98 protein-coding genes and 6 tRNA genes (2 of these 104 only partly in view) are annotated in these 115343 nt (G+C 56.5%); 68 read left to right on the top strand and 36 right to left on the bottom strand.

What is annotated here, in order from left to right; translation table 11 throughout:
• On the bottom strand, positions 1-121 hold the start of the coding sequence (locus tag K325_RS0109240; protein ID WP_029653982.1) for a CsiV family protein. The gene continues 659 nt to the left of window position 1, outside the view; only the first 121 of its 780 coding nucleotides appear in the window; its start codon is at positions 119-121; its stop codon lies beyond the left edge, outside the window.
• 28 nt (positions 122-149) lie between these two features.
• Positions 150-3671, bottom strand: coding sequence for a transcription-repair coupling factor (mfd, locus tag K325_RS0109235; RefSeq protein WP_029653981.1), 3522 nt, complete (start codon positions 3669-3671; stop codon positions 150-152).
• 171 nt (positions 3672-3842) lie between these two features.
• On the opposite strand from mfd, the gene K325_RS0109230 reads away from it, so the two are divergent.
• The 10 genes from K325_RS0109230 to sthA all read left to right on the top strand — a co-directional run bounded on the left by K325_RS0109230 (position 3843) and on the right by sthA (position 14309).
• A complete protein-coding gene (locus K325_RS0109230; RefSeq protein WP_029653980.1) occupies positions 3843-5312 on the top strand; it encodes a glyceraldehyde-3-phosphate dehydrogenase in 1470 nt (489 codons plus the stop codon).
• Between the two features lie 323 nt (positions 5313-5635).
• Positions 5636-6982, top strand: coding sequence for a Na(+)-translocating NADH-quinone reductase subunit A (locus K325_RS0109225; protein ID WP_029653979.1), 1347 nt, complete (start codon positions 5636-5638; stop codon positions 6980-6982).
• A 4-nt stretch (positions 6983-6986) separates the two neighbouring features.
• Positions 6987-8195, top strand: coding sequence for an NADH:ubiquinone reductase (Na(+)-transporting) subunit B (locus K325_RS0109220; RefSeq protein WP_029653978.1), 1209 nt, complete (start codon positions 6987-6989; stop codon positions 8193-8195).
• Complete coding sequence (locus tag K325_RS0109215) at positions 8188-8991, top strand: Na(+)-translocating NADH-quinone reductase subunit C (RefSeq protein ID WP_029653977.1); 804 nt, start codon at positions 8188-8190, stop codon at positions 8989-8991. The genes K325_RS0109220 and K325_RS0109215 overlap by 8 nt, the downstream gene beginning before the upstream one ends.
• A 2-nt stretch (positions 8992-8993) precedes the next feature.
• Positions 8994-9659 carry an NADH:ubiquinone reductase (Na(+)-transporting) subunit D gene (locus tag K325_RS0109210; RefSeq protein WP_029653976.1) on the top strand — a complete coding sequence of 222 codons (666 nt, stop codon included), beginning with the start codon at positions 8994-8996 and terminating at the stop codon, positions 9657-9659.
• The gene (gene nqrE, locus K325_RS0109205) at positions 9659-10267 is read left to right on the top strand and encodes an NADH:ubiquinone reductase (Na(+)-transporting) subunit E (RefSeq protein WP_029653975.1); all 609 of its coding nucleotides are present in this window, start codon (positions 9659-9661) and stop codon (positions 10265-10267) included. The genes K325_RS0109210 and nqrE overlap by 1 nt, the downstream gene beginning before the upstream one ends.
• 37 nt (positions 10268-10304) lie before the next feature.
• Complete coding sequence (gene nqrF / locus K325_RS0109200; protein ID WP_029653974.1) at positions 10305-11531, top strand: NADH:ubiquinone reductase (Na(+)-transporting) subunit F; 1227 nt, start codon at positions 10305-10307, stop codon at positions 11529-11531.
• Between the two features lie 9 nt (positions 11532-11540).
• Positions 11541-12590 (top strand): FAD:protein FMN transferase, encoded by a 1050-nt coding sequence (locus K325_RS0109195; RefSeq protein WP_029653973.1) that lies wholly within the window; start codon positions 11541-11543, stop codon positions 12588-12590.
• Positions 12591-12602: 12 nt separating this feature from the next.
• Positions 12603-12845 carry a (Na+)-NQR maturation NqrM gene (nqrM, locus tag K325_RS0109190; protein ID WP_029653972.1) on the top strand — a complete coding sequence of 81 codons (243 nt, stop codon included), beginning with the start codon at positions 12603-12605 and terminating at the stop codon, positions 12843-12845.
• A gap of 72 nt (positions 12846-12917) precedes the next feature.
• Positions 12918-14309, top strand: coding sequence for a Si-specific NAD(P)(+) transhydrogenase (gene sthA / locus K325_RS0109185; protein WP_029653971.1), 1392 nt, complete (start codon positions 12918-12920; stop codon positions 14307-14309).
• A gap of 28 nt (positions 14310-14337) precedes the next feature.
• Here sthA and K325_RS0109180 read toward each other — a convergent pair whose 3' ends face one another.
• The 5 genes from K325_RS0109180 to dusA all read right to left on the bottom strand — a co-directional run bounded on the left by K325_RS0109180 (position 14338) and on the right by dusA (position 18822).
• The gene (locus tag K325_RS0109180; protein WP_029653970.1) at positions 14338-15111 is read right to left on the bottom strand and encodes a glycerophosphodiester phosphodiesterase; all 774 of its coding nucleotides are present in this window, start codon (positions 15109-15111) and stop codon (positions 14338-14340) included.
• Complete coding sequence (locus tag K325_RS0109175; RefSeq protein WP_029653969.1) at positions 15108-16235, bottom strand: 3-deoxy-7-phosphoheptulonate synthase; 1128 nt, start codon at positions 16233-16235, stop codon at positions 15108-15110. The genes K325_RS0109180 and K325_RS0109175 overlap by 4 nt, the downstream gene beginning before the upstream one ends.
• Before the next feature lie 14 nt (positions 16236-16249).
• Positions 16250-16699, bottom strand: coding sequence for a TerB family tellurite resistance protein (locus K325_RS0109170; protein WP_029653968.1), 450 nt, complete (start codon positions 16697-16699; stop codon positions 16250-16252).
• A gap of 26 nt (positions 16700-16725) precedes the next feature.
• Positions 16726-17691: a transaldolase gene (tal, locus tag K325_RS0109165; protein WP_029653967.1), complete on the bottom strand. Its 966-nt coding sequence runs from the start codon at positions 17689-17691 to the stop codon at positions 16726-16728.
• A 117-nt stretch (positions 17692-17808) separates the two neighbouring features.
• Positions 17809-18822, bottom strand: coding sequence for a tRNA dihydrouridine(20/20a) synthase DusA (gene dusA / locus K325_RS0109160; protein WP_029653966.1), 1014 nt, complete (start codon positions 18820-18822; stop codon positions 17809-17811).
• 131 nt (positions 18823-18953) lie between these two features.
• Here dusA and K325_RS0109155 point away from each other — a divergent pair, with 131 nt between their 5' ends.
• The 3 genes from K325_RS0109155 to K325_RS0109145 are packed head-to-tail and all read left to right on the top strand — an operon-like array spanning position 18954 to position 21072.
• Positions 18954-20474: an intermembrane phospholipid transport YdbH family protein gene (locus K325_RS0109155; protein WP_051146605.1), complete on the top strand. Its 1521-nt coding sequence runs from the start codon at positions 18954-18956 to the stop codon at positions 20472-20474.
• A complete protein-coding gene (locus K325_RS0109150) occupies positions 20471-20686 on the top strand; it encodes a YnbE family lipoprotein (protein ID WP_206557021.1) in 216 nt (71 codons plus the stop codon). Before K325_RS0109155 ends, K325_RS0109150 begins: the two co-directional genes overlap by 4 nt.
• 41 nt (positions 20687-20727) lie before the next feature.
• On the top strand, positions 20728-21072 hold the full coding sequence (locus K325_RS0109145) for a YdbL family probable chaperone protein (RefSeq protein WP_029653963.1): 345 nt from the start codon (positions 20728-20730) through the stop codon (positions 21070-21072).
• An 8-nt stretch (positions 21073-21080) separates the two neighbouring features.
• Here the strand turns inward: K325_RS0109145 and K325_RS0109140 are convergent, their stop codons facing one another.
• Positions 21081-21713 carry an HPP family protein gene (locus tag K325_RS0109140; protein WP_036193228.1) on the bottom strand — a complete coding sequence of 211 codons (633 nt, stop codon included), beginning with the start codon at positions 21711-21713 and terminating at the stop codon, positions 21081-21083.
• Positions 21714-21865: 152 nt separating this feature from the next.
• Here K325_RS0109140 and K325_RS0109135 point away from each other — a divergent pair, with 152 nt between their 5' ends.
• The gene (locus K325_RS0109135) at positions 21866-22804 is read left to right on the top strand and encodes an ROK family protein (RefSeq protein WP_051146617.1); all 939 of its coding nucleotides are present in this window, start codon (positions 21866-21868) and stop codon (positions 22802-22804) included.
• Here K325_RS0109135 and K325_RS0109130 read toward each other — a convergent pair.
• From K325_RS0109130 to K325_RS0109120, 3 genes are all read right to left on the bottom strand, one after another.
• A complete protein-coding gene (locus K325_RS0109130; RefSeq protein ID WP_211218144.1) occupies positions 22785-23837 on the bottom strand; it encodes an NAD(P)H-dependent flavin oxidoreductase in 1053 nt (350 codons plus the stop codon). The genes K325_RS0109135 and K325_RS0109130 overlap by 20 nt on opposite strands.
• A 48-nt stretch (positions 23838-23885) precedes the next feature.
• Positions 23886-24611 (bottom strand): hypothetical protein, encoded by a 726-nt coding sequence (locus K325_RS0109125; RefSeq protein WP_029653959.1) that lies wholly within the window; start codon positions 24609-24611, stop codon positions 23886-23888.
• 75 nt (positions 24612-24686) lie between these two features.
• Entirely contained in the window at positions 24687-25127 is a 441-nt protein-coding gene (locus K325_RS0109120; RefSeq protein ID WP_029653958.1) for a methylglyoxal synthase, read from the bottom strand.
• Between the two features lie 345 nt (positions 25128-25472).
• Here K325_RS0109120 and K325_RS0109115 point away from each other — a divergent pair, with 345 nt between their 5' ends.
• The 8 genes from K325_RS0109115 to selD all read left to right on the top strand — a co-directional run bounded on the left by K325_RS0109115 (position 25473) and on the right by selD (position 38319).
• A complete protein-coding gene (locus K325_RS0109115) occupies positions 25473-28175 on the top strand; it encodes a bifunctional glycoside hydrolase/polysaccharide deacetylase family protein (protein ID WP_228128422.1) in 2703 nt (900 codons plus the stop codon).
• A 12-nt stretch (positions 28176-28187) separates the two neighbouring features.
• Positions 28188-31361 (top strand): tetratricopeptide repeat protein, encoded by a 3174-nt coding sequence (locus K325_RS0109110; protein ID WP_228128421.1) that lies wholly within the window; start codon positions 28188-28190, stop codon positions 31359-31361.
• Complete coding sequence (locus tag K325_RS0109105; protein WP_029653955.1) at positions 31358-31894, top strand: hypothetical protein; 537 nt, start codon at positions 31358-31360, stop codon at positions 31892-31894. The genes K325_RS0109110 and K325_RS0109105 overlap by 4 nt, the downstream gene beginning before the upstream one ends.
• Positions 31894-33228: a PelD GGDEF domain-containing protein gene (locus K325_RS0109100; RefSeq protein WP_228128420.1), complete on the top strand. Its 1335-nt coding sequence runs from the start codon at positions 31894-31896 to the stop codon at positions 33226-33228. Before K325_RS0109105 ends, K325_RS0109100 begins: the two co-directional genes overlap by 1 nt.
• Positions 33212-34210 (top strand): tetratricopeptide repeat protein, encoded by a 999-nt coding sequence (locus tag K325_RS0109095; RefSeq protein WP_029653953.1) that lies wholly within the window; start codon positions 33212-33214, stop codon positions 34208-34210. The genes K325_RS0109100 and K325_RS0109095 overlap by 17 nt, the downstream gene beginning before the upstream one ends.
• Positions 34207-35745, top strand: coding sequence for a GT4 family glycosyltransferase PelF (gene pelF, locus K325_RS0109090; RefSeq protein ID WP_029653952.1), 1539 nt, complete (start codon positions 34207-34209; stop codon positions 35743-35745). The genes K325_RS0109095 and pelF overlap by 4 nt, the downstream gene beginning before the upstream one ends.
• On the top strand, positions 35745-37121 hold the full coding sequence (gene pelG, locus K325_RS0109085) for an exopolysaccharide Pel transporter PelG (RefSeq protein WP_029653951.1): 1377 nt from the start codon (positions 35745-35747) through the stop codon (positions 37119-37121). Before pelF ends, pelG begins: the two co-directional genes overlap by 1 nt.
• A 160-nt stretch (positions 37122-37281) precedes the next feature.
• Positions 37282-38319, top strand: a complete 1038-nt coding sequence (selD, locus tag K325_RS0109080; RefSeq protein ID WP_036193227.1) for a selenide, water dikinase SelD — start codon at positions 37282-37284, stop codon at positions 38317-38319.
• Positions 38320-38377: 58 nt separating this feature from the next.
• Here the strand turns inward: selD and K325_RS0109075 are convergent, their stop codons facing one another.
• Both K325_RS0109075 and rnk read right to left on the bottom strand, forming a co-directional pair.
• Positions 38378-39532: a cytochrome P450 gene (locus K325_RS0109075; protein WP_029653949.1), complete on the bottom strand. Its 1155-nt coding sequence runs from the start codon at positions 39530-39532 to the stop codon at positions 38378-38380.
• A gap of 101 nt (positions 39533-39633) precedes the next feature.
• Positions 39634-40020, bottom strand: coding sequence for a nucleoside diphosphate kinase regulator (rnk, locus tag K325_RS0109070; RefSeq protein WP_029653948.1), 387 nt, complete (start codon positions 40018-40020; stop codon positions 39634-39636).
• A gap of 329 nt (positions 40021-40349) precedes the next feature.
• On the opposite strand from rnk, the gene K325_RS0109065 reads away from it, so the two are divergent.
• Positions 40350-41264, top strand: coding sequence for an AEC family transporter (locus tag K325_RS0109065; RefSeq protein WP_029653947.1), 915 nt, complete (start codon positions 40350-40352; stop codon positions 41262-41264).
• Here the strand turns inward: K325_RS0109065 and K325_RS0109060 are convergent.
• On the bottom strand, positions 41232-42200 hold the full coding sequence (locus tag K325_RS0109060) for a zinc ABC transporter substrate-binding protein (protein WP_029653946.1): 969 nt from the start codon (positions 42198-42200) through the stop codon (positions 41232-41234). The two genes, K325_RS0109065 and K325_RS0109060, sit on opposite strands and share 33 nt — an antisense overlap.
• Before the next feature lie 144 nt (positions 42201-42344).
• On the opposite strand from K325_RS0109060, the gene gltX reads away from it, so the two are divergent.
• The 3 genes from gltX (at position 42345) to K325_RS0109045 (ending at position 44101) form a co-directional block, all read left to right on the top strand.
• The gene (gene gltX / locus K325_RS0109055) at positions 42345-43826 is read left to right on the top strand and encodes a glutamate--tRNA ligase (RefSeq protein WP_029653945.1); all 1482 of its coding nucleotides are present in this window, start codon (positions 42345-42347) and stop codon (positions 43824-43826) included.
• Positions 43827-43942: 116 nt separating this feature from the next.
• Positions 43943-44018: transfer RNA gene (locus tag K325_RS0109050), tRNA-Ala, on the top strand.
• 7 nt (positions 44019-44025) lie between these two features.
• Positions 44026-44101 (top strand) — tRNA-Glu (locus K325_RS0109045).
• Between the two features lie 126 nt (positions 44102-44227).
• On the opposite strand, the gene K325_RS0109040 is transcribed toward K325_RS0109045, so the two are convergent.
• A complete protein-coding gene (locus K325_RS0109040) occupies positions 44228-45082 on the bottom strand; it encodes a 6-carboxytetrahydropterin synthase (RefSeq protein ID WP_029653944.1) in 855 nt (284 codons plus the stop codon).
• A 12-nt stretch (positions 45083-45094) separates the two neighbouring features.
• Here K325_RS0109040 and K325_RS0109035 point away from each other — a divergent pair, with 12 nt between their 5' ends.
• Positions 45095-45781: a nucleotidyltransferase family protein gene (locus tag K325_RS0109035; RefSeq protein ID WP_169441773.1), complete on the top strand. Its 687-nt coding sequence runs from the start codon at positions 45095-45097 to the stop codon at positions 45779-45781.
• Here the strand turns inward: K325_RS0109035 and K325_RS0109030 are convergent.
• The 3 genes from K325_RS0109030 to K325_RS0109020 form a co-directional block, all read right to left on the bottom strand.
• Positions 45761-46858 (bottom strand): response regulator, encoded by a 1098-nt coding sequence (locus tag K325_RS0109030; RefSeq protein ID WP_029653942.1) that lies wholly within the window; start codon positions 46856-46858, stop codon positions 45761-45763. The genes K325_RS0109035 and K325_RS0109030 overlap by 21 nt on opposite strands.
• Positions 46859-46910: 52 nt before the next feature.
• Positions 46911-48188, bottom strand: coding sequence for a PEGA domain-containing protein (locus K325_RS0109025; protein WP_029653941.1), 1278 nt, complete (start codon positions 48186-48188; stop codon positions 46911-46913).
• A gap of 114 nt (positions 48189-48302) precedes the next feature.
• Entirely contained in the window at positions 48303-48764 is a 462-nt protein-coding gene (locus K325_RS0109020) for a hypothetical protein (protein WP_029653940.1), read from the bottom strand.
• Positions 48765-48863: 99 nt separating this feature from the next.
• On the opposite strand from K325_RS0109020, the gene K325_RS0109015 reads away from it, so the two are divergent.
• A complete protein-coding gene (locus K325_RS0109015) occupies positions 48864-51788 on the top strand; it encodes an insulinase family protein (RefSeq protein ID WP_029653939.1) in 2925 nt (974 codons plus the stop codon).
• A gap of 45 nt (positions 51789-51833) precedes the next feature.
• Here the strand turns inward: K325_RS0109015 and ppsR are convergent, their stop codons facing one another.
• Entirely contained in the window at positions 51834-52649 is an 816-nt protein-coding gene (ppsR, locus tag K325_RS0109010; RefSeq protein WP_029653938.1) for a posphoenolpyruvate synthetase regulatory kinase/phosphorylase PpsR, read from the bottom strand.
• Between the two features lie 131 nt (positions 52650-52780).
• On the opposite strand from ppsR, the gene ppsA reads away from it, so the two are divergent.
• Positions 52781-55153 carry a phosphoenolpyruvate synthase gene (ppsA, locus tag K325_RS0109005; protein ID WP_029653937.1) on the top strand — a complete coding sequence of 791 codons (2373 nt, stop codon included), beginning with the start codon at positions 52781-52783 and terminating at the stop codon, positions 55151-55153.
• 32 nt (positions 55154-55185) lie between these two features.
• On the top strand, positions 55186-55665 hold the full coding sequence (gene rraA / locus K325_RS0109000; protein ID WP_029653936.1) for a ribonuclease E activity regulator RraA: 480 nt from the start codon (positions 55186-55188) through the stop codon (positions 55663-55665).
• A 46-nt stretch (positions 55666-55711) separates the two neighbouring features.
• Here rraA and K325_RS0108995 read toward each other — a convergent pair whose 3' ends face one another.
• The 3 genes from K325_RS0108995 to K325_RS0108985 form a co-directional block, all read right to left on the bottom strand.
• Positions 55712-56002: a PilZ domain-containing protein gene (locus K325_RS0108995; RefSeq protein WP_029653935.1), complete on the bottom strand. Its 291-nt coding sequence runs from the start codon at positions 56000-56002 to the stop codon at positions 55712-55714.
• 18 nt (positions 56003-56020) lie between these two features.
• Positions 56021-56689, bottom strand: coding sequence for a TIGR04211 family SH3 domain-containing protein (locus tag K325_RS0108990; RefSeq protein WP_029653934.1), 669 nt, complete (start codon positions 56687-56689; stop codon positions 56021-56023).
• A 130-nt stretch (positions 56690-56819) separates the two neighbouring features.
• Positions 56820-57119: a YciI family protein gene (locus tag K325_RS0108985; RefSeq protein ID WP_029653933.1), complete on the bottom strand. Its 300-nt coding sequence runs from the start codon at positions 57117-57119 to the stop codon at positions 56820-56822.
• Between the two features lie 89 nt (positions 57120-57208).
• On the opposite strand from K325_RS0108985, the gene K325_RS0108980 reads away from it, so the two are divergent.
• Positions 57209-58075 carry a PHP domain-containing protein gene (locus K325_RS0108980; RefSeq protein WP_029653932.1) on the top strand — a complete coding sequence of 289 codons (867 nt, stop codon included), beginning with the start codon at positions 57209-57211 and terminating at the stop codon, positions 58073-58075.
• A 4-nt stretch (positions 58076-58079) separates the two neighbouring features.
• On the opposite strand, the gene K325_RS0108975 is transcribed toward K325_RS0108980, so the two are convergent.
• Positions 58080-58622 (bottom strand): YecA/YgfB family protein, encoded by a 543-nt coding sequence (locus K325_RS0108975; protein WP_029653931.1) that lies wholly within the window; start codon positions 58620-58622, stop codon positions 58080-58082.
• 2 nt (positions 58623-58624) lie between these two features.
• A complete protein-coding gene (gene rne / locus K325_RS0108970; RefSeq protein WP_029653930.1) occupies positions 58625-61786 on the bottom strand; it encodes a ribonuclease E in 3162 nt (1053 codons plus the stop codon).
• Between the two features lie 630 nt (positions 61787-62416).
• Between rne and rluC the strand changes: the two genes are divergently transcribed.
• Genes rluC through K325_RS0108950 form a run of 3 tightly spaced genes read left to right on the top strand, consistent with a single transcriptional unit; the run spans position 62417 to position 65210 of the window.
• Entirely contained in the window at positions 62417-63478 is a 1062-nt protein-coding gene (gene rluC / locus K325_RS0108960) for a 23S rRNA pseudouridine(955/2504/2580) synthase RluC (RefSeq protein WP_084694198.1), read from the top strand.
• Positions 63478-64128, top strand: coding sequence for an HAD family hydrolase (locus K325_RS0108955; protein ID WP_029653928.1), 651 nt, complete (start codon positions 63478-63480; stop codon positions 64126-64128). The genes rluC and K325_RS0108955 overlap by 1 nt, the downstream gene beginning before the upstream one ends.
• A gap of 32 nt (positions 64129-64160) precedes the next feature.
• Positions 64161-65210, top strand: coding sequence for a S49 family peptidase (locus tag K325_RS0108950; RefSeq protein WP_029653927.1), 1050 nt, complete (start codon positions 64161-64163; stop codon positions 65208-65210).
• Positions 65211-65226: 16 nt separating this feature from the next.
• Here K325_RS0108950 and K325_RS0108945 read toward each other — a convergent pair whose 3' ends face one another.
• Positions 65227-65820 carry a Maf family protein gene (locus tag K325_RS0108945; RefSeq protein ID WP_029653926.1) on the bottom strand — a complete coding sequence of 198 codons (594 nt, stop codon included), beginning with the start codon at positions 65818-65820 and terminating at the stop codon, positions 65227-65229.
• A 129-nt stretch (positions 65821-65949) separates the two neighbouring features.
• Here K325_RS0108945 and K325_RS0108940 point away from each other — a divergent pair, with 129 nt between their 5' ends.
• From K325_RS0108940 to putP, 12 genes are all read left to right on the top strand, one after another.
• Positions 65950-66507, top strand: coding sequence for a YceD family protein (locus K325_RS0108940; protein ID WP_029653925.1), 558 nt, complete (start codon positions 65950-65952; stop codon positions 66505-66507).
• A gap of 30 nt (positions 66508-66537) precedes the next feature.
• Complete coding sequence (rpmF, locus tag K325_RS0108935; RefSeq protein WP_029653924.1) at positions 66538-66717, top strand: 50S ribosomal protein L32; 180 nt, start codon at positions 66538-66540, stop codon at positions 66715-66717.
• 42 nt (positions 66718-66759) lie between these two features.
• Positions 66760-67764 (top strand): phosphate acyltransferase PlsX, encoded by a 1005-nt coding sequence (gene plsX / locus K325_RS0108930; RefSeq protein ID WP_206557001.1) that lies wholly within the window; start codon positions 66760-66762, stop codon positions 67762-67764.
• Positions 67765-67888: 124 nt separating this feature from the next.
• Complete coding sequence (fabD, locus tag K325_RS0108925) at positions 67889-68827, top strand: ACP S-malonyltransferase (RefSeq protein ID WP_029653922.1); 939 nt, start codon at positions 67889-67891, stop codon at positions 68825-68827.
• Positions 68828-68843: 16 nt separating this feature from the next.
• Positions 68844-69587 (top strand): 3-oxoacyl-ACP reductase FabG, encoded by a 744-nt coding sequence (gene fabG / locus K325_RS0108920; protein WP_029653921.1) that lies wholly within the window; start codon positions 68844-68846, stop codon positions 69585-69587.
• A 133-nt stretch (positions 69588-69720) separates the two neighbouring features.
• Positions 69721-69954 (top strand): acyl carrier protein, encoded by a 234-nt coding sequence (gene acpP / locus K325_RS0108915; protein ID WP_022988070.1) that lies wholly within the window; start codon positions 69721-69723, stop codon positions 69952-69954.
• Positions 69955-70080: 126 nt separating this feature from the next.
• Entirely contained in the window at positions 70081-71328 is a 1248-nt protein-coding gene (fabF, locus tag K325_RS0108910; protein ID WP_029653920.1) for a beta-ketoacyl-ACP synthase II, read from the top strand.
• Between the two features lie 6 nt (positions 71329-71334).
• Entirely contained in the window at positions 71335-72153 is an 819-nt protein-coding gene (locus K325_RS0108905; protein WP_029653919.1) for an aminotransferase class IV, read from the top strand.
• The gene (gene mltG / locus K325_RS0108900) at positions 72153-73223 is read left to right on the top strand and encodes an endolytic transglycosylase MltG (protein WP_029653918.1); all 1071 of its coding nucleotides are present in this window, start codon (positions 72153-72155) and stop codon (positions 73221-73223) included. Before K325_RS0108905 ends, mltG begins: the two co-directional genes overlap by 1 nt.
• Before the next feature lies 1 nt (position 73224).
• The gene (tmk, locus tag K325_RS0108895; protein ID WP_029653917.1) at positions 73225-73863 is read left to right on the top strand and encodes a dTMP kinase; all 639 of its coding nucleotides are present in this window, start codon (positions 73225-73227) and stop codon (positions 73861-73863) included.
• Between the two features lie 98 nt (positions 73864-73961).
• Positions 73962-74741: an AraC family transcriptional regulator gene (locus K325_RS0108890; protein ID WP_029653916.1), complete on the top strand. Its 780-nt coding sequence runs from the start codon at positions 73962-73964 to the stop codon at positions 74739-74741.
• A gap of 311 nt (positions 74742-75052) precedes the next feature.
• Complete coding sequence (putP, locus tag K325_RS0108885; protein ID WP_029653915.1) at positions 75053-76543, top strand: sodium/proline symporter PutP; 1491 nt, start codon at positions 75053-75055, stop codon at positions 76541-76543.
• A 137-nt stretch (positions 76544-76680) separates the two neighbouring features.
• Here the strand turns inward: putP and K325_RS0108880 are convergent, their stop codons facing one another.
• Positions 76681-79275, bottom strand: a complete 2595-nt coding sequence (locus K325_RS0108880) for a bifunctional aconitate hydratase 2/2-methylisocitrate dehydratase (protein ID WP_029653914.1) — start codon at positions 79273-79275, stop codon at positions 76681-76683.
• A gap of 258 nt (positions 79276-79533) precedes the next feature.
• Between K325_RS0108880 and K325_RS0108875 the strand changes: the two genes are divergently transcribed.
• A complete protein-coding gene (locus tag K325_RS0108875) occupies positions 79534-80145 on the top strand; it encodes a MiaE family protein (RefSeq protein WP_029653913.1) in 612 nt (203 codons plus the stop codon).
• On the opposite strand, the gene K325_RS0108870 is transcribed toward K325_RS0108875, so the two are convergent.
• Positions 80118-81023: a LysR family transcriptional regulator gene (locus K325_RS0108870; protein WP_029653912.1), complete on the bottom strand. Its 906-nt coding sequence runs from the start codon at positions 81021-81023 to the stop codon at positions 80118-80120. The two genes, K325_RS0108875 and K325_RS0108870, sit on opposite strands and share 28 nt — an antisense overlap.
• Before the next feature lie 138 nt (positions 81024-81161).
• On the opposite strand from K325_RS0108870, the gene K325_RS0108865 reads away from it, so the two are divergent.
• Positions 81162-81932 carry a ferredoxin--NADP reductase gene (locus tag K325_RS0108865; protein ID WP_029653911.1) on the top strand — a complete coding sequence of 257 codons (771 nt, stop codon included), beginning with the start codon at positions 81162-81164 and terminating at the stop codon, positions 81930-81932.
• A gap of 134 nt (positions 81933-82066) precedes the next feature.
• Positions 82067-82927, top strand: coding sequence for a hypothetical protein (locus tag K325_RS0108860; protein WP_420835445.1), 861 nt, complete (start codon positions 82067-82069; stop codon positions 82925-82927).
• Here K325_RS0108860 and lpxH read toward each other — a convergent pair.
• Positions 82922-83647, bottom strand: a complete 726-nt coding sequence (gene lpxH, locus K325_RS0108855; protein ID WP_029653909.1) for a UDP-2,3-diacylglucosamine diphosphatase — start codon at positions 83645-83647, stop codon at positions 82922-82924. The two genes, K325_RS0108860 and lpxH, sit on opposite strands and share 6 nt — an antisense overlap.
• Complete coding sequence (locus K325_RS0108850; RefSeq protein ID WP_029653908.1) at positions 83644-84144, bottom strand: peptidylprolyl isomerase; 501 nt, start codon at positions 84142-84144, stop codon at positions 83644-83646. Before K325_RS0108850 ends, lpxH begins: the two co-directional genes overlap by 4 nt.
• A 160-nt stretch (positions 84145-84304) precedes the next feature.
• On the opposite strand from K325_RS0108850, the gene K325_RS0108845 reads away from it, so the two are divergent.
• The 3 genes from K325_RS0108845 to K325_RS0108835 all read left to right on the top strand — a co-directional run bounded on the left by K325_RS0108845 (position 84305) and on the right by K325_RS0108835 (position 89703).
• The gene (locus tag K325_RS0108845; protein ID WP_029653907.1) at positions 84305-85984 is read left to right on the top strand and encodes a glutamine--tRNA ligase/YqeY domain fusion protein; all 1680 of its coding nucleotides are present in this window, start codon (positions 84305-84307) and stop codon (positions 85982-85984) included.
• The gene (gene cysS, locus K325_RS0108840) at positions 85984-87369 is read left to right on the top strand and encodes a cysteine--tRNA ligase (protein WP_029653906.1); all 1386 of its coding nucleotides are present in this window, start codon (positions 85984-85986) and stop codon (positions 87367-87369) included. The genes K325_RS0108845 and cysS overlap by 1 nt, the downstream gene beginning before the upstream one ends.
• A gap of 153 nt (positions 87370-87522) precedes the next feature.
• Positions 87523-89703, top strand: coding sequence for a malate synthase G (locus K325_RS0108835; protein ID WP_029653905.1), 2181 nt, complete (start codon positions 87523-87525; stop codon positions 89701-89703).
• A 79-nt stretch (positions 89704-89782) separates the two neighbouring features.
• Here K325_RS0108835 and folD read toward each other — a convergent pair whose 3' ends face one another.
• Positions 89783-90643, bottom strand: a complete 861-nt coding sequence (folD, locus tag K325_RS0108830; protein ID WP_029653904.1) for a bifunctional methylenetetrahydrofolate dehydrogenase/methenyltetrahydrofolate cyclohydrolase FolD — start codon at positions 90641-90643, stop codon at positions 89783-89785.
• 229 nt (positions 90644-90872) lie between these two features.
• Here folD and K325_RS0108825 point away from each other — a divergent pair.
• From K325_RS0108825 to K325_RS0108780, 10 genes are all read left to right on the top strand, one after another.
• Positions 90873-90949 (top strand) — tRNA-Pro (locus K325_RS0108825).
• A 33-nt stretch (positions 90950-90982) separates the two neighbouring features.
• Positions 90983-91059, top strand: a tRNA-Arg gene (locus K325_RS0108820).
• Between the two features lie 85 nt (positions 91060-91144).
• Positions 91145-91220 (top strand) — tRNA-His (locus K325_RS0108815).
• 64 nt (positions 91221-91284) lie between these two features.
• Positions 91285-91369 (top strand) — tRNA-Leu (locus K325_RS0108810).
• Between the two features lie 217 nt (positions 91370-91586).
• A complete protein-coding gene (gene tig, locus K325_RS0108805; protein WP_029653903.1) occupies positions 91587-92891 on the top strand; it encodes a trigger factor in 1305 nt (434 codons plus the stop codon).
• A gap of 162 nt (positions 92892-93053) precedes the next feature.
• The gene (gene clpP / locus K325_RS0108800; RefSeq protein ID WP_029653902.1) at positions 93054-93689 is read left to right on the top strand and encodes an ATP-dependent Clp endopeptidase proteolytic subunit ClpP; all 636 of its coding nucleotides are present in this window, start codon (positions 93054-93056) and stop codon (positions 93687-93689) included.
• A 75-nt stretch (positions 93690-93764) separates the two neighbouring features.
• Positions 93765-95048: an ATP-dependent Clp protease ATP-binding subunit ClpX gene (gene clpX / locus K325_RS0108795; RefSeq protein WP_029653901.1), complete on the top strand. Its 1284-nt coding sequence runs from the start codon at positions 93765-93767 to the stop codon at positions 95046-95048.
• 174 nt (positions 95049-95222) lie between these two features.
• The gene (lon, locus tag K325_RS0108790) at positions 95223-97640 is read left to right on the top strand and encodes an endopeptidase La (protein WP_029653900.1); all 2418 of its coding nucleotides are present in this window, start codon (positions 95223-95225) and stop codon (positions 97638-97640) included.
• A gap of 238 nt (positions 97641-97878) precedes the next feature.
• The gene (locus tag K325_RS0108785) at positions 97879-98151 is read left to right on the top strand and encodes an HU family DNA-binding protein (protein WP_029653899.1); all 273 of its coding nucleotides are present in this window, start codon (positions 97879-97881) and stop codon (positions 98149-98151) included.
• A 157-nt stretch (positions 98152-98308) separates the two neighbouring features.
• A complete protein-coding gene (locus K325_RS0108780) occupies positions 98309-100162 on the top strand; it encodes a SurA N-terminal domain-containing protein (protein ID WP_029653898.1) in 1854 nt (617 codons plus the stop codon).
• Positions 100163-100232: 70 nt separating this feature from the next.
• Here K325_RS0108780 and K325_RS0108775 read toward each other — a convergent pair whose 3' ends face one another.
• The gene (locus K325_RS0108775; RefSeq protein WP_029653897.1) at positions 100233-101105 is read right to left on the bottom strand and encodes a MurR/RpiR family transcriptional regulator; all 873 of its coding nucleotides are present in this window, start codon (positions 101103-101105) and stop codon (positions 100233-100235) included.
• Positions 101106-101314: 209 nt separating this feature from the next.
• On the opposite strand from K325_RS0108775, the gene zwf reads away from it, so the two are divergent.
• Genes zwf through eda form a run of 3 tightly spaced genes read left to right on the top strand, consistent with a single transcriptional unit; the run spans position 101315 to position 104196 of the window.
• Complete coding sequence (zwf, locus tag K325_RS0108770; protein WP_029653896.1) at positions 101315-102790, top strand: glucose-6-phosphate dehydrogenase; 1476 nt, start codon at positions 101315-101317, stop codon at positions 102788-102790.
• Complete coding sequence (pgl, locus tag K325_RS0108765) at positions 102777-103496, top strand: 6-phosphogluconolactonase (protein WP_029653895.1); 720 nt, start codon at positions 102777-102779, stop codon at positions 103494-103496. The genes zwf and pgl overlap by 14 nt, the downstream gene beginning before the upstream one ends.
• 52 nt (positions 103497-103548) lie before the next feature.
• Positions 103549-104196: a bifunctional 4-hydroxy-2-oxoglutarate aldolase/2-dehydro-3-deoxy-phosphogluconate aldolase gene (gene eda, locus K325_RS0108760; RefSeq protein WP_029653894.1), complete on the top strand. Its 648-nt coding sequence runs from the start codon at positions 103549-103551 to the stop codon at positions 104194-104196.
• 79 nt (positions 104197-104275) lie between these two features.
• Here the strand turns inward: eda and pyk are convergent, their stop codons facing one another.
• A complete protein-coding gene (gene pyk / locus K325_RS0108755; protein ID WP_029653893.1) occupies positions 104276-105724 on the bottom strand; it encodes a pyruvate kinase in 1449 nt (482 codons plus the stop codon).
• A gap of 277 nt (positions 105725-106001) precedes the next feature.
• Between pyk and edd the strand changes: the two genes are divergently transcribed.
• The 3 genes from edd to K325_RS0108740 are packed head-to-tail and all read left to right on the top strand — an operon-like array spanning position 106002 to position 109379.
• Positions 106002-107822, top strand: a complete 1821-nt coding sequence (gene edd, locus K325_RS0108750; protein WP_029653892.1) for a phosphogluconate dehydratase — start codon at positions 106002-106004, stop codon at positions 107820-107822.
• Positions 107819-108784 (top strand): glucokinase, encoded by a 966-nt coding sequence (gene glk, locus K325_RS0108745; RefSeq protein ID WP_029653891.1) that lies wholly within the window; start codon positions 107819-107821, stop codon positions 108782-108784. Before edd ends, glk begins: the two co-directional genes overlap by 4 nt.
• Before the next feature lie 13 nt (positions 108785-108797).
• Positions 108798-109379 (top strand): uracil-DNA glycosylase family protein, encoded by a 582-nt coding sequence (locus K325_RS0108740; RefSeq protein ID WP_029653890.1) that lies wholly within the window; start codon positions 108798-108800, stop codon positions 109377-109379.
• Between the two features lie 7 nt (positions 109380-109386).
• Here the strand turns inward: K325_RS0108740 and glpD are convergent, their stop codons facing one another.
• From glpD to K325_RS0108720, 4 genes are all read right to left on the bottom strand, one after another.
• Positions 109387-110904, bottom strand: coding sequence for a glycerol-3-phosphate dehydrogenase (glpD, locus tag K325_RS0108735; protein ID WP_051146602.1), 1518 nt, complete (start codon positions 110902-110904; stop codon positions 109387-109389).
• Between the two features lie 85 nt (positions 110905-110989).
• Positions 110990-112240, bottom strand: a complete 1251-nt coding sequence (locus K325_RS0108730; RefSeq protein ID WP_029653888.1) for an ABC transporter substrate-binding protein — start codon at positions 112238-112240, stop codon at positions 110990-110992.
• A 194-nt stretch (positions 112241-112434) separates the two neighbouring features.
• Positions 112435-114150, bottom strand: a complete 1716-nt coding sequence (locus K325_RS0108725; protein WP_029653887.1) for a diguanylate cyclase domain-containing protein — start codon at positions 114148-114150, stop codon at positions 112435-112437.
• 78 nt (positions 114151-114228) lie between these two features.
• Positions 114229-115343, bottom strand: the 3' portion of a protein-coding gene (locus tag K325_RS0108720; protein ID WP_029653886.1) for a PHA/PHB synthase family protein. It continues 688 nt past the right edge of the window; the window shows 1115 of its 1803 coding nt (coding positions 689-1803); the start codon falls outside the window, past its right edge; the stop codon is at positions 114229-114231.

Genomic DNA, 115343 nt, shown 5'->3' with positions numbered 1-115343 from the left:
CGGCCCGGTAATAGTTGTTCGGTGTTTCCTGGGCCCACAGGCTCGATGGTATGAGCGCGAGTGATGCGGCCAGTGTTACGCTGGCCATGATGGGCCTGGAGCGTGAGAGTTGGGCTTGCAAGGGCGTTACTCCACCAGAGTCTTGGTTGTCAGGATGCTTTCGTCCGGGGCTTGTCCGGGGCCAGTTCGGCCAGCATCGATGCGATGGCGTCGAGTTTACCATCGGTTGAGTCATCATTCAGCCGGAAGCGAAAGCTGTTGGCGCCTTCAAGCCGGTATCTGTCGGGTGCGGATTGCACTTTTTTAACCAGTTCGAGAGGGTCTACCGGGGTTGAGGTGCCGAACTCCAGGCGTACCCATTCCTTGCCGGCATCCACTTTGACCATGCCCAGAGCTTCTGCCATCAGGCGCAGCTGGGTCTGGCGAATCAGGTTTTTTGCCGGCTCCGGTAATAATCCGAAACGGTCAATCATTTCTACCTGAAGTTCTTTTAATGCCTCGTCGTCTTTCACGCTGGCGATGCGCTTGTAGAGCATGAGGCGGTTGTGTACATCTGGCAGATAGTCGTCCGGGATAATGGCCGGGATTCGGAGATTCATCTCGGTGCCGTGGCTCAGCGGGAGCTCGGCGTTGGGTGTTCGGCCATCGCGAATGGCTTTGACGGCTTCGTCCAGAAGCTGCATATACAGCGTAAAGCCAATGCTCTCGATCTGGCCGCTCTGTTCTTCTCCGAGCAGTTCTCCGGCGCCCCGTATTTCCAGATCGTGGGTGGCCAGCATGAAACCTGCCCCCAGATCCTGAGATTCTGCAATGGCGTCCAGCCGCTTTTTGGCATCGGCAGAGATGCTTTTGGGTGGAGGTGTCAGTAAGTACGCATAGGCCTGGTGGTGGGAGCGCCCAACCCGGCCCCGCAGTTGGTGAAGCTGGGCGAGGCCAAATTTGTCCGCGCGCTCGATGATGATGGTGTTTGCGCTTGGGATGTCGATGCCGGTTTCCACGATGGTGGTGCACACCAGTACGTTAAACCGTTTGTGATAGAAATCCGACATGATCTGCTCAAGCTGTCGCTCGCGCATTTGTCCGTGGGCCACTCCAACGCGCGCTTCGGGAATCAGGGTGCGCAAGTCTTCGGCTGTTTTTTCGATGGTTGAGACGTCGTTGTGCAGAAAATACACCTGGCCGCCCCGAAGGATTTCACGGAGGATGGCCTCTTTCACCATGCTGTCGTCGCGTTGGCGTACGAAGGTCTTGACGGACAAACGGCGAGCCGGGGGAGTGGCAATGATGGAGAGATCCCGCAGGTGCCCCATGGCCATATTCAGGGTGCGTGGAATCGGCGTGGCGGTCAGGGTCAGCATATCGACTTCCGCTCTCAGCGACTTGAGCTTCTCTTTCTGCTGAACGCCGAACCGGTGTTCCTCATCAATGATCACCAGTCCCAGATTCTTGAACCGGATGTCGCCTTGCAGGAGCTTGTGGGTGCCGATCACAATGTCGGCCTTGCCTTCCTCAAGGGCGGAAATGGCTTTGCTGGTCTGGCTGCCGCTGCGGAACCGGCTGAGCAGTTCCACGTTGACCGGGGTCTCCGAAAAGCGGTCGCGGAACGATTCATAATGCTGCTGAGCAAGCAGGGTGGTCGGGACCAGAACGGCGACCTGCTTCCCCGACCAGGTGGCAAGGAAGGCGGCCCGCATAGCGACCTCGGTCTTGCCGAAGCCCACATCCCCGCAGACAAGGCGATCCATGGGGCGTTCTCCGGTCATGTCCTCGAAGACGGCCTGGATAGCGACTTGTTGGTCTGGTGTTTCTTCAAATGGGAACCCGGCGGCAAAAGTACGATAAGCCTCTTTTGGGTCTTCAAACTGAAACCCTTTACGTGCTTCCCGCCGGGCATAAACGTCGAGCAGCTCGGCGGCGGTATCCCTGATTTTTTCCAGGGCTTTCTGCTTGGCGTTGCTCCAGCGTTCAGTGCCCAGTTTGTGCAGAGGGGCATGCTCTTCATCGGTGCCCGCATAGCGGGAGATCAGGTGAAGGCTGGAAACGGGCACGTAGAGCTTTGATCCCCCCGCGTATTCCAGAGTCAGGAATTCGTCGGACTGGCCTCCTGCGGTGAGCGTTTCCAGGCCTTTATATCGTCCGACACCATGATCGATGTGCACCACTGGGGCGCCGATTCTCAGTTCGGATAAGTCCCGGTAACCGGCGTCGTCTGTCTCTGTGGGTTTCTGGCGTCGGCGGCGCTGCAGAACCTGCTCACCAAACAGTGCGGTCTCAGTAATCAGGGCCAGATTTTTGTGCGATAACACCATGCCTTGTTCAAGTGGCGCAATCGTGATGGCCAGACTGATCTTGTCGTTTTCGAGAAATTCCGACCAGCCTTGTACGGTGGCGAGCCTGAGTTTGTGGTCGCTCAGGTTGTCAATGAGAGCTTCCCGGCGCCCTGAAGATTCTGCGCAGATCAGGATGCGGCCCTGGAACTCCTGAATAAAGCGCTTCAGGCGCGCGGCAGGGTCTGCGGCGCGTCCGTCCATGGCGACTTCTGGCAGCGATTCCGTTCCGCAGTTGGTGGCTCCCGCACCAGCCGCGTGTTGGGCGGTGCAGGTAATGCGTGGGTAGCGTTTGAGTTGGCTGAACACTTCGTCTGGCTGCAGGAACAGTTTGCCCGGGGGTAAAATCGGGCGCAGCCGGTCGTGCCTGCGGTCTTCGTACCTGGAGCGGGTTTCGGCGTCAAAAGCGTCCACCGCGTCGTTCAGACTGTCGGCGGTGAAGACCAGTGTCGTGTCTGGCAGGTAGTCAAACAGGGTGGCGGTTTCGTCAAAGAACAGCGGCAGATAGTACTCGATGCCAGGTGGAGTGATGCCGTGAGTCACGTCCTGATAGACGGGTGAATCTTTATCGGCGTTCGGAAAATGCTCCCACCAGCGGTTACGAAAGCCGGAACGGGCCTCCTTGCGCCACGGGAACTCGTTCGCTGGCAGCAGTTCGATGCGCTCGGTTCGCTCTATGGATCGCTGGGTTTCAGGGTCGAACGTCCTCAGGGTTTCGATTTCATCGTCAAAGAGATCGATGCGGTAGGGCAGGTTAGAGCCCATGGGGTAGATGTCCAGAATGGCCCCGCGAACCGCGTATTCGCCGTGTTCGTAGACGTTGTCTGTATGGTGATAACCGGCTGCCTCCAGTTGCATGCGCCAGCTGTCAATGTCGAGCGTCTGGCCAACTTCAAGCAGTAGAGTGTTGCCTTGCAAGTAGCTGGGTGGTGCCAGCCGGTGCATCAGTGTGCGCGCAGGGACCACCAGAATGCCGTGGCGTGTGGTTGGCAGCCGGTGCAGTGAGCGTATTCGGCGAGAAGTGATGTCCTGATGCGGCGAAAATAGATCGTAAGGAAGTGTCTCCCAGTCTGGCAGGGAGAGCAGTTCCAGGCCGTCGGGGCTGAGGGTTGCACCGTCTTCGTCGGTTGGAAGCCCCAGGAAGAAGCGGATGGATTGCTCCAGCTGGATGGCTTCGTTCGTGCTCTGAGTAATGACCAGGGTAAGCCCTTTGTGATCCCGGGCACCTTCGCAAATGGCGAGCGCCTCGGCGCAGCCGTTCAGCTGGCCCCATTTTCGGTGATCGGCTGCCTTTTCCGGCGCAATGGGAGCAATGAGCGGCACGTTAGCCTGGCCTTTGGTCATGAGTGAAGCGTTCTCCTGAGAAGGTGCATCAGTGATCGGAGCGGCGCTATTCTATCGCCCGGTTGTGACAGTGTCATGGGTGGTACCGACAAACGGCTATTTGCCGTTCGGCTCGTTAAGTTGGATAATGTGCGCCCTAAATTATTTCCAGTGCTATATGAGGTTCCTACCGTGAGTCACGAACAGATCAACCAGCACCTGTCCAACTGGACTGACCGGGAGTCCACCGCAGAAGCGATGATCCCTCTGATCGGCCGTCTGTACCGCAAGAACAATGTCGTTACGTCCGTATATGGTCGTGCGATCATCAATCAGTCTGTCATCGACATCCTCCGCGCCCATCGGTTTGTGCGTCAGGTTGAAGACAGTGAACTGTCTGTTCACGACACGATGCCGATTCTGGAGGCCATGGACAAGCTGGAGCTTGGGCGCGCTCACGTGGATATCGGCAAGCTGGCGGTCAAATTCAAGTCTGTTGGCGGGGATCTTTCCGAGTTCCTGAAGCAGGAAATTGGCACTGTGGTTGGCAAGTATGCCGAAGAGGCCGCTCAGGGCGCCAAGGACGAAACCAAGGACGTGGTTCTGTATGGCTTTGGCCGGATTGGACGTCTGCTGGCCCGGATTCTGGTTGAGAAGGCCGGTGGCGGTAACAACCTGCGTCTGCGTGCCATCGTGGTCCGTCAGGGTGGTGCCGAGAACGATCTCGAAAAGCGTGCCAGCCTGCTGCGTCGTGACTCCGTGCACGGTCCGTTTGATGGGACGATCACGGTAGATGAGGAAAACTCTGCGCTGATCGCCAACGGCAATTTTATCAAGGTGATCTACTCCGATGGCCCCGATAAGGTTGATTACACAGAATACGGCATCAACAATGCCATCGTGGTCGACAACACCGGTAAGTGGCGCGATGAAGCGGGCCTGGGCCTGCATCTGAAGTCCAGGGGTGTCAGTCGCGTGATTCTGACGGCGCCGGGCAAGGGCGACATCAAGAACATCGTTTACGGCATCAACAACGACTGGATCACCGACGAAGACAAGATCCTGTCTGCTGCTTCCTGTACCACCAACGCCATCACGCCGGTACTGAAGGCCATCAATGACGAGTACGGTATTGAGGATGGCCACGTTGAAACCGTGCACTCCTACACCAACGACCAGAACCTGATCGACAACTACCACAAGGGCAGTCGTCGTGGCCGCAGCGCCCCGTTGAACATGGTTATTACCGAAACCGGCGCGGCCAAAGCCGTTGCCAAAGCTTTGCCGGAGCTGAAAGGCAAGCTGAGCGGTAATGCCATCCGTGTTCCGACTCCCAACGTTTCCATGGCGATCCTGAATCTCAATCTGAAGTCTGAGGTGGATGCGGAGAAGGTAAACGAATACCTGCGCGACATGGCGCTGCATTCTGAGCTGCAGAAGCAAATCGATTTCGTGAACTCTCCGGAAGTGGTATCGACCGATTTTGTGGGTTCTCGCCACGCTGGCATCGTGGACGCTCAGGCGACCATTGCCAATGGGAAGCGGTTGATTCTGTACGTGTGGTACGACAACGAGTTCGGTTACAGCGCCCAGGTTATCCGCTGTGTAAACCAGATGGCGGGCGTAACGTACCCGATCTTTCCCAAGCGGGCCCGCGACTAAAGTCGTAGGCCGGTTTTGGTGAGACGGCAACAGGAAGCCCTGACAGCGCGAGTTGTCAGGGTTTTTTGTGGTTTCGACGAGAGAAAACCATTTTTGTTACCGGTGGAAATAGGTTTCCTTAATCTCTATAATTGGCGCGATTTTGGGTACGTCTGGCACCCCGTTTCTTATCTTTTCCTGCGTTAAATGGCTTTTGGCAGCAACTGCCATGACATTTGAACGTCCGGAGGCAGCCGTTTGGCGCAGTCCGGAAAGGAAACCAGGGCCGCTGGGGCCGGGCGTTACAAATCCACAGAATAGTTTCTGATGATTGGATGAGGCTAATGATCAAGATCAAAAAAGGCCTGGATCTTCCCATCAGCGGCGCTCCCGAACAGACCATTACTGACGGCAAGCCGGTTCGCCACGTGGCGTTGATCGGTTTTGACTACCACGGTATGAAGCCGACGATGGTTGTGAAAGAGGGGGACCGTGTCAAGCGCGGTACGCTGCTGTTCACGGACAAGAAGACCGAAGGCGTTCGTTTTACGTCACCCGCCGCTGGCGTGGTGAAAGAAATCAATCGCGGTGAGCGCCGCGTCTTTCAGTCTGTTGTCATCGAGATCGATGGCGACGAGGCAGAAACCTTTGCCCGCTACAACGATTCAGACCTCGCCGGTCTGGAGCGTCAGCAGGTGGTGGATAATCTGGTAGCGTCCGGTCTTTGGACTGCACTTCGCACCCGCCCATACAGCAAAGTGCCTGAGATTGATTCCGTACCGAGTTCCATCTTTGTCTCCGTGATGGACACCAACCCGCTTGCTGCAGATCCGACGGTGATTATCCGGGAAAACAGCAGCGCCTTTGAAAAAGGCCTGACCATCCTGTCTCGCCTGACGAACGGCAAGGTGTTTGTGACCGGTAAACCGGGTTCTGATGTTTCCGTTCCCAAGAGCGACAAGATCGAAGTTCATCAGTTCGATGGCGTGCACCCTGCCGGAAACGTCGGGACCCATATCCATCATCTTGATCCTGTCTCTGCCACCAAAATGGTCTGGTCCATCAATTATCAGGACGTGATCGACATCGCCAAACTGTTTGCTTCTGGCGAATTGCCGGTTGAGCGAATTGTGGCCGTTGGCGGTCCCAAAGCGTTGAAGCCGCGGCTGGTCCGCACCCGTGTGGGCGCAAGCTTCGCAGAGCTTCTGGATGGTGAAGTGGCCACGGACTGTGACGTTCGGGCTATTTCCGGTTCTGTGTTTGGTGGTCGCCGAGGCGATGGCCCCTGTGCGTATCTGGGGCGGTTCGCCAACCAGATATCTGTGCTTGAAGAGCACAGTAAGCGTGAATTCATGGGCTGGTTGTCGCCCGGGCCGAACAAGTTCTCTGTGCTGAACATTTATCTGTCCAAGTTTGCACCGGGTAAACGGTTCAACTTTACCACCACCACCAACGGCAGTGAGCGTGCCATGGTCCCGGTCGGGGCTTATGAGCAGGTGATGCCGCTGGACATTCTGCCAACGCAGCTGCTGCGTTCGCTGATCGTGGGCGACACTGAAATGGCACAGAAACTGGGTGCCCTGGAGCTGGATGAAGAAGATCTGGCGCTGTGCACCTTCGTGTGCCCCGGCAAATATGAATACGGTCCGATTCTTCGCGAGAATCTGACCCGAATCGAGATCGAGGGCTAATACGATGGCAATCCGACAGTTTCTCGATGGCATCGAGCATCATTTTGAAAAAGGCGGTAAGTACGAGCGCTGGTACGCCCTGTACGAAGCCGTTGATACCATTTTCTACTCGCCCGGGAGTGTGACCTCCACGACCTCTCATGTACGTGATGGCATAGACCTGAAGCGCATCATGATCACGGTCTGGCTGTGTACCTTCCCGGCCATGTTTTTTGGCATGTGGAACATTGGCTTTCAGGCCAACAGTTACCTGGCATCCAACCCGGACGCCATGATTGCCGATGGTGGCCTGCGTGAAGCTTTCATCACCGCGCTGGCAGTCACTGGAGCTGGTGCAGGCTGGTGGGATAACTTCGTTTACGGCATGGCTTACTTCGTGCCGATCTACGCGGTGACCTTTGTAGTTGGCGGTTTCTGGGAAGTGTTGTTCGCCACCGTACGCAAGCACGAGGTGAACGAAGGCTTCTTCGTAACCTCGGTTCTGTTTGCACTGATCTGCCCGCCCACGATTCCTTTGTGGCAGGTGGCTCTGGGTATCACCTTCGGGGTGGTTATTGGTAAGGAAGTGTTTGGCGGTACGGGCAAAAACTTCCTGAACCCAGCCCTGACAGGTCGTGCGTTCCTGTATTTCGCTTACCCGGCTCAGATTTCAGGCGATACCGTCTGGACAGCCGTTGACGGCTTCAGTGGCGCTACGGCTCTTAGCTGGGCTGCCTCTGGCGGGCTTGAAGCTCTGGAAGCACAGATTGGCTGGATGAATGCCTTTGTGGGTACCATTCAGGGCTCAATGGGCGAAACGTCCACCATTGCCATCCTGATCGGCGGCCTGATCCTGCTGGCCATGAAAATTGCCTCTTACCGCATTGTCGGAGGCGTCCTGATCGGCATGATCGGCATGTCGCTGCTGCTGAATATCATCGGCTCTGAAACCAACCCGATGTTCGGCGTGCCGGCACACTGGCATCTGGTGATGGGCGGTTTCGCCTTCGGCATGATGTTTATGGCAACGGACCCTGTGTCTGCAGCGATGACCAACACCGGTCGCTGGTGCTTCGGTATCCTGGTCGGCGTGATGACGGTTCTGATCCGAGTGATCAACCCGGCGTTCCCGGAAGGCATCATGCTGGCAATCCTGTTCGCTAACCTGTTTGCGCCGCTGATGGACCATTACGTGGTTCAGGCCAACATCAAACGGAGGCTTGCTCGTGGCTAAAGCTAAAGATACTGTCTCCAGAACCCTGATGGTTGCACTGGTACTGAGTATTGTCTTCTCCGTGGTGGTTTCCACGGCTGCGGTCATGCTCCGTCCAGCTCAGATCCAGAACCAGAACCTGGATATCAAAACCAACATACTGGCTGCCGCCGGTATGTTTGAGCCCGGCGCCAGTGCCGAGCAGATCGAGGAAACCTTCGCCCGCTTTGATGTGCGTCTGGTCGACCTTGATAACGGTGACTTTGTAGAGCCGTCCGCTGTAGGCGTTGATGATCCTATGAAGTACGACATGTACAAGGCCGCTTCAGACCCCGCAATGTCTACCAACATTCCGTCGTCTGAAGACAAGGCTGGCATCAAGCGTCGTCCCAATGTGGCCAAGGTGTACACCCTGACTGAAAACGACCAGCTGGTACGAGTGGTACTGCCGGTTCACGGTTATGGTCTCTGGTCTACGCTGTACGGCTTTGTTTCCCTGGAAGGTGATCTGAACACCATCGAAGGTCTGGGTTTTTACGCTCACGCGGAAACACCGGGTCTGGGTGGTGAAGTGGATAACCCTCGCTGGAAACAGCAGTGGGTTGGCAAAGAACTGTACAACGAAGACCCGACTGAACCCCAGATTCGACTGGTCAAGGGTGGCGTGAGTGCTGATACCAAAGATAAGGAACACAAGATTGATTCCCTCTCTGGTGCCACACTGACCAGCCGCGGCGTTGAACAGCTTGTGAATTACTGGATGGGTGATCGCGGTTTCGCTCCGTTCCTGAAAAAACTTCGTGAAGGGGAGGTCTGATCATGGCCGGTGCATCAGCCAAACAGGTTCTCTTCGAACCAATCTTCAGTAATAACCCAATCGCTTTGCAGATCCTGGGTATCTGTTCGGCGCTGGCGGTTACCACTAGCATGAGCGTCAGTATCGTTATGTGTCTGGCGGTTATCGCGGTAACGTCGTTCTCCAACCTGGCGGTTTCGCTGGTACGGACCCAGATTCCGGGTAGCATCCGGATCATCGTGCAGATGACCATCATTGCTTCCCTGGTTATCGTGGTTGATCAGATTCTCAAGGCCTATGCCTATGAGATTTCCAAGCAGCTGTCCGTGTTTGTTGGTCTGATTATCACCAACTGCATCGTGATGGGCCGCGCGGAAGGCTTCGCCATGAACAACCCGCCGTTCATGAGTTTCCTGGACGGTATCGGTAATGGCCTGGGCTACTCCATCATCCTGCTGTTCGTCGCGTTTTTCCGCGAACTGCTGGGAGCAGGCTCACTGTTCGGTGTCACTCTGCTGCCGACGGTGAACGATGGTGGCTGGTACGTGACCAACGGCCTGTTGCTGCTTCCGCCGAGCGCGTTCTTCATCATTGGTCTTGGCATCTGGGCTCTGCGTAGCTGGAAGCCGGATCAGGTCGAAGAGCCGGATTACAAAATGTCTCGCCACACCACCAAGGAGGCCTTCTGATGGAGCATTACATCAGCCTTCTGTTGAAGGCGATCTTTGTTGAAAACATGGCGCTGGCGTTCTTCCTGGGGATGTGTACGTTCCTTGCCATCTCGAAGAAGATCGAAGCCGCAACGGGGCTCGGAATCGCGGTGGTTGTGGTTCTGACCGTCACCGTTCCGGTGAACAACCTGCTGTATAATGGCATCTTGCGTGAAGGTGCTCTGACATGGGCCGGTTTGCCAAACGTTGACCTGAGCTTTCTGGGCTTGCTGACTTACATCGGGGTTATTGCCGCGATCGTACAGATCATGGAAATGGTGCTGGATAAATACATTCCGGCCCTGTATTCCGCGCTGGGCGTGTTCCTGCCGCTGATTACTGTTAACTGCGCAATCATGGGTGCGTCTCTGTTCATGGTAGAGCGTGATTACACCTTTGGAGAGAGCGTGGTTTACGGTTTCGGTGCCGGTGTTGGCTGGGCTCTGGCCATCATTGCTCTGGCAGGTATCCGTGAAAAACTCAAGTACAGCGATGTTCCGAATGGACTGCGTGGCCTTGGCATCACCTTCATCACGGTTGGTTTGATGTCTCTGGGTTTCATGTCGTTCTCCGGCATCTCCCTGTAATTCACCCGGTGATTCGGTTTAACGAAAAGGCGAGACCATGAATACAGAAATTATTCTCGGCGTGGTCATGTTCACCGTTATCGTTCTGGCGCTGGTGGCAATCATTCTTGCCGCCCGCTCCAAGCTGGTAAGCACCGGTGACGTGACCATTGAGATCAACGACGACCCTGAGCACACGCTCCAGACGGCCGCGGGCGGCAAACTGCTGGGCACCCTGGCCAACAGCGGCATTTACCTGTCTTCTGCCTGTGGCGGCGGCGGTACCTGTGCACAATGTAAATGTAAGGTTCTTGACGGTGGTGGTGCCATGCTGCCTACCGAAAAGACCCACTTCACCAACCGTGAAGAAAAAGAAGGCTGGCGCTTGTCCTGCCAGGTTCCTGTTAAACAGGATATGAAGATCGAAGTTCCGGAAGAGTTCTTCGGCGTCAAGAAGTGGGAGTGTGAGGTTATCTCCAACCACAACGTGGCGACCTTCATCAAGGAGTTGGTGCTCAAACTGCCCGAAGGCGAAGAGGTTGCTTTCCGTGCCGGTGGTTATGTCCAGCTGGAGTGTCCTCCATATGAAATTCCGTTCAAGGGTTTCGATATTGAGGAAGAGTTCCACGAAGACTGGGACAAGCACGATATCTGGCGCTACAAGGGTGTGAACAAGGAAGAGACCATTCGTGCCTATTCCATGGCGAACTACCCGGAAGAGAAAGGTCTTCTGAAGTTCAACATCCGTATTGCGACGCCGCCTCCGGGTACTGATCACCCGCCAGGAATCATGTCTACCTTCGTCTTCAACCTGAAGCCGGGTGACAAGGTGACGGTTATGGGGCCGTTTGGTGAGTTCTTCGCCAAGGATACCGATGCGGAGATGGTGTTCATTGGTGGTGGTGCGGGTATGGCACCCATGCGTTCCCACATCTTTGACCAGCTCAAGCGCCTGAATTCGAACCGGAAGATCAGCTTCTGGTACGGTGCCCGGAGCGTCCGCGAGATGTTCTATGTCGAAGATTTTGACGGCCTGGCGGCTGAGAACGACAACTTCGAGTGGCACGTTGCACTCTCCGACCCACTGCCGACCGACGACTGGGATGGCCCGACGGGCTTTATCCATAACGTGTTGTACGAGAACTATCTGAAGGACCATCCGGCTCCGGAAGATTGTGAGTTCTACATGTGTGGGCCCCCAATCATGAACGCGTCCGTGATCAAGATGCTGAAAGATCTTGGTGTTGAGGACGAAAACATCATGCTGGATGATTTCGGAGGTTAATTAAACCGCATGACATCCCGCATGTTTCGACCCGTCAGGGTAGCCTTGGTCAGCGTCGTTATGACGCTGACTCTGGCCACCCTGGCGGGTTGTTCGTTTCAGGAAGAAGAAAATATCTGGGAAATCTCGGGTGGGATTTTCGGGACGACCTACCACATTAATGTTGTATTGCCAGAGGATGAGCAGCGGCTTCAGACTCTTGCCCATGGTATTGAGCAGGAGCTCAATAAAGTGGATGCGGCCATGTCGACCTGGAAGTCTGACTCTGAGCTATCCCGCTGGAATGCGCTGGCGGATCAGTCAGGCTGGCATGGGCTTTCCCCCGAGCTTTTTGAGGTGATCCATCGAGCCGTCGAAATTGCGGAACTCACCGGCGGTGCCTTTGATGTTACGGTGGGGCCAGTGGTCAATCTCTGGGGGTTTGGGCCCCAGGCGCAGCCGGAGCAGATTCCTGATGAAGCGGAATTGGCGATGGTTCTGGGCGGCACCGGTTGGGAATATCTAGACTTTAACCCGGCGGATACCTCGATACGCAGCGAAAAACCTCAGTACGTGGATTTGTCCGGCATAGCCAAAGGTTATGGCGTTGATGCGGTGGCCCGCTACCTCGATGCGCAGGGCATCGGGGCCTACCTCGTTGAGGTTGGTGGTGAGGTTCGGACTCAGGGGCGGAAGCCGGACGGGACAGCGTGGCGCCTGGCGATTGAGCAGCCGGTAACGAACGGCCGTGAGGTCAGTAGTGTGGTTGCCCTGGACCGCCAGGCTATGGCGACGTCGGGTGACTATCGTAACTATTACGAATCGGACGGGGTTCGATACTCCCATACAATAGACCCTGAAACGGGAAAACCAATTGCACACCGGCTGGCTTCTGTGACGGTGATTGCCGAGGACTGTATGACGGCTGATGCGCTGGCCACCGGGTTTAATGTGATGGGGTTCCAGAAAGCCATGAGCCTGGCAACCCGGAAGAATATTCCCGCGTTTTTTATTGTGAGGGGAGAGGGTGGTTTTGAAACCCATCACACACCTGCATTCTCGTCTTACCTTGTCCAGTGAAGGAGGGCAGTAATGGGTACCTTTCTGTTGGTGTTGTTTATTGTGGTTCTGTTGATCGCCGGTATGTCGATCGGTGTGATCTTTGGCCGTAAGCCGATCAGTGGAACCTGCGGTGGTATTGGCGCTTTGGGTATCAGCACGTCTTGTGAAATCTGTGGCGGCAATACCCAGAAGTGTGAAGAAAGCCGGACAGGCTCAGATGAGGCGGTGAACCCGGAATACCTGGCATACGATGCCACCAAATCCGAGAAGTAACTGGTCCCGGCTATCCATACATCAATAACTATAGCTACGCTTTCAAGACGTAGATAAGGAGTCAGTGCGCGCATGGCAGAGCATCATTACGACGTGGTGGTTATTGGCGCCGGTCCTTCGGGAGAGGGGGCGGCAATGAACGCGGCAAAGCATAGCAAGCGGGTCGCGATCATTGAGGACAAACCCACCGTCGGAGGTAACTGTACCCACTGGGGGACCATTCCCTCCAAGGCGTTGCGTCATTCCGTCAAACAGATCATTACCTTTAACACGAATCAGATGTTCCGGGATATCGGAGAGCCCCGCTGGTTCTCATTCCCACGGGTCTTGCAGAATGCCCAGAAGGTCATTGGCAAACAGGTTAAACTCCGCACGCAATTCTATTCCAGAAACCGGGTAGATCTGATCAACGGTCGTGCCGTGTTTGTCGATAAACACCGGTTGGAAATTCGTGGCAACAAGTCGATAGAGACGATTCATTTTAAACAGGCAATCATCGCTACGGGGTCTCGTCCGTATCTGCCGCCCGACGTGGATTTCCGTCATCACCGGATCTACAACTCGGACTCTATCCTGAATCTGTCTCACACGCCCCGTACACTGATTATTTACGGGGCGGGCGTGATCGGGTCGGAGTATGCCTCGATCTTTGCTGGCCTGGGTGTCAAAGTGGATCTGATCAACCCGGGTAGCCGTTTGCTGTCATTTCTGGACGATGAAATTTCCGATGCGCTGAGTTACCACTTGCGGAATAACGGCGTTCTGGTGCGTCATAACGAGCAGTACGAATCGGTGAAAGGCGATGACCACGGGGTGGTGTTGTCTCTGCAATCCGGTAAGAAGATTCGTGGCGATGCTTTCTTGTGGTGTAACGGTCGCAGCGGCAATACCGAAAACCTGGGGCTTGAAAGCATTGGTCTGACACCGAACAGCCGGGGCCAACTGGCGGTGGATGAGCACTACCGTACAGAGGTTGAGCATATCTACGCCGCAGGGGATGTCATTGGCTGGCCAAGTCTTGCCAGTGCTGCCTATGATCAGGGCCGCGCAGCCTCTTCAGACATTACCCAGGACGAATACTTCCGGTTTGTTGATGATGTGCCGACAGGGATCTACACCATTCCGGAAATCAGCTCCGTTGGCAAAACCGAGCGGGAACTGACCGAAGCCAAGGTGCCTTACGATGTTGGGCAGGCATTCTTCAAGGATCTGGCGAGAGCTCAGATCACCGGTGAGGCGGTCGGCATGCTGAAGATCCTGTTCCATCGTGAAACCCGGGAAATTCTGGGTATTCACTGTTTTGGTGACCAGGCCGCTGAGATCGTACATATCGGGCAGGCCATCATGAACCAGGAAGGTGAGGCGAACTCCCTTAACTACTTTATCAACACAACCTTTAACTACCCGACTATGGCTGAAGCCTATCGGGTAGCCGCACTGAATGGCCTGAATCGGATTTTCTGATGGGGCAGTAACGGTGTCAGGGCTGGCCTCAGGCTGGCTCTGACACGGTTTCCCTCAACGGTAAATTCAACATGGCCTTGGCCCGGTTGTCGAAAAATATCCGGGTGCTCGTTGGGTAGTCAGTGATGATGCTGTCGACCCCCATCTCTTCCAGAAGCAACATGTCGTGAATGCGGTTTACTGTCCACGTGGAGACGTGCATGTTCCGTCGATGGGCGGTGTCCACCATACCCTTCGTCAGAATTTTCCAATTCACGCAGAAATACTCGCAACCCAGGCGAGTGGCCAGGTTGAGTGGCTTCGGGAACTTTCGCTCCGCGACCAGGCCGATGCGGATGTTTTTGTCGCGCCGCCGGATTTCCCTCAGAAACCAGGGATCGGTGGAGGTAATGGCAGCGGTCTGGTAAAGATCCCGGCGTTGAATCACCTCGGTCAGACGGTTACACAGAATGTTCAGGCGTGGCCGGGCGTCTTTTTTGACCTCAAGCTGCAAATGCTCAATGTCATCAAACTGATCAAGAAGGGTCTCCAGTGAGGGGATTCCGGTTTTCCGGGCCCAGGAGCTGGTATTTCGGCGCGCGTCCATGTCGGCCAGCTCTGCGGCTGTATACCGCCCCACGTTTCCTTTCTGGCCGGTTGTTCGGTCTACGGTCAGGTCATGCACCAGAACGGGGATACCGTCTTTAGACAGGACGAGGTCAAGTTCAAAGTGCCGGATGCCGTGCCGGTGGGCATGGATGAAGCCTGGCATCGTATTTTCGGGAGCTTCCCCTTTGGCTCCCCGGTGACCATAGATGATCATTCTGCGGTGGTTTCCCTGAGACGTTGGTAAATGGCCTGGCGCTTTTTCCAGATGTCGTGACACAGACGGATGTCTTCGAGATAGGCCGGGAGCTCGTTCATGAGAAGCGCCTGCGGGCCATCAACCAGAGCTTTTTCCGGTTTGGGGTGGAAGTCGACCAAAACCATGTTCGCGCCTGCAATCACACCCTGTGCCGTGGCGTGCATGACATCAAGGATACCATCCGGAGCCTGTTCCCGGCTGCCCACGGAGTGAGAGGGGTCGACACACACGGGCATGCGGGTAAGGCGTTTGACGGCTGGGACATGTGCGAAGTCCACCATGTTCCGGTGTGGAAGTCCCGCTTCGGTTTTCATACCGCGCAGACAGAAAATGACGTTGGCATTGCCTTCGCTGGCGAGATACTCGGCGGCGTTCAGGGACTCATTCAGCGTTATGCCAAACCCGCGCTTGAGCAAGACCGGGTAGGTGCGCTGCCGACCGATGGCCTTGAGCAGCTCGAAATTCTGAGTGTTTCGGGTGCCGACCTGCAACATGACACCGGTTGGCCTGCCTAGTTTCTCAAGGCAGGTGTCAATTTCCTCGATGTGGCTTTCGTGGGTGATTTCCATGGCGATGACCTTAATGCCATGCTTTCCCGCCTTCTCGAATACCCAGGGCAGGCACCCCTTGCCATGACCCTGAAAAGAGTAGGGGTTGGTGCGCGGTTTGTAGGCCCCCATGCGGGTGCACACTTCGCCATGCTCCTCCAGGGCCTGTAGCATCATTTCGACGTGTTCGGGCACGTCAACCGCGCACAGGCCGGCAAAGATGTTCAGGTTGTTCTGGCTGAATTCCACACCATTGTAGTGAAATCCACTCTGCCGTTTGTCATCTTTGTGGCGGCCAAGGACACGGTAATCGTCGGAAATCCGGATGGCCCTTTCCACGGCAGGCAAGGCTTCGATGTCGTCCTTATCCAGAGATTTGGTGTCACCCAGCAAATAGATTTCTGTCAGGCGCTGGCTGGCGCCCTGTATTTCATGGACCTTGACGCTAACCCCTGGAAGATGCTCGAGGTAATCCATAGTCTGGCGGTAAGCGTCGCTATCAAGAGCGGTATTTGGGTGAAGAATGGCTAGCATGGAACCTCCTTGAGTCAGGGCGCGGCGTCTTCCGCTCGGTGTCGGGCCTGCATAAACTCCCGATGGTTAAGATGCAGCAGGTCGGCCATGCGACGAATAAGATGTTCCTCGTATTTGTCGATGCGGCCGTCAGCAAAGGCAACCCGCCAGATGCTTTCCAGCAGAGACTGCTTTTGTTGCTGATCCAGATGGTCGTTGATCTGCCCGGTAAACTGATACAGCGATGTGGCATCGTCTGCGTGGGCCAGAGCGTCGTTCAGGATCTCCTCTGCTTCTTCCCGGGTAATCTGATGTGCCTTGACGGCACAATCCACAATGGTTTTCAGCTCCCGCTCGTCTTCCTGATTATCCACCCGCGAAAGCTGCACCATCAGGGCCGTGGCTGCCACGGCCAGCTGATGAGCATCGGGCCTGACAGGCTCGGAATCGGAAGTAGTAAACAGTTTTTTAAGGCGTTCGATCATCATGAACCACTTTTCTGCAACGAATGTCAGGCGGCCTGCGCGAGCTGGCGCACCCGTTGTTCCAGCGCGACCTGATCGGCGGCAAAACGGCGAATGCCGTCAGCCAGCTTCTCCGTAGCCATGGCATCTTCATTGGATTCCCACCGGAACTGTCTCTCGTGAACCTGTCCCGGGTTGTCTGCTGAAGATGCCGTATCCAGACTGAGCCTGCGGGTCAGTCTGCCCTGATCTTCCTGCAGCTCGTGCAGCAGAGCAGGGCTGATGGTCAGCCGATCACAACCGGCCAGCCTTTCAATTTCGCCGGTATTACGGAAGCTGGCCCCCATAACCACGGTGTTAAAGCCGTTGGTCTTGTAGTAATTATAGATGCGCGTTACCGAAAGTACGCCAGGATCGTCTTCCGCGGGGTAACTTTCCCGACCAGTGCTGGCAAGGTGCCAGTCCAGAATGCGACCCACGAATGGTGATATCAGGTGGGCTCCTGCCTGGGCACAGGCAACGGCTTGTACGAACGAAAACAGCAGCGTGAGATTGCACCTGATGCCGTCCTTCTCAAGTTGTTCGGCGGCCCGAATGCCCTCCCAGGTGGAGGCAATCTTGATCAGGACACGGCTGGTGTCTACACCCTGACGATCATAAAAATCCACCAGCCTGTGGGCTCGTTCCAGGGTGGCCGAGGTGTCAAACGACAGTCGCGCATCAACTTCTGTGGAGACAACGCCGGGAATCAGCCCCAGGATTTCTTTGCCCGCCAGCACTGCCAGCATATCGGTCGCCACCATCAGCTGCTCTGCGTCGGAACTGGCGTGCCTGGCCGCATAATCTACCGCTTTTTCAAGCATTGGTCGGTAAGCCTCGGACGCTGCAGCTTTCAGTAGCAGGGAGGGGTTGGTGGTGGCGTCTTCCGGGCGCCACTGGCGGATAGCGTCGATGTCACCTGTATCTGCCACAACCGTCGTCATGGCTTTCAGTTGTTCCAGTTTGCTGTTCATTCGTCCCGTCATCCCGGTGGTTCGGTGTTATTGTGGCATTCGTCCGCAATGCCTGCATAACGCCTACAATAACGGCAGCTTACGACAGGAACAAGACAACAAAAGGTAAGGGGCTGGTCAGCTTGCCAGACTGGGTTCCGGTTCCCGGACTTTTGACAGGGCCTGTTCAATCACTTCCAGGCCGGAGCCCGGTTTGTTGGCATTTTCGCTCAGATGGCGCCTGAACTGCCTGCCCCCAGGCTGCCCGAGAAACAATCCCATAAGGTGGCGAGTGATGTGCGTGAGATAGACCCCCCTGTCCAGTTCCTGCTGGATGAAGGGAAACATGGCCTGTAAGGCCTCGTGTCGGTTGTTCACTGCTGGTTGCTCACCAAAGAACTCGGTATCCACATCGGCGAGCAGCCATGGGTTGTGGTAAGCCTCTCGGCCCAGCATCACCCCGTCGGTGTGCTCCAGATGCTGGTGGCACTCCTCAAAGGTTTTGATGCCGCCGTTGATGATGATCTCGAGGTGTGGGTAGGCTTGTTTCAGGCGGTAGACCCAATCGTACTTCAGTGGCGGGATGTCCCGGTTTTCTTTGGGGCTCAGCCCCTCCAGAATGGCGATCCGGGCGTGTACGATGAAGGTCTGGCAACCTGCTGCCGAAACGGTTTCGATGAACTCACACAGATGGTCCCACGATTCCCGACCGTTGATGCCGATGCGGTGCTTGACGGTAACGGGGATATCCGTGGCCTCTCTCATCGCAGCCACGCCCTCGGCGACTTTACCGGGGTGGCCCATCAGACAGGCGCCAATCATGTTATTTTGCACCCGGTCGCTCGGGCAGCCGACGTTCAGATTAACCTCGCTGAACCCGAACTGCTGCGCCAGTCGAGCGCAATGAGCCAGCTCATTGGCATTGCTGCCGCCGAGTTGCAGGGCCAGGGGGTACTCTGACGCGTCGTGGCGGAGAAACCGCTCGGTATCGCCATGGACCAGAGCACCGGTAGTCACCATTTCCGTATACAGCAGTGCACGCTTGCTGAGTATTCGGGCAAGGTAACGAAAATGTGGCGTTGTCCAGTCCATCATGGGGGCAACGGAAAAGCGGCGGGACAGAGCTGAAACAGAGGGCTGGTGAAAAGTCATGGCGATCAGGAACACAGGAGTATTTAGGGGATGGAGTTTACCATGAAATGTCACAGACTCAGCCTCCGTAGTATCCTCAGCCGGTTTGTATTCTGTCCGCATGGCGCAACCAGACGAAACGGAAACGCTTGATGACCCTGTGCAGACCGCCACCCATGATATTCGTGACAAAGGTTCTTCGCTCTTGCCTCTGGGCCATTCTTCTCTGTGTCATGCTTGCACAGCCGGTTTATGGGGGGGGCTGGTCGTTTGCGCTCCAGCAGGGGCGAATGGATATTGATTTGCCGGATTACGAAAACGATGCCTGGAAGGCCGTGGGGATACGGGCAAAGGTTGTCAATTCCATACAAGCGAGTTCTGAGCAGCTACGGGTAACCTTCAAGCCGGGCTCCCATCTGGCGATAGGGCGGGTCGATGGCCCCGGCGTTGAATTACATAACGTCCGGGTTAACCTGGATGGGGTCGGCCTGACCGTGGAGCTGGGTGGTTCCGATCCATTGCCGGAGCGCACCAGGATCGACGGGCAGCTGAGCTTCGACATAGGCGAATTGACTCACCCGAGACTGATCCCGCAGCGGTGGAGGTTTGAGGGAATGGTGCACGGAGCGCTGGCCGGGCTGGAGTTAAATGGCCGGCTGGAGTCCGGGGCGGGGCTGGCGCTGGACCTTTCTCTGCGCAATCAGTTTGACGACGAAGTGATAGCCAATCTTCGTCTGTCCGGGGCTGCTCAAGCGGCTGGTAACGTGTTGTCGGCCACACTCAACGACTGGCCAGAGTTGCTGTCGCTGGACTCTGGTGAGCTGGTGCTGGAAACGAGCCTGCGTATTCAGCCCGGAGCACCGTTGACACTTGATGCCCGTCTTGAGTTCACCGAAGTTTCCGGGATTGTTGATCGTACCGCCGTTACGGGGCTGAGCGGGCGCCTTCTGTTGGGCCTGGAAGACGGAGAAGTATCCGCTGGTTTGCGTGATTTTTGGGTGAAAGAGGTGGACTCTGGCATTGGTGTCGGGCCGATTCGCCTGTTGGCCGATTATCAAGCGGAAGTTGCTTCGCCGCTGGCCGGAAAGCTTGCTCTTCATCAGGCGACCGCCGATTTTCTTGGCGGGCGGCTTCGAATTGCTCCTCGTACCGTCGATTTCTCGGCACAACCCTGGCACTTGCCTCTCGAAGTGTACGACCTGTCCCTTGAACGAGTGCTCCAGCTTTATCCAACGGAAGGGCTGTCGGGAACCGGCAGACTTACGGGACGGCTTCCGATACGGGTAACGCAAAGCGGGGTGGAGGTTGAACGGGGCACGTTGTTCGCAGAGGCTCCCGGTGGCGTTCTGACTATGCCCGCCGATCGCTTGCGAGCCCTGTTGGGTGGCAGTGATGCGATGGCGTTGGTTGTGCAAGCTTTGCAAAACTTTCACTATTCGGTATTGAGCAGCACGATACACTACGATGAGAAAGGCAAACTGAGCCTCGGTGTAAAACTGGAAGGTGAAAACCCGGATTACCGGGGTGGGCAACCCGTTGTGTTGAACATTAATCTTGAAGAAGATATTCCCGCCTTGTTAACCAGTCTGCAGCTGAGTGGTCGAGTCAACGAGGCCGTTACGGAGAGGGTCCGGGAACGGCTGAAACAATCCGGGCAGGAGGCAGTGCCATGATTAACCTGGGGTATTGGAGCCGGTCGCAGCTGGCCAGGGCATGGGTGCTTTTGATGCTGCCGCTGGCGTTATTCGCCTGTACGCCAACCGTGCAGATGGCGGCACCGAAAGAGCCTATTACCGTCAACCTGAACGTAAAAATCCAGCATGAGATCTACGTGAAGGTTGATAAAGAAGTGGATGAACTGTTCAGCGAGCAAGGGCTGTTCTGAGCAAACCGAATCGGGTAGACGGCGTGATCAAGGGGGAGATGATGAGACGACTTATACAACTGAGTGCCTTTATTATGGCGTTGGCCATTACGCTGCCAGCGCTGGCGATAGGACTCGACGAAGCCAAGCAGAAACTGGATGGCTTTAAACAGCAAGGCCTGATTGGTGAAACCCCAACGGGGTATCTCGACGTGGTCAAGGCGGGAGGGGACGCATCAGCCGTTGTTCAGGCCATCAACAATGCGCGCCGGGCTGAATACACTCGTATTGCGGAGAAACACAGCATTTCGGTTACGCAGGTTGAAACCGTTGCTGGCCAGAAAGCGATTGAAAAAACCCCCTCTGGCCAGTTTGTGTTGATGAACGGGAAGTGGGTCAGGAAATAACCGGGCGGTTAGTCGGCCCTGGATGCCTGGTGCTGTGGCAATACGGGTTCTGGGGCTGCGGACCAGAGAGGATAGGGGATTCCGGCCAGCCGGTTCATCAAGAAAGCATGCGCGAGCAACAGCGCGACCCCCGCCATCAGGATGGGCAGTTGCGCCGGGTCGGGCATGAGGCCCAGAGAGACAATCAAGGCGGTAGCGCCCGCTGGAGGGTGAGCCACCCGAAACACCACCATCAGGCAACTGGTTAGCCCCAGGGACAGGGCCGCGGCGCCGACTCGCGGCAAATCAACCCCGGTTGTGAAAGCGGAGGGTTGCCCTTGCAGCCCGAAAATGTACAGGGCCAGCAACCCCATCAAAGCGCCGGTCAGGTGCCCGCAGAGTGTATTTCTTGGGGAAGCAGGTTGGGCCAGGGGGACATAAAAAAGAATAAAGGCTGTCGCCCCAAGAGATGGGAAAATGAACGCCTCTTGTGTGATCAGTGCAACAAAGGCTACCAACGCGATACTGAAACCGCCATTGATCAGGTTAAACACCGCCATCACCGTGGTTCGACTGTATTTGCTTGCCAGTCGCTCCAGATGCAGCGCCTGAACCAGACCTTTGGCCAGCTGCCAGCGAAGCTGTTCGTTTTTACGTCCCATGCTGCCTGTGAATGCCCTGAATTGGTGCGTTATGAGGGGGCCGGATAATAGGGGTTGACGAAAATCAAGGCAAACAGGGATTTCCGATAAAGCTTAAGCGCCTTATGGATAACCCGGTAGTTTTCACGAACCCGTTAGACGGTGAGAGCGACATGAGAAGCGGCTGGCTGATCGGCATTGACTTGGGGGGCACCAAAACCGAAGTGGTTTTGATGGACCGGCAAAGCCAGGAACATTTTCGCAAGCGCGTAGCCATCAGAAGTGGTGACTATGAAGAGACTCTGAACACAATTTGTGCCCTGGTAAGAGAAGCAGAGAGCTTTGCGGGTGTGGATGGGATTCCCGTGGGCGTTGGTATTCCCGGAAGCGTATCCCGAGTGACTGGTTGCGTAAAAAACGGTAATTCCACATGGATAAACGGTCAGCCGATGCAGGACCATTTGCGGCAGAGACTGCAAAGGCCGCTGACGTTGACTAACGACGCAAACTGCCTGGCGCTGTCTGAGGCAACCGATGGTGCGGGCCAGGGTTATCAGACGGTTTTTGCGGCCATTCTGGGCACCGGTTGTGGTGCCGGCCTCAGCGTAAATGGAACCCTATTAACGGGGCCTAACGGTGTCGCCGGAGAGTGGGGGCACAACCCGCTGGCCTGGACCGCAGAAGCCGAGCTTCTGCAGCGTCCCTGTTTCTGTGGCCGATACGGTTGCAACGAAACCTTCCTGTCTGGAACAGGCCTTTCTCTTACCCACCAGCTGCGCACCGGCCGGCAAGTCCCTGCTCACATTCTGGTCGAGGAGGCACGACAGGGCGGCCGGGGCGCTCGTGAAACCTTTGATCAATATCTGGTGCACCTTGCCCGAGGTCTCGCGGCTGTCATCAACGTAGTTGACCCGGATATCATTGTCTTGGGCGGAGGCATGAGCAATGTCGGGGAAATATACCGGGAATTGCCAGCCCTGCTGCCTAAGTACGTGTTTGGCGCGGAGTGCCATACCCCCGTGGTTCGGGCGGATCACGGTGACTCCAGTGGAGTCCGTGGGGCTGCCTGGTTGGGGAGCGAGTGCCCCCCTCTTAGGGCGAAAGCACCTTGACCATGTCTCCGGCGCTGGTTTCCCGGCATCCCTGGGCGTTTTGTCCGGACCACAACGGCGAAAAGTCACCGGAGCCTCTTTCCTCAGCGGCGGTTCGGAGGGGGGTGATGGCGTTGGTTGCCAGTGGGAACGCTGGTGCTTGGGGGGCGATGGGGCCAAGATCCCGAATGACTTGGTTCACAATGCCTCGGGCGGGGCCTCCTGAAAACAGGTTGGTTATGGTGGTATGTCGGGCGGCGGAGCTTTTCAGCGCTTGGCGGTGCAGGGGGCGGGTCGTGGCTTCGTGACACAGCAAGAACGCGGTGCCAATCTGGGCCGCCGAGGCTCCCAGCGTCAAGGTTGCCTGAACACCTTGGGCATCTGCAATGCCGCCAGCGGCGATGACCGGAAGCTTCACTGCGTCAACAATTTGTGGCAGTAGAGCGAAAGTGCCCATTTGTGTCGTCAGGTCTCGGGTGAGGAAAATACCTCGGTGTCCACCAGCTTCCAGGCCCTGCGCTATCACCGCATCGGCCCCGTGTTGTTCCAGCCATATGGCCTCTTCAACGGTGGTGGCGGTGGAGAAAACCTTGGCTCCGGCTTGCTTAACCCGCTCCAGCAACCTGGGTTCCGGTAGTCCGAAGTGAAAGCTGACGACGGCTGGACGAAAGGTTTCGACGATGGTGGCCGATTCCTCATTGAATGGTAAACGTCCCGGACCACTGCTGATACTTGCAGGGTCTATCCCGAACTTAGCGTAATAGGGCGCCAGTGCCTGGCGCCAGAGGGCTTCCTGTTCAGGGTCCGGCTCCGGTGGTGTATGCGCGAAGAAATTGAGGTTGTATGGGCGGCTGGTGGCTGCGTTCAGCGCTTCGAGTTCACGGCTCAGAGCGTCTGGCGTCAGCATGGCGCAGGGGAGAGAGCCCAGGCCTCCTGCGTTAGAAACGGCTGCGGCCAAGTGGTGGTCCTGCACCCCCGCCATAGGAGCCTGAATGATGGGCTTTTCGATGCCCAGCATGTCGATGATCCGAAACTCGTTTGATGGTCTCACCATACACCCCCTATAAAATACGGTGCCCTGCGGACCGCTATGGATTGGGCCTCACTCTCCCCGAACTGACTTGAGAATGCCGGATTTTACACCTTCTCGTTCGAGCTGGGCCAGAACGTCGGCTAGCGCACCGGCCAGCCGAACATGCCTTTGATTGAGGTAATGATGAAGGGTAAAAGTTACGATTGGGTTTGGCAATGCATGGAGCCCGGCCCATGCGTCATTCGCCAGCGGAGTAATGCCTTCGATATCAGCGACGAATGCGAGGTCTACCCGATTCAGTTCCAGCAGCGTGCGAATCTGATCGTAGTTTTCTGCATGGACTGGCTCCATCCCGAGGGCGTCCGCGGTTTTCTCTGCAATGATGACGCCCCTGAGAATAGCTACTTTCAACGGGCTTTCAGCCGAGGACGCTGGCAGTTGACTTATTCCCGGGTCACGAACTACGGCATGGAGCTTGCCATTGAGCAGCGGGAAAGGAACCCGGAGCAGGTTGGGGTAGGCCTCCGCCACAGAATCAATGCGAAACAGATCGCCATCAAGGTCTCCGTTATCTGCCATTAACAAGGCGCGGCGGGACGGCACGTGCAGTGTCGTCATGTGGATGTTCAGTCGCTGGTATGCGGCCTCAAGCAGTTGCTGTGCCGCATTGGCGCTGGGAATGTTGTCAATAACTGCGATTTGCACCTTCGTCGGCAATTCGTTTGCTGACGAAGGTGTTGGTTGCAGGGTCAGTGCCATCAACGCTGACACTGCGAACCGGATGGTGGTGTGCATGAATTTCCCCTCTGATCCCTTGAAGGGTTTATAAACAGACTAGCGCTGTTTTGATTCTGCGCTCGTGTCTTTCCGTTACGGAACGTTGCGGCCTGTGTAAGAGGAAAAGTCCGGTTTCCTCGGGTGGTGCTGATCATCGGTCATGTAAGCGGACGTCAGAATGAACTCTGCCGTGGCCCGGTTGCAGGCCACCGGGATGTTCCAGAGCGCGGCGATACGGAGCAGGGCCTTGATATCCGGGTCGTGGGGCTGTGGCTCCAGAGGGTCCCAGAAAAACACCAGCAGATCGATCTCGCCCTCTGCGATCTTTGCGCCAATCTGCTGGTCACCCCCTAAAGGTCCGCTCAACAGGGAGTGCAGATCTTCGCGGCCCAGGTTTTCTCGCAATAACCGGCCGGTGGTGCCGGTGGCATAAAGCCTGAGTGGCGCCAGGCGAGTACGGTTCTCTTTTGCCCAATCGATCAGTTCCTGTTTCTTGTTGTCATGCGCCACCAGTGCGACGGATTTAACGGCCATTCTGAATCCTTTGTCTGTAAACATCTCTCTATGCCGCCGAGTGTTTCATAAACCTGCGGTTCAGGAAATAGGACTAAGGCTTGAACATGAAGGTCGAGAGCTCGGCTCAGTCGCTCAGCTGGCTCTTGGCGCTCGTGCTTAATAATCCATGTCCGGTATCGGACTCTCCGGTGTCACGATAGTGGTGCTGATTCAATAGTTTTCTGACCTGAAACAGTATGATGGAGATGTGACGCATGCTACTCTAGTGAGACACGGTTCACATCTTTTGGGTTAGACGGCCATTCCGCTTCCATGACCTTTTATCGATTTCTTGCTGTCCTTGCATTGTTAACGACTCTTCCCGTGGCATTGGCCGCAACACCCCAAAATATCGGGTTTTATTATGGTGATGAGTCACCGATAGGGCCGCTGTTTGCCTACGATTGGCTGGTGCTTCAGCCGGACCAGGCAACCGACAGCCGGTTGACGTTGTTGTCGAAAGGCGGAACCCGATCCCTTGCGTATGTGGCTGTTGACGAGGTCGCCAAATCGCACGCGCTGTTCCCTGATGTTGATCCTGCTTGGGTTATTGGCCGGAATAATGCGTGGAACAGCGTGATTCTGGATGTCCGCATGCCCGCCGTCAGGCAGTTTCTGCTGGAAGAACGCATCAACCCTTCGCTGGCCAGAGGCTTTGGTGGAGTCTTTCTTGATACGCTTGACAGCCACCAGATGACCGAGGCTGGCCGTGCTGACTCATCAGGGTTTGCGGAAGCTCAGGCTGAGCTGATTGAGGCGATTAAGGCAGAACACCCGGCGGCTGTCGTTGTTATCAACCGTGGGTTCCATTTACCAGAACGTGCCCGCAACCAGGTTGACGCCCTTGCGTTTGAATCCTACCTCGCAGGTTACGACCCTGGCACAGGCAAGTACCGACCGGTACCCGGCGAACATAGGAAGTGGCTGGACTTCCAGTTTGAGGACTGGAAGAAACAGCACCCGGACAAACCGTTGATTGCGATTGACTACACTGAAAAGCCGGAAGACGCGTCGGATGTTGCAGAGCAACTGCGGGAGCGCGGATTTTTGCCGGTGGTCAGCAATCATGCACTGGACCGACTCAGTCCAACGTTTCCGGAAACGGTCAAAAGACAGGTTCTGGTAATACACGACTTGCCGGAGCCTGGAGCCGATCAAAGTCAGGCCCACAGTCGACTGGGGGTGATCCTGGAGTACCTTGGTTTTGCTCCGGTTTTTCGGTCTGCTCTTGATGTACCGCTTTCTGAACCAGTCCTGGACCGGTACCACGGCGTTGTCGTCTGGTGGGAGGCTGGTGAGTCTCATAACCGGTTTTGCCAGTGGCTGGGGCGCAATGTTCAGAGTCAGGTACCCCTGGTGCTGATGGGGTTGCCTCCGTCTGCTCCAGCTTGCCAGCGGTTAGTCTCATCCCAGCGGATGAAGGTTCCCGCAGCGCCACTTGAACTGACCGCTCAGCACGACAGTGTGGGGGAATTTGAAGGTCGCCGTTTGCCCGCACGGGTGCCACTGGTCATGGCTCCTGTAACGGAAAAGCTGACGCCCTGGGTTACGATCCGGGATCAGGAAGATCGTGTTTATTCTCCAGTCTTTATCCATCCTGACGGCGGGGTAGCCCTCAGCCCGTTTCTGTTCGAGCCCGGCCCGGACGCCGCCGCCTACTGGCTGTTCGATCCGGTTCAGTTTCTGGCTGACTCGCTGAATCCCGGGAACCATCCGGGGGTGGACACAACAACCGAGAGCGGTCGACGTATTATTACCGCCCACATTGATGGTGATGGAGCGGTGTCGAGAGCAAAAATGCCGGGGACGGCACAAGCGATCGAGGTGATTCTCGATGAGATTATCAAGGCCTATCCAATCCCTCACACGGTTTCGGTGATTGAAGCCGAAGTATCTCCGGAAGGGCTGTATCCGGCTGAAAGTGAAGAAGCGCTGAACACCGCTCGCCGCATTTTTCAGGAGCCGAACGTTGAGGTTGCCTCTCATACCTACAGCCATCCCTTTTTCTGGCGCATGATGGAAGGGGAGGCGGCGCCATCTAAAGAAGACACAGACTACGGATACTCTCTGGAAATCCCGGGATACGAGCCTGATCTGGCCAGGGAGATCTCCGGTTCGGTGGCCTTCGTTGAGAAGCTCGCGCCAGAAGACAAGCCCTTGCGTGTGTTTCTGTGGAGTGGTGATGCCCGCCCGGGGAAAGAGGCGCTTCGCCGAGTGCGGGAGTTAGGGCTGATTAATGTCAATGGCGGGAACACCCGGCCGTTGAAATACGACTCCGCGCTGGCGGCGGTCTGGCCCGATGGGCGTCTTGTCGGGGATGAGCTGCAGGTGCATGCACCTGTGCTTAACGAAAACGTGTACACAAATTTGTGGACCGGACCTTTCTATGGCTATCGCAATGCCAGAGAGAGTTTTGATCTGCTTAATACACCGTATCGTCTGAAGCCCAGTGGAATCTACTACCACTTTTATTCGGGCACCTATCCTGAATCCCTCAAGGCCTTGAATGAGGTTTATCAACACGCTTTGGCGGAACCGAATACTCCGCTTTACCTCAGTGAGTACGCCTCTCGTGTGAAGGCTCGTTATTACGGTGCCTTGATGTTGAGTGAAAGCGGACATTACCAGTGGCGAGGGCTTGAGCGACCAACAACGGTAACCTTGCCCTCCGGAACGTATCCGGATCTCCAGAAGAGCGAGGGAGTGGCGGGCTTCAATCGTCATGGCGGGAAACATTATGTGCATCTGGTTGGCGGGGCCCCGGAGTTAGTGTTAACCGGGCAGGCACCGGACGGCGCGTATCTGGAATCGGCTAATGCTCCGCTCATGGACTGGCGCCGGGAGCAGAGTTCGCAAGAGCGGTGGCGTTTGACGTTGTCTGCGAAAGGGCATGTGCCAGTGGAACTGCGGTTCAGCACCAAAGGCGCTTGCCAGGTGCGCAGCACACACCAGGTAACAAGGCTCGGCCCCGGGGGGTTCCGGTTGTCCGGGAACAGCGTTTCTGACTTTGTCGTGGAGTGCGACTGAGTGCGGAGGAGCTTGAAGCGTCCAAGTCTGTTCGGAATGCCTGCTCTGGTGGTGATGGGCACCCTGGCCATTGTGTTGCTCTATGTTTTGCATCCCCGGGAGGCGTTTTTCGATCAGATAGGGCGCCTCAAGGAGCCGGATGCGTTATCCCTGGCTTATCTGTCGGTGTTGCTGGATGCTGACTCGGACAACGAGGAGCTACGTGTCCGCCTGGCTCAGATGCAATCTGACGTGGGGCATTCCCGAGAGGCGCTGGAAACATTGCAGCCTTTGCTCAGGAGCCCCTCAGTGCCGCCGGAGGCCGCGAGGCTTGCGCTTTCTCTTGCCACGGCAGACCTGGCAGCGGCTCCGGATACTGCCATACGTCAGCAGCGCAAGGCTGCTTTGCTGGCTATGGTTAAACACCTTGTGACCGTGCCTGGTGCAGATGGAGAGATTCACCGTATGGTGGAGCCGCTGCTGAATTGGCTGACGCCTGAAGAACAGCTTCAGTTGCTGCCCTCGCTGCTGGGGTCTGCGAATGAAGAAGATCGGCTGTGGTTGATGCTTTCTCTGGGCAACGCCCAGGTGGCTTCCGGAGACCCGGCCGTCGCCGCAGAGACGTTGGAGCAGATTATCGATGACCTTCCGGAACCCGAGCAGCCCCGGGCGGGGCAGGAGCTGGTCCGCCTATACCTCGCGTCTGGTCAGCCCCTCGAAGCCCTGGCCACCTTTCAGGCCAGAGGCCTGATGACACCGGGCTCTGACGGCCTCCAGAACGCAGTTCGACTGGCACGGTTGGCGGGGAATGATGCTTTGGAGAGGCAGTGGCTGTTGGCCCTGACAGCCGTTCGTTCCGGCGATGTTGAGGCGCTCAGACGTTTGCGGGGATTGCAGTTGGCCAATGGCGATTTGTCATCTGCGGCCAAAACTGCCGTGCGCATCATTCAATTGGACGATGCCTCGATAGAAGACAGAGTCTGGGCCGCCCGGGTACTAGAATGGGAGGGGCAGCCGGAAGTGTCCCTGGCTCAATGGCGCTCGCTTTACCGTGAGCATGGACACCTTGAAGCGCTGCAACGCTCAACGGCCTTATCCCGGGATCTGTATTTGTGGGACGACCTGCTCCGGGTACTCGAGTTGGCTAGAAACCGGGGGGATCTTGATGCTGATGGCTACCTCCTTCTCGGGGATGGCTACACCCGTGCGGTTGAGCTTGAACAGGCGATGGAAATACTGGAAGAGGGGGAACGGCGATACCCTGGCCAGCAGGGCTTTGTTGATCGACTCTACCAGCTATACGTAAACAATAACCGGTATCTGGATGCCATACGGCTGTTCGAAAGGAAGCAAACACTGAAAGAACCTGAGCGGCTGATCCTGGCGAATTTGTATTGGCGAACGCGCCAGGTGGAGCGCGCCATTGCCACGTTGGAGGCCACTTTTACGACCCCAGAGCACTTTACGGAAGCTGAGCTGATGAGGCTTGATCTGCTGACTTTGCTTGGTGATCCCGAAAAACTCCGTGAAGAGTACCAGACACTCATGGCCGGGAACTGGCAGCAGCACGACGAGGGAGTGGCTGACCGGCTGATTGGGCTGGCGGCGCAGTTCGGCGACTACAAACGGGTGGCTGGCCTCGCCGAGGCGCAATTCGAGCAGACTGGAGATCCCGGTTACCTTTCCATACTGGCGGATGCCCAGGCCAATACCAGCCAATGGCCGGCACTGGAAGAAACCTTGCAGAATTGGGAGCAGTATTCTTCCCATGAGCAAGATGATCGCTACTGGGCGTTTCGTGGTCGTTTGTATGAACATGCGGGTCAGCGGGACAGGGCAGAGCAGGCGTACCGCCGGGCCCTGGTTCTGAGCCCGGAAAACGAGGATATTCTGGGTGCCTGGGGCTGGTTGCTGGTTGCGGATGCCGGTGGGCATGAAGACCGATTGCGTGCTGTTCTGACAGAACTGTCTTTGTTGCCGGGGCAGCGGCAGCATGCACTACTGGCCTACGGTTACGCCGAACTCGGTGAGGATCAGCGGGCCCGATACTGGCTTCAGAAGTTGCGCCAGGGTGGCGACGCAGGCTGGCTCCCACTGGCTGAGCAGGCCAGTCTTGCGGAACGCTTGGGAGATCCGGTGCTTGCCTTCCACCTGAGGCGTTTTGCGGCCAGGCAGGAGCCTGTCAGCGTGCAGCCGCGAACGCCCTCGTTAGCTCGCAGGCCTGACGCTGTGCCTGAAGCGAGGTCCGCTCCGCTGTATCTCTCTGACAACCGCGCCGTGCAACTTGGCTGGCAGCGGGAGCGGATAAGCAGCATGGCGGTTGATCACTATTACGGTGCCTGGGATTACAGTACCGAGGCATATCGCGTTACGGGGCGGGTCGCCAGCCTGGACACCAACAACGACACCCGGTTTACGGGGCCCGTTCGGCCGTCTTCTGAGGGGCAGGTGATGTTTCAGAACAACGCGACGGATTGGTTGCTGACAGCCGGCATCGGGCATCTGGACCGGTTAGAAGGGAGTGGTTTGTGGTCTGCATTGGAACTTCGCTTCCAGCCTGGGCGTCGATGGCAAGTTACCCTGGGCCAGTATCTGGGAGAGCGCGCTACCGATTCTGCCGAGGCATGGTGGTTGATCGATAAGAATCGCACTTCACTGGAAGGCACTTATCAGGCCGATAGCCGAGCGGTGGTGGGCGCCCGCGTGGAGGCCCTGTCATTTGATGCTGCCGGGCAGAGTGAGATTGCGGAAGGGCAGCGCTATGAGCTGTTCGGCAGCTACCAGCTATCCAGGGGCCACCCCGATTGGGTGGTGCGCGGTGAATACGTTTTACAGGATCTGGGCCAGATGACTCCTCTGAAGTCTGAGACCCAGTCGTTGTTCACCCGGCCACTTGGGACGGACGAATTACTGACCAGAGACTACGAACGCCTGTCTGTAGGTGTGCGCTGGCAGGAACAGGCTCCGCATTCGCTGCTTGAACAGCGGGCACAGCCAGGCTGGTATTTTGATATGACGACCGGTTACGTGCTGTCTTCCGAGACCGTTGAGTATGGCATCAGCGGGGGGGTGAGCTGGTCGGTTGGGGGCAATGACGAGATAGCTCTTTCCGCGGGTTACTCCTCGGATAGTTTGAGTGGCGACAGCACCGTGGATGCGCGCCTCACCTACACTTTGTTTTTCAATACGTCAGGAGACAATCGATGACTCTGCTACGACCCCTGCTTTTGGCCGGGCTGTTTTTAGCCACACTGACCGGGTGCTCGACCCTGATTTCGGAATCGGGTGAAACGCCTATAGAGCTGGGCGAGCGGTTTGCCGTAGTGCCTTTTGTAAACCTGTCTGAGACCCCGCAGGCCGGAGACCGGGCCGCCAGTATCGCCGTTGCGATTCTTCGGGCGAAAGGCGCTCCCCGAGTTGAGTTATACCTGCCGGAGGATGCTAATCCTTTGATGTATGAAAGCCAGGCACGGCAGGAAGAAGCCCTGATGATGGCTGAAGCCGAGGGCGCAGACCTGATTGTGACCGGAACGGTGGAAGAGTGGCGGTACAAAGCCGGGTTTGATAGCGAGCCGGCCGTTGGTGTGACGTTGATAGTCCGGCGGGCTGGCAGTAATGACATCGTATGGTCCGGCACGGCTGCCAGCACTGGCTGGGGTCGGGAGAGCCTGGGCACGGTTGGCCGCGATGTGCTTGAGGACCTCACCAATGCGATGCCTTTGATTCGCAGCTTAGACTGATGGCAATGCGGGAGTCCCGGGCTCATCCGTCTGTCCCCATGGCCGATACAGCGGTTGAAGCGCATGGCTGGCTGAAATGGCTGGAAGTGGTTGTGGTTACCGGCCTGTTCCTCGGTTCGGGCTTTTGGCTCCGGCCGCAGGACCCTTTGCATGTTGAGAATACGTTTGCCTGGCCGGTACTTGCGCCGTTACTGATCGGGCTGCGTTACGGGTTTTTTCCTGCGCTGATGTCCGGGCTTCTGGTTCTGCTGGTGGCTGGCTGGCAGTACGAAATCGCCATGGTGTCCACGTACCCCTGGGGGTGGGCCGCAGGCATTCTTGCGTGCAGTCTGCTGGCGGGTGAATTTCGCGACTATTGGGAGCGGCAACTGGAACGCTCCCGCGCGGTCAATGACTACAGTCTCCAGCGTCTTGAGGAATTTACCCGCAATTTTTACCTGATGAAAGTATCCCATGATCGCTTGGAACAGCAGCTTGCGGGGAGCTCAGGAAGTTTGCGCGAAGCCCTCAGGCGTCTTTATGGTGAGCTTTCCCAGACTCAGGCGGACGGTCTGAATGGCGAACGTGCCTCTTTAATGCTTCGGGTGCTCGCTCGTTACGGGCAACTTCAGACTGCCGCGCTGCTGCCCGTGTCCGGGCAGCAGGTTGGGCCGGAACCACTGGCGATCATCGGTGACTTCAGGGAGGTTCCAGCCTCCGACCCGCTTATTCACTACGCTCTGCAGGAACGGACCCTGGTCTCGGTGCAAACGGAATTTCGGAAACACCTGAAAAAACTCGATACTGAACTGCTTGTGGTTATACCACTGATCAGCTCTGGTGGTGAGTTGGTGGCTTTGTGTGCCGTTAAGTCACTGCCGTTTTTCAGTTTTCAGAACCGGACATTGAGATTGCTGGCCATTCTGTCTGGCCACCTGGCCGACATGCTCTGTCAGCGAGATGACACAGTTGACGGCTCTCATGAGTGGCAGAACCTGTGCTTCCAGGCCCGGCGCGCGGCACGAGATGCGGAGCAGTTTGACCTGCCTTCAGTCTTGCTGCGTCTGCAGGTCGAAGAACAGGACCTGGCGACACTGCAGGAAAGGATGACCGGGCTGCTGCGTGGCCTGGATGTCATCGCGGTGGATCGTCAGGCTGGCGCCCCCTGCGTGGTCCTGCTGATGCCGCTGACGGACGAACTCGGGCTGGCGGGGTACCTGCATCGGCTGGAGCTGGATATCCGGGAGAGCACCGGGCGTTCTCTGTGGGCGTTTGCTGTCAAGCAGACTCTGGTGCTTCGTCAGGAAGAACAGGTCAGCGGCTGGCTGTTGAGGGAGGATGGCGCGAGTGACTAGTTACTGGCTCCTGCCGTTTGGCCTGCTCTCTGAGGTAGGCGGGGCCGTTGCGCTTTTTACCGCAGGGGATGCTGCCCACGCCCTGGCAGGGTATCTGGTTGCGCACGCACTTGCTTGCCTTGTTTTTACGCTGGCGTTGCTTGTTTTTATGCCTGCCCGCTATCGGCAACAACGCTGGCTCCCGGCTATATTTTTGTTCTCACTGCAGTTTGCTATTCCTTTGGTTGGCAGCCTTGGCGTTTTTGCCGGTATTTTGCTGGCGCTTTACCTTCCCCGTTCAAGCCGGGAATTGCCCTGGCAACAAGTGCCCATCCCGGAGCTTCCTTACCGGCCAACCGACATGGACAATCAGGTGGTTTATACCGAGGGTGGTTTGAGGCAGGTGCTCCGTGAAGCCAATGACCCGGCAAAACGTCTGAAAGCGCTACTGGCGAGCCGACAGATGTCCGGGCGGGAAGGCGTGAACATTCTCCGGGAGGCCCTGAAGGATCCGGTTGATGACGTTCGGCTGTTGGCCTACTCCATGTTGGAGCAAAGGGAAAAGGCGCTGGTACAGGAGGCCGAACGGCTGCAGACGCAGCTGGCACAGACCACCGAGCCGAAGCCTGTTAAACAGATGAACCGACGGCTGGCCCAAACCTGGTGGGAAACCGCCTATCTGGGGCTTGCACAGGGCAGTTTGCGACAGTACTACCTTGAAAAGTCCCGGGAATTGCTTATAAAACTGGTGGCCACGTACGATGAGCCTGCAGACTGGCAGTTGCTGGGCCGGGTGGAGCTGGCACTGAGCAAGCCTGATCAGGCCCGTGATGCCTTTGAGGTAGCCATTGATAATGGGGCCCGTCAGGAGCATATCCTTCCGTACCTGGCGGAGATCGCCTTTCTGGACCAAGACTATCAGCGGGTCAGGTTTTATCTGGCCAGATGTGCCCACGGGCACAGTCACCCCGCAATCACCCCTCTTCTTGAAGCCTGGTTATGAGTCTGTTCAAGCGTAAGCAACCGTATGTCGCCGACATTGCTCTTCTGTTGGAAGGCACGTACCCCTATATTCGGGGGGGTGTTTCATCCTGGGTGCATCAGATGATCACCGGGCTCCCCGAGTATCAGTTCGCGCTGATTTTTCTGGGCGGAGATCCAGGCCACTATGGTGAGCAGCAGTATACGTTGCCGGAGAATGTGACCCATCTGGAGTGCCACTATCTGATGGAATCTGGTGCCAGAGAGCGTCCTCGTCCTCGGGATGGAAATGCCGAAGCGTTCCAGAATCAGCGTCGGCTTCATGACAGTTTTAAGGCCAATGAGTCCATTCCAGAGGAGGTTTTGACGCGGGTGTTCAGGGATCTGGGGAAGACCGGGGGTATTACCCGAAAGGACTTCCTGTACAGCCGCGAAAGCTGGAAGGTGATTGAGGAGAGCTTCCATACCTACTGCACCGAGCCCTCGTTCGTGGATTATTTCTGGACGATAAGAACCATGCACGCCCCTTTGTTCACTCTGGCGGAGATTGCTCAAAACATGCCCCGGGTTCGCATGGTGCACTCAATCTCAACCGGTTATGCGGGGCTTCTGGGGGCGATGGTCAGTGATCGGGAACGCTTGCCTTATCTGATCAGCGAACACGGGATCTACACCAAAGAGCGGAAGATTGATCTTTCTCAGGCTCAGTGGATTGACGATCCGGATGATCAGGTCAGTGAAACACTCAGTGACCAGTTGGGGTACATCCGCCGACTGTGGATCCGGTTTTTTGAGGTGATCGGCCGACTTGCGTACCAGAAAGCCAATACGATTGTGTCCTTATACTCCGGGAACCGTTTGCGACAGCATCAGGATGGCGCGGCTGAGGAAAAAACCTGCATTATTCCAAACGGTATTGACCCCGAACGTTTCCGGGTGCCAAGAGAAGCTCGCCAGGAGGCGATTCCAAAAGTTCTTGGGCTGGTTGGGCGGGTTGTCCCGATCAAGGATATCAAAACGTTTATCCGGGCCATGCGTTCCGTTAGTGAGCAGATTCCGGAGGCCGAAGGGTGGATTGTCGGGCCAGAAGATGAAGACCCGGCGTATGTGACCGAGTGCCGGAATCTGGTGGCCAGTCTGGGGCTGGAAGGCCGGGTAAAGTTTCTGGGATTCCAGAATGTCAGCGAGATATTGCCACAATTGGGGCTGATGGTGCTGACCTCCATTTCAGAAGCGTTACCGTTAGTCATTCTGGAGGCCAATGCCGCGGGTTTGCCTTGTCTGGCGACGGATGTTGGTGCTTGCCGGGAGTTGATTGAGGGCATGAGTGAGGAAGACCGGTCACTGGGGCCGTCGGGGGCGGTGGTTCCGATTGCCGATCCTGAAGCCACGGCCCGGGAGGCGGTACGCTTGCTCACCGATAGCCAGGCCTGGCGAATGGCCCAGACAGCTGGTTTGGAGCGCGTGTCCCGCTTTTACACGCTGGAGAGCATGTTTACCCGGTACAGAGCACTCTACCAGCAGGCGTTGAGCTCACAAGGAAACGAGGAAGACTAGTGGCAGGAATCGGATTTGAGCTTAGGCGGATACTGCGGCGCGAGAGTTTCGTAAACCTTCTTGGCGCATACGGGCTGGCCGGTATCATCAGTTCCGGCCCCTGGGTTTTGTCTGTGCTGGGCGTGATGATCATCGGGGTGTTCAGTTTCGCCCTGGAGGCCAACCAGGTATCCGTGGTCCAGTTTCTGGTATCTGTGACCTATCTGATGGCGTTTTCGCTGATTTTGTCGGGGCTTTTCCAGCATGTGTTTACGCGTTGGGTGGCGGACCGGCTGTACGAGTCCCGGCGTGACATCATTCTCCCGAACCTGATGGGGGTGATCTGGGTATCAACAGGGTTGTCGTTTGTGTTGGGTGTGATGGCTGCCATCTGGCTGATGCCGGGAACGAGCTATACCTATCGATTATTGATGCTGGCCAACTTTGTGGTGCTCTGCAATCTTTGGCCGGTTACGATCTTCCTGTCGAGCATGAAGTCTTACCGGCGGATTGTGGTGGTGTTTGCCCTCGGGTATATGGTTGCCATTGTAGGCTCCATCCAGCTGCGGGACTTTGGCATCGAAGGGTTCCTGATTGGGCTTCTGTTGGGACACAGTCTGCTGTTTTTCAGTTTTTTCTACACCATCATCCGGCAATACCCTGGTAGTGCCTTGATCCGCTTTGACTTCACAAAGCGGACCCAGATTTTCCCAACTCTGATTTTTACCGGCCTGTTGTTCAATGCTGCGGTATGGGCTGACAAGCTGATTTTCTGGTTTGTGCCGGAAACTTCTGAGCCGATCATCGGGCTTTTGCGGGCATCGGTTATCTACGATATCCCGATTTTTCTGGCATATCTGTCCATTATCCCGGGTATGGCGGTGTTCCTGGTCCGGATGGAAACCGACTTTTCAGAGGCGTACGACCGTTTTTACGATGCGGTCAGGGAAGGCGATACCCTCGAGCGCATTAACCGTTTCCGGGACGATATGGTGCTGGTCGCGAGAAACGGCATCTACGAGATCTTTAAAGTGCAGGGTATGACGGTGATTGTCCTGTTCCTCTGGGCAGAAGAGATTTTGTCAGCGCTTGGTATCTCGACGCTCTACCTGCCCCTGTTTCATATTTTTCTGGTGGCGGTGGCCATGCAGTTAATTTTGCTGGCTATCCAGAACGTGCTTTTCTATCTGGACTCCCGAGGTATCAACCTGATCCTTTGTGTGTTGTTTCTGGTGTCTAACATTGTCTTTACCCTGATTACCATCGAACTGGGTGCGGCGTTTTACGGGTATGGCTACGCCGCAGCCACGCTGGTGTCCGCTCTGGCTGGCCTGGCGTTGTTGTCGCGCAAATTCAATGAGCTTGAATATGAGACGTTCATGCTACAGGGGCGCTAGGAAGAGGGCGGGTTCTCTTGGTAAAGCGCCCTCTCTGGCCGGCCGATGCTCTTAAAGTTGCTGACGGGTGGCTGCAGAGTGAGCTGGAGGTTAGACTAGCCTGTATCCAACAGATGAGCCTGATAGACCCTTGCAGGCTGTAACACAGAAGGAACAGACCTTGTCCATCAAATTGACTCAGTTCAGCCATGGTGCCGGATGTGGCTGCAAAATCGCTCCGGATGTATTGGATCGCATCCTTCATACCGATGCTCCGGAATTCCATGATCCCCGCTTGTTGGTGGGCAACAGCAGCCGCGATGATGCTGCTGTTGCCGACGTGGGGAATGGTCTGGGGGTTATCAGTACTACAGATTTCTTTATGCCGGTGGTGGATGATCCGTTCGATTTCGGCCGAATTGCGGCCACCAATGCGATCAGTGATGTCTATGCCATGGGCGGTAAGCCGGTGATGGCCATTGCGATTCTGGGGTGGCCAGTCAATGAACTGGAACCGGAGATTGCGGCCCGGGTGATTGATGGCGGTCGTGCAGTCTGTGCCGAGGCGGGCATTGCACTGGCCGGGGGGCACAGTATCGACTCACCTGAGCCGATTTTCGGCCTGGCGGTTACCGGGCAGGTTGCCGTGGATCGTATCGTTCGTAACGATACGGCCAAAGCCGGTGATCTGCTGTATCTGACCAAGCCGCTGGGGGTGGGAATCCTGACCAGTGCTTCCAAAAAGGGTAAGGTGACGCCTGAAGACCTGGCGGTGGCTGTGGAGAGCATGGCCACTTTGAATAAGGTGGGTGAAGCCTTTGCTGAGGTGGAGGGTGTCAATGCGATGACCGACGTGACCGGTTTCGGTCTGGCGGGGCATCTGCTGGAAATCTGCCGGGGCAGTGGCCTTCAGGCCCGGGTCAGCCGTCGGGCTGTGCCGGTGCTGCCTAACCTTAAACCCTATATTGACGCGGACTGTATTCCTGGCGGAACCCATCGCAATGCGGCGGCTTTCGGTAACGCCATTTCTGGTATGTCCGGCGCCGATAAGCTGTTGTTCTGCGATCCTCAGACCAGTGGCGGTCTCATGGTCTGTGTTGCTGCAGAGAACCGGGAGACGTTTGAGGCAGTGGCTCGTGAACATGGCCTGGAGTTGCAGCCGCTGGGGTGTCTGGAGGCTGCTGGTTCTGAAGACAGCCTGGTGTTTATCGAAGACTGAGCCGGCGAATAAACGAGGCCGCACGGGAAATCTCCGGTGCGGCTTTTTTGTAAGGTGTTTAGTGGCACACGAGCGGAAGATGGTTAAATCCGCCCGTTGGGAACGAGGCTCGCTCTGGCGGATGGCCTTCCACCATGTCTATCATATTTACCTGTTTCAATAACTCTTCCATAAAGACGTTCAGTTCCATTCGCGCCAGCGGTGCACCCGGACAGACATGAATTCCTGCACCATAGAGAAGGTTCTTTGGCGCATTCTCCTGTGGGCAAAATCTGTCCGGATCACCGAAAGTAGCCTCATCCCGGTTGGCGGAAGCCCAGAGAAGGGTGATTTTTGCACCTGCCGGGATGGTCTTGCCGCCGATCTCCGTCTCTCTGGTGGCTAAGCGCCGGTTGGAGATCAGCGGTGCATCCATTCGCAAGATTTCATCAATGGCGTTCGGCAGTTGATCCGGGGCGGCTTTCAGGTCCTTCAGCAGGGCCGGGTGATGAGCCAGATAGTGGGCGAGAATGGAGATGCTGGCGGAGATGGTCGCTAGTTCCCCTACGGTCCAGTTTCGCAGCAGACTGACCAGCTCGTCATCCGTCATGGACGTGCCGTTCACCTTTTCGCGCATCAGCTGCGTCGTGACATCGTCAGGCGCCTGTGTGCCTGCGCGGCGACGGACGTTCAGGAGATCACGAATGTAGCCATCGAATTCGGCCGCCACGTTGCCCATCGCCGAGCGATTTCCTGCCAGCGTTGCTTTGTGGTTCTTTGAGACCCACTCCGCGAGAGGGTGATGCAGGCACTCAGGCCAGCCCATGAAGTCGCATTGAACCTGCAGGGCAAAAGGGCGGCTCAGGGTGCTGACGACATCAATCGGCTCTCCGGTGTTGAGTGTCGAAATTAACGTTCTGGCCAGGTGCCGGCACTGGGGCTCGAACTGAATCATTCGCTCCGGCGCAAAATAGGGCTCAATGACCTTACGGTAAGGGGTGTGATCCGGAGGGTCCATGCCGTTGGGGACGGAAAGGTGAGCTGATACGACATTGCTGAAGGTGTGGTGATCCTCCAGCACGGTCATGACATCGGCGTGACGGAACAGCGTCCATTGCTGGTATTCGCTCCAGGCAACCGGGCAGGTGTTGCGCATGGCATCGTAGGCCCGGGTCTGATTCTTTTGAACGCTGGCGTCTCTGGGGTCCCAGTCTTCCCGATACTGTTCTGCCATACGGCCTCCTGACAATGAACTTGGCTTTTTAAAAGCCTATCACCGGAGGCCGTTCTGCCTTTGGAGAAATATCAAGTGCTGATATTTGTAAAGGAAAGTGCTTATGCGTTTCGGGTAACGCCGATTATTTTCAGGTGAATCGGCTTGCGCCCTCTCATGGGCCACTCGATGCTGCTGCCGATGCTCAGCCCCAGCATGGCAGCACCGGCCGGTGCCAGAATGGACACTTTGTGATCGGCTCCATCCACTTCATGAGGGTAAACCAGAGCCACTTCATTTTCCGCTCCGCTATCCTCGTTCAGGAAGCGTACCCGTGAGTTCATGGTGACAACGCCCTCTGGCATCTCTGCCAGGGGTTTCAGGTCTGCCCGGCTCAGTTCTTCCTCCAGGCCATCGGCCACATCGGACTGGCCTGCTACCCGCTCAATCAGGGTGCTGAGGCGGTTATAATCTTCTTCTGCAACGATTATGGATGGTAAATCAGCCATAAGAATCTCCGGGAGATAATAAGGATATTGGATTGTTGTTAAGCGCTGAATCCGGATGGGGAAAAGGTTGGATTCAGCGGAATCAGAGGCGGATAGCAGCCCTGCCGGTGTTCCTGGAGGAAGACCGCAGTGCCAGAAAATTTGTGTAATTGCCTGAACAGAGGATGTTCACGGTAACTGCACGTCGCCTTTAAAGTTGATGAAGTTCTGAATCTACCCTCGGACGCAGAAAATGGCAACTGCGAACTTGTCGAAGATATGTGCTAGTGTCCGTCGCTTGTTGCCGTTGCGGCAATAGGTGTTTCCATAGGGGCGAGTGGGAGATCGCGATGCCAGTAGTTGTTCAGGCTCTGATACCGGTATTTGTACTGATCATTCTGGGCCACGGATTGCGCCGGGCAGACTTCCCCGGTGGGGATTTCTGGCCAAGGGCCGAGCGTTTTACCTATTACGTGCTGTTTCCTGCCATGCTGGTCTTCAAGTTGGGGCAGGCACGATTGCCACCATCGGCCTACGGCGACACCGCTTTGCTTATCATCACGATGCTGGTGGCCATGACCCTGGTTCTTACGATTGCACAATGGTTCTGGAAGTGGTCCGGGCCTGTGTTCTCTTCCGTGTACCAGGGCGGCATCCGCTTCAACTCGTACGTCGGGCTTGCCGCTGGCGGGATGCTGTTGGGGGATGAGGGGTTGTCTCTGACCGCGATTGCCGTGGCCATTATGGTGCCTCTGCTGAACCTGCTTTGTATTCTGATGTTCTCCCTGGTTGCGGAGCGTGGGCGGATCAACCTGGCCGGGGTGTTCCGGGCGATTGTGACCAACCCTTTGATTGTCGGGTCGGTGATCGGGGTTTTATGGAGCTACTTCCAGATAGGTTTTCATCCATTGTTGGCGGGGATTCTGGAGCCACTGAGTAATCTGGCGTTGCCGATGGGGCTGATGACCGTGGGTGCTGGGCTGCAGCTCAGTGCCTTGCGGGGAAGCTCGGGGCCTTTTCTGGTGTCTTCTGCGCTGAAACTTCTGGTTTTCCCGCTACTGGCGGCCGCTCTGGCCTGGATGCTTGGTTTGGAGGGGCTGCTGGTGCAGGTGGTTGTCCTGTTAGCGGCTCTGCCAACGGCCACATCGGCGTACATTCTGGCGCGCCAGCTTGGGGGGGATGCGCCGCTGATGGCGGGTATCATCAGCGGGCAAACCCTGTTGGCGATGGTGTCAATTCCCCTGATGCTGAGCCTGCTCTGGTAAGCAGGCCAGGACAGCCTCTGCCACCGATTGCTGAAACTCCACGTAACCGGATGGTGTAGATGCGATCTCAGTTGCCAGCGGGTCCCAGGTGCTGAACGTCACGTCTATTCCCTCGGTGATTGAGCGCCACCACTGCCGGTTAAACTGAGGCTCTGTCAGCAGGCAGGGGTGCGTGGCGGCTTGCAACTTGTTCTGCACATTCGCGATGTGTCTGGCCCCCGGGGAAAGTTCCGGATTGAGGGTCAGGGTCCCCTCGAGGGATAGACCGTAGTGTTCGGCATACCGGGTGAAGGCATCGTGGTAGGCGAACAGGCTGACGTTGGCCAGCCCTGAAAAACTGGCTCTGATGCTCTGTTCGCTGGCTCGCAGGTCGGCTTCGAAACGAGCCAGGTTGGCATCCAGTTCGCTCTGATTCAGACTGTCGAAGCGGGCCAGCGCCTGGCGGATATCGGTTGCCATTTTCAGCGCGAGCATCGGATCGACCCAGATGTGCGGGTCTTCACCTTCTCCGTGGTCGTGCTCGTGCAGGTTCAGGTTTTCGGTGTGATCGTGGTGGTCATGCTCTTCATGCTGATGACCGTGATCAGCATGATCCTCCTCCGTTGTATCCAAGTCATCGGAGTCCAGGAAGGCAACGGATTTTTCGTGAAACTCCTTTCCCTTTAACAGACGTCCCAGAAACGTCTCCATATCCGGGCCTACCCAAAAAATGACGTCTGCCTGCGCCAGTGCCTGGCGCTGAGACGGTTTCATGCTGTAGTTATGTGGGCTGGAGCCGGGTGGGATCAGAGTCGACACGCTGACACTTTCGCCAGCAACGGCTTTCACCAGAAGTTCCAGGGGTTTTATTGAGGTTACGATGTCCGTGGCAGAAGCCGGAACCGTCCAGGTAAGGGCGGTGAGGGCGATGGCAATGGGGAGGCTTTTATACGGCATGTGGGTTCCAGAATCTGTGGTTTTCTTGAAACGTTATAATATAACTTTTGGTGCCGGAAATGCAAAAGCGGGCCATGCGAAACCTCAGGAGGGCCGCTATAATGCGCCTCTTACACATCGGCCACATATTTTCAGGATGGTTTCATGACAGTACGCACTCGAATTGCTCCGTCGCCCACGGGTGACCCTCACGTTGGTACCGCCTACGTGGCCTTGTTTAACCTGTGTTTTGCACGTCAGCACGGCGGCCAGTTCATTCTCCGCATCGAAGATACAGACCAGGCGCGCAGTACCGCAGAATCTGAACATGACATTCTTACGGCCTTGCGCTGGCTTGGTCTCAATTGGGACGAGGGCCCTGATGTGGGCGGCCCCCATGGCCCTTACCGCCAGTCAGAGCGTAAGCATATGTATGCCCAGTACGCTGAAGACCTGGTGACCGCTGGCCACGCGTTTTATTGTTTCCGGACGCCGGAAGCGCTCGATGCGATTCGTGAAGAGCGGAAGGCTCAGGGGCTGAACCCTGGCATCAAGGGCGACCTGGAGTTGCCGGAAGAGGAAGTAAAGCGCCGTCTGGATGCAGGGGAGTCCTACGTCATTCGGATGAAGGTGCCAGACCAGGGTGTGTGTGAGATTCAGGACATGCTTCGGGGCACCATCGAGATTGACTGGGCGCAGGTGGATTGCCAGATCCTGCTCAAGTCAGACGGGATGCCGACTTATCATCTGGCGAACGTGGTGGATGACCACCTGATGGGGATTACCCATGTCTTGCGTGGTGAAGAGTGGATTAACTCGGCACCCAAGCACAAACTCCTGTACCAGTACTTTGGCTGGGACATGCCGGAGCTGTGCCATTTGCCGCTGCTGCGTAACCCGGATAAGAGCAAGTTGTCCAAGCGTAAAAATCCGACCAGCATCAACTTCTACGAGCGCATGGGGTTCATGCCGGAGGCTGTGACCAACTATCTGGGTCGTATGGGATGGTCGATGCCGGACGAGCGTGAGAAGTTCTCCCTGGATGAAATGATCGAAAACTTCGACATTCAGCGTGTTTCTCTTGGTGGGCCGGTGTTCGATGTTGAAAAGCTTCGTTGGTTGAACGGCCAGTGGATCCGGGAAGAGCTGACCGATGAGCAGTTCATGGCGCGCATGCAGAACTGGTGGTTTAACGAAGACGCCCTGAAAGCTTTAGTTCCTCACATCAAGGGCAGGGCGGACGTATTCTCGGATGTGGCGCCAATGGCCCAGTTCATGTTCAGTGGTCTGTTAAACCTGACGCCGGAAGATTTTGCTCATAACAAGTTGGATGAAGGTCAGATCAAGCGGGTGCTGCAGTTTGCCCTATGGAGACTGGAGGCGCAGCGCCACTGGAGCAAGGAAACCATTTTTGCGGACATCAAGGCTCTGGCCAAGGCGATGGACCTGAAGATGGGGGATTTCATGTTCTCGATCTTCGTGGCCATTGCCGGTACGCCGAACTCCTGGTCGGTGATGGATTCCATGGCTTTGCTGGGGCCTGACATGACCCGCTCCCGATTGCGCCATGCGCTTGACGTGATGGGTGGCTTTTCCAAGAAGGAAACCAAGAAAGTAGAGAAGGAATACGCTGCTCTGGATATTTGATGAGCGGTTTGGTCAAGAAATAAACGCGCCGGACAGGGATGTTCAGAAAAATGAAAAAAAGTGGAAATTAACGGTTGACGCCCCGGGGGCGGATCCTTAATATACGCAGCCGTTGAGGGGCCATAGCTCAGCTGGGAGAGCGCAACACTGGCAGTGTTGAGGTCAGCGGTTCGATCCCGCTTGGCTCCACCAATTTCTAGTCCCCTTCGTCTAGTGGCCTAGGACTCCGCCCTTTCACGGCGGCAACAGGGGTTCGAACCCCCTAGGGGACGCCAATTAGGCTTGACGGTTTAGTCCACCGGATAGCCATCAAAAAAACCGCCTTCGGGCGGTTTTTTTGTGTCTGATGTTCTTGGAGAGCTGGCTTTGGGCCCCTGATCTCGCCAGGGGCCCATGAGTGATCAGGCTCTGACGGCGATTGCGCCTTTGCCAACGCCTTCGTAGGCTTTTACCTGGATTCTGTCCTCCGGACACTCGGCTTTCAGCTTGTCAGCGATATGGGCCGCAATCAGCTCTACCGTGGTATCGGTTTCCATCATGTAAACGTGTTTTTGCGGCAGTGTAAGGGCGAACTCCCCCTGATTGGCTTCATACTCAAAGGTAATGTAGGCAATCCCGTCGTCACCAACATGCCGGCGCACGACGTCTTCCTCTGTGCCAACGTAGATGTCCTGCCATTGCTTGGCCCACCGTCTCTCCAGATCCGCGTCGCGATGACCGTTGCGATCGATGCGGATAGGAGACCGGTGGCCATGGGCGATGCGCTGGCAGTTACCCAGATGTTTCTTCAGGCCGTGAACGTAATGATAGTAAGGGCCTTCAATCACTTCCTCCCGCAGGAGGATGTCAACGGAGGTAACGTTGCCGGGCAGGACAGCCTTCAATTCTTTTTCTAGAAGGCTGGCGACGGCTGACGGCACGACCCGGTCCGACGAAAGCCAGACAACGGCTTCGTCGGGAGAGGTGTGCTCAATATGCCCCCCGCCCGTCAGTGCCCAGCGGAACGTGTCGGGTGTGTCCTCACTCCACTGCAGACCTTCATAGCCGCGAGGAATCACCAGCCGGTGATCAACCCGTTCGTCGATCACCCGTTTGATGGTGCGTTTGACGTTGCTGAAGTCGAACACCATGCCCTGGTCGTCCAACTCACCTCCGAGAACGACGTCGGCAATCCAGCTTTCACCTACCAGCCCACGGGAGGGGTCCAGATAGGCGAAGTCAATGACGGTCAGGTTGTCGACAAAGAGATGGTTCATGGGATGTCCGGCGTGGTGAGGTTGCATGATGGCGGAATTCTAGCAAAAATCGCTGCATTCAGCAGTTTCTGGGGGCGCATCATAAACACGAATGGTATCAGGAAGGATCCGCAGTTTCCGGCATTGGTCCTGGCGGCTGGCCAGGCTGCCCGCATGGGGCGCTTCAAACAATTGCTGCCGCTGCCCGGTGGCGGCTCGCTGCTGAGTCATGCGGTCTCTCAGGCCCGCCTGCTCTCTTCAAATACCTGGGTTGTGGCTGGTGCGGGGTATCCGTTGATTCGCTACCGTTGCCACTGTTCACCCTCGCGCTGGCTCTACAATGCTCGCTGGTCTGAAGGGCTTTCAAGCTCTTTGATCGCGGGTATCAGGCGTATGCCGGGTGAGGCCCTTGGCGTGTTTGTGTTGCTGGCTGATCAGCCTATGTTGGCGGAAGGCGGTCTTGAGCGGCTGGCGCGTCGTGCCCGGCAGAGCCCCGGGATTCCCTGGGCAGCCTGTTATGGTCGTCGTGTTGGTGTGCCCGCATGGCTCCCCCGGCATGTCTGGCCGGAGGTTCTGGCCCTCAGGGGAGATGTGGGGGCTGGCCTGGTTCTGAATCGCTCGGGTGCGCGGCCAGTTGATATTGCTGGCGTGCACCAGGACATTGACACCCCTGAGGACTGGGAAAGCGCGGTCCGCCGTTTAGCCGAACAGGCCGGATAGCCAGGCGATGCCAACGCTGAAGATGCCCAGGCTGATGGCCAGTCCGACGGCATAAACGCGGGAATTTGCCGAGCGTTGCTGAGAGACGTACAGGTCGATGGTGCGTTGGGCGATATCTTCCGCAGTCTCGCGGGAGATCTCGTGGGCCTGCTGAATGGCCTCGGATTGCAGTGTCTGCCAGAATTCGGTGTCGATGGTCTGTACGCTGGTGATGTGGTCTTTCAGCTCGGACATGTGTTCGGGGGTGAAGCCGGCATTCCTGGACAGCTCTTTTTTCAGGGCCGCGAGTTCGCGGGCCAGGCTCAGGTTGACCTCAGCGGCCACTTCATCCCGGAGGCTGCGAGTGCGTTCATCGACCAGCCCGGCAAGCGATTCCAGCCGTTCTTCAATGGCAGATTCCTGTTTGCTTCGTGTTTCCTCAAGGGCGCGTTTAAGGTGATCGAATTGCTCGTCAAAAAGCGAACTGAGCAGTTCGTGCAGCCGGTTGTTGATGTGAGTTTTTACGGCAGAGCGGGCGATCTGCTCGATCAGGTCGCTGGTCAGAGGCACGACATTGGGGTTGGCTACGCCATTCGGGCCCTGATCCGCTCTGGGGGACAGCTCCACGGATGCGTCTTCCGGCAGAGTCATGGGCTCGTCCTCCGGTTCTGACGCCTCGTGGCCGTTCATTTCCAGCGGGACCTCCGGCACCGTACCCTGTTCCACGTCGGTGGCCAGTTGTTCCAGCATCAGGCTGAGCCCTTCGTTGTGGGGCGGCTTCGTCAGGATGTTGTAAACACCAAAGTTACGAGCCTCATCCATGAAGGAGGATGATTTCTTGGACGTGCACATGATGATCGGAATGTCGGCGGTGTCCGGGTTGCTCTTGATGGCTTTTGTCGCTTCCACGCCATTCATTCCGGGCATCAGGTGATCCATGAAAATCACATCCGGCCGACCATGATTACGCAGGAAGTCTAGTGCTTCTTCGGCAGAGCCCGCCATAGTGACTTCCATTTCCCGACTCTCAAGCAGTTTGCTAAGTGCAAACCGGGCGACTTTTGAATCGTCCACCAGCAGAGCATTTTTGATCGCCATGTCATTCCCTCAACCTGTTACATCAAACGCGTGGGTGCTACCGCCCCGGTGATTACCAGCCTTCCAGATTCGGGCACTGGGTCGCCCGATAGCTTTTCTCCCGGTAACAGACGCCGGGCTCTGTGGTACGGGCCGTGAACACTTCTCCTGCTGCTGTGGTCAGGCGAACCTGTCCATAAGGCTCGCCGTAGCGAAAAGTGGCCTCAATGGCGCTGCCATTGGGGTTGCGCAGAAATCCTTTGCCATGGAATCGGCCTTCCATGTATTGCCCGTCGTACTTCTTGCCGTCGGCAAATACTTCAGAGCCCTTGCCGTGAAACTCGCCGTTGGAAAATTCGCCTTCGTAAGATCGGCCGTCGGGGTAGGTCAGGGCGCCCTGACCATGAAACTCACCGTTTCGGAACCCGCCGACATAAAGCATGCCGTCGGCGGTGGTCAGTGACCCGTGGCCATTCAGTCTGCCCTGGTCCCAGGAACCTGTCAGGATGTCGCCCTCGGGCAGAGTCAGCGTGCCTTTGCCCTGAAACTGATCATGCTGGAACTGGCCTGTGTAGGTGGTGCTGTCGGGTGATCGCCAGAGGCCTTCGCCATGGCGCGAGCCCTGTTTCCAGTCTCCCTCATATCGGCCACCATCCGGATACCAGGCGGTGCCGTGACCCTCAAACTCACCCTCAACAAACTCGCCTTCGTAGCGCAGGCCGGTGTCGTCTTGCCAGGTGCCGTTACCGGTTTTTATTCCTCCGCGCCACTCGCCATTGTTGTAGCTCACACGGGTGTAGGCGTCCAGTTTGCCCACAAGCGTCAATTCGTCACCAGCCTGAAGCGCGACGGACTGGCTCCAGGGTCGGTGCCCGGTTTTTTCAATCAGGACGTCATAGCGACCTGGTTCAAGCTGCAGAGCAAGCCGGGTTGCACCGTATTGCTGGCCATTGATGGTTACCCGGTCATCCACAACGTTGGAGCGTAGTACCAGAGTGCCGGTTGTGGGTGGCTCAGGGGGGGCGGGTTCTGGCCGGGGGGCCGGGGGGCTGGTGACCGGCTCATCGGGTTCGCTGAGTGCAGAGGGCGCCGCTGTTTCGATTGCGATTGCCGGCCTGGCCGCTGTCGGCCCGGTGTCGGAGAGTTCTGTTGTGGGTACCAGAGATTGGTCCATCAGTTTTTCCGACGTCGGCGAGTGTTCGGTTTCAGGAGACGTCTTGAGTGGTTGCGCCAGAGCCGGAGCGGCCACCTGGGGGCTGGTCAGATCCTGGCGAATTGATGCAAAACCTGCGGTCACCAGCAACATGAGGGCAAGTGCGTTAATAAACAGCAGTGGCCTGAAATCGACCATGACAAAACCTCTTGATCCAAACGTTCCGGATGCTTTGTTATTGGGTCATCTTAACCACTGTCTGCAATGTTATGTAACAGAAAGTGTCTGGACTTGATCAGAATGCCGGTCGTATCACACTTTATCCGGAAGCTGGTCATGGTTGAGTTGTTCCCAGGACTTCATGTAGACGTCGGCTTCGTATTGGTAAGGCGACCGGAAGGGCGTCAAGACAAAATCGAAGACCAGAAAGAAGGAGCCGATTGAAAGCCAGGCAATCAACAGGGTGCTCAGGGTTGTAGCCTGTTCTTCCGGGTTGGAGTCCACAAAACTCTGCAGCATTGGTATCAGGTCACCCGCCATGACCACCGGGTTAAAACTGGCCAACACGAAGGGTAGCCAGAAGGCGATAAACACTGGGAAAAAACCGTAGGACCACAGCACCCTGCGCAGGAGGTAAATGGCAACTTCCCGCCAGAATCTCTGTCGAAGGTCGGGCACTTTCCGGATTCGCTCCAGATAATCGCGTCGTTCCGCCCACCAGGCGGCAACTTCCGGGGCATCGATGTGCGTTTTCTCGGGGCTTCTGTCTGTCATGAATTGGCAGGCTACCTTGTTGAGTCTGTTCCGTGCATAGTATCCGATACTACGTGTTACCCTGTAATTCTCCAATCGTTCTAGACACAGGATTTTTTAATGGCTGCAGTGACTGACAACGCAATCCATCCGGCTTTCGAGAAACTTCGCAGTCACCGGATTGGTACCCTGAACCTGGAGGTGGAGGAATACCGCCACAAAAAAACCGGTGCCCGCCATCTTCACCTGGCGGCCGATAACGACGAAAACGTTTTCTTTGTCGCGCTCCGCACGTTCCCCATGGATTCTACGGGGGTTGCTCATATTCTGGAGCATACCGCGCTTTGTGGCAGCGAACGTTATCCTGTGCGTGACCCGTTTTTCATGATGATCCGCCGGTCCCTGAATACTTTCATGAATGCGTTTACCAGCAGTGACTGGACGGCCTATCCCTTTGCCAGCATGAACCGGAAGGATTTTGACAACCTGTTGTCGGTGTATCTGGATTCCGTTTTCTTCTCCAAGCTGGACCCGCTGGATTTTGCACAGGAAGGCCATCGGCTGGAATTCGAGAAACCGGATGACCCCGCCAGCGACCTCGTCTACCGTGGGGTGGTCTACAACGAGATGAAAGGGGCCATGAGCGCGCCGACCTCTCAGCTTTGGCAGAACCTGACCAGCCATCTGTTCCCGACGACCACGTACCATTACAACAGCGGTGGTGAACCGGATCACATTGTCGATCTGAGTTATGACGATCTGGTGAAATTTTATCGTCATCACTACCACCCGAGTAACGCCATTTTTGCAACCTATGGCAACATTCCTGCGCGGGAGCACCATGAGAAGTTCGAGGAACTTGCGCTCAGCCGGTTTGATCGGCTGGATATCGAGTTGCCGGTCAAAGATGAAAAGCGGATGTTTGCTCCGGTGCGTGTGGAGCAGGGATACGCGGTTAACGACGGTGAGGGTACTGAGAGTAAGACCCATATTGTGATGGGGTGGTTGCTGGGCCACAGTTTTGATCTTCAGGAAAATCTTGAGGGGCAACTGTTGTCTGCGGTGTTGCTGGAGAACAGTGCTTCTCCTTTGATGAGGGCGCTGGAGACCACAGAGCTGGGGCATGCACCGTCGCCCATGTGTGGGCTTGAGGATTCCAACCGGGAAATGACGTTTGTCTGCGGTATTGAAGGCAGCGAGCCTGATTGCCGGGAAGCGCTGGAGCAACTGATTGAGTCTACCCTTCAGGGTGTGGTTGAGCACGGTGTGAGCCAGGAGCGTCTGGAAGCGATCCTGCATCAGCTGGAGCTGCATCAGCGGGAGATAGCGGGAGACCAGTTCCCTTATGGGTTGCAATTGATCATGAGTGCCATTGCGCCCATGGTTCATGGCGGCGATCCGGTTGAGCTTCTGGATCTGGAGCCAGTGCTGGTGAGTCTCCGGGAGAAAATCAAAGATCCGGACTATGTGCCGGGCCTGATCCGTCGGAAGTTGCTGGATAACCCCCACCGGGTAACGCTGACCTTGAGGCCAGATGAAAAACTTGAGAGCCGGCGCCAGGCAAGCATCAGGGAAGCCCTGGCCCAGCGAAAGGCGGCCTTGTCTGAGGATGAGGTTACCGGGATCGTACAGCGTGCCCGGGAGCTGGAAGAGCGCCAGATGCGAAAGGATGATGATTCCATTCTGCCCAAGGTTGGTCTGGCCGATGTTCCCCTGCAAATGCCGGAACCGGAAGGTCGTGACGATGCAGACATCGGGGCAACTCTCTATTCGCGCGGCACCAATGGGCTGGTGTATCAACAGATTATAGTGCCGTTGCCTGCGCTGTCGCAGGAGGAATTGTTGCTGCTACCTTACTACACCGCTTTGATTTCCGAAGTGGGTTGCGGAGAGCTGGACTACCTGCAGATGCAGGATCGTATTTCCGCGGAATCGGGGGGCATCGGGGCCTCATTCAGTGCCAAAGGCCAGATTGATGATGTGCAAGCGATGTCTGGCTATCTGATATTCAGCGGCAAGGCACTGGCCCGGAATGGTGAAGCGCTGACCCGTTTGCTGAAAGATGTCTACGACGGGGTTCGCTTTGATGAGAAAGAGCGCATTCGCGAAATCATTGCTCAGATCCGCGCACGCCGGGAACAGGCGGTAACTGGCAGTGGCCACGCTCTCGCCATGGGGGCTGCGGCCCAGGGGCTGAGTTCAGGAGCCTGGTTGTCATATCGTTTGGGGGGGCTTGCTGGAATCCGCGGAACCAAGGAGCTGGACCAGCAATTGAAGGAAGAGGCTGGCCTGTCGGCGTTCTGCGGCAGGCTGGAGGCGTTGCACCGCCGGATTCGTGGGCAGAGCCGACGGTTTCTTCTGATCGGTGAAGAAGAGCAGCTTTCGCCCATGCGGGATGAGCTGGTGTCCCGCTGGGCGGATGCTGATGTGAAAGGTGAAGAGAAGTGGGCCATGGAGCCTGTCGACTATCGCACCCAGGAAGCCTGGCTGACGTCGACGCAGGTGAATTTCTGCGCCAAGGCATATCCGACAGTCGCTGTAGACCACCCGGATGCGGCTGCATTGACGGTATTGGGCGGTTTCCTTCGTAATGGCTATCTGCACCGGGCCATTCGTGAGAAGGGCGGGGCGTATGGCGGTGGCGCAGGCCAGGACAGCGTCAATGGCGTTTTCCGGTTCTTCTCGTACCGCGACCCCCGGCTTGCGGAAACTCTGGACGATTTCGATGCCGCGTTGATCTGGCTGGACACCGAAACGCACGATCACCAGGCGTTAGAAGAAGCGATTCTTGGCGTGATCGGGCAACTGGACCGGCCCCGCTCACCGTCAGGCGCGGCTCGCCATGCCTACCACAACAAGCTGTTTGGGCGCACGGCAGAGCAGCGGGCCCGCTTCCGCGAGCGGGTTCTGGGCGTGACTCTGGACGAGTTGCGGCGCGTGGCCAGTACCTGGCTGACGCAGGATAAGGCCAACGTGGCCGTTGTGACGAGTCCCGACAACCGAGGGGTTGTGCAAGGCCTCGGCATGGCCATTCAGGAGCTTTGACTGGCAGGGCAGAGGGTTTCAGGCTCTCTGCCCCGTTGGTTTTCCTCAGCGGTTCCTTTTCAGGCCCGTGGTTACCATGATCCTCGTCGAGATTTCCTCAACCGAATACGCAGTCGTGTTCAGGTAGGGAATGCGTTCCCGTTTGTACATCAGTTCAATTTCTTCAATCTCGTGCATGCATTGCTGCATCGATGAATAACGGGAATTCGGCCGACGCTCATTGCGGATGGTTGCGAGGCGTTCCGGTTCAATGGTCAGGCCGAACAGTTTTTCTTTGTGGGGCCGGAGGGCCGCGGGCATTTTCTGATCGTCAAGGTCTTCTTCGGTAATCGGGTAGTTGGCTGCCTTGATTCCATACTGAAGAGCCAGATAGAGGCAGGTTGGGGTTTTTCCGCTGCGGGATGCACCAATCAGAATCAGGTCGGCTTCGTCATAATGCCGGGTGCGGGCGCCATCATCGTTGTCCAGTGCGAAGTTGACGGCGTGAATCCGGCGCTCGTAGCTACCCGCATTGTTGATGGAGTGGGACTTGCCGACGGAATAGGACGACGAAGAGTTCAGCTCCTGTTCCAGCGGGCTGAGAAATGTGCCGAAGATGTCTACCATGAATCCGTCGGCCTGGCTGATGATCTCCCGGATGCTGCCATTAACGATGGTGTCGAATACCAAAGGGCGGTCCCCGTCGGTGTCAGCGGCTTTGTTGATGCGATCGACGAGATCCCGGGCTTTTTCTTCATCATCGATGTAGGGCACCGTTACTCGTTCAAACTCGATTTTTTCAAACTGGGCCAGCAGGGCATGGCCCAGAGCTTCCGCCGTCAGGCCTGTGCCATCAGAGATAAAAAATGCCGTTCTTTTCATGGTCATATCCGATCTGATTTGAACTGATCCGGGGAGTCTTCGGTTGCCTCCCTAGGTAAATTCCGCAGCTTACAGTATCATACTCGCCATATTCGAGACTCCGCGCCACACAGACTCAAGGGAGACACGCTTTGGAAGATTACATCATCTGGTTTGACCACCTGGGAATGTCCGACGTAGACCGTGTCGGAGGCAAGAACGCCTCTCTCGGTGAAATGATCAGTAATCTCGCCAATGCTGGTGTTACCGTCCCTGGCGGTTTCGCTACAACTGCACACGCTTATCGGGAATTCCTGGCAAAAGATGGTCTGAAAGACCGTATCGACGAAGCACTGGATGCCCTGGACGTTAATGATGTTAATGAACTCGCCCGCGTAGGCTCTCAGGTGCGCCAGTGGGTCATTGATACGCCATTTCCGGAAGTGCTGGAAAACGCGCTGGAAGAGGCTTATGCCAGACTGCAGAACGGCAACGATCAGATGGCTGTTGCCGTGCGTTCCTCTGCGACTGCGGAAGATCTGCCTGACGCCTCATTTGCCGGCCAGCAGGAAACCTTCCTGAATGTTGTGGGGCTGGATCAGGTACGTACCTCGGTGAAAGAGGTTTTTGCCTCGCTGTTCAATGACCGGGCGATTTCCTACCGGGTGCATCATGGCTTCGATCATAAACTGGTGGCTTTGTCGGCGGGGATCCAGAAAATGGTCCGCAGTGAAACGGCTTCCAGCGGTGTTATGTTTACACTGGATACAGAATCCGGGTTCCGCGATGTCGTCTTTATCACTTCTTCCTACGGCCTGGGAGAAACAGTTGTACAAGGCGCGGTGAACCCCGACGAATTCTACGTCCACAAGCCGACGCTTGAGGCAGGCCGCCCTGCGGTGCTTCGCCGCAACCTCGGCAGCAAAGCCATCAAAATGGTTTATCATTCTGACCCTGGTGAGGGCAAGTTTGTTGAAACCGTCAAGGTTGAGCAGGAAGAGCGTAACCGTTTCTCGGTCAGCGACGCTGAAGTTGAGGAACTGGCCAAGCAGGCGATGATCATTGAAAAGCACTACCAGCGCCCGATGGACATTGAATGGGCCAAAGACGGCGACGACGGCAGGATCTACATCGTTCAGGCGCGCCCTGAAACCGTTAAAAGCCGGGCTGCTGCCAATGTTATGGAGCGCTACCTGCTGAAAGAAACCGGCAAGGTACTGGTGGAAGGCCGCAGTATTGGCCACAAAATCGGCAGTGGGCCGGTGAAAATCATCACCAGCATCAATGAAATGGATCGGGTTCAGGCCGGTGATGTGCTGGTGACAGACATGACAGACCCGGACTGGGAGCCAGTAATGAAGCGGGCTTCCGCGATCGTGACAGATCGTGGCGGGCGTACCTGTCACGCTGCCATCATTGCTCGTGAGCTGGGTATTCCCGCCGTTGTCGGTTGTGGGGATGCCACCGAGGAGCTCAAGGACGGACAGGAAGTGACAGTCTCCTGTGCCGAAGGTGACACCGGGATGATCTACGAGGGCGCACTGGACTTTGAGCTGCGCGAGAATACCGTAGATTCCATGCCCAATATTCCGTTCAAGATTATGATGAACGTGGGTAACCCGGACCGTGCTTTCGATTTTCAGGCGTTGCCGAATGAAGGTGTCGGCCTTGCCCGCCTTGAGTTCATTATCAATCGCATGATTGGCGTGCACCCCAAAGCGCTTCTCAACTTTGACGGTTTGCCCCGTGATATCAGGCAGACCGTAGAAAAGCGTATCTCCGGTTATGAGTCGCCGGTGGATTTCTACGTCGACAAACTGGTAGAGGGGATCTCCACCCTGGCCGCCGCGTTTGCGCCGAAGAAAGTGATTGTTCGGTTGTCAGATTTTAAATCCAACGAGTATGCCAACCTGATTGGCGGAACGCTGTACGAGCCGGACGAAGAGAACCCGATGCTTGGCTTCCGTGGGGCATCCCGTTACATCTCTGAAACCTTCCGCGACTGCTTTGAGCTCGAGTGCCGTGCTCTGAAAAAGGTACGGAATGAGATGGGCCTGACCAACGTTGAGGTGATGGTGCCCTTCGTACGCACGGTCGGCGAAGCCGAGCAGGTTGTGAGTTTGCTGGCGGAGAATGGCCTTAAGCGTGGTGAAAACGGTCTGCGCGTGATCATGATGTGTGAGCTGCCGGCCAACGCCTTGCTGGCGGACCAGTTCCTTGAACACTTTGATGGTTTCTCCATCGGTTCCAACGACCTGACTCAGCTGACTCTTGGCCTGGATCGTGATTCCGGCATCATTGCCCACCTGTTTGACGAGCGCAACGACGCGGTAAAAGTGTTGTTGTCCAATGCCATCCAGGCGTGCAAGAAGTCTGGTAAGTACATCGGTATCTGTGGCCAGGGGCCCTCAGATCATCCGGATCTGGCCAAGTGGCTGATGGAAGAGGGTATCGATACGGTATCCCTGAACCCGGATTCTGTACTGGATACCTGGTTCTTCCTGGCCGATGAGAAAATTGACTAACCACCAACACGTTGGGAAAGGAGAAAGGTAACGTGAGCAAAATCATTACTCCGGATCTGTGTGATGAGTTTCCAGAGGTTCAGGTGGTTGAGCCTGGCTTCAATAACTACGGTGGGGTGCGCCAGTTTGGTGGTGAGATCGTCACAGTAAAGTGTTTTGAAGATAACTCGGTGGTGAAGGAGCAGGTAGGATTGCCGGGCAATGGCCGAGTAATGGTCGTGGATGGTGGCGCCTCCAGGCGTAACGCCTTGCTTGGCGATATGTTGGCTGAGAAGGCGGCCGAGAATGGCTGGGCCGGCTTGATCATTTATGGCTGTATTCGGGATGTCGATGAAATCGGCGAGACTGATCTGGGGGTTCAGGCGCTGGGGACGGTGCCTCGCAAGACTGAAAAGCGTGGCATTGGTGACCTGAATATTCCCGTCACATTCCACGGTGTTACCTTCAGGCCCGGGCAGTATGTGTATGCCGACAATAACGGCATCATTGTCTCCGAGAAGCCGTTGGTCTGAACGCTTCGGGTGAAAACAAAAACGGCGGCCTTTGGGCCGCCGTTTTTTATTGCATCACTTCTATGATGTTGATGCCGAGCAGGTAGCGCTCCCCATCTGGTTTGCAGCGCACGACTTCGCAAACGGTTTCGAGAGCGGGGAACTGGTCTCCTGCCGATTCCATGCGGGTTTTCAGCTCGTCCCCGATGGCGAATGGGTGATCGACGGAGATCTGCATTCCGGCCGCGCTGAGGTCTTTACAGACGCCCTGAAAGGTATTGCCCTGGTCATCGGTAATTACCAGAGTGCTGTCTACCTGCATACGATGGAAATCACGCTTTTCCGAGTAATCTTTCATCACCCGTTACCTTTATTATTAGGCCCAGTTGTCGGTCTTTCTTGTGGGCTTGAGCATTGGGATGATCAGAGCCAGCAGTACACCGCCAAAGACGAGACCGGCACCCAAGAGCATGAAATCGGATTCTTTGCCGGCTTCAAGCCTCTCATTTTCGGCCGTCAGCACCTCAAGATCGTTGCGCAATTTCTGGTTTTCTTCACGTAGCTCACGATTGCGGCGATCAAGGTTGATGGAGTCTGCTGCGATGTTCTTGATGCGTTGCAGTTCCGACTGAAGATCCTCCGCCTGCGTGGACAGGTTGTTCTCTGCGCTTTGAAGGGTATTCCGTTCTTCGGTAATTGTGGCCAGTTTTTGCTGGGCCTGAGTCAGTTCAGTTTGCGTTTCTTCCAGTTGCTTGCTTACTCGACGCAGCTGGTCTGCGGCGATGGGCTCATTGCTGAGGTACTGGCTGGCTACCCAGCCTTCTGTGCCCTTGGGGGTACGTACCCGGGTGTAATTGTCTCCGGCTTCCAGAACGACCAGCGGTGTACCGCTGGGTACAGCGTTTTCGATAATCCGATACTGGGTGCCTGCGCCGGAGCGTACCGGCAGATACAGTTGGTCATCGACCCAGACGGTACGTGCCTGCGCAACGGAGACCGAACTGACGAGAAGCACAAGGCTGAATATAAGGCGGAGCGGTGTCACGAATGCGTTTCCTGATAGTGTTATTACTGATAGTTTAAAGCCGCAATTCTGTCACACGGTGGCCGCTATTCAAGTAGCGCAGCGTTACAATCCGCTCATGCTGGTGTGTGGGGCGCCGTGTGCCTGGCTTTCAGGGTAGCACTACCTTGTAGGGTTTGATCGTAACGTTGGCATAGACGCCAGCTTCAACGTACGGATCAGCGTCTGCCCAGTCTCTGGCCTCTTCAAGAGACGCAAACTCCGCAATGACCAGACTGCCACTGAAGCCCGCTTCCCCGGGGTCCGGCGAGTCGATGGCTGGATGGGGGCCGGCAACGAGGAGTCGCCCATCGTCTTTAAGGGCTTCAAGCCGCGCCAGGTGGGCAGGCCGGGCTTGAAGTCGAAGAGCCAGGCTGTCTGGGATGTCTTCACTGATAATTGCGTAATACATTGTGCCTCCGGAGTTGTCGCTGCATGGGGGTTAGGGGCCCCGAAGCGATGCTGTTACACTGGGGGCCACTTTGTCATTCAGGATTGTTTGTGACTATACCGCAAGACTCTAGAGTGTGCATTGATCTGCACTGCCACAGCACTGCCTCCGATGGGGCCTTGCCGCCGGAGGCCCTGGTGGCCCGGGCCGCCGACATGGGTGTCAGTCATCTTGCACTGACGGATCACGATACGGTGGCTGGTCTCAACGCGGCCAGGGAGGCGGCTTCGGGTTTGGGGCTCAGGCTAATCAATGGGATTGAGCTTTCCTGTGTGTGGCGAAGTCATACCATCCACATTGTCGGCCTGGACTTCGATGAGAGCGCGCCAGGCTTCGTGGCGGCGCTTAAGCGCCAGAATGACAATCGGTGGCAGCGTGCGCGCTTGATTGCCGACCGTCTTGGGCGTCTTCAGGTAGAGGATCTGTTGGCCAAGGCAACCCAGGTGGCAGGAGGGGATGTGCCCGGACGCCCTCATTTTGCACAGGTTCTGGTTGATGAGGGGGTAGTGCCGAAAACAATGCATGCCTTCAAACGGTTTCTCGGGACAGGTAAGCCAGGTGATGTGAAAGCGTGTTGGCCGGAACTGGATGAGGTGGTGGAGTGGATTTTGTCTGCCGGGGGGATAGCAGTATTGGCTCATCCTCGGAAGTACCGCCTGACCGCCACCCGGTTGCGTTCGCTGGTGGCAGATTTTCGTCGCTCGGGTGGGCAGGGCATTGAAGTGTCGGTGTCGGGGCAATCCAGCGGTGACCTGGGGTTTGTTGCTGAGCTGGCTCGTCGGGAGCAGTTATGGGCGTCCCAGGGTAGTGATTTTCACTTTCCGGGAGCTCCCTGGTGCGAGCTGGGGCGTATCATGAAAATGCCAGACGGGCTGGAGCCCGTCTGGCATCATTTCAGGCAGCCGGTTGAAGCCTGAGGCTTCAGTCCGGTGCGTGGAACAGCAGGTAGAGATCGGTCAGCGAATCGGGGATGGCTTCTGCCATCTTCGCTGAAAGCTTTTCATCGCTTCGAACTTTCTGGAAATCCTCGTCATCGAATAACCCAGACAGTGTCAGCATTGGCACCATGAGGTCTGCAACCTCATCCTCATCGGCAGCCTGCAGCCAGGTCTCTTCGTTCTCAAGGAAGGTGTCGACAAAGCCTGCACACCAGTTCTCCAGGGCGTTCATCGGGTCGCCGTCTTCCGGTTCCGGAAGTTCGAGTGGCTGGCCCATATCAAGAGCTTGGGCCATGTCACGGGCCAGCTCGGCGACGCAGTGAACAAAAATATCCGGAACACCACTTTCAGGTAATTGGTCCGTACCCGTGGCAAGGCGGAAGAGGTCTTCCGCCTGCATGCTGACCGGTCCGATCACACTGGCGCACACCACGCCGTGAAACCCGAAAAAGTCCAGGGCATGATCGCCCCAGGGTTCCGCGAACAGAATGTCTTCCAGCGCTTCGATGTCGGAGTTACTCAGCATAATCAGTTGCTCCCGGCCGGCTTGGCCTCGTCTGCCTTTTTGGCTTCTTCGGCCGCGCGTTGGCGTTTGCGGACCTCTCTTGGGTCATTGTAGGCCCGGCCGGGGGTCACAGGTACCGTTTCTGGTGCATCACCGTCAGCCGCGTCATCGGTCGCTTCAACCGGCTTTTCGGCTTTGCTTTCAGTTTGCTCGGCTTTTGCGGGTGCCGGAGCCTGCTCTGCGGGTGCATCAGCGTTTTCGATAACAGGTTCCGCTGGCTTTTTCGGTGCAGCTTTTACGGTCTTTGGCCTGCCGCGTTTTGGTTCGTCGGCCTTCTGCTCCGGGGCAGTCTCGGTTTCAGTGTCGTCCTGCTTCTGCTCAGGCGCTTTGTCCGATTTTCCGGTATGTTCGCTTTCGGTTGCAGGTGCAAGATCTTTGACCGGGGTTTGCTCCGGTTCTGCAACTTCGGTTTTTGCCGGCGCCTTTTCCTCGGCCTGGAGGGGCGTCTGGTCTGGCGTTGCCTCGGTTTTCGCAGCGTCGGCTACGGGTTCGGCTTTTGCTGGCTTGGTTGGCTGAGCCGGTGCTTCAACTGCAGCTTCTTTGCCGGCCTGATCGTCCGTTTTCGGCTCAGTCTTCTCGGCTTTGTCCGTCGTGCGAGGCTTGCGTTGACGGCCTGAGGAGCGACCCTTGCGTCCGTCAGGCTTTTCCTTGCTGCTATCCTCTTCCTTTGCGCCAGCTTTGTCTGCGCCGGCCTCCGCGTCTTTCTGCTCGACCTTAGCCTCTGGTTGCTCCGCTTTTTCCAGTTGCTCGGGTTGGCCGGTTTCGGCTGAGCGTTTGTTTTCAGGAGCTTCCGCGACGGTGGTCAGCTGTTCGGTTTTTTCTACGCGTGCTTCACTTGGCTTTGCGTCAACCGTTGTGGTCTCAGCCTGTTTTTCTGGCTGGGTGTCTTTCTGGTGCTTTTCGCTGCGCTCAGTCTTGCGTTCTGCAGGTGTAGATGCAGGGGTGTCAGCGGGAGATCCGTCCCGGTTGCGCTGACGGCGCGGTTTACGAGGCTTGTCCTCGCTACCAGGCTTATTGTCGCTGACCGGTGCTTTCTGGACGTCCTGCTTTTCCTGCTGGCCTTTCTGGTCACGCTGCGGGCGATTGCGGTTCTGGCTGCGACTCTGGGCGTCTTTGCGATTATCCCGACGGTTGTCGCTGCCTTTATTCTCACCGGAGCGCTCTTCACGGTTGCCACGGCTTTGGCTGCTGCGGGCCTGTTGCTCGTCACTGCGACCACCGCGGTTGCGTCCACGGTTGTCATCGTTGCGATTCTGCTGAGTGCCCTGGCGGCGTTCGTTGCCGCTGCGGTTGGCTCCTGCACGCTGGTCGTCGCGCGCTACCCGCGATTTCCGACGATCCTGACGAGCCTGGTTGCGACGCTCTTCGTTACGGTTGTTGTCGCGGGCGGCTTCCTGTTCCGGTTCTTCACCCCGGAAGAAACCGGCAATCTTCTTTCCGAGCTTGCTGAACAGCCCTTCTTCCTGTTCCGCTGCTGCGGGGGAGGTGGGGGCGGAGGGTGCCGGTGCGGGCGCCGTGGGACGGATTGCCTTGACGGCCGCTTGTTCGCGGGCTGGTTTTTCGGTGGTTGTGACTTCTACCGATGCTTCTTCTTCCCGTTCATTGTACTGCTGAGCTACCTCGTGGCTGGAAACGTGCTCTGGTGAGGTTTCGTCCTGACGCAGGCGAAGGATCTCGAAGTGAGGGGTTTCCATGTTTGGAACGGGAGCGACAACAACGGCAACACCCTGGCGCGCTTCAATGTCGGCCAGCTGTTTGCGTTTTTCGTTGAGCAGGAAAGTGGCGACTGAAACCGGCACCATAGCGCGGACTTCAGCGGTCTTTTCCTTGGACGACTCCTCGTAAATCAGCCGCATAATGCTCAGGGCGAGAGACTCAATGCCCCGGATGGTGCCCTGGCCTTCACAACGGGGGCAGACTTCGCTACGGGTTTCGCCAAGAGAGGGGCGCAGGCGTTGGCGCGACATTTCCAGCAGTCCGAAGCGGGAAATTTTGCCAACCTGAACCCGCGCACGGTCCAGCTCCAGGGCTTCGCGCATTTTTTGCTCGACTTCCCGCTGGTGCTTGGCAGGAGTCATGTCGATAAAGTCGATGACGATCAGGCCGCCCATATCCCGCAGACGGAGTTGCCGCGCGATTTCCTCCGCAGCTTCCAGGTTGGTCTGGAGCGCGGTTTCCTCGATATCCTGCCCTTTCGTGGCCCGGGATGAGTTGATGTCGATGGACACCAGTGCCTCGGTGGGATCGATGACAATGGAGCCGCCTGAGGGTAGTTTTACTTCGCGCTGGAAAGCGGTTTCGATCTGACCTTCAATCTGGTAGCGGCTGAACAGCGGGATCTCGTCTTTGTAGAGCTTGATCTTGTTCTCAAATGTGGGCATGACTGCCCGAACGAAGCTCAGTACATCCTCATGGACGCTATCCGCATCAATCAGGACTTCACCGATATCCTGGCGGAGGTAATCACGCACTGCCCGGATGATGACGTTGCTTTCCTGGTGGATCAGGAAGGGGGCTTTGCGTTCCCCGGCCGCCTGGGTGATTGCTTCCCAGAACTGTACAAGGTAGTCGAGGTCCCACTGAAGTTCTTCAGTAGTACGCCCGATGCCTGCGGTGCGCACGATGATGCCCATGGACTTGGGCACCTGAACGCCGTTCATGGCTTCTTTAAGCTGGGCCCGGTCATCGCCTTCAATCCGGCGTGAGATGCCGCCAGCACGGGGATTGTTGGGCATCAGGACCAGATAGCGGCCTGCCAGCGAGATGAAGGTGGTCAGGGCTGCGCCTTTGTTGCCACGCTCTTCCTTGTCGACCTGGACGATAACTTCCTGTCCTTCAGACACCACATCTTTGATGTTGATTTTGCCTTCGATCTGCCCTGGCGATTTCTTGAAATACTCTTTTGAGATTTCCTTCAGGGGGAGGAAGCCGTGGCGCTCTGCGCCAAAGTCAACGAAAGCAGCCTCAAGGCTGGGCTCTACCCGGGTAATTCGGCCTTTGTAGATGTTGGCCTTTTTTTGCTCACGGGTGCTGGATTCGATATCCAGGTCAAACAGCCGTTGGCCATCTACCAGTGCGACGCGCAACTCTTCGGGATGAGTTGCATTAATCAGCATTCTTTTCATGGAAAGAAAGGGTTCCTGTCGTTTGTTGGTGACAGAAAACCGGGGGGATTCGCATCAGCGAAGCGGGATGTGCGTGCCGCGGGCCCAGTACAACAGGCGAACCGGCGGCCAGACGGATCAGACCCTTATGGGGTGTGATCCTGGGTGTCTGAGACCACCGCCGACATCTCGTCTGCCGGTAGGCAGGCCAAGGTCGAATAGGGTGAGAGTCTGTTGACGCATAGTATCCGTTTCAGGTTCACACAAGCCCCTGGGTCTCACGTCGTATTGGTTTGCTGGACGGCCCGGGTTTGCGTGGCAATGATTCTTCGCGATGTCGTCCGACGGTTTTCTGGTCGGTTTTCTTCTCCCGGAGCAGGTAACAGCCTTTCTCGGTCTGGCCTGTGGTCCGGGAGTCTCTGTTTTTAGCTGCACCCGTTAATGATTGGTTTTGCAGCGTTCAAACTCTTAATCAGTATCGGTATACTGCTGCCGCTCCGGCTTCTGACCAGAATTCGTCAGGCCGTAGACAAACGGCAGAGCACGCCGGAATATAACAGGTAAGTCGTAGCCCGACAACTCCCAGGTTTTGCTGTCAGGCTGCTGGCCGGGTTAATCCCTGCCGGGTGATTCATCAACGTAAGGATTTTCATGCCCCGCACTCCCGATTCGCACAAATCAAAGGCCCGGCGCTCCGTCAAAGACCGGGGTCGTGGCGGAGAGGGGCCGTCCCGGGCCTTATCCGCTGGTGGCAGGGCGGTGGCAACAGAAGTTCAGTGGGTGACCGTTGATGAAGATATGGCGGGGCAGCGCGTGGATAATTTCTTGCTGTCCCGGTTGCGCGGTGTGCCCAAAAGCATTGTCTACAGAATTGTCCGAAAAGGGGAGGTGCGCGTCAATAAAGGGCGGGTGAAGCCGGATACGCGTTTGAATTCGGGCGATGTGGTCCGGATTCCTCCGCTGGTACAGAAGCCGAAGGCTGAGCAGGTCACGCCCGGGGCCCGGGTTCAGGGTGTTATGGAGGCCGCCGTCGTCTTTGAGAATGATGAAATGTTGGTGGTGAACAAGCCGGCCGGCATTGCAGTCCATGGTGGCAGTGGGCTGAGCTTCGGGTTGATTGAGGTGTTGCGGGCTGCTCGGCCGGAGGCCCGGTTTCTGGAGTTGGTGCATCGTCTGGATCGGGATACGTCGGGCCTGGTAATGGTGGCCAAGAAGCGGTCGGCGTTACGCTTTTTGCAGGAAGAGCTGCGGCAGAAGCGCATTCGTAAGTATTACCATGCCTTGGTTGTCGGAAGCTGGGCGGATGGCGTGAGTCGTGTTGATGAGCCTTTGTTGCGCTATGAGATGTCTAATGGCGAACGCCGGGTTCGAGTCAGTGATGAGGGTAAAGCGTCGCTCACGCTGTTTTCATGTCTCCGGCGATTTGAGGGCTATAGTCTCGTTGAGGCGTCGCCGGTGACCGGCAGGACGCATCAGATTCGGGTACACAGTGCCTGGGCGGGGCATCCGATTGCGGGTGATGATAAATATATGGATGAGGCCAGCCTGAAGGCGTTTCGGGCGATTGGAGGGCAGCGGCTGATGCTGCATGCCCGTGCCTTGGAGTTTCCGCTTCCGGGAACGGGGGAGATAACCCGTCTTGAGGCAGGTTATGATGAGCTCTTTTCCAGGGTACTCAATGAATTGATCAGGCGGAGCGGGAAGGGTAAGTGATGAAGGTGAAGGCGGTTATTTTTGATTGGGACGGAACGTTGATCGATTCCGTTGATCATATCGCGGACAGTTTGCATCAGGCGGCAACGGAGCTCGGCTACCCGGACCTGGAGCGCGAGGCTTATCGGGATATTATTGGCCTGGGAATGATTGAGGCGCTGGAGAAGCTCTATCCTGGTCTTAGCCGCGAGGAGATGGTTCGCATCCGTGAAGGGTATGCGGGGTACTTTTTCAAGAAGGTGACCACGCCTCAGAATGTGTTTGATGGAATGGCCGAGGTGGTTGCGGATATCAAACGGTCTGGTCTGGGGTGCTCTGTAGCGACGGGGAAAAGTCGTCGTGGTCTTGAGCTGGCGCTGACTTCCAGTGGTCTGGGGCATCACTTTGATGCAACGCGCTGTGCGGATGAGACCCGTTCCAAGCCGCATCCGCTGATGCTTGAAGAAATTCTCGCTTTTTACGGTTTTGAGCCCGGGGAGGCGGTCATGATTGGTGACACCCGTTATGATCTTGAAATGGCTCAACGGATAGGGATGCCATCTATCGGGGTGGAGTGGGGGGTGCATGGGCGAGAGGTTCTCGAAGAATATGCCCCTTATGCGGTGGTTAACACGGTGGCTGATCTCCGGCGGGTACTCGGGTTGAACTGATTATTTCAGGTGTAGCAGATTAAGGAAGACGAATGAGCGAGTGGGATTCAGATAAAGAAGCTGGTTGGGGTGACAAGCCTGTTGAACCCGAGGGCTCTGGCTCGCGAGGCGGGTTGTTGGGGCGCCGGAAGCCTGCGCTGCCTCCGGAGAGCGGTCGCGACTGGCGCCTGATCGAGAAGCTTGTGATGTCACTGCAGGCTGAGCAGAAGCGCAGTCGGCGCTGGGGTATTTTCTTCAAGCTGCTGACGTTTGGGTACTTGTTTTCGTTGTTGTTCATGCTGAGAGCGCCGATTGGCGAAGGAGTTGGTGCGGTTGTGGAGCCGCATACTGCGCTGGTTGAGGTGACTGGGCCGATTGCCGCAGATGAGCTGGCCAGTGCCGATAATCTGGTCGGTGCTCTGCGTTCCGCCTTTGAAGCTGAAGGTTCGCGGGCGGTTGTTCTGCGGATTAACAGTCCTGGCGGGAGTCCGGTTCAGTCTGGTTACGTATACGATGAAATCAAACGCTTGCGGGCGGAATATCCAGACAAGAAAGTGTATGCAGTGATTTCAGATATTGGTGCTTCGGGGGCCTATTACATCGCGGCGGCGGCGGATGAGATCTATGCCAATCGAGCCAGTCTTGTCGGGTCTATTGGTGTAGTGGCGGGCGGTTTCGGCTTTACCGAGGTGATGGAGAAAATTGGCGTTGACCGTCGTCTGTATACGGCGGGAGAGAACAAGGCCTTTCTCGATCCGTTCTCACCAGAGCAGAAGGAGGAGGTGGCTTTCTGGCAGGGGGTGCTAGAGAGTACGCATCAGCAGTTCATTGAGGCGGTCAGACAGGGTCGGGGGGATCGTCTTGCAGAGGATCCGAGATTGTTCAGTGGCTTGGTCTGGAGTGGTGAGCAGGCTTTGGAGCTTGGGTTGATCGACGGGCTGGGTAGCACCTCCTGGGTTGCCCGCCAATTGGTGGGCGAAGAGGAGTTGATCGATTACAGCCGCTCCCGGTCTCCGTTTCAGGATCTTGTGGATCAATTGGGTGTCGCTGTTGGTGAGGGGTTGGCCACAAGTCTGGTGGAATCGCGCCTGGAGCTGCGTTAACGGTGGTCTGTGGGTATTAGTCCAGCAAAGGGTTAATGCCCATCTCCCTCAAGAGCTTGTTCAGCGCAATCAGGGGGAGGCCGATGAGGCTGTTCGGGTCTCTGCCGTCCAGACGGCTGAAAAGGGCGATGCCCAGTCCCTCCATTTTAAAGCTGCCTGCACAGTCATAGGGTGTTTCCTTGTGCAGGTACCCCTCAATTTCCGGCTCGCTCAGAGAGCGAAAGTACACGTCAAAGCGTTCGCAGTGAGTGCGTACAGTGCCCGTGCGTGAATCGACCAGTGCGAGGCCGGTGAAAAAATGTACCCGGTTTCCGCTGCTGCGTTTCAGTTGCTGTCTGGCAGTGTTGTGGTTGCCAGGCTTGCTGAGGAGCGTTCCGTCGGGGAGGGTGGCTACCTGATCGGAGCCGATGATCAGGTGGTTGCTGAAGGTTGGTGCCAAGGCTAATGCTTTTTCGGTAGCCAGTCTGGTGGCCAGGGGTTCCGGTGCTTCTCCGGGGTGCGGTGTTTCATCGATATCCGGGCTGGCTGTTTTGAACGAAAGCCCTAGCCGGGCCAATAGCTGTTTTCGGTATGGTGAGGACGAGGCGAGAACGAGATCACGGTTCGGCATGGTTTGGCTGGGTCCGCGCTGGAGTTTGTGGGTTGTTATCGTAAAATACCCGTATTCCGGGTGAAAGACCCAGCGGGAATTGATTAAGTCTTTGACAGCGGGAGATCTCGCCCCTAAAATTGCGCGCCTATGTCCAAAGCGCCGATTGCCGAATTGCCCAGATCTGTCGACCCGAATAAGTTGGCAGAGCAGAATACGAAACTTGAGGGGGTTGTGCCTTTCAAGGGGCTTTCTCGTTTTTGCGAAGCTGTGCCCGGCCTTCCTGATGATGGCGCCTGCAGTGTCAAACTGGCGTTTTATCGGGATGGCGAGCGTCGGCGAATCGTATCTGGCGAGCTGTCCGCTCCGGTTGTTCTGGAGTGCCAGCGTTGCATGGGAGATATGCAGGCAACCCTCAAGTCTCGCTTTGATCTTGGTCTGGTGATCAGTGATGAGCAGGCTCAGCGTTTGCCAAAAGCGCTGGAGCCGTTTCTGGTTGAGGATTTTAGTGCAGATCTCTGGGAGATGGTTGAGGATGAGCTGTTGCTTGTTTTGCCGCCGTTTCCCCTGCACGAGCGAGAGCAGTGTCCGGCAAAGGAAGATCTTGAAGCGCTGGAAGTTTCCGAGGCTGCCGAAGAGCCCGAGACAGAGCAAAGAAAAGAAAACCCGTTCAGTGTTCTGGCGGGTCTCAAGACGACAAAGCATTAACGAATTTGATAATAGGTCAGGAGTATAATCATGGCTGTACAGCAAAACCGCAAGACCCGTTCCAAGCGTGGCATGCGCCGTTCACACGACGCGCTGACCGCTGCTGCCCTGTCTACCGACTCAACGACAGGTGAAGTTCATCGTCGTCACCATGTTTCCCCGGACGGTTTTTACCGTGGCAAGCAGGTGGTAGAGGCTCGCGACGAGTAATTCGTCGGGACTTTCTTCTGACCTGTGCCGCATGGACGAGTGGTGAACAAGCCGGTCACCATTGCCATTGATGCAATGAGCGGTGATCGCGGTGCCGCGGTTGTCGTTCATGCAGCGCTGGAAGCAGTGCGCGAAAATGAAGCCTTGAGTCTTGTTCTGGTTGGAATCCGGAGTGAGCTTGAGGCTTTGTTGCAAGAAGGGCATGCGCGCATAGAGATTGTTGAGGCGGCCGACGTTGTTCGTATGAATGAGCGGCCTTCCCACGCCCTTCGGCACAAAAAGAATTCCTCCATGGCTATTGCGCTCAGTCTCGTCCGGGATGGTGAGGCGCAAGGCTGTGTCAGCGCTGGTAATACCGGCGCCCTCATGGCTTTTGGTCGCTCCATTATCCGGATGTATCCGGGTATAGAGCGCCCAGCCATTGCCAAGCTGATTCCTTCCCTTCGCGGGCGCTGTCATGTTCTTGATCTGGGTGCCAACGTGGATTCCACGGCGGAGAATCTATACCAGTACGCGTTGATGGGGTCTTTGATGGCGTCGGCCATCTGCCGGCAATCCGAACCCAGGGTTGCGTTGCTCAATGTGGGTGAAGAAGAAATCAAAGGCAATGAGCAGGTGCGGCTTGCGTCTCATATGCTGGCCCAGTGCGACACCATCAACTACATCGGTTATGTTGAAGGCAGTGACCTGTTTCGGGATGTGGCAGACGTCGTGGTTTGTGATGGCTTTGTGGGTAATATTGCCCTGAAAACCGGAGAGGGGGTTGCCGGGCTCCTGATAGAGCTTCTGGAGCAGGCATTTACCCGTTCAATGTATGGTCGCCTCGTGGGGATGCTGGCAAAGCCAATTATCGGGCGCCTGCTGCAATTGATGGATCCCTCCAGGCACAATGGTGCCAGTCTTCTTGGGCTTCAGGGGGTAGTGATCAAAAGCCATGGGAATGCCAATGAGCGTGCAATGCTCGCGGCTATCCGGCAGGCTGTTCGTGAAGTTCAGCTGGAAGTGCCACGAAGGATCAACGAAAGACTCGATGATCTGATGTTATGATCCCTCCCCACAGGGTGCACGACTAAAGTCGTCCCGCATCCCAACCCCTATTCGCTGATAATTGGCCTGAATTGTACTATTGGCTAATCTTCAGTAACCCTTCAATGACGATAAGATTCCGCTTATGAAATCAGCGTTTGTTTTTCCCGGACAAGGTTCACAATCAGTTGGCATGCTGTCTGCTGCGGCTGAGACGTGGCCAATGATCAGTGAAACGTTTGACGAGGCCTCTAACGTTTTGGGTTATGACTTATGGCATCTTTGTCAGCATGGCCCCGCTGAAGAGCTCAATAAAACCATGATCACCCAGCCGGCTTTGTTGACGGCAAGTGTGGCGTTGTGGCGCCAGTGGTGTGTGTCTGACGGCCCGAGGCCGGATTTTGTGGCAGGACACAGCCTGGGCGAATACAGCGCTCTGGTTGCAGCTGAGAGCCTGGACTTTATAGAAGCGGTGAGGCTGGTTCAGCTGCGCGGAGAGTTGATGCAGGATGCGGTGCCTGAAGGGCAGGGGCGCATGGCTGCCATTCTTGGGCTGGATGATGCTGATGTGATCGCTGCGTGCCAGGAAGCGGCGGAAGGGGATGTGGTGTCTGCCGTCAACTTCAATGCCCCGGGGCAGGTGGTCATTGCTGGCAGTGCCGCAGCGGTTGAGCGTGCCATTGAGTTATGCAAAACCAGAGGAGCCCGTAAAGCCATGCCGCTTCCTGTCAGCGTTCCATCGCATTGTGCGATCATGAAAGGGGCTGCAGAGCAGTTGGCAGAGGCCCTTGAAGATATCCGTTTTAACGATGCTGTCATTCCTGTCGTTCAGAATGTCAATGCAGAGCCAGCCACGGATGCCGGGGTTCTGAAAGCAAACCTGCTTAAACAGCTGTACTCTCCGGTGCTCTGGACCGATTCCGTTCAAAAGCTGTCTTCCGATGGTGTTGGTGTGGCGGTGGAGTGCGGTGCTGGCAAAGTGTTGGCCGGTTTGATTAAGCGTATTGACCGTTCTCTGCCGGTTTACGGTATTGAGAGCCCCGATTCTCTGTCAGAAGCCATCAAGGCTTTTGGTCAGTCCTGATTACACGGAGTTTTTTATGTCTTTGGAAGGCAAAGTTGCACTGGTAACCGGCGCTAGTCGGGGGATAGGTAAAGCCATAGCCCACGAGTTGGCCCGCCTTGGTGCTGAAGTGGTGGGGACCGCCACAAGTCCTGAGGGTGCTCAGGCAATTACTGACGGTTTGAAAGCCGAGGGATACCAGGGTTATGGCCTTGTTATGAACGTGGCCGAGCCAGAAAGCATTGAAGCAGGCCTTGCGCAGCTTACTGAGCAATCCGGGGCTCCGCTGATTCTGGTCAATAATGCCGGTATTACCCGTGATAACCTGCTGATGCGTTTGAAGGACGATGACTGGTCTGCGGTGCTGGAAACGAACCTCTCCAGCGTCTATCGCACAAGCAAAGCGGTGCTTCGTGGTATGGCCAAAGCCCGCTGGGGGCGGATCATCAATATCAGTTCTGTGGTTGCGGGTATGGGCAATCCGGGGCAGGGTAATTACTGTGCCGCTAAAGCCGGGGTTGAGGGGTTTACCCGCAGTCTGGCCAAAGAAATGTCAAATCGGGGCATCACTGCGAACTGCGTGGCGCCCGGATTTATTGATACGGATATGACCAAAAAACTGGACGATAAGCAGCGTGGGGCTATGCTGGAAATCATACCGACCGGCCGACTCGGGGAGCCTGAGGAAGTGGCGTCGGTTGTGGCTTTCCTGGCTTCAGATGGTGCGGCTTACGTGACCGGAGAAACCATTCATGTGAACGGCGGCATGTATATGGGTTAAGCCCATTTTCGGGCTGATGTGCAACCCCTTGTCGTACAACATGTTTGACTGAATCCCTGCTTGTTTGCAGGTAGGGTTTAAACTAAACTGGCAGCCATCGAGTTGCTTGGTTGACACTTAAAGTGAGGACATTATGAGTACAGTTGAAGAGCGCGTGAAGAAGATTGTTTGTGAACAACTGGGCGTTAAAGAGTCCGAAGTTCAGAACACCTCTTCTTTTGTAGAAGATCTTGGCGCTGACTCACTGGACACTGTTGAGCTGGTTATGGCCCTTGAAGAGGAATTCGAGACTGAAATTCCTGACGAAGAGGCTGAGAAGCTGGGCTCCGTTCAGGACGCGATCGACTACATCGTCGCACACACCTGATACCCTGCGAATCAGATAGCCAGGCAAAAAGCCGTCCTTTGGGCTAATTGAAGGACGGCTTTTTTATTGGCCAAATACCGGCCAACAGTGAACGAATAGAGTCAGAAAAATCGGGTGATTGGGGATATGAGCAAGCGACGGGTTGTTATTACAGGAATGGGAATGCTTTCTCCGGTAGGGAATGACGTAGCGTCTTCCTGGGAAGCCATTCGTGCCGGGCGTAGCGGAATCAGCGTGATTGATCGTTTCGATGCCTCGGAGTACAACACCCGTATCGGAGGTGGGATCAAGGATCTTGATATTGAGCCCTGGCTGTCCAGCAAGGAAGCCCGAAAACTCGATGCCTTTATTCACTACGGTCTGATTGCCGCTCAGCAGGCGGTGGATGACAGTGGTCTTGAGCAATATGGTGATCTTGATAAAGAGCGGGTAGGGGTTGCCATTGGTTCGGGGATTGGCGGTTTGGAGTACATTGAGAAAAATGTGATCCAGATGGAGAAATCCGGTCCCCGTAAGGTGTCACCGTTTTTTGTTCCTGCATCGGTCATCAATATGATTTCCGGTAACGCCGCGATCCGGTTTGGCTACAAAGGGCCAAACATTGCGATTGTAACGGCCTGCACCACAGGTACTCATAATATCGGGTATGCCGCCCGCACCATTGCTTATGGTGATGCCGACGTGATGCTTGCAGGTGGTTCTGAAATGGCGACAACCCGAAGTGGGCTGGCTGCATTCTCCTCGGCCCGGGCCTTGTCCACTCGAAATGACGATCCTGAAAAAGCCAGCCGACCCTGGGACAAGGATCGCGATGGCTTTGTACTGAGTGATGGTGCCGGCGTTGTGGTTCTTGAAGAGCTGGAGCATGCAAAAGCACGTGGTGCGACTATTTACGGCGAGGTGATCGGTTTTGGTATGAGCGATGATGCCCATCACATTACCGCACCTGCGCCTGGTGGTGACGGCGCCGCCCGCTCGATGCGCAACGCCATTCGGGATGCCGGCCTGAGTCCGGATGATATCGGGTATATCAACGCCCATGGCACCTCGACGCAGGTTGGGGATGTGGCCGAAGTGGCGGCGGTTAAATCCGTCTTTGGTGACCATGCAGAAAAGCTTGCGATGAGCAGTACCAAGTCTATGACGGGGCATTTGCTGGGGGCTGCCGGGGCTGTGGAGGCCATCTTCTCAGTTCTGGCCGTTAGAGACGGTGTGTTGCCGCCGACCATTAATCTGGACAATCCGGATGAAGGGTGTGATCTGGATTTCGTGGCGCATCAGGCCCGGGAAGCGGATGTGCGGGTGGCCTTGTCCAATTCCTTCGGTTTTGGCGGCACCAATGGCACCCTGATTTTCAGCCGTTACGAGGGCTAACCGAACGTGTTTCAGCTCTACTGGGCTGACGACGATTGCCTGCCCGCTGGTGATCGAGGGTTTTCCTATGGCGATGGTCTGTTTGAGACCATCCGTGTGTGCGAGGGCAGAGCAGCCTTGCTGGGATATCACCTGGATCGTTTGCTCACGGACTCGGGGCGCCTGGGGATCTTCCTGAGCCGCCCTGAGCTGGAGAAAGCCTGCTCTGATGCCGTTGACCGTTATGGGGTTGTGTATGGCGGTGCTCCGTGGGTGCTCAAGTTTGTGGTCACGCGCGGTACCGGGGGCAGGGGCTACCGCCCCCTTGCGGAGATGCGGCCCAATCTCTTTGTGTTTCATTCTCCGGCTCCTCCAGGCCCTCCGGAGACGGGGGTGCGGGCGGATTTCTCCCGGATTCCTTTGACGGTTAATCCCTTGTTTTCCGGCATGAAAACTCTCAATCGCCTGGAGCAGGTCATGGCGGCTCGTGAAATGCACGGTTCCGTATGGGAGCTTCTCATGACCAATGCCGACGGTCATGTGGTGGAAGGCACCAGAACTAACCTGTTTCTACTGGGGCCCGAGGGTTGGGTGACGCCGCCGGGTGCTTCACTGGCAGTGTCCGGCGTTATGCGCCGACAGGTTATTGAACGATTGCATTTGACGGGGGAGCGTCTGGTGGAGCGTTCGGTTGGCGTAGGGGAGTTGCTGAGTCCTCATTGTCGCGGAGTGTGGCTGAGCAACAGCGTGATCGGTGTTGTGCCGGTTAATAACCTTGCTGGTCACGATTTGCCTGTCGACAACCGACTTGCGACAATCTGCGATCCTGAGAATCGACCGGATTGATGCGAGTGCTTAAAAAATTAGTGGTTGGTATTTTTGCTCTGATGGTTCTGGCCGGAGCCGGTGCAGCTCTTTGGCTGTGGCAGGGCCTGAAAACGCTCCAGGCCCCCATTGTGATGGAAGAGCCAGTCCTGTTTTCTGTGGCGCCAGGTTCAGCATTTGGTCAGGTTGCGCGTAAGCTGGCGGCGGAAGGATTCGTGGCAGACCCTCTTTGGCTTCGGCTCCACGGTCGCCTCAACCCTGAACAGACGCACATCAAGGCCGGCGATTATGAATTTACCTCCGGCATGACGTCTATCGATATGTTGAGGGTTATGGTGGAGGGGAAGGTCAAGCTCTGGTCGGTTCAGTTTATAGAAGGCTGGACCTTTTCGGAGATGCGTGCGGCGCTTGCCCGTAATGAAAAACTGAAGCGAAAAACGACTGACTGGACCGACGAGCAGATTATGACGGCCCTCGGCGCCGAGGGGCAGCATCCTGAAGGCTGGTTTTTCCCTGACACCTACTTGTTTGATAGCAGCGAGACCGATCTTGATATTCTCAAGCGTGCCTATGCGATCATGGTGGATGTTCTTGAGACCGAATGGCAGGAGCGGGATGAAGGGTTGCCGTACAGCACGCCATACGAGGCTCTGATCATGGCGTCTATCGTCGAGCGGGAAACGGGCGTTGCAGGAGAGCGGCAGCAGGTGGCGGGAGTGTTTGTTCGTCGTCTGCAGAAGGGGATGCGGCTGCAGACCGACCCTACGGTGATTTACGGCATGGGTGATAAATACCGTGGCCGGATAGGGCGTAGTGATCTGAGAACCTGGACGCCCTACAACACATACAGAATTGATGGGCTCCCGCCGACCCCGATCGCGTTGCCTGGTCGGGGAGCTATTCACGCAGCACTGCACCCGGACGATGGCGACGCCCTTTATTTTGTAGCCCGCGGAGATGGTAGTCACAAATTCTCCCGCACGTTGTCAGAGCATCAGAAGGCGGTGAGAGAGTTTCAGCTAAACCGAAGGGAAGATTACCGGTCTTTCCCGGCACCGGGTTCCGAAACCGGCAGTAACGGAGATCAGTGATTTGACCAGAGGGCGATTCATTACATTTGAGGGGACGGAAGGGGTTGGCAAATCCACTCAGCTGGAAACGGCCGCAGCGACCCTTGAAGGCCTCGGGATTGACTATATGGTCACCCGGGAACCCGGAGGCACTCCGATGGCGGAAAGTATCCGGGAGATGCTGCTCGCCACCCGCGAAGAACCAGTCCATGAAACGACGGAACTGTTGCTCATGTTTGCTGCCAGATCGCAGCATCTTTACAACCGTATTCTGCCCGCGTTGTCTGCCGGAAAGTGGGTGCTCTGCGACCGCTTCACGGATGCCACGTTTGCGTACCAAGGGGGCGGGCGCGGCGTTTCCAGAGAGCGAATTGCCTTGCTTGAGAATCTGGTGCAGGGCGATCTTCGGCCAGACCATGTCATTCTTCTCGATGCGCCGGTAGAGACAGGCATGGCCCGGGCAAGAAAGCGAGGTGAGCTGGATCGCTTTGAGCAGGAAGCACTGGCGTTCTTTCAGCGTATCCGGGACGCCTACCTGGAGCGGGCTACTGAGATGCCTGGTCGTTACCATGTGGTCAATGCAGCTCTGCCGCTGGAGCAGGTGACGGAAAGCGTGTCGGCTCTCCTTTCTGCCTTGTCAAAGCTGCCGGTTGCGGACTAACCTGTGGCGATATTCGGCCAGATCGAACACTTTTCGTGCACTTTTTGTAATGTTCTGCTTTAATTGAGGAACATTCTCGATAACGGCTTTCAGCAGTAATGCTCAACGCGAAACTTTTGAAGCTTCCCACCGCTGCCCACCAGCACAACCACCAACATCATCAGATTGTGGTCGGTGTCCGGGGGCAGGCAGAGCTGCGCGTTGAAGGCTCCGGAGCGTGCCTGGATACCTGGAAAGCCTGTCTTGTGCCGACCGAGGCCCGTCATGACTATTGTGGTGATCATCAAAACCACGTTCTTGTCATTAACGTAGACCCTTTCAGCCCGGCGCTGTCTACCCCATTGCACTCAGACTACGATAAGCTGGTGCGTTTCTTTGAGATGCCCCGCACCGTGCAGATGGATAACCGCATTCAGGGGCTCGTTCAGTTTGCCGCCGGAGAGTTTGACCGATCGCCGGAGAACCGGATTCTCCATCAGCATCTGGCCGCCAGCATCCTGCACTGCATGGCTGAACGTATCGTAGACCGTCCGGTCGTTTCCAGTAACAGGAATAGCCTGAATCCGGAAGATGTGCGTCGATACATTGTTGCCAATCTTCATCGCAAGATTACGGTGCAGGACCTGGCGGGCGTAGCTTGCCTGAGTGTCAGTCGTTTCCATGAGATTTTCCGGCAGGTCACGGGCACTACGCCTCATCAGTTCCTGTTGCAGACTCGCCTGGACCATGCGGTGGGTCTGCTGTCCTCTACCTCTCTCTCGGTCTCTGAAATCAGCTACCGCACCGGTTTCTCTTCCCAGAGTGCTCTGACGAATGCGCTGAGAAAGCATCGGGGCATTACTCCATCCAGACTGCAATTGAGTGAACGTGTGGCCTGATCCGACTGCTGATTCGCGGGAATAGCTGTCAGTCCCGTAGGATTCTGCAAAATAATCGTAGGATTCTGTAAGCCTCGAATGCGTAGTAATACTAATTTATATCGCCCGAGGACCGAGGCGCAGGATATGAGCCCGTTGGTCGCAAAGATTTGACGATCAGCTATATTCAAGGAGGAATCCCGGCAAGTTGATTCTTGCTACAGGTCCGACGAATCCGAGACATACAAAAAACGGCACACCGTGCCAATCATGAATCTGGTGTTGTGCCAATCGAGCGGATCTAGTCCGACTCATAAAACCGGAGGAGCCTTATGGCTATTGGAGTTTGGATCAGTCTATTTGCGTATTTCGCCCTGATGATTGTCATTGGTCTCTGGGCCATGCGTACATCATCAGCCACTGCTGAGGATTACATGCTGGGTGGGCGAGCCCTCAGCCCTAAAGTCGCTGCCTTGTCGGCTGGCGCATCAGATATGAGTGGCTGGCTGCTGCTGGGGTTGCCGGGAGCGCTGTATGTGACTGGTCTTGCCTCGGCCTGGATTGGGATCGGGCTTTTTGTCGGTGCCTTTATTAACTGGATTGTTGTCGCGCCTCGTTTGCGGGAACAAACGGTTCATTACGGTAATGCTCTGACCATCCCTGCGTTTCTGGCCAACCGGTTCCCGACCAAAGCGATGCCGCTACGCACGGTGTCGGCGATCGTTATCGTTCTGTTCTTCGCGGTGTACACGGCTTCCGGTCTTGTGGCCGGCGGCAAGCTTTTTGAAAGTGCGTTTGCTGGTATCTTCAACTTCGGTGGTATGACCGACTACGCAGCCGGTATTATCATCACGTTGGGTGTTGTGCTCGCGTACACTGTGGTGGGCGGGTTCCTGGCGGTCAGTATGACTGACTTCGTGCAGGGCTGTATCATGATGCTGGCGCTGGTTATCATGCCGGCGGTAGTGTTGTTCGGTGAAGGTGGTGGCGGATTTGCGCAGGCCTCTGAAACCCTGAACAGTGTTGACCCGACCCTGTTGTCCTGGACAGAAGGGCTAACGGTGATTGGTTGGTTGTCGGCAGTAACCTGGGGCCTTGGTTATTTTGGGCAGCCACACATCATTGTGCGTTTCATGGCAATCCGGACGGTGCATGAGGTTGGGACTGCCCGGAACATTGGTATGTCCTGGATGGGTATCTCTCTGATTGGTGCGATTGCTCTGGGTGTGTTTGGTCGTGCCTATGCGGTTCGTAATGGGCTTGATATTGCCGACCCCGAGACCATTTTCATTATTCTGGCGGATCTTCTGTTCCACCCGCTGATTACGGGTTTCCTTTACGCGGCACTGCTGGCGGCGGTGATGAGTACCATTTCAAGTCAGCTGTTGGTGTCATCTGCTTCCCTGACGGAAGATTTCTATCGCCTGTTCCTGCGCAAGGAAGCCACTGACAAAGAGTGTGTTAACGTTGGCCGTGCATGTGTTGTTGCGGTTGGCCTGGTGGCCGCCTTTATTGCCTCTGACCCGAATTCTCAGGTTCTCGCGCTGGTCAGTAACGCCTGGGCAGGCTTCGGTGCAGCCTTTGGTCCGTTGATCATTCTGGCCCTGACCTGGCCACGTACCAACGGTGCGGGCGCCCTGGCTGGCCTGATTGTGGGCGCGGCGACCGTGATGGCCTGGATTTCTCTGGGCTGGAATGGCGAGTTCATGGGTGGCCCTGGTGTGTATGAGATCATCCCTGGTTTCATTGCTGCGTTTATCGCCATCGTCGTGGTTACTCTGGCCACTTCCGATGCCGGTGAGTACCAGCATATCGAGCGGTGATGGGTCACCTGACCTGAACGAGGGGCTCCTGCGGGGGCCCTTTTTTTTAGCGTTTAATAATGGGGTGACGCCAAAAAAAACGCCAGCCCGAAGGCTGGCGTTTTCAAATCAGAGGTGAGCTACCTCCTCAGAAGATCTCAGGCTACGGAAGCCTCAGACGCTTTCTGGGTGTACTCTTCCATCTGATCGAAGTTGAGATACTTGTAGATCTCTTTGGACATGCTGTTCAGGTCCTTGGCGTACTCCATGTACTCCGCCGGAGTCGGGAGTTTGCCCAGTACCGCGCCCACAGCCGCCAGTTCCGCAGAGGTCAGGTACACGTTGGCACCATCGCCCAGACGGTTCGGGAAGTTACGGGTTGAGGTAGACAGAACCGTTGACTTCGGAGCAACGCGGGCCTGGTTACCCATGCATAGGGAGCAGCCCGGCATTTCGGTGCGAACACCGGCAGTGCCGTAGGTGTTGAAGTAGCCTTCTTCCATTAGCTGCTGCTGGTCCATCTTCGTGGGCGGTGACATCCACAGGCGGGTGCTCAGCGGGCCTTTGTGCTGCTCAAGCAGCTTGCCGGCGGCACGGAAGTGGCCGATGTTGGTCATGCACGAGCCGATGAACACTTCGTCTACCTTGTCGCCAGCCACTTCAGACAGGAACTTGGCATCATCCGGGTCGTTCGGGCAGCACACGATCGGCTCTTTGATGTCGGCCAGGTCGATCTCGATGACGTGAGCGTACTCGGCGTCTTTATCGGCACGCATCAGCTTCGGATCTTTCAGCCACTCTTCCATCTGCTGAGCGCGACGCTCCAGAGTACGCGGATCGCCGTAGCCTTCAGCAATCATCCAGCGCAGCATGACGATGTTGGAGCGCAGGTACTCGGCCACGGAATCTTCAGACAGGTTGATGGTACAACCAGCGGCAGAGCGCTCGGCAGAGGCATCAGACAGTTCGAATGCCTGCTCAACGGTCAGGTGCTCCAGGCCTTCGATCTCGAGGATGCGGCCGGAGAATTCGTTGATCTTGCCTTTTTTCTCTACTGTCAGCATGCCTTGCTTGATGCCGTACAGCGGAATCGCGTGTACCAGATCACGCAGCGTGATGCCTGGCTGCATTTCGCCTTTGAAGCGAACCAGAACGGATTCCGGCATATCCAGCGGCATGACGCCGGTCGCGGCGGCAAACGCTACCAGACCAGAACCGGCCGGGAAGGAGATGCCCATCGGGAAGCGGGTGTGGGAGTCACCACCGGTACCTACGGTGTCCGGCAGCAGCATGCGGTTCAGCCAGGAGTGGATGATGCCGTCGCCCGGACGCAGGGAAACACCGCCACGGGTACGGATGAAGTCCGGCAGGGTGTGTTGCATCTCAACGTCAACCGGCTTCGGATACGCTGCAGTGTGACAGAAAGACTGCATCACCAGATCTGCCTGGAAGCCCAGACACGCCAGGTCTTTCAGTTCATCACGGGTCATCGGGCCGGTGGTGTCCTGGGAACCCACGGTGGTCATGTGCGGCTCGCAGTAGGTGTTCGGACGAACGCCCTGGCCATCTTCCAGGCCACAGGCCTTGCCGACCATCTTCTGGGCCAGGGAGAAGCCCTTGGTGCCAGCTTCCGGATCTTTCGGCAGACGGAAGGTGTCGGTTGCGCCCAGGCCCAGCGCCTGACGGGCCTTGTTGGTCAGGCCACGGCCGATGATCAGCGGGATACGGCCGCCTGCCTGGACTTCGTCCAGGATCACGTCAGACTTGAACTTGAATTCGGAGATCACGTCACCGGCTTCGTTCAGGATCTTGCCTTCGTACGGACGGATTTCGATCACGTCGCCCATGTTCATGTTGTCGACCGGAGCCTCGAATACCAAAGCGCCAGCGTCTTCCATGGTGTTGAAGAAGATCGGAGCAACCTTGTTACCAATACAGACGCCGCCGCCACGTTTGTTGGGCACGCCTGGGATGTCGTCACCGAAGAACCACAGTACAGAGTTGGTGGCCGACTTCCGGGAGGAACCGGTACCGACTACGTCACCAACGAAAGCAACCGGCAGGCCTTTGGCTTTGATCTCGTCGATCTGGCTCATCGGGCCGGTTACGCCGGGCTCTTCCGGCTTAAGGCCGTCGCGCTCCATTTTATAAGCGGCACGAGCATGCAGAGGGATGTCCGGGCGGGACCATGCGTCCGGAGCCGGGGAGAGGTCGTCGGTGTTGGTTTCGCCGGTAACTTTGAAGACCACCATCTTGGTGCTCTCGGCTACCTTGTTCCTGCCGGTGAACCACTCGGCGTTGGCCCAGGACTCAACCACAGACTTGGCGATGGCATTGCCTGCATCCATTTTTTCCTTCACATCGTTGAAGGCGTCGAACATCAGCAGGGTTTTCTTCAGCTGTTCACCAGCCAGCTCGGCCAGTTCACTGTCGTCCAGCAGCTCAACCAGAGTTTCGATGTTGTAGCCACCCTGCATCATGCCCAGCAGTTTGACGGCGTATTCCTTGCTGACCAGCGGGGAAGAGGCTTCGCCCTTGGCAACCGCGGAAAGGAAAGCCGCTTTAACGTAAGCTGCTTCGTCCACGCCCGGTGGAATGCGGTTTTCGAGCAGGTAAACCAGAGTTTCTTCTTCTCCGGCCGGCGGGTTCTTCAGCAGGTCTACCAGAGCGGCGGTCTGCTCGGCATTCAGGGGCTTGGGGGGGATACCCAGAGCTTCACGTTCGGCAACGTGTTCACGATAGGCTTCTAACACGATATGGACCCTCATCAGTTGGAATGTTCCGCATTGTGGGCGTGGTGCCCGGCGGAAGTTTTGTGGCGAAAAGGCCGCAGGAGCCTCTGAATAACGCCTCAAATCACCGATGGGGTTTCAGGATTTATTCAGAGACTCCTTGATCTGGCGCCGTATTCTATAGGAAAGCCCTTATAAAGTTAAGTTGGACAGAGGTCGGAGGAATCTGCTAGGTGCGTTATACTCCGGCCCCCAAGACATTCCAGACTGAACGGTGACATGACTAACGCCCTGCAAGAAATACACGACTTCCTCCCGTGCCGGACGCCTGCCCAGTGGATTGAAAATGCGCTGGCCAATCAGGATCTGATGCTGATTGATCATGCCCACTGTGAAAAAAAAGCAGCCTCTACAGCGCTGAGTCTGATGTATCGATACGTCGACAACACTGACCTGTTGAATAAAATGTCTCGGTTGGCCCGGGAAGAACTGCGTCACTTTGAACAGGTGCTGGCCATCATGAAAAAACGGGGCATTGTCTACGCTCATCTCTCGCCAGCGCGGTATGCCGCGGGTTTGCGGGAAGCGGTCAGGGCGGAAGAACCGGGCAGGCTGGTGGATGTTCTGATTGTGGGTGCAATCATTGAAGCACGCTCCTGTGAACGATTTGCCGCCCTGGCGCCGTTTCTGGATGACACCCTCAGAGATTTCTATAACGGGTTACTGAAATCTGAAGCCCGTCACTATCAGGATTATCTAAAGCTTGCGGAACAAGCCAGCGGCGGCTCTGTGGAAGGGCGGGTCGCGGACTTTCTCTCGATTGAGCAAGCGCTGATAGAGCAGCCCGACCAGGAGTTCAGGTTTCACAGTGGTCCGGTGTCTGAGATCTGAAGCTCCTGACACAGGCTCATCCAGCGGGCAATTCCGGCGCTCCGGTATTTCTGTTTGTGGAGAATAAAGTAGAAGTGCCGGTCGAACTTTCGGGCATCGGGAACGTTTAGGGGGACCAGGCTCCCCCGTTTGAAGGCGTCGGCCAGTACCACCTTTGACAGGCAGCCAATGCCGAGATTGGCTTCTACTGCTCGTTTAATGGCTTCGGTGTGCTCCAGTTCCAGCAGGATGTTCAGGTCCGGAAGCAGGCCGTGCATCCCTCGCTCGAAACTCTGGCGGGTGCCAGACCCCTCTTCCCTCATAATCCAGACTGCCTGACGAAGGTCCTCGTCCGTCAGCCTCTTTTTACGGGCCAGTGGGTGTGAGGGGGAGCAGAAAACCGTCAGGGCATCTTCCCGCCAGGGAATGACTTCCAGTTCAGGAGATTGCAGCTCTCCTTCAATCAGTCCGATGTCCAGTTCAAAATCCCGCACTCGTCTTGCGATGGAGCTGGTGTTGGCCACTTCCAGAGAGACTTTGGGGCGGGTAGGGGTATTCATGTATTTGGCCATTACACCAACGGCCAGATAGTTACCGATGGTAAGAGTCGCTCCGACTTTCAGGGCACCAACTTCGGAATGTTTGCTGAATGCCTGTTCCAGCTCTGTGGCCTGTGCCAGCAATGACTCCGCTTTGGGGCGATAGAGGCGCCCCAGCTCGTTCAGTTGCAGTCGTTTGCCGACACGATCGAACAGCTGGATGTCGAACTGGCCCTCGAGCTCTTTAAGCGCGCTGCTGGCTGCTGACTGGGACATCGCGAGGGATTCGGCAGCCCGGGTGATGTTCTGGAAGTGGGCTGCGGCCAGAAAAACCTCAAGCTGACGAAAGCTGTATTTCATGATGAAGGTTCCGGTGTAAAGTATTGTTATCGGAAAAATCGAATAGGCATATGAGAACAGCCCGTTTTGTCGATTTCAAGCAAAAGGTTAAACTATTCCCAATTCCTGATAGACAGACTTAAACAGGCGAGGGCTCCGATGAGCAATCTGATGAAAGAAACCGTCACCAGTGTGCACCACTGGAATGACACGCTTTTCAGCTTCAAGACCAGTCGGGATCCCGGCTTCCGATTCAAAAACGGGCATTTCGTCATGATTGGCCTTGAGACGGATGGTAAGCCGCTTATGCGCGCCTACAGTATTGCCAGTGCCAACTATGAAGAGGAGCTTGAATTCTTCTCCATCAAGGTACCCGATGGCCCGCTGACCTCTCGCCTGCAGCAGATCAAGGTCGGGGATGAGATTCTGGTCAGCCGCAAACCTACGGGCACCCTGGTGCTGGATAATCTGCTGCCGGGGCGGAATCTGTGGCTGATCAGTACGGGGACCGGACTGGCTCCGTTCATGAGCATCATCAAGGACCCGGAAGTCTATGAGGCCTTTGATAAGGTGATTCTGACTCACGGTGTGCGTTATATCTCGGAGCTGGCTTACCAGGGCGAGATCGAAGAGCTGCCGGAGAACGAATTCTTTGGTGAGATGGTCAGTGGCAAGCTGCTGTATTACCCCACGGTTACCCGGGAGCCTTTCCGGAATGAGGGGCGCCTGACTGATGCCATGGAAACCGGCAAGATCACTCGGGATCTGGAGCTGCCGGATTTCGATGTGGAACAGGACCGGTTCATGATTTGTGGTAGCCCGAGCATGCTGAAGGACACCTGTGCCATTCTGGACAACATGGGGTTCCGTGAAGCGCGAGGCGGTGAGATGGGGCATTACGTGATTGAGCGGGCCTTCGTCGAGCAGTGAGCAGAGAGGAGGCTTGGCCTCCTTGGATTACCAAAGCGCAAAGTTGGTTCCCCTCCACGGAACGGACAGGGCACAATTAGCCTCTTGGTGAGGCTTGGGTGCCTTGGGTTGGTCCGGAGATAGAGGGAGGGGTTGTGCTGCGTGCCTGGATTCAGATGGTTGTCCTCGTCGTTTTCGCAACGCTGGTGGGTTGCGATTCTGATTCTGTTGGAGAAGTGCCGGGGGGGCGGTCAGCGTCCCCGGATATTTCTCTGGCGCTTGAGCCGCAGCAAATGGATTGGGTGGGTCAGAAGATCTTCCAGAATGAGTGTGCCGGGCGGTTCCAGTGTCTGGTGCATTGGAACGAAGGGGAGTTGTTTCCGTCGTTGGGGATTGGTCATTTCATCTGGTACCCCAGGGATGTTCAGGGGCGATTTGTTGAGAGTTTCCCTGAGCTGATCCGGTACATGAGCCAGCGCCAGGCGTCTGTGCCGGACTGGTTGTTGTCGCTTGAGCCCTTCGATGCCCCCTGGCCCGATCGTGCGAACTTCCTGGCGGCGAGTGATTCGACTCGGGTGGCTGAGCTCAGGGAGTTCCTGGCTGGGACGCAGGGGATTCAGGCTGAGTTTATTTTTCGCCGTGCCCAGTCGGCTTTGGGTGCGATCATTCAGGCTGCGCCGGAAGGTCGGCGGGGAGCAATCCTTGGTGATCTTAAGGCGCTGAGTGCGACGCCTGGTGGAGTGTACGCGTTGATGGATTATGTGAACTTCAAGGGCGAGGGGTTGGCGCCCGGGGAGCGATATCAGGGCGAGGGATGGGGGTTGCTTCAGGTGTTGGTGTCCATGGGGGCGGAGCCCGGTGACACGGCGCTGGATCGTTTCCGGAGCGCGGCGGCAACTGTTCTGACCCGCCGTGCCCGGAATGCCGAAAACGCCATTGAGCGGGAGCGGTGGCTGGCGGGTTGGCTCAAGCGAGTCGAGAGCTACCGGGAGCCAGCCCCTGGTCCGGCTTTATAGGGGGATTTTTTTAAGTTCTGGTTCCTGGCTCGGGCGCACTTCCAGCCACCAGGCATAGTGCTCCCAGTCGCCCAGCACAATGCGTTGTGCTGATCTTCCATTGGCTTCCAGGTTGTGTATGGCGGGGCGGTGTGTGTGGCCGTGAATCATTCGCTGCACTCCGTGAGCTTCCAGTTCCCGGGTCACTTCTTCTGGTGTCACGTCCATAATGGTCTCTGCTTTGCCCTGGTTTTTCGCCATGGAGATTTCCCTGAGTTGCCGGGCCATTTGCTGGCGATCTTTCAGTGGGCGGGCAAGCAGCATTTTCACGGTTTGCGGGTTGCGCATGTTGGCCCGGAACTTCTGGTACTCAACGTCGGCTGTGCAAAGGCTGTCGCCATGCATCAACAGCGTCGGAGTGCCGTACAGGTCTACGACAGTCGGGTCTGTCAGCAGAGTGGCGCCGGCGCGTTCACAAAAGTCATCCCCAATGAGGAAGTCGCGATTGCCGTGCATCAGGTAGATGTCGGTGCCTTTGCTCCGGACTTCCTTCAGCGCCGACGCTACCTGTTCCTGTAGTGGGGTGCGTTCGTCGTCACCAATCCAGGCCTCAAAAAAGTCGCCAAGGATGTACAGTCGCTCCACTCCCGGCGTTTTGTCTTTGAGGAAGGACAGAAACGCGCCTGTAATGTCCGGGCGCGATTCTTCAAGATGCAGATCCGAGATAAGCAGCGTGGTCACGCGTCCTCCAGAACCTCGGCTTTCTCGATCACGACGTCTTCAAACGGAACGTCCTGGTGGCCTGCGCGCATGGTGGTGCGGACGGCGCGGATCTTGTTGACGGTGTCCATGCCCTCCGCCACCTTGCCGAATACGCAATAGCCCCAGCCCTCGGCGTTCTTGGCGGTGTGGTCCAGGAAGCCGTTGTTCTCGACGTTGATGAAGAACTGGGCTGTGGCTGAGTGCGGGTCCATGGTGCGGGCCATGGCGACGGTGCCAATCATGTTGCTCAGGCCGTTGTCAGCTTCGTTCTGGATGGGGTCGCGGGTTTTGCGAGGGGTCATGCCTGGCTCGAGACCGCCGCCCTGAACCATGAAGTTGCTGATGACTCGGTGAAAAATCAGGCCATCGTAGAAGCCGTCGCGAACATACTGTTCAAAGTTTTTGGCGGTTTCCGGGGCTTTTTCGTAGTCCAGTTCCAGTTTGATATCACCGAAGTTTGTCTGCAGCAGAATCATCAGGGTTTCCTGTGTTTGAGGATCAGAGTGTTCAAAGGGGTATTGTACTCAAGAGTTTCTTTCAGTGCATGAGTCCGGCGCGGATTTGTGAGTATAATAGGCGGTTTAAACGGAGCATCCGGACAGCTCCCATGATTCATTCCCTGTTAACAGAGATTGTATGAGCGCCGAGTCGAAGAAAGCCCATAACTTTATCCAGAGCCTGATTGAAGACGCCGTCACCAAGGGTGAGCACAGCGGGCAGGTTGTCACCCGATTTCCGCCAGAGCCTAATGGCTATCTGCATGTCGGGCATGCCAAGTCTATTTGTCTGAACTTCGGAATTGCCGAGACCTTTGCGGGCGTATGTAACCTCCGGTTCGATGACACCAACCCGGAGAAAGAAAGCCAGGAATACATCGATGCGATCAAGCAGGATGTGGAGTGGTTGGGCTATAAGTGGGCCGGCGAGGTGCGTTTTGCGTCGGATTACTTTGATCAGCTGTATGCGTTTGCAGAGGAGCTTATTCAGAAGGGCAAGGCGTATGTGTGCGCCCTGAACGCGGAGCAGATGGCTGAATACCGGGGTTCTTTGAAAGAGCCGGGAAAGGACAGTCCGTATCGCGACCGTCCGGCAGAGGAAAGTTTGCAGCTGTTCCGGGATATGCGAGCCGGTAAGTTCCAAAACGGCGAGCTGGTGCTGCGGGCCAGAATTGATATGGCCTCGCCCAATATCAATATGCGGGACCCGATCCTCTACCGGATTCGCTACGCTGACCACCATCAGACGGGCAGTAAATGGTGCATCTACCCGATGTACGACTTTACGCATCCAATCTCCGATGCCCTGGAAGGGATCACCCACTCTCTGTGCACCCTGGAGTTTGAGGATCACCGGCCGCTGTACGACTGGGTGCTCGATAACATCACCATTCCGTGTCACCCGCGCCAGATTGAGTTTGCCCGGCTGAACCTGAATTACACCATTACCAGCAAGCGCAAACTCAAGCGCCTGGTCGATGAGAATGTCGTTGGCGGCTGGAATGACCCCCGGATGCCGACCATTTCCGGGATGCGTCGCCGAGGTTACACGCCGGAATCGATTCGCAGCTTCTGCGACATGATCGGTGTGAACAAGGCGGGCGGTACGGTCGATGTTGGTATGCTGGAGCATGCCATTCGTGAAGATCTGAATAGCCGCGCTCCACGCGCAATGTGTGTTATGCGCCCGCTCAAAGTTACGCTGACCAACTATCCTGAAAGCCAGACTGAAACCCTGACCTTGCCTGTGCACCCGCAAAACCCTGACATGGGAGAGCGGCAGGTGACCTGGAGTCAGACGCTGTACATTGATCGGGACGATTTTGAGGTGGAGCCTCCTCGCAAGTGGAAACGGCTGGCACCGGATCAGGCTGTTCGGCTGCGCGGCGGCTATGTCATGACTTGCCGGGAGGTGGTGCGTGACGACGACGGCGAGATTGTTGAGCTCAAGTGTGAGTACGATCCGAACACCCTGGGCGTGAATCCGGAAGGCTATAAGCCCAACGGGGTGATTCACTGGGTGTCTGCCAGCGACAGTGTTGAGGTTGATGTCAATCTGTACGATCGTCTGTTCAATCATGAATCTCCGGACAGTGATAAGGAGGGAGATTTCCTTGATCACCTGAATCCGGAATCTCTGGTTGTACTTGAGGGTGCGAGGGTTGAGAAAACGCTGGCGCAACCGAGGAGCGATTTGCCGTATCAGTTTGAGCGTGAGGGCTATTTCTTCTGCGACCGAGAGCTGACCGAAGAGGCCGGTAAGCCCGTGTTTAACCGTACTGTGACGCTCCGGGATTCCTGGGGCAAGGGAGGCAAGTGATGCGTATCTACAATACGCTGACACAGCAGAAGGAAGCGTTCAAAACCCTCGAACCTGGCAAAGTGCGCATGTATGTATGCGGTATGACCGTATACGATTACTGCCATCTGGGGCATGCCAGAGTGTTGGTGGCGTTTGACGTGATTACCCGCTATCTGCGCCATCGTGGATACGATGTGCATTACGTGCGAAACATTACGGACATTGATGACAAAATTCTGCGCCGCGCCGATGAAAACGGGGAGGTCTATACCGATCTGACCGACCGGATGATCCGCGCCATGCACGAAGATGAGGCCAAGTTGGGGGTGCTGTCACCCAGTGAAGAGCCCAGGGCGACGGCGTACATCGATGATATTGTGGCCATGGTCCAGAAGCTGGTTGCGGGTGGCCATGCCTACGCTGCCGATAACGGAGATGTCTATTTCTCGGTAGCGTCATTTCCGGAGTACGGCAAGCTCAGCAAAAAGAAACTGGACGATCTGGTGGCGGGCGCCCGTGTGGATGTCCGGGAGGCCAAGCGCAGCCCGGCGGATTTCGCGCTCTGGAAAGCGGCCCGGCCGGGAGAGGTGAGTTGGTCGTCGCCCTGGGGAGAGGGGCGTCCGGGCTGGCACATCGAGTGTTCGGCCATGTCCACCCGGTGCCTGGGGGATTCCTTTGATATCCATGGGGGCGGGCCGGACTTGCTGTTCCCGCACCATGAGAACGAGATTGCTCAGTCTGAGTGTGCGACCGGCCACAAGTTTGTTCATACCTGGATGCACGCTGGTGCCATTCGGGTAAACAAAGAGAAAATGTCCAAGTCGCTGGGCAATTTTTTCACCATACGAGAGATTCTTGAGAAGTACCCTGCAGAAGTGGTGCGCTACTTCCTGGTGTCCAGTCAGTACCGCAGTCAGGTGGATTACTCTGAAGACAATCTGGCAGAGGCGGGGCGTACGCTGACCAAGCTTTATCACGCCTTGCGTGGTGTTGTACCGGCGAAGGGTTCGGATGTGCCGGAGACAGACCATGATCGCCGGTTTGTTGAGATGATGGACGATGATTTCAATACCGCCGGGGCCATTTCGGTGCTGCATGCAGTGGCCAATGAGATCAATCACCAGCGTCGGGATGGCGATGAAGGTGCCGCCAAGCGCAGCGCTGCGGTGCTGGTAAGGCTGGGTGCCGTGCTCGGGCTGTTGCAGCAGGATCCTGAGTCTTTCTTTCAGGCGGATACCGGGAGCGAGCTGACGGCTGAGGATATCGAGGCCATGATTCAGGCCCGGGCCGATGCCCGTAAAGCAAAGGACTTTGCTGGAGCCGACCGCATCCGCGATGAGCTTCTCGACAAGGGTATTATCCTGGACGACAGTCGTGAGGGCACCAGCTGGCGCCGGGCCTGAATGGTCCAATTGCTCCTATGGCCGCATTGTATTGTGTGGGAATGACCTTGTAGGGAATTTCACGTACAATGCGGCGCTCTAATCAGAACGTCCCCGCGCCTGTGGGCGCCGAGAGGGGAGTCGGGAACTACAAACCCATTGAGGCAAGCAACGATGACAGAACGCGTTCAAGTTGGCGGTATTAAGATCGCCAAGAATCTGTACGATTTCGTAAACAACGAGGCGATTCCGGGCACCGGTATCGACGCTGAGAAATTCTGGGCCGAGTTCGACAAGATTGTAAACGAGCTCGCTCCGCGCAACCGCGAGCTGTTGCTCAAGCGTGACGAGATTCAGGAGAAGATGGATACCTGGAATCGCGATCACAAAGGCCAGAAGCTCGACATGGCTGAGTACAAGTCGTTCCTCAAGGACATTGGCTATCTGGTCGATGAGCCGGCAGACTTCAAAATCTCTACGTCGAACGTTGATCCTGAGATCGCGACGATGGCTGGCCCACAGCTGGTTGTTCCGGTGATGAATGCCCGTTTTGCGCTGAACGCAGCTAATGCCCGTTGGGGTAGCTTGTACGATGCTTTGTACGGTACCGACGCTCTTTCAGAGGACAATGGTGCCGAGAAGGGGCGTGGCTACAACCCGGTGCGGGGTGCCAAGGTGATTGAGTGGGCACGCAATCTGCTGGACGGCTCTGCGCCTCTGGCGTCTGGCAGTCATAAAGATGCGGCCAAATACAGCATCGACGGCGGCAAGCTGGTGGTGAAGCTGCAGAATGGTGAAGTGACCGGCCTGCAAGACACATCCGGCTTTGTGGGATACACCGGTGCCGCTGATGCCCCTACAGGCATTCTGCTGGTGAAGAATGGCATGCATTTCGAAATTCAGATTGATGCCAGTCACCCGATCGGAAAAGACGACGGTGCCAATGTTAAAGACGTTCTGATGGAATCTGCTCTGACCACCATCATGGACTGCGAAGACTCGGTAGCCGCTGTAGACGCTGATGACAAGGTCGTCGCCTACAAGAACTGGCTGGGCCTGATGAAGGGCGATCTGGAAGAGTCCTTCGAAAAGGGTGGCCAGATGATGACTCGCCGCATGAACGGCGACCGCACCTACACTGGCGCGGATGGCAGCGAGCTGACTCTAAAAGGGCGTAGCCTGTTGTTCGTTCGTAACGTTGGTCACCTGATGACCAACCCGGCGATCCTGCTGAGCGATGGCAGCGAAATTCCGGAAGGCCTGATGGATGGTCTGTTGACCTCCCTGATCGCTATCCACGACCTGAAGGGCGATGGTAAATTCCAGAATAGCACCAAAGGTTCCGTGTACATTGTTAAGCCCAAGCAGCACGGCCCGGAAGAGGTTGCATTCACCAACGAATTCTTTGGTCGTGTTGAAGATGCTCTCGGCCTGCCGCGCTTCACTCTGAAGGTCGGCATCATGGACGAAGAGCGTCGCACCACAGTGAACCTGAAAGCGTGCATCCACGCGGCCAAAGAGCGCACCGTCTTTATCAATACAGGCTTCCTGGATCGTACCGGTGACGAGATTCACACCTCCATGGAGCTGGGCCCCTTCATCCGTAAGGGTCCGATGAAGCAGGCTGCCTGGATCAACGCCTACGAGCAGTGGAACGTGGACATTGGCCTGGAAGCAGGGCTGTCCGGGGTTGCTCAGATTGGTAAGGGTATGTGGGCCATGCCAGATCTGATGGCGGGTATGCTGGAGGCCAAGATTGGTCATCCGAAGGCTGGTGCCAACACGGCCTGGGTTCCGTCTCCGACGGCCGCCACTCTGCATGCCACTCACTACCACCAGGTGAACGTGTTTGATGTGCAGAAAGAGCTGGCAAGCCGTCAGCGTGCGTCTCTGGACGATATCCTGACCGTGCCGGTGATGGACGATCCATCTTCTTTGAGCGCTGAAGATATCCAGCAGGAGCTGGACAACAACGCCCAGGGGATTCTTGGCTATGTTGTGCGCTGGATCGACCAAGGTGTGGGTTGCTCCAAGGTGCCTGACATCAACGATGTTGGCCTGATGGAAGACCGCGCGACCTTGCGTATCTCCTCACAGTTGCTGACCAACTGGCTGTACCACGGCATCTGCTCTGAAGAGCAGATTATGGAAACCATGAAGCGTATGGCTGCTGTGGTTGATCAGCAGAACGCCGGCGATCCGGCTTACCGCAACATGGCTGCAGACTTTGATGGCAGCATCGCGTTCCAGGCGGCTGTGGATCTGGTTCTGAAGGGGCGTGAACAGCCGGCGGGTTACACCGAGCCGTTGCTACACGCGTACCGCCTGAAGGCCAAGGCCAAATACGGGCAGTAAAACGCCTGATGTGGTAACAAAAAACCCCGCCTTGGCGGGGTTTTTTGTTGGTAGGAGCGGTGTTGTGCCCTTTGGTGTTTTATTCGTCAGCGTGTAACACGTCCGCTGCGTACAATGTGTTTTCCAGCAGGGTGGCAATGGTCATCGGTCCTACACCACCTGGAACGGGGGTGATGTAAGCTGCCCGGTCCGCGGCGGCCTCAAAGTCAACGTCACCACACAGCTTGCCGTTTTCCTGGCGGTTGATGCCAACATCAATAACGGTGGCGCCGGGTTTGACCCATGATCCCTTGATAATGCCTGGTTTGCCGACTGCCGCCACAAGGATGTCTGCTTCGCCAACGAACTTCTCGAGATTATCCGTGAATCGATGGCAGACTGTGGTTGTAGCTCCCTTCAGGAGGAGTTCCATGCTCATCGGGCGGCCAACAATGTTAGAGGCGCCGACAATAACCGCATGCTGGCCTTTGTAGGGCGTGTTGATCGAGTCGAGCAGGGTGATGACGCCGGCCGGTGTGCAGGGGCGCAGGGTAGGCTTACGCTGCATCAGGCGGCCGATGTTGTACGGGTGAAAGCCGTCCACGTCTTTGTCGGGGCGGATCTTGACGAGGATTGGGTCGGCGTCCAGGTGAGGAGGCAGGGGGAGCTGGACCAGAATGCCGTCTACTGCAGGGTTTTCATTCAGCTCGTCGACCAGGGCCTCCAGAGTGGCCTGAGAGGTGTCTTCCGGCAAGTCGTAGGATAGAGACAAGATGCCGGCCTGTTCGCAGGCTTTGCGTTTATTGCCAACATAAACCTGTGAGGCAGGGTCGTTGCCGACCAGTACTACGGCCAGGCCGGGGGCTCTCAGGCCTTTCTGTTTTCTGGCTTCGACACCGGCAGCTACCCGTTGCCGGACCTGGGCAGCAATTTCTTTTCCATTAATCAGTTTGGCGCTCATGTTTCCGTCTTGTCGGTTTGGGCGTGAGTAATAAAGTGAAGGCCGTGCATTGTCTCATGCTTCGTACTCAAGGCCAATGTAGGGTGGGGTCTCAGGGGAACTTATGGCGCCGCGAGGGGTCATTAGATCGTAACAAATGCAATGAATTTTAAATTCTGTGTTGACGGACGCGTTTGGCGCCGGTAATATGCGCGCCAACTTTGCTGAGGCACTTGTTGTTCAGTTTAAACGGGGTATAGCGCAGTCTGGTAGCGCGCCTGCTTTGGGAGCAGGATGTCGGGAGTTCGAATCTCTCTACCCCGACCATTTTTCTGAATATTCAGGTGGGCGAACGGTCAAGCGCCCGTAGCTCAGCTGGATAGAGCATCCGCCTTCTAAGCGGATGGTCGCAGGTTCGAGTCCTGCCGGGCGCGCCATCTCCTGAAACGCGAAATGGCACCGGACTCGCCGGACCAGCAAAGTTGAAGTCAATAGTATGCCGGAAGGCATTTCTTTGATGTGGTGGACGTAGCTCAGTTGGTAGAGCTCAGGATTGTGACTCCTGCGGTCGAGGGTTCGAACCCCTTCGTCCACCCCACTTCCCCTTGTTTATTTCTGTTGTTCCTGGATTCTCGACGAGAGTCTGTTCAGGGGCCAGGCATGCGAGAGTGGCGGAATTGGTAGACGCACTGGATTTAGGTTCCAGCGGGGCAACCCGTGAGAGTTCAAGTCTCTCCTCTCGCACCATCCTTTCTTTTTTCAGGTTTTCCTCCAGATTCTGAACAATTGCGTGGTTAAGCGCATATCAAACCCGCAATCAGGGCCGTTGGGTGATTCTCTCAGCGGGGCAAACCGTGATAAACTACCGGCTTTTAATTTTGCGTCCCTTGAGGGTTGTCTGCTCTTGTTGGGATTTTCGTTATATTTTCATTCACCTACAGAATCTGTAATTTGAGGAACTTCCATGCAAGTGTCTGTTGAAACGACCTCCAACATCGAGCGTCGAATGACGATTGGTGTGCCCGCCCAGGAAATCGACAAGGCGGTTCAGAAACGCCTGCAGGAAACTGCTCGCACCGTGCGCCTGAACGGTTTCCGCCCTGGGAAGGTTCCCATGAGCGTGGTTAAGCGTCGTTTCGGTGCCAGCGTCCGTCAGGAAGTGGTTGGCGAGGTTATGCGTGACAACTACATCAAGGCGCTGCAGGAGCAGGATATCAATCCGGCAGGCTGGCCGAAGCTTGAGCCGAAGACCATGGAAGAAGGGAAAGACCTCGAATTCGTGGCTACGTTTGAAGTTCTGCCTGAGATTGAACTCGGTGACCTGAGCAAAGTTAGTGTTGAAAAGCCGGTCTCTGATGTGACTGACAAGGATATCGACACCATGATCGATAACCTGCGTCGTCAGCAGGCCACCATGAAAGAGGTTAAGCGTAAGTCCAAGAATAAGGACATCGTGACCATTGACTTCAAAGGTTCCATTGATGGCGAAGAGTTTGAAGGCGGCGCAGCCGAAGGCCATCGCCTGACTCTGGGTTCTGGTCAGATGATTCCTGGCTTCGAGAAAGGCATCGTTGGCGGCAAGGCTGGCGAAGAGCTGGAAATTGAGGTTGAGTTCCCTGAGGACTACCACAACGAAGATCTGGCCGGGAAGCCCGCCAAGTTTGAGATCAAGATCCACAAGGTAGAAGAGCCGCAGCTGCCGGAGCTGGATCAGGAATTCTTCAAGCGTTTCGGGATCGAAGCCGAAGATGAAGCTGCCTTCCGTGAGGAAGTGAAGAAAAATATGGAGCGTGAGCTCAAGCAAGCTGTCTCCAATAAGGTTAAGAATGACGTTGTAGACGGCCTGCTGGAAACGACCGAGCTGGACATTCCTACCGCTCTGATAGATCAGGAAATTGATCGTCTGCGTCAGGACGCAGTTCAGCGTTTTGGCGGGCAGGTAGATTTCCAGCAATTGCCGAAGGAAATCTTCGAAGAGCAGGCGAAGCGTCGTGTGAAGACGGGGCTGCTGTTCCAGGAAGTGGTCAAGAAAAACGACCTGAAGGCTGACGACGCTAAAGTGGAAGAGAAGATCCAGGAGATCGCTTCTACTTACGAACAGCCTGAAGAAGTGGTTGCGCACTTCAGCAGCAACCCGGACCAGAAGGCTCAGGTTGAGTCTTCCGTACTGGAAGATGCCGTGGTTGACTTTGTTCTTGGTCAGGCCAAGGTCAAAGAGAAGAAAATGAAATACGAAGAAGCGGTTCAGGCCGGTCAGGCCCAGCGCTGATGGCGGCCGGGCTCTGGCCCGGTGCCGTTTCTGGAAGCAGCCGGCGAGTCCGGCTGTTTTCATCTGGGCAATCTGCTGGCAGAGTATAAGGGATACCGGAATAGACGGGGCTTCCGGCCACAGGGGAGCTCAAACCATTGTCCATAAGGAGTTCAGGCGCACATGACGCAGAAACCGTTTGATGGCCCTAGCATGATAACCAACTCAGGCCTGGTGCCGATTGTTGTTGAACAGACGGCGCGCGGCGAACGTTCGTTCGATATTTATTCCCGTCTGCTCAAGGAGCGGGTGATCTTTCTGGTTGGCCCGGTTGAAGATCACATGGCCAATCTCGTTGTGGCCCAGTTACTGTTCCTGGAGTCTGAAAACCCGGACAAGGATATCCATCTGTATATCAACAGCCCCGGTGGATCTGTATCAGCGGGTATGTCTATCTACGATACCATGCAGTTCGTGAAGCCAGACATTTCAACTCTGTGTATTGGCCAGGCGGCCAGCATGGGGGCTTTCCTGCTGTCTGGTGGCGCGAAAGGCAAGCGTGCCTGTCTGCCGCATTCCCGGGTAATGATTCACCAGCCCCTGGGAGGTTATCAGGGTCAGGCATCGGATATTGAGATTCATACCCGTGAAATCCTGAAAATCCGCCACACGCTGAATGAGTTGCTGGCCGAACATACCGGTCAGGACATTGAGACCATTGCCCGGGATACCGATCGTGACAACTTCATGGATCCGACCCAGGCCAAAGAGTACGGCTTGATCGATACAGTACTTGATAAGCGCGTACCGAATAAATAATACTGAAAGTCATCGCATCACTACTGGCTGGCGTACATTCTTACGCGCCGGCCAACGAAGAACAGAGGTATTTCAATGGCAGATGAAAGAAACGGCAGAGGCGACGATAACGGCAAGTTGCTCTACTGCTCGTTTTGTGGAAAGAGCCAGCATGAAGTCCGTAAGCTCATTGCAGGGCCCTCGGTGTTCATCTGCGACGAGTGCGTTGACCTGTGCAATGACATCATTCGTGAAGAGATTCAGGAGAATTCTCCGGAGGAGGCCAGTGATCGGCTGCCTGTGCCGACAGAAATCCGGGAAACGCTGAACGAGTATGTTATTGGCCAGGATCGCGCCAAAATCGTCTTGTCTGTAGCGGTGTACAATCACTATAAGCGTCTTCGCTATGGCGAGGGTAAAAGTGATGTGGAGCTGGGCAAAAGCAACATCCTGCTGATCGGCCCGACTGGCAGTGGTAAGACCCTGCTGGCCGAGACGCTGGCGCGGATGCTGAATGTCCCGTTCACGATTGCCGATGCAACCACGCTGACAGAAGCTGGTTATGTGGGTGAGGATGTCGAAAATATCATCCAGAAGCTGCTGCAGAAGTGTGACTACGATGTCGAGAAGGCGCAGCGGGGTATCGTCTACATTGATGAGATCGACAAGATCTCCCGGAAATCGGACAACCCCTCCATTACCCGGGACGTCTCGGGTGAAGGTGTGCAGCAAGCGTTGCTGAAGCTGATCGAAGGTACTGTCGCTTCGGTTCCTCCCCAGGGCGGGCGGAAGCATCCTCAGCAGGAATTCCTGCAGGTCGATACCGGCAATATCCTGTTTATCTGTGGCGGCGCGTTTGCCGGGCTCGATAAGGTGATTCAGGATCGCTCCGAGCGCAGTTCCATCGGTTTCTCGGCAACCGTCAAGAGTCAGGACGATAGCAAGAGCACCGGTGACATTATTCGCGACGTCGAGACCGAAGATCTGGTCAAGTTCGGACTGATTCCGGAGTTCGTCGGCCGCTTGCCGGTCGTGGCAACGCTGACCGAGCTGGACGAGGAAGCGTTGGTGCAGATTCTGACTGAGCCCAAGAACGCGCTCACGAAGCAGTATCAGAAGCTGTTTGATATGGAAGGTGTCGAGCTGGATTTCCGTGAAGACGCGCTTCGGGCGGTTGCCCGCAAGGCCATGGAACGGAAAACCGGCGCCCGCGGGTTGCGCTCCATCATGGAGGCCACACTGCTGGATACGATGTATCAGATTCCCTCTGAGCATGATGTGTCCAAGGTGGTGATTGATGAAAGCGTGATTAACGGGGACTCGGAACCTTTCAAAATTTACGCGAGCAGCGATCATGCCAAGGCTGTCCCTGAGGACTGATCCTGGGTGTGATCGGGCAGCCGGAATGTAAAAAGGGGCGTTTAACGCCCCTTTTTATCGATATAACCCCCTGATTGTTCTACCTGTAATTTCCCGCCGTAAAAAGATTGCAATTTTTGTCTGCGCCCCAATGATGGGTGATATGCTGAAAGAAATACTGTCAGAGGATTCCCCATGACCCGTATACCTGATGAAACTGTGCACGAATACCCGTTGCTCCCTTTACGCGATGTCGTGGTGTTCCCGCACATGGTGGTTCCGCTGTTTGTGGGCCGCGAAAAATCCATTCAGGCGCTGGAAGCGGCAATGGAGGGTGGTAAGGAGATCCTGCTGGTAGCCCAGAAGGACGCTGCTACCGACGAGCCCGGTGCACAAGATGTGTTTGGCATGGGCACGCTGGCCACCGTTCTTCAGATGCTTCGCTTGCCGGATGGTACCGTTAAGGTTCTGGTTGAGGGTAATGCCCGGGCCAGCATCTCCGATATTGAGGATAGAGATTACTTGTCTGGTCAGGCCATTCTGATGGACGAGGAAGGGTTGCCCGAGCGCGAAGAAGAGGTGCTCACCAAAACCCTGATGGATGAGTTTGAGAAGTACGTTAAGTTGTCCAAGAAGGTGCCTTCGGAAGTCTCCAATGCGCTGACGGGCATCAATGAGTTGGAGCGCCTGGTTGATACCATGGCCGCGCATTTGGAAATGCGGATTCCCGAAAAGCAGGAGTTGCTGGAAGCGCTGGATGTTCGTAAGCGCGTGGATCTGTTGCTGGACAAGCTGGATGGCGAGATCGACCTGATTGAGGTTGAGAAGCGTATTCGTGGCCGCGTGAAAAAGCAGATGGAGCGCAGCCAGCGCGAGTATTACCTCAACGAGCAGATGAAAGCGATCCAGAAGGAGATGGGGCAGCTCGGGGAAGGGAATAACGATTTTGAAGAGCTTGAGCAGAAGCTTGAGGAAGCCGGATTGCCTGAAGAGGCCCGCAAGAAGACAGAGGCAGAGCTTAACAAGCTTAAGATGATGTCTCCGATGTCTGCAGAAGCCACGGTAGTGCGCGGCTACATTGACTGGATGCTGGCGGTACCCTGGAAGAAGCGCAGCCGTGTTCGTCACGACCTGGAGAAAGCCCGGGAAATCCTGGATCGTGATCATTACGGGCTGGATGAAGTTAAAAAACGCATTCTGGAGTACCTGGCAGTACAGAGCCGGGTCAAGAAAGTGAAAGGGCCTGTGTTGTGTCTCGTCGGGCCTCCGGGTGTTGGTAAGACGTCTCTGGGGCAGTCCATTGCCAAGGCCACCAACCGTAAGTACACGCGTATGGCGCTTGGAGGGGTTCGTGACGAGGCGGAGATCCGGGGTCATCGCAAAACCTACATTGGCGCGTTGCCGGGCAAGTTGCTTCAGAAACTGTCCAAGGTGGGGGTGAAGAACCCGCTGTTTCTGTTTGATGAAATCGACAAGATGGGGATGGACCACCGTGGCGATCCCGCGTCGGCTTTGCTCGAAGTGCTTGATCCGGAACAGAACCACACGTTCAACGATCACTATCTGGAGGTCGATTACGATCTCTCGGATGTCATGTTTGTGTGTACCTCCAACTCGATGGATATCCCGCCGGCCTTGCTGGATCGGATGGAGATTATCCGGATTCCGGGATACACCGAGGATGAAAAGGTCAACATTGCGTTGCGTTATCTGCTGCCCAAGCAGCTGACGGCTAACGGTCTGCGCAAGGATGAACTGGTGCTCCCGGAGGAGACCATCCGTGACCTGGTCCGCTATTACACCAGGGAGGCGGGGGTCCGTGGCCTGGAGCGGGAAATCGCTAAGATCTGCCGTAAGGTCGTCCGTGAGCACGTAGAGAGCAGCGACAAGTCATCGGTAACGTTGACCCCGGCGCTGCTTGAGGACTACTCCGGCGTTAAGAAGTTTACTTATGGTCTGGCGGAAGAAACCAACCAGATCGGTCAGGTGACCGGGTTGGCCTGGACCCAGGTGGGCGGCGAACTGCTGACCATTGAGTGCGCTCTGACCCCGGGTAAGGGGCGAGTGGTCAAGACGGGTTCCCTGGGTGATGTCATGCAGGAGTCCATTCAGACCGCGCTCACGGTGGTCAGAAGTCGGGCCGCAGGGCTGGGTGTTGCCGATGATTTCCATGAAAAACACGATCTTCATGTCCACGTACCCGAAGGTGCAACCCCGAAAGATGGCCCAAGTGCGGGCATCGGGATGTGTACGGCGCTGGTTTCTGCACTGACCCGTATCCCGGTGCGCGCCGACGTTGCGATGACCGGTGAGATCACTCTTCGGGGGCGTGTTCTGGCCATTGGCGGGCTCAAGGAGAAGTTGCTGGCTGCGCATCGGGGAGGCATCAAAACGGTTCTGATTCCTGATGAAAATGTCCGGGATCTCAAAGAGATACCGGATAATATCAAGGAATCTCTGGAGATCCGTCCGGTTAAGTGGATTGACGAGGTTCTGGACATAGCACTGGCTTACCAGCCCGACCCTCGTGCTGAAAATGCCGGGAAAGAATCGGGGGCGGCATCGGCAGGTGACGACTCCGGCGATGCTGCAGAGCGCATAAATACACATTAAACACCGGATGAGTTGTTGACACGCCTGAGAGCCCGTTGGTATAACTGTTTCGCCGTGAAGCAGCCAATACCAAGGGCTCCCGCGCAGTAAGTGCCTATTCCGAACACCGGTTAAATGCCGAAAGGAATAAAAAAACTGAAGAATGGAATTCTCCCATCGCATATGCGATAGTCGAGAACGTCCGCGAAAAAACAAACCGACCTATAACATCTTCAACCTGAAATCGAAGGGGTTTAGTGTGAACAAGTCCGAACTGATCGATGCAATTGCAGAGTCCGCAGACATCTCTAAAGCCGCAGCTGGCCGTGCGCTGGATGCCATGACCAACTCCATTACCGATGCTCTGAAAAAAGACGACCAGGTTACCCTGATCGGCTTTGGCACCTTCTCTGTGAAAGAGCGTGCTGCCCGTACCGGCCGTAACCCGCAGACCGGTGCTGAAATCAAGATTCCGGCCTCTAAAGTGCCTGGATTCAAGGCAGGTAAGGCCCTGAAAGACGCCGTTAAGTAACGGCTCTTTCCTTGGCAGTTCCTGTAGCGGGAGCTGTCATCAGAATTCAAGGCGCATTCCGGTAAGGGTGCGCCTTTTTGCATGTTAACGGTGAACCATTCAGCTCTCGCCTCACCATTACCAACAGCAGAACCTTGAACAGGGATTCGAGAACAACATGCTTCAAGATATTCGGGATAACGCCCAGAGTACGATCGCCAAGGTTATCGTTGGCCTTTTGATTATTTCGCTTTCCATCTGGGGAATGGACGCCATTATTGGTGGCTTCACCGGTGAGCCGGAGGTGGCTACGGTTAATGGTCAGGACATCACGGAGCGGGAGTTTCTGCGCACTGTACAGATGGAAAGCCAGCAGCGCCTGATGCAGATGGACAATCCGGATCCGTCCCTGCTGGATGAGGACCAGGTCCGTCGGGATGTACTCGATGCGCTGATCCAGGAAGCCGTGCTCACTCAGGATGCTCGGAGTCAGGGGCTGGAGCTGACCGAAGCAGATATTGATGCGTTGATCAGGCAGATGCCCCAGTTTCAGGTGGATGGTCGATACAGTCCTGAGCGGATGTCTGCAACGTTGCGTAGTCTCGGCATGGGCTCAGCTGAGTTCCGCGCAAGCATGGCCAAGAACTACGTGGTGAATCAGATTCGGGCCACGGTTGCTCAAACCGGCGTCATTGCACCGGAGAATGCGGCACAGTTTCTGGCCATTCAGAATCAGACCCGGGATTTCAGTGTGCTTACCCTCGACGCGGCGAGCGTTCAGGCCGGTGTGGAAATCACCGATGCGGAGGTGCAGGCATACTACGAGAACAATCAGGATCAGTTTCGGCAGCCTGAGAGGGTGGACGCAGCCTACATCACCTTGTCGCGGGGCGTTCTGGCCGAGTCTGTCGAAGTCACGGAGGATGAATTACGCGCATACTACGACGAGCGCGCGGAAGAGTATGCCCGTGAAGAGCGTCGGGCGGCCCATATCCTGATTGAAGCAGGTGGCGACGCAGAGGAAACGCTGAGGGGTCTTAAGCAACGACTGGAAGATGGTGAGTCGTTTGCGGATCTCGCGAAGGAGTATTCGGTTGACACCGGTTCCGCTCAGGAAGGTGGTGACCTGGGTTATGCGGGGCGGGGTGTTTATGATGAAGCTTTTGAAAAGGCCCTGTTTGCGCTTGAGGAAGGTGAGGTATCTGAGCCAGTGGAAACCACCTTTGGCGTTCACCTGATCAAACTTGAGGGCGTTCGCCGGTCGGATGTTCCATCTCTGGAATCCCTGAGGGGTGAATTGCAGACCGAACTTGCCAGAGTCAAAGCCAGTGAGCGGTTTGCAGAAGTGCGTTCCCAGTTGGCCGATGCAGCGTATGCTGCGGATGATCTGGCCGGCCCGGCGGAAGAGCTCGGGCTGGAGATTCGGGTGGTAGAGGGTGTTGCTCAGGAGGGCGGTGCCGCACCGTTTGATCATGCTGGCCTGGTACGCCAGTTGTTTTCTGAAGACGTGCTGCAGGGTGGTTACAACACTGAGCTGATTGATGTGGGTGACAGCGTTTCTGTCGTGGCCCGCGTTCTTGAGCATCATGAGCCCCGTCAGCTCGAGTTGGCGGAGGTCGAACAGGAGATTCGCGATCTGTTGGAAGCCCGGGGAATTCGTGAGGCTCTGAGCGACCGTGCGGACGAGCTGGTGGCCCGGCTTGAGTCAGGTGATGCGATCGACGAACTGGGTGCCGGTGAATGGCAGCAGTTTGAGAACCAGGGGCGCAACGTGGCGGGAATGAGCCCGTTTGTGGTGGAGCGTGTCTTCTCTATGGCTCGTCCGGAGGGCGATACTCCGGAAGTAGGGCGTGCAGTGGGCGCTGAAGAAGCGGCTGTTATTGTTCTGACAAGTGTTAATGAGGGAGAGTTTGATCGGGATGGAGCTGAGTATCAGCAGCTTGTTCGCTTTCTGGCACAGCTTGAAGGGCAGCGTGAGTATGGGGCTTATCAGCAGTATCTGCGCAACACGGCTGAGGTGGAGCGCAATTAATACTGCCTAGTTGTTTAGCCCAGGCACAAAAAAAGCCCCCTTTATGGGGGCTTTTTTTGTGCCTGGGCGATCAGTCTTTCGGGAATCTGGTCGCTTTCAGGCTCTCCTTGATCTTTTTCAGGTGCCCCAGGAAATCGGAGCCCCGTTTGAGGGTTACCCCGGTAGCCAGTACGTCAATCACGGTCAGATGAATGATTCGCGATGACATGGGCATGTAGACTTCGGTGTCCTCCGGTGCTGTCACTCCGACCACCACCGTGCAGAATTCTGCGAGGGGGGATTCCGGGTTAGTGATGCCGATAACAGTGGCGCCGTTCTCACGGGCGACCCGGGCGATGTCGACGCTTTCTTTGGTGCGCCCGGTGTAAGAGATAAGAACGATGACGTCGCCCACCTGTGCTCCGGCCGCTACCATGCGTTGCATCAGAGCATCGTCGTAGGATGTAACCGGAATATTGAACCGGAAAAACTTGTGTTGGGCGTCCAGAGCAACCGAGGCCGAACCGCCCATACCAAAGAAGTGAATCTGCTTGGCCTGGATCAGGTGATCGATCGCGATGGCCAGGGCTTTATGGTCCAGCGACTGTCGGGCCTTGTCGATATTGGCCATGGTGCTGAGCATAATCTTGTCAGCAAATTCTGTTACCGTGTCATCTGGTTCGATATCCTGACCCACGTAGGGAGTGCCCGTTGCGATACTCTGGGCCAGTCGGATCTTGAAATCAGGAAACCCGGTCGCGGAAAACCCTCTGCAGAACCTGTTTACGGTTGGCTCACTGACGTTTGCGGCCCGGGCCAGGGCCGCAATGCTGTATCGTGTTGCGGCGCTGGGGTCTTTAAGGATGGCTTCCGCAACCTTGCGTTCAGATTTATTCAGGTTGTCGAGCCTGGCCTGAATATCTTCCAGCAGATTCTCGTCCCGGTGAGCGTGACTTACCGCCATGGGTGGATACTCCCTGCATCTCTTAGGTGCTAATTGATCTGGAACCGTGCGAGTATACCGGGTTTTGGTGACCTTTGCGGTAGTTAAAGTGTCAAAAACTGCGTCTGTGGTGATGCCTTCCCGGCAGCAGGTCGGTTTTTTGTCTAAGATTACTACCTGTGAATGCGATGAGAAGCGAGCTGCCGCTCTCTTCCTGAACGGAGTTATCGATGTTGAAGAACACCGGCACCCGATGTGATCTCATGTTGTTCGGAGCTTTGGGTGATCTGGCTCGACGCAAGTTGTTCCCCGCGCTTTATCAGCTGGAGCGGGCTGGGTTGCTGGCACCGGGGAGCCGTATTCTGGCGATTGCCCGTACCCGGGCCAATACCCGGGAAATTCGTGAGCGGTTGTTTGAAAAACTCAGGGATCACGTTAAAGCCAGAGACTTTGATGAGGCTGTGGCACGCACCCTACTTGAGAGAGTGGATTACCAGTTGCTGGACTTTACCGACTCTGAGGGGTTCGGTGCGCTGAGGGAGTGGCGGGATGAGCTCCGTAATGAGCTGATTGTTTATATGGCGACACCTCCTTCTATGTACGGGGTCATCGCGAGGAATCTCAAGGCCACACGATGCTGTAACGACAGAACCCGGGTCGTGGTTGAGAAGCCGATCGGGCATGATCTGGCCTCGTCGCAGGTGATCAATGATGAGCTGGGCGAGGTCTATCGCGAGAGCCAGCTGTTCCGGATTGATCATTATCTGGGGAAGGAGACCGTCCAGAACCTGATAGCACTGCGCTTTGCCAACAACCTGTTTGCTTCCCAATGGGATCAGAACCATATATCTCATGTTGAAATTACGGTGGCTGAGAGTGTGGGTATTGAGGGACGCTGGGGGTACTTTGACCAGGCTGGTCAGATTCGGGACATGATTCAGAACCATTTGCTTCAGTTGCTGTGCCTGATTGCGATGGATCCTCCTGCGGACCTCTCTGCCGATAGCATCCGCGATGAAAAGGTGAAGGTTCTCAAAGCGTTGAAGCAGATTACGCCGGACATCATGGAGCGTTATGTGGTGAGGGGGCAATACACCTCCGGTACCAGTGATGGTAAGCCGGTGCCGGGATATCTGGATGAGGAAGGCGCCAACCGGGGCAGCTCGACGGAAACGTTTGTCGCTTTGAAAGCGGAAATTGATAATTGGCGTTGGTCTGGTGTGCCGTTTTATATTCGGACCGGGAAGCGTTTGCCAGAGAAACTCTCGCAGATCATCATCCATTTCAAACCCGCGCCACACTATATTTTTGATCCGGATCAGAAACACCTGGCCAACAACAAGTTGATCATCCGGTTGCAGCCGGATGAGGGCATGGAGCTGAAAATCCTCACGAAGGATCAAGGGCTCGACAAGGGGATGCGCTTACGTCAGGGGCCGCTGGAGCTGACCTTTTCGGAGACATTTGAAGCTGAGCGAATTCCCGATGCCTATGAGCGACTCTTGTGGGAAGTGATGAGGGGGAATCAGTACCTGTTTGTCCGTCGGGATGAGGTTGAGTATGCCTGGCGCTGGGTTGACCAGATTATCGGCAACTGGAAAGACAGCGGTGAGCCCCCGAAACGTTATGCATCAGGTACCTGGGGGCCTGTTGCCTCAATCGCGATGATTACCCGGGATGGACGGAGTTGGTATGAAGATGCCTGACCTGCCGTTGCCAGACGGTGTGAGCCTTCATGTTGACCGCAGTGCGGAACAGGTTGCCCGTGCTCTGGCGGCCCGGGTCGCCGCGGTTCTGGCCCGCAGGTTGGCGCATTCTGCCGGAGCGAGCCTGGTGGTTTCAGGTGGGTCAACGCCATTGCCGTTCTTTCGGGCGCTGTCCGGGCATTCGCTGGACTGGAAGCGTGTGACCGTTCTGTTGGCTGACGAGCGCTGGGTCCCGGAAGACGATGCTGCCAGCAACACCGCTCTGGTAAAACGACACCTTCTGGTTGGAAATGCGGCTGAAGCGCGTTATCTGCCCCTGAAAGTGTCGGCGGAAACCCCGGATCAGGGGCTGAAAGCTGTTCATGAGCAATTGTCTGAACTGGTGTTGCCCTTGGACGTGGTTGTTCTGGGTATGGGGAACGATGGCCATACGGCTTCTCTGTTTCCCGATGCGTCTGAATTGCCGTCAGCCATGGCGCCGGAGAATGACGCATTGGTTGTGGCTATGAGCCCTGCATCGCAGCCGAACCGGCGGATTACCCTGACCAGGTCGGTGTTGGCGCGCGCGCGCTATACCGCTTTGCATCTGCGGGGAGACGATAAGCTGGGAACGCTTCGCGAAGCCTGCTCCGATTTGCCCAATGAGCTTGCGATGCCGGTGCGGGCATTTCTCAAGCCCGGGCTTGAGGTGTTTTGGAGCCCTTGAGTCACTATGCCCAAACAAACGCTTTTACGCCTGATGAATGAGGGAGGCCATCATGAATACATTGTCTGACGCCTATCGTGAGCAGGCGAGTGCGCTTCTGTCTGCCTCAGCGCTGATACCGGTTATTGCCATCCGTAGCCCGGATGACGCCCTCCCGCTTTGTCGGGCGTTGGTGGCCGGTGGTGTTCGGGTGCTGGAGATTACGTTGCGTACCGAGCATGGTCTGCGGGCGATTGAGGCGGTGAGGGAAGCCATCCCCGAAGCCTGGGTCGGAGCCGGTACGGTTACCAGTGTTGCGCAGTATCGACAGGTGGAGTCTGCCGGGGCGCAGTTTGTGATCACGCCGGGTGTGACCGAAGCCATTCTCGAGTACGGTGTGAATGCTCAGGCGCCTTTGCTGCCGGGGGTGTCGACGGCTTCTGAGTTGATGATGGGGTATGCCCTTGGGTACCGGGCGTTCAAGTTCTTTCCTGCCGCTGTGGCTGGCGGTGTGGCTGCGCTCAAGGCCTTCCGGGGGCCATTTCCGGACGTGGTGTTTTGCCCAACCGGAGGTGTTACCCGGCACACAGCCAGCGATTATCTGGCGCTCCCCAACGTTCGTGCGGTGGGTGGGTCCTGGCTGACACCGGCGGAGCTTGTGGCCCGGCGGGACTGGAATGCCGTGTCGGATCTTGTCCGGGGGAGTTTAGCTGATCTCTGACAAACAAAACCCGCCGTTGCGGCGGGCTTGTCAGGTTGGCAGCATGGCTGCTGTTCAGATCGCTGAGGCAAGTCAGACGTTATCGGATGTCGCCGCCCACGCGCACGATTTTCATGGTATTGGTGCCACCCTGGGCATTCACATAATCGCCTTTGGTGATGACGACCAGGTCGCCATCTGCGACAACGCCCTGCCGTTGCAGTTCTGCCACTGCCTCGGCGTTGGTCTGCTCGTTGGCAATCCGCGCCGAGTCAAAAGGAATGGTCTGTACGCCGCGGAACAGGACCACCCGGTGCTGTGTGGAGTGATGGCGTGATAGGGCAAAGATTGGAAGGCTGGATTTGATTCGGGACATCAGTCGGGGGGTTGCCCCGGTTTCGGTCATGCAGATAATCGCCCGGACACCCTCCAGGTGGTTAGCTGCATACATGGCCGACAGAGCGATGGCTTCGTCTACCCGCTCCATGCTTTCGTGAATCCGGTGTTTGGACTGGTGCATGGAGGGATGGCGCTCGGCGCCCAGGCAAATGCGCACCATGGCCTCGACGGCTTCCGTGGGGTAGTCTCCAACGGCTGTTTCCGCCGACAGCATGACAGCGTCGGTATAGTCCATCACCGCGTTGGCAACGTCTGACACTTCCGCGCGCGTCGGCATGGGATTGGTGATCATTGATTCCATCATTTGGGTGGCTGTGATCACGGCCCTGTTCAGTACCCGGGCCCGGGCGATGATGTGTTTCTGCACGGCCACCAGCTCGGCATCGCCGATTTCAACGGCCAGATCACCACGGGCAACCATCACCGCGTCAGACGCCAGGATGACTTCGTCCAGCGCCTGGTCATCATGGGCAAGTTCGGCCCGTTCAATCTTGGCCACGAGGCCGGCCTCGGAGCCCGCCTCGCTCAGCAGTCTGCGAGCGGTGTGCATATCTTCAGCCGTGCGCACAAACGATACCGCGACATAATCCGCACCCAGTCTGGCGGCTGTCACGATGTCCTGTTTGTCTTTCTCGGTCAGGGCTTCTGCTGAAAGGCCGCCACCCCGCTTGTTGAGCCCCTTGTTGTTGGAAAGCGGGCCTCCAATGAGCACCGTAGATGTAATGCTGTTCTGGTCGACGGCGGTCACTTTCATTTCGATACGGCCATCGTCGAGTACGAGGATGTCTCCGTGGGAAACGTCATCAATCAATTGTTCGTAATCAATCCCCACGCGTTCGGCGGTGCCGGCGTTTTTGTCCATACTGGCATCAAGGACAAACGTTTGACCGGCCTCAAGGAAGACCTTGTTTTCTGCGAAGCGGGCAATGCGTAGCTTGGGCCCCTGAAGGTCGGCCAGTATGGCGACGAAGCGTCCTTCGGCGGCGGCCGCCGCTCGAACCTGGTTGGCTCTGGTGGTATGTTCCTGGGCGCTGCCGTGTGAGAAGTTAAGGCGGGTGACATCAACGCCTGCCTTGATAATGGCCGCGAGTGATTCGGGAGTATCTGTTGCGGGGCCAAGTGTGGCGACAATTTTTGTGCGCCTGAGCATAGAGGTGTCCTTTAGGTATGTGTGCGGGCCTCGGGTTGCGCGGGCATGGCCCGGGCCAGCGGTCAGTAGGAAATGGCTATCAGTATCTTAGCAGGCCGTGACTATAGCGTGACAAGGCCACGATGAGCGTATGGCGTGCCGTGATATTAGTGTTGCGGAGTATGATGTAGTAATTTTTACAAAAAAAGAACCCCTTTTGAGTTTTTGGGGCGGGAAAATGATGTGATTATTCTTTCATGGGCAGCGGGGCGCCGCAGCTTCTCAAGGAGGTGATTTGATGCACCCATCGATACAAAAGGTCACTCAGCGAATCGTCGAGCGCAGTCGCCCGACGCGATCGGCCTACCTGGAGCGCATGGCGGATCTGAAACAGCGCTCACCCCAGCGCAGCGCTTTGTCCTGTGGCAATCTGGCCCATGGTATGGCCGCTTGCAGTCAGGGGGACAAAGATACTCTCAAGTTTATGAACAAGGCCAATGTTGCGATTGTGACGGCATACAACGAGATGCTTTCCGCCCATCAGCCGTATGAGACGTTTCCGGACGTCATACGCAAAGCGGCACACGGGATGGGGGCTGTCGCTCAGGTTGCCGGTGGTACACCCGCTATGTGTGATGGTGTGACTCAGGGCCAGCCTGGGATGGAACTGAGCCTGGTTTCCCGGGATACCATTGCCATGAGCACAGCGGTTGCGCTCAGCCATAATATGTTTGATGCCACGGTGTTGCTTGGCATCTGCGACAAGATTGTCCCCGGACTTCTGATCGGAGCTTTGAGTTTCGGGCATTTGCCAGCGATCCTGATACCCGCAGGGCCCATGCGTACCGGGTTGCCCAACAAGGAAAAGCAGCGGGTTCGTCAGCTGTATGCTGAAGGGAAAATTGGCAGAGAGGAACTTCTGGACGCGGAAAGCCGTTCATACCACAGCCCGGGCACCTGCACCTTTTACGGCACCGCCAACAGCAATCAGTTGCTTGTGGAGGTGATGGGGCTGCATGTGCCGGGGGCCGCATTCGTGAACCCGGGCACCGCGCTCAGGGAGGCCCTGACCCAGGCGGCAACAGAGCAGGTCATCCGCTTGTCCAGCACTCATGGAGGCACCGTGGGGCTGGGGGACATGGTAGATGAGAAAGCGATTGTCAATGGGCTGGTGGCGCTGCTGGCAACCGGCGGTTCCACCAATCACACCATCCACTGGATTGCGATTGCACGTGCGGCTGGTGTCATTATTGACTGGGATGATTATTCCGAGCTTTCCGCGGTCGTCCCCTCCATGACCCGGATCTACCCAAACGGACAGGAGGATGTGAATGCCTTCCACGACGCGGGCGGGACGCCTTTCCTGATCCGGGAACTGCTTTCGGGGGGATACCTGCACAATGATGTCCGGACGGTGATGGGGTACGGGCTGGATCAGTACACGCGCATGCCTCAGATCGACGATGGGCGCCTTACCTGGAGCCCGGCAGTGGCGAAAAGTGCCCGGCCGGAGGTGCTCGCCAGTATTTCTGAGCCATTTGCTCCGAATGGCGGGCTGAAAGTTCTGGACGGCAACCTTGGGCGAGGGGTTATCAAAGTGTCTGCGGTGGCGAAAGCGCACCACGTCATCAAGGCGCCAGCGGTGGTGTTCAATGACCAGGATGAGCTCAAAGCGGCTTTCGAGGCGGGGAATCTGGACCGTGATTGTATTGTTGTCGTGCGCTTTCAGGGGCCCAGAGCCAATGGCATGCCCGAGCTGCACAAGCTGACGCCGTATCTGGGGGTGTTGCAGGATAGAGGATACAAGGTCGGGCTGGTTACCGATGGCCGGATGTCAGGCGCCTCGGGCAAAGTACCTGCAGCGATTCACGTTTACCCGGAGGCTCTGGATGGCGGGCCTCTGGCCCGGGTTCAGAATGGCGATCCTCTTGTACTGGATGCCTTGAACGGGGTGCTGCGTGTAGAGCTGCCGGATCACGAACTGTCGGCGCGTTCTCCGGCGAGGGTTGACCACTCAGGAAGCGAGTTCGGGTATGGGCGTGAGCTATTCGGGTGGTTCCGGCGGGCAGCCAGCACCCCGGAAGAAGGTGCAAGTGTGTTCTGGGCGCACGACGCATGAGTACGAAGTGCGCGTCACTGGTTGCTGATATCGGTGGCACTCATGCCCGGTTTGCTCTGGTGGATGAGGAGGGGGGGCAACTGCGGGCCATCGAGGTACTCCCATGCCGGCATTATGACCACCCCGAACAGGCGGTGGCTGACTATCTGGAACGTGTGGGGGTGGATTCGGTGGGGCAGGCATGCCTGGCGGTTGCCTGTCCGGTCCGGGGGGCCAGGGTAAAGATGACCAACAATCCCTGGTGTATTTACCCGAAGCAGCTACAGGAGCAGTTTGGCTGGTCCGCCTGCAAATTAATCAATGACTTCAGCGCGATGGCCCTGGGGACGATCCGTGTACCTGAGGCTTGCCTGGTGCATGTTTGTGGTGGCCCGGGAGATCCCACCAGTCCGCGTTTGGTGATGGGGCCTGGCACGGGGCTTGGGGTTGGCGCTCTGGTGCCAACGCGGAAGGGGTGGGTGCCCCTGGCCACCGAAGGTGGTCATGTGGATTATGCTCCCACCACGGAGTTGGACGTTGAGGTGCATCGCCTTTTGCGGGAGCAGTTTGGGCGGGTATCGGTTGAGCGGATACTGTCCGGGCCAGGGCTGGTTAATTTATATAGGGCTCAGAGTCAGGTGCAACGGGTGAGTGTGCGTTTCTCCACGCCGGAAGAGATCACCTCGGCGGCCTTGAGAGGATCGGATGCGCTGGCGATGGACGCCCTGCAACATTTTTGCGAGATCCTTGGGCGGACAGCCGGTAACGCAGTTCTGACGCAGGGCAGCTATGGTGGAGTCTACCTTTGCGGGGGAATTTTACCGGGCATACTGGATTTCCTGCTGAACAGCCGGTTTCGTGATGGTTTTGAGGACAAAGGGCGGATGCGCTCGCTGATGGAATCTACGCCAGTCTATGTGGTGACAGATGCCTATACCGGGCTGCGGGGTGCGGCCGAAGCACTGCGTAATGACGAAGTGTGAGGGGGGAGGGAAAATGGATCTTCCATTCGACGAGCTGATCCGTCAGGTGCGGGCCTGTCAGATCTGTGTCGGGGTATTACCACATGCCCCCAGGCCTGTCATTCAGCTCAGCGAATCGTCAAAGATTCTGGTTGTCGGGCAGGCTCCGGGCCGCCGTGTTCACGAAACCGGCCTGCCGTTTAATGATCCAAGCGGAGACCGTCTGCGTCAATGGATGGGGGTCAGCCGGGATGTCTTTTACGATGAGCAAAAGCTGGCCATCCTGCCGATGGGGTTCTGTTATCCGGGAACGGGCAAGTCCGGGGACCTCCCTCCCAGGCCGGAGTGCGCACCGGCCTGGCGTCAGCGGCTGCTGGACCAGTTGCGGGATATCCAGCTCACACTTGTGATTGGTCAGTACGCCCATGCCTGGCATCTGCCGGGGGCTCCGCAGGCGGTGACAGATAATGTGCGAAGCTGGCGACAATTCTGGCCTTTCATCATCCCGATGCCTCACCCGAGCCCGAGGAATAATCTCTGGCTTCGCAGGAACCCCTGGTTTGAACAGGATGTGGTGCCTGCACTTCAGGCCCGGGTAGGGGAGGTTCTTGGCTAAGACTGGGTCATTGGCCCATGTAATCCGCCAGTGCCTGGTGTTGCTCCCGGGAAATGTAAAGTCCTTGTTTGGTTCTTCGCCAGAGCAGGTCTTCCGGCGTCATGGCCCATTCATGAGACATGAGATAGTCGACCTCGCGTCTGGACAGTGTTTCGGTGTACCAGTGGCCGAGGTCATCCATACTGTGGCACCCCTCCAGAACCTGATAACTGGCCGTACCATAACTCCGCACGAAACGCTGAATGACGGCACTGTCCAGCCAGGGGTAATCGGTTGCCAGCTCTGTGGCCAGTTGTTCCTGGGTATCAAAATCGCCACCGGGCAGAGCTGCTGTCCGGGTCCACGATCGGCCTGCACCGGGGAAATACAGGCTGACCTGATCGGTGACGGCTTCGGCGAGTTTGCGATACGTGGTGATCTTTCCGCCAAAGACGGAAATCAACGGCGGTTGCCCATCCTGATCGTCAACCTCGAACGCATAGTCCCGCGAGGCGGACTGGGCTGAGCCCCCTTCGTCATCCATTAAGGGACGAACGCCGGAATAGCTCCAGACAACATCGGCGGCGGAGAGTTGACGCTGGAAATACTGGTTGACGATGGAGAGCAGGTATTCGGTCTCCCCGGGCGATATGCTCGCCTGTGACGGGTCGCCGACGTAGTCGACGTCGGTAGTGCCAATCAGCGAGAAACGGTCTTCGTAGGGGATGACGAAGACAATCCGCTCGTCCTGATTCTGGAGAATGTAGGCTTCGGTATCCTGATTGAGCCTGGGCACCACAATGTGACTGCCTTTGACCATGCGGATCTGCTTTGGGGCTGGCATGGCCAGGCTGTCACCGAACAGACTGCTGACCCACGGGCCGGTAGCATTGACAATCACTTTAGCCCGTACGTTGTATTGCCGGTCCCGACCGCGGTCGTGAAGCACTGCGTGCCACTTGCCGTCGCGACGTTCGGCGTGTACGCACCGGGTTCGGGTGAGGATTGAGGCGCCTTTCTCAGCCGCTTTACGAGCTGACAGAACGACCAGGCGGGCATCGTCCACCCACCCATCCGAGTACTCGAACCCCCGGGTGATATCTGGTTTTAGCGGCGATTCCTGGCCAAAGGTAATTGAGCGAGAGCCGGGGAGCAATTCGCGCTTGGCGAGATGGTCGTACAGGAACAACCCGGTTCGGATCATCCAGGCTGGCCGAAGGTGGGGCTGATGGGGAAGTCGGAAGCGCATCGGCCACATAATGTGGGGGGCGTTCCGAAGCAAGGCTTCACGCTCTCCAAGCGCTTCCCGGACCAGGCGGAATTCATAATGCTCCAGATACCGCAGGCCGCCATGGATCAGTTTGCTGCTGCTGGAGGACGTGGCGGAGGCCAGGTCGTTCATCTCACAGAGAACCACCCGCAGCCCCCGGCCTGCGGCATCCATGGCAATGCCTGCTCCGTTTACACCGCCTCCCACCACCAGAAGATCGCATTGTTCTGGTGGAAGGGGGGCTGTACCTGTAACCAGTCCGTTGTGATTGACCACTGGCAGAATACTCCTGATCGTCGCCGGTAAATCCGAATACCCGGTCGATTATCAGGAAACTGCCATGAATGGTAAAGCGGTCCGCTCAAAGACGGGGGGGCTTGCCCGCTTCCTGTCGACGTTGCTCCCATTCTGCGCGGGTTTGTGCAGCGTCATCTCCCGGGAGAAAGTCGATGATTTCAAAATAGTCGGAACTGAACTCGTCAGCGACCACGGTCTCCCGGGGTTTGATTCGAACCACGTATACGGTCTGAACATTCTGGTGATCGAAGGCCCGCCAGTATTGTTCATCCTTGAGCAGGCTGTAGCGGTGGTCTTCAAGCTCCCTGATGACAGCGTTTGTGTTGGTGGTTCCTGCTCGTTCAACGGCTTCTTTATATTGGTAAACGATGCTGTAGGCGGATGCCGCTGAAGATGACGGCCTCATCTCGTAGCGGTCTGAAAAGGCTTCAACAAACGCCTTGCCGCGCGGGTAGTTATTCTCGTAGGGCAGGTTCCATACCCATGGAGCTGCCCCGACAACTCCTTCCATGATGCTTGGACCTACCTGACGGGCCATGCCCAGAGTCAGATTCGGAACGACAATCTGCATGCTCTGGGTCAGCCCCATTTCGTGGGCAATGTTGAGGGCGCGGACCATGTCATCACCAAAGAGAACCAGCATCAGCACTTTGGCTTCACTGGCCTGGGCTTGCTCCAGAGCCGAACGGAAGTCTGAAATCAGGGCTCTCGGGAACGGGGTTTTTACCCCGGCGTGCTGATTTTTATCCCCGGTGTTGGAGAATTTGCGTACCGATTCCTCGACAGACCAGCCCCAGGTATAGTCGGACGTAATGTAGAAAAACTTCTCGTCGGCGTGGTGACGGTTCAGGTATTGGCTGAGGGCTTTGGCGGTCATCCAGGCGTTGGTGGACTCCCGGAACATGTAACGGTGTCCTTCGCTGCCTGTGGTGGCGTTGGAATACGTCAGTGTGCCGAAGTAAAGCCGGTCACGATCCCGGGCTGCTTTGCCAGAGGCGATAGCGACGGCACTGGAAACCCCACCAAAGACCATGCGAACCCGCTCTCGGTCAATCAGTTCAGCGGTGTTTTTGGCGCCCTGTTCGGGCTCGCCCCGAGTGTTTCGGATAACCAGCTCAAGCGGTTGGCCCATCACGCCGCCTGCCTGGTTGATCTCATCAACCGCCAGGTACGCACCAAGCCGCTGTTGCAACCCCTGGTCCTTGTAACGTCCGGTTTGTGGGTAGTTGAGTCCGAGTTTCAGCGCTTCGGCAGACACCATGGCGCTGCCAGTCAGCAGGATCATTGCTGAGAGCAGGAGTGTTCTGAGCTTCATTGCGGTTGGCCTCCAGAATAGGTATTCCCGGTATTCGGGTTGTTTTTGTTTTTCGTTTGCATAATGAACCAGTTTCCGCCTGAGTCCGCGAGCCAACAATGGGACTAAAGTGGAATTTGACGTAACAATTTGTAGGGTGTGATCCCGGTCAGGAAAGGTAAGCGCAGGCAACCTGGATTCTCAGATTGTCGTGCTCACACACGTTCGATCGCCTCGGGGTTGAACAGATGGTAGTGGTTACGTCCATTCCGTTTGGCCCGGTACATGGCGACATCGGCACCGTTGATCAATTCCTGAACGGTGGTGCCGTCTGCGGGGTAGAGGCTGATGCCGATGCTGGCACCAATCGTGATGCTATTGCCCTGAACCTGATAGGGTGACTGGTTAACGGCAATCAGGCGATTCGCAACGAGGGTTACAGCGGCCAACTGTTCCACTTCCGGAAGCAACACGATGAACTCGTCGCCACCCAGTCGTGCCAGGGTATCGTCCTCGCGCAGGCAGCTCTTCATTCTGTCTGTAAACTGAAGGAGCAGGTCATCTCCGATCGCATGACCGAGGGTATCATTTACTTCCTTGAAGCGGTCCAGATCCAGAAACATAACAGCCAGCAGCATCTCTTTGCGGTGGGCGTGGCGGATGGCGTGATCCAGGCGATCCTCCAGCAGTCTGCGATTTGGCACGCCAGTCAGAGCGTCGTAATAGGCGAGCTGCCGGATCTGCTCTTCGTTCTTGCGGTTCTGGGTTATGTCGGTAAACAGCCCCGCGTAATGGCTGGTTTTACCATTGTCGTCGGTAATGGTAAGCAGTTCGAGATAGACCTCTCCGGTCTTGCGTCGGTTCCAGATTTCGCCACGCCAGTATCCATGCGCCTGCAATGAGTGCCACATGCGCTTGTAGAAGTCATGATCATGGCGACCCGAAGACAGCAGTTCCGGTGAGCGTCCAATCACCTCCTCCGGTGCGTAGCCAGTCAACTGGGTGAAGGCCGGGTTGACGAATTCAATGCGCACGTCCTTGTCGGTCACCATGATGCCTTCAAACGATGATTCAATGACTCTTTCTGCAAGTTGCAGGGTGCGCCGGGACTTGGCGAGGGCCCTGTCCCGTTGTTCCAGAGCTTCCCGGAGGTCGTCCAGATACATCTGCTCAGCGCCTGCGAGCATATCGTGGTAGCCAATCAGCCCGGTGACTTCGCCCAGAGGATTGACAACCGCCAGATGCCGTATACGGTTGTTGATCAATTGGTCCCGAGCGTAGATCAGCGGGTCGTCTTCGTTGACGGTCAGCAAGGGGCGTGTGGCAAGTTCTCTGACCAGCGTATTGCTGGTGCGGCGGGCAATGAACCGGACCATGTCGCGTTCGGTGAGTATTCCAAGGCCGTCTTCCTGGCAGTCAACGACCACAGCGTCAGCCGGGTAGCGGTGCATGTAGCTTGCCACCTCTGCCAGCGACTGATCGCCTCGGACCATCAGTGGTGGGCGGGGAATGGCAGCCCTGACTTCGCGCAGGCGGAGATAGGGTTCCAGCCCCTGATTCAGTGCCAGATCCGTCTGAGAGAGGATGCCGACGGGTTGCCCCTCGGCGTTGGTGACCAGAAAGTGTCGCTTACCGGTATCGCGTAAACGAACGGCCGCTTCACCCGCATCCAGAGTATCGGGCAGTGACAGAACGGGGGAGCTCATGACCATGCTCACCGGTTGCCGGAACTTGGCAGGATCGGCAAAGTCGATGGCCAGGGCATCGTGTTCCGTCCATATCCCGACAACCTGCCCCCGGTCGGCAATCAGAATGGAGCTGACGGAGTTTTCCGACATTCGCGCAGCGGCATCTGCGACGCTGGTTTCGGGTTCACACTGAAGCAGAACGCCGGTGTGCATGATGCGTGATATCGGAAGCGGTTGCCCCATCGGCACTCCTGTCGATTGTGATCGGTTGCCGGATGACGGCACAGAATAAATGAATGACCGATCATCTTTTGGTGTAGTTTAGCAACGACCGGCTTCCGCTGCCTTGATTTTCACATAGCTGCCAGGTGCTTCTTCAATAACCTCAAGATTATGGTCGCCGGGTATACGCGGCTTGACCTGTTCTCCCTCGTGTGTGGCCAGCCAGCGGCGCCAGTGTGGCCACCAGGAGCCAGGATGGTGTTCAGCCTGGTCGAACCAGGCATCAGGCTCGTTAGCTGGCTGGTCATTGGTCCAGTAGCCGTACTTCTCTTTGTAAGGCGGGTTGATGACGCCGGCTATGTGGCCGGAGCCAGACAGAACAAAGCGCACGTCGCCTCCGTACACACTGGCACCCTTGTAGGTGGTTTTCCACTTCGCTATATGATCCTGTCTTGCCGACAAAAAGAACGATGGCACGGTTATCTGTGACAGATTGATGGATTCGCCTGCGATGGTTAGCGCATCCGGTTCCACCAGACGGTTGTGCAGATACATTTCCCGGAGGTAGTAACTGTGCATACGAGCGGGCAGGTTGGTGCCGTCCGTATTCCAGTAAAGCAGATCAAAGGCCTTGGGTTTCAGGCCCTTGAGATAATTGTTGGTCCAGTAGGACCAGAACAGATCGTTTTCCCTTAACAGGTTGAATGTAAATGCCATGGCTCGTCCGTCGAGGTAGCCTTTCCTCGCCATGGTTCGCTCGATACCGCGGATGGAATGATCGTTGATGAACACCCCGATGCCGCCGGGGTCGGAAAAGTCGAGCAGGGTGGTGAGGTAGGTGGTGCTTGTAAACGGCTGGCGTTTTCTCTTTTCGAGCCACGCCATGGTGGTTCCCAGCAGGGTGCCGCCGATGCAATAACCGATGGCGTTCATCTGTTGCTCGCCGGTTGCTTCGGTCACCGCGTCGGCAGCGGCCAGAGGGCCCAGCATCATATAGTCATCCCAGCCTTTGTCCCGCTGTGCCGGGCCGGGGTTACGCCAGGACACGACAAAAACGGTCTGGCCCTGATCCACCAGCCAGCGAATGAAGGAGTTACGCTCGGTCAGGTCCAGGATGTAGAACTTGTTGATCCAGGGGGGAACAATCAGTACTGGTCGCCTGGCGACGGTGTCGGTTGTCGGGTTGTACTGGATAAGCTGCATCAGTTCGTTCT

It is taken from the genome of Marinobacter daepoensis DSM 16072 (genome assembly GCF_000421165.1).
GTDB lineage: Bacteria > Pseudomonadota > Gammaproteobacteria > Pseudomonadales > Oleiphilaceae > Marinobacter > Marinobacter daepoensis.
This window is presented reverse-complemented; position numbering and strand designations above follow the sequence as displayed.

What these genes read in the sequence shown, in the direction of transcription:
- K325_RS0109100 (WP_228128420.1), top strand. Translation starts at nt 31,894, where the DNA reads ATGGCAATGCGGGAGTCCCGGGCTCATCCGTCTGTCCCCATGGCCGAT.
- edd (WP_029653892.1), top strand. Translation starts at nt 106,002, where the DNA reads ATGCACCCATCGATACAAAAGGTCACTCAGCGAATCGTCGAGCGCAGT.
- K325_RS0108975 (WP_029653931.1), bottom strand. Translation starts at nt 58,622, where the DNA reads ATGCTGAGTAACTCCGACATCGAAGCGCTGGAAGACATTCTGTTCGCG.
- clpX (WP_029653901.1), top strand. Translation starts at nt 93,765, where the DNA reads ATGGCAGATGAAAGAAACGGCAGAGGCGACGATAACGGCAAGTTGCTC.
- K325_RS0108780 (WP_029653898.1), top strand. Translation starts at nt 98,309, where the DNA reads ATGCTTCAAGATATTCGGGATAACGCCCAGAGTACGATCGCCAAGGTT.
- folD (WP_029653904.1), bottom strand. Translation starts at nt 90,643, where the DNA reads ATGAGCGCCAAACTGATTAATGGAAAAGAAATTGCTGCCCAGGTCCGG.
- K325_RS0108890 (WP_029653916.1), top strand. Translation starts at nt 73,962, where the DNA reads ATGCTCAACGCGAAACTTTTGAAGCTTCCCACCGCTGCCCACCAGCAC.
- K325_RS0109140 (WP_036193228.1), bottom strand. Translation starts at nt 21,713, where the DNA reads ATGGGACGTAAAAACGAACAGCTTCGCTGGCAGCTGGCCAAAGGTCTG.
- fabG (WP_029653921.1), top strand. Translation starts at nt 68,844, where the DNA reads ATGTCTTTGGAAGGCAAAGTTGCACTGGTAACCGGCGCTAGTCGGGGG.
- K325_RS0109195 (WP_029653973.1), top strand. Translation starts at nt 11,541, where the DNA reads ATGACATCCCGCATGTTTCGACCCGTCAGGGTAGCCTTGGTCAGCGTC.
- K325_RS0108955 (WP_029653928.1), top strand. Translation starts at nt 63,478, where the DNA reads ATGAAGGTGAAGGCGGTTATTTTTGATTGGGACGGAACGTTGATCGAT.
- K325_RS0109145 (WP_029653963.1), top strand. Translation starts at nt 20,728, where the DNA reads ATGAGACGACTTATACAACTGAGTGCCTTTATTATGGCGTTGGCCATT.
- K325_RS0109150 (WP_206557021.1), top strand. Translation starts at nt 20,471, where the DNA reads ATGATTAACCTGGGGTATTGGAGCCGGTCGCAGCTGGCCAGGGCATGG.
- K325_RS0109025 (WP_029653941.1), bottom strand. Translation starts at nt 48,188, where the DNA reads ATGGTCGATTTCAGGCCACTGCTGTTTATTAACGCACTTGCCCTCATG.
- rnk (WP_029653948.1), bottom strand. Translation starts at nt 40,020, where the DNA reads ATGGCTGATTTACCATCCATAATCGTTGCAGAAGAAGATTATAACCGC.
- pyk (WP_029653893.1), bottom strand. Translation starts at nt 105,724, where the DNA reads ATGCTCAGGCGCACAAAAATTGTCGCCACACTTGGCCCCGCAACAGAT.
- K325_RS0109135 (WP_051146617.1), top strand. Translation starts at nt 21,866, where the DNA reads ATGAGAAGCGGCTGGCTGATCGGCATTGACTTGGGGGGCACCAAAACC.
- mfd (WP_029653981.1), bottom strand. Translation starts at nt 3,671, where the DNA reads ATGACCAAAGGCCAGGCTAACGTGCCGCTCATTGCTCCCATTGCGCCG.
- K325_RS0108985 (WP_029653933.1), bottom strand. Translation starts at nt 57,119, where the DNA reads ATGTATTACGCAATTATCAGTGAAGACATCCCAGACAGCCTGGCTCTT.
- mltG (WP_029653918.1), top strand. Translation starts at nt 72,153, where the DNA reads ATGCGAGTGCTTAAAAAATTAGTGGTTGGTATTTTTGCTCTGATGGTT.
- K325_RS0108950 (WP_029653927.1), top strand. Translation starts at nt 64,161, where the DNA reads ATGAGCGAGTGGGATTCAGATAAAGAAGCTGGTTGGGGTGACAAGCCT.
- K325_RS0109060 (WP_029653946.1), bottom strand. Translation starts at nt 42,200, where the DNA reads ATGCCGTATAAAAGCCTCCCCATTGCCATCGCCCTCACCGCCCTTACC.
- K325_RS0109105 (WP_029653955.1), top strand. Translation starts at nt 31,358, where the DNA reads ATGACTCTGCTACGACCCCTGCTTTTGGCCGGGCTGTTTTTAGCCACA.
- K325_RS0109170 (WP_029653968.1), bottom strand. Translation starts at nt 16,699, where the DNA reads ATGATCGAACGCCTTAAAAAACTGTTTACTACTTCCGATTCCGAGCCT.
- nqrF (WP_029653974.1), top strand. Translation starts at nt 10,305, where the DNA reads ATGAATACAGAAATTATTCTCGGCGTGGTCATGTTCACCGTTATCGTT.
- eda (WP_029653894.1), top strand. Translation starts at nt 103,549, where the DNA reads ATGAATACATTGTCTGACGCCTATCGTGAGCAGGCGAGTGCGCTTCTG.
- ppsR (WP_029653938.1), bottom strand. Translation starts at nt 52,649, where the DNA reads ATGAAAAGAACGGCATTTTTTATCTCTGATGGCACAGGCCTGACGGCG.
- fabD (WP_029653922.1), top strand. Translation starts at nt 67,889, where the DNA reads ATGAAATCAGCGTTTGTTTTTCCCGGACAAGGTTCACAATCAGTTGGC.
- K325_RS0109220 (WP_029653978.1), top strand. Translation starts at nt 6,987, where the DNA reads ATGGCAATCCGACAGTTTCTCGATGGCATCGAGCATCATTTTGAAAAA.
- sthA (WP_029653971.1), top strand. Translation starts at nt 12,918, where the DNA reads ATGGCAGAGCATCATTACGACGTGGTGGTTATTGGCGCCGGTCCTTCG.
- putP (WP_029653915.1), top strand. Translation starts at nt 75,053, where the DNA reads ATGGCTATTGGAGTTTGGATCAGTCTATTTGCGTATTTCGCCCTGATG.
- K325_RS0108740 (WP_029653890.1), top strand. Translation starts at nt 108,798, where the DNA reads ATGGATCTTCCATTCGACGAGCTGATCCGTCAGGTGCGGGCCTGTCAG.
- K325_RS0108945 (WP_029653926.1), bottom strand. Translation starts at nt 65,820, where the DNA reads ATGCCGAACCGTGATCTCGTTCTCGCCTCGTCCTCACCATACCGAAAA.
- nqrE (WP_029653975.1), top strand. Translation starts at nt 9,659, where the DNA reads ATGGAGCATTACATCAGCCTTCTGTTGAAGGCGATCTTTGTTGAAAAC.
- rne (WP_029653930.1), bottom strand. Translation starts at nt 61,786, where the DNA reads ATGAAAAGAATGCTGATTAATGCAACTCATCCCGAAGAGTTGCGCGTC.
- zwf (WP_029653896.1), top strand. Translation starts at nt 101,315, where the DNA reads ATGTTGAAGAACACCGGCACCCGATGTGATCTCATGTTGTTCGGAGCT.
- K325_RS0109075 (WP_029653949.1), bottom strand. Translation starts at nt 39,532, where the DNA reads ATGGCAGAACAGTATCGGGAAGACTGGGACCCCAGAGACGCCAGCGTT.
- rpmF (WP_029653924.1), top strand. Translation starts at nt 66,538, where the DNA reads ATGGCTGTACAGCAAAACCGCAAGACCCGTTCCAAGCGTGGCATGCGC.
- tig (WP_029653903.1), top strand. Translation starts at nt 91,587, where the DNA reads ATGCAAGTGTCTGTTGAAACGACCTCCAACATCGAGCGTCGAATGACG.
- K325_RS0108995 (WP_029653935.1), bottom strand. Translation starts at nt 56,002, where the DNA reads ATGAAAGATTACTCGGAAAAGCGTGATTTCCATCGTATGCAGGTAGAC.
- K325_RS0109155 (WP_051146605.1), top strand. Translation starts at nt 18,954, where the DNA reads ATGACCCTGTGCAGACCGCCACCCATGATATTCGTGACAAAGGTTCTT.
- K325_RS0108865 (WP_029653911.1), top strand. Translation starts at nt 81,162, where the DNA reads ATGAGCAATCTGATGAAAGAAACCGTCACCAGTGTGCACCACTGGAAT.
- K325_RS0108845 (WP_029653907.1), top strand. Translation starts at nt 84,305, where the DNA reads ATGAGCGCCGAGTCGAAGAAAGCCCATAACTTTATCCAGAGCCTGATT.
- K325_RS0108730 (WP_029653888.1), bottom strand. Translation starts at nt 112,240, where the DNA reads ATGAAGCTCAGAACACTCCTGCTCTCAGCAATGATCCTGCTGACTGGC.
- K325_RS0109065 (WP_029653947.1), top strand. Translation starts at nt 40,350, where the DNA reads ATGCCAGTAGTTGTTCAGGCTCTGATACCGGTATTTGTACTGATCATT.
- K325_RS0109020 (WP_029653940.1), bottom strand. Translation starts at nt 48,764, where the DNA reads ATGACAGACAGAAGCCCCGAGAAAACGCACATCGATGCCCCGGAAGTT.
- K325_RS0109175 (WP_029653969.1), bottom strand. Translation starts at nt 16,235, where the DNA reads ATGCTAGCCATTCTTCACCCAAATACCGCTCTTGATAGCGACGCTTAC.
- K325_RS0109030 (WP_029653942.1), bottom strand. Translation starts at nt 46,858, where the DNA reads ATGGCGATCAAAAATGCTCTGCTGGTGGACGATTCAAAAGTCGCCCGG.
- pelF (WP_029653952.1), top strand. Translation starts at nt 34,207, where the DNA reads ATGAGTCTGTTCAAGCGTAAGCAACCGTATGTCGCCGACATTGCTCTT.
- dusA (WP_029653966.1), bottom strand. Translation starts at nt 18,822, where the DNA reads ATGACTTTTCACCAGCCCTCTGTTTCAGCTCTGTCCCGCCGCTTTTCC.
- K325_RS0109120 (WP_029653958.1), bottom strand. Translation starts at nt 25,127, where the DNA reads ATGGCCGTTAAATCCGTCGCACTGGTGGCGCATGACAACAAGAAACAG.
- K325_RS0109210 (WP_029653976.1), top strand. Translation starts at nt 8,994, where the DNA reads ATGGCCGGTGCATCAGCCAAACAGGTTCTCTTCGAACCAATCTTCAGT.
- K325_RS0108835 (WP_029653905.1), top strand. Translation starts at nt 87,523, where the DNA reads ATGACAGAACGCGTTCAAGTTGGCGGTATTAAGATCGCCAAGAATCTG.
- nqrM (WP_029653972.1), top strand. Translation starts at nt 12,603, where the DNA reads ATGGGTACCTTTCTGTTGGTGTTGTTTATTGTGGTTCTGTTGATCGCC.
- acpP (WP_022988070.1), top strand. Translation starts at nt 69,721, where the DNA reads ATGAGTACAGTTGAAGAGCGCGTGAAGAAGATTGTTTGTGAACAACTG.
- K325_RS0108870 (WP_029653912.1), bottom strand. Translation starts at nt 81,023, where the DNA reads ATGAAATACAGCTTTCGTCAGCTTGAGGTTTTTCTGGCCGCAGCCCAC.
- K325_RS0109040 (WP_029653944.1), bottom strand. Translation starts at nt 45,082, where the DNA reads ATGAACCATCTCTTTGTCGACAACCTGACCGTCATTGACTTCGCCTAT.
- K325_RS0109130 (WP_211218144.1), bottom strand. Translation starts at nt 23,837, where the DNA reads ATGGTGAGACCATCAAACGAGTTTCGGATCATCGACATGCTGGGCATC.
- K325_RS0109125 (WP_029653959.1), bottom strand. Translation starts at nt 24,611, where the DNA reads ATGCACACCACCATCCGGTTCGCAGTGTCAGCGTTGATGGCACTGACC.
- K325_RS0108775 (WP_029653897.1), bottom strand. Translation starts at nt 101,105, where the DNA reads ATGGCGGTAAGTCACGCTCACCGGGACGAGAATCTGCTGGAAGATATT.
- K325_RS0108725 (WP_029653887.1), bottom strand. Translation starts at nt 114,150, where the DNA reads ATGGGGCAACCGCTTCCGATATCACGCATCATGCACACCGGCGTTCTG.
- lon (WP_029653900.1), top strand. Translation starts at nt 95,223, where the DNA reads ATGACCCGTATACCTGATGAAACTGTGCACGAATACCCGTTGCTCCCT.
- gltX (WP_029653945.1), top strand. Translation starts at nt 42,345, where the DNA reads ATGACAGTACGCACTCGAATTGCTCCGTCGCCCACGGGTGACCCTCAC.
- K325_RS0108940 (WP_029653925.1), top strand. Translation starts at nt 65,950, where the DNA reads ATGTCCAAAGCGCCGATTGCCGAATTGCCCAGATCTGTCGACCCGAAT.
- K325_RS0109180 (WP_029653970.1), bottom strand. Translation starts at nt 15,111, where the DNA reads ATGATCATCTATGGTCACCGGGGAGCCAAAGGGGAAGCTCCCGAAAAT.
- K325_RS0109095 (WP_029653953.1), top strand. Translation starts at nt 33,212, where the DNA reads ATGGCGCGAGTGACTAGTTACTGGCTCCTGCCGTTTGGCCTGCTCTCT.
- rluC (WP_084694198.1), top strand. Translation starts at nt 62,417, where the DNA reads ATGCCCCGCACTCCCGATTCGCACAAATCAAAGGCCCGGCGCTCCGTC.
- cysS (WP_029653906.1), top strand. Translation starts at nt 85,984, where the DNA reads ATGCGTATCTACAATACGCTGACACAGCAGAAGGAAGCGTTCAAAACC.
- K325_RS0108850 (WP_029653908.1), bottom strand. Translation starts at nt 84,144, where the DNA reads ATGATTCTGCTGCAGACAAACTTCGGTGATATCAAACTGGAACTGGAC.
- fabF (WP_029653920.1), top strand. Translation starts at nt 70,081, where the DNA reads ATGAGCAAGCGACGGGTTGTTATTACAGGAATGGGAATGCTTTCTCCG.
- tal (WP_029653967.1), bottom strand. Translation starts at nt 17,691, where the DNA reads ATGAACAGCAAACTGGAACAACTGAAAGCCATGACGACGGTTGTGGCA.
- clpP (WP_029653902.1), top strand. Translation starts at nt 93,054, where the DNA reads ATGACGCAGAAACCGTTTGATGGCCCTAGCATGATAACCAACTCAGGC.
- K325_RS0108875 (WP_029653913.1), top strand. Translation starts at nt 79,534, where the DNA reads ATGACTAACGCCCTGCAAGAAATACACGACTTCCTCCCGTGCCGGACG.
- K325_RS0109015 (WP_029653939.1), top strand. Translation starts at nt 48,864, where the DNA reads ATGGCTGCAGTGACTGACAACGCAATCCATCCGGCTTTCGAGAAACTT.
- pgl (WP_029653895.1), top strand. Translation starts at nt 102,777, where the DNA reads ATGAAGATGCCTGACCTGCCGTTGCCAGACGGTGTGAGCCTTCATGTT.
- glk (WP_029653891.1), top strand. Translation starts at nt 107,819, where the DNA reads ATGAGTACGAAGTGCGCGTCACTGGTTGCTGATATCGGTGGCACTCAT.
- K325_RS0109225 (WP_029653979.1), top strand. Translation starts at nt 5,636, where the DNA reads ATGATCAAGATCAAAAAAGGCCTGGATCTTCCCATCAGCGGCGCTCCC.